Origin of the sequence: Clostridioides sp. ES-S-0048-02, assembly GCF_020658495.1 — a bacterium.
Taxonomy (GTDB): Bacteria; Bacillota; Clostridia; order Peptostreptococcales; family Peptostreptococcaceae; genus Clostridioides.
In genome coordinates, this window is the sequence record NZ_JACVWH010000004.1 from 57,672 (window position 1) to 173,014 (window position 115,343).

At 27.9% G+C, this 115,343-nt stretch carries 84 protein-coding genes, 1 tRNA gene and 1 other annotated feature (2 of these 86 cut by a window edge); of the genes, 14 read left to right on the top strand and 71 right to left on the bottom strand.

What is annotated here, in order from left to right:
* The 15 genes from IC173_RS07175 to IC173_RS07245 all read right to left on the bottom strand — a co-directional run.
* On the bottom strand, nucleotides 1–7,275 hold the 5' portion of the coding sequence (locus tag IC173_RS07175; protein ID WP_227855357.1) for a neuraminidase-like domain-containing protein. Its footprint begins 1,020 nt before the window's first position; 7,275 of the gene's 8,295 nt are visible here — the first part of the coding sequence; its start codon is at nucleotides 7,273–7,275; the stop codon falls past the left edge of the window.
* Nucleotides 7,276–7,299: 24 nt separating this feature from the next.
* Entirely contained in the window at nucleotides 7,300–14,733 is a 7,434-nt protein-coding gene (locus tag IC173_RS07180) for a SpvB/TcaC N-terminal domain-containing protein (RefSeq protein ID WP_227855358.1), read from the bottom strand.
* A 399-nt stretch (nucleotides 14,734–15,132) separates the two neighbouring features.
* Entirely contained in the window at nucleotides 15,133–16,287 is a 1,155-nt protein-coding gene (dnaJ, locus tag IC173_RS07185) for a molecular chaperone DnaJ (RefSeq protein WP_227855359.1), read from the bottom strand.
* Between the two features lie 208 nt (nucleotides 16,288–16,495).
* On the bottom strand, nucleotides 16,496–18,343 hold the full coding sequence (dnaK, locus tag IC173_RS07190; RefSeq protein ID WP_227432573.1) for a molecular chaperone DnaK: 1,848 nt from the start codon (nucleotides 18,341–18,343) through the stop codon (nucleotides 16,496–16,498).
* Between the two features lie 93 nt (nucleotides 18,344–18,436).
* Nucleotides 18,437–19,057, bottom strand: coding sequence for a nucleotide exchange factor GrpE (gene grpE / locus IC173_RS07195; protein WP_227432572.1), 621 nt, complete (start codon nucleotides 19,055–19,057; stop codon nucleotides 18,437–18,439).
* A gap of 29 nt (nucleotides 19,058–19,086) precedes the next feature.
* A complete protein-coding gene (gene hrcA, locus IC173_RS07200; protein ID WP_227432571.1) occupies nucleotides 19,087–20,106 on the bottom strand; it encodes a heat-inducible transcriptional repressor HrcA in 1,020 nt (339 codons plus the stop codon).
* A 102-nt stretch (nucleotides 20,107–20,208) separates the two neighbouring features.
* Nucleotides 20,209–21,384 (bottom strand): radical SAM family heme chaperone HemW, encoded by a 1,176-nt coding sequence (hemW, locus tag IC173_RS07205; protein ID WP_227855360.1) that lies wholly within the window; start codon nucleotides 21,382–21,384, stop codon nucleotides 20,209–20,211.
* 173 nt (nucleotides 21,385–21,557) lie between these two features.
* Nucleotides 21,558–22,871, bottom strand: coding sequence for an APC family permease (locus tag IC173_RS07210; protein ID WP_227432569.1), 1,314 nt, complete (start codon nucleotides 22,869–22,871; stop codon nucleotides 21,558–21,560).
* A 237-nt stretch (nucleotides 22,872–23,108) separates the two neighbouring features.
* Entirely contained in the window at nucleotides 23,109–24,446 is a 1,338-nt protein-coding gene (locus IC173_RS07215; RefSeq protein ID WP_227855361.1) for a CCA tRNA nucleotidyltransferase, read from the bottom strand.
* A gap of 161 nt (nucleotides 24,447–24,607) precedes the next feature.
* On the bottom strand, nucleotides 24,608–26,413 hold the full coding sequence (gene lepA, locus IC173_RS07220; protein ID WP_227482848.1) for a translation elongation factor 4: 1,806 nt from the start codon (nucleotides 26,411–26,413) through the stop codon (nucleotides 24,608–24,610).
* A gap of 282 nt (nucleotides 26,414–26,695) precedes the next feature.
* A complete protein-coding gene (locus tag IC173_RS07225; protein ID WP_227830755.1) occupies nucleotides 26,696–26,959 on the bottom strand; it encodes a hypothetical protein in 264 nt (87 codons plus the stop codon).
* 29 nt (nucleotides 26,960–26,988) lie between these two features.
* The gene (gene spoIIP, locus IC173_RS07230; protein ID WP_227432565.1) at nucleotides 26,989–27,996 is read right to left on the bottom strand and encodes a stage II sporulation protein P; all 1,008 of its coding nucleotides are present in this window, start codon (nucleotides 27,994–27,996) and stop codon (nucleotides 26,989–26,991) included.
* A 17-nt stretch (nucleotides 27,997–28,013) separates the two neighbouring features.
* Nucleotides 28,014–28,964 (bottom strand): GPR endopeptidase, encoded by a 951-nt coding sequence (gene gpr, locus IC173_RS07235; protein ID WP_227432564.1) that lies wholly within the window; start codon nucleotides 28,962–28,964, stop codon nucleotides 28,014–28,016.
* Nucleotides 28,965–29,266: 302 nt separating this feature from the next.
* Nucleotides 29,267–30,052: an alpha/beta fold hydrolase gene (locus tag IC173_RS07240; protein WP_227432563.1), complete on the bottom strand. Its 786-nt coding sequence runs from the start codon at nucleotides 30,050–30,052 to the stop codon at nucleotides 29,267–29,269.
* 33 nt (nucleotides 30,053–30,085) lie between these two features.
* Nucleotides 30,086–30,607: a helix-turn-helix domain-containing protein gene (locus IC173_RS07245; RefSeq protein WP_227855362.1), complete on the bottom strand. Its 522-nt coding sequence runs from the start codon at nucleotides 30,605–30,607 to the stop codon at nucleotides 30,086–30,088.
* A 541-nt stretch (nucleotides 30,608–31,148) separates the two neighbouring features.
* Between IC173_RS07245 and rpsT the strand changes: the two genes are divergently transcribed.
* Nucleotides 31,149–31,415: a 30S ribosomal protein S20 gene (rpsT, locus tag IC173_RS07250; RefSeq protein ID WP_227432754.1), complete on the top strand. Its 267-nt coding sequence runs from the start codon at nucleotides 31,149–31,151 to the stop codon at nucleotides 31,413–31,415.
* 189 nt (nucleotides 31,416–31,604) lie between these two features.
* Here the strand turns inward: rpsT and holA are convergent, their stop codons facing one another.
* The 4 genes from holA to IC173_RS07270 all read right to left on the bottom strand — a co-directional run bounded on the left by holA (nucleotide 31,605) and on the right by IC173_RS07270 (nucleotide 36,119).
* Complete coding sequence (holA, locus tag IC173_RS07255) at nucleotides 31,605–32,648, bottom strand: DNA polymerase III subunit delta (RefSeq protein WP_227432561.1); 1,044 nt, start codon at nucleotides 32,646–32,648, stop codon at nucleotides 31,605–31,607.
* Nucleotides 32,611–33,891: a ComEC/Rec2 family competence protein gene (locus IC173_RS07260; RefSeq protein ID WP_227432560.1), complete on the bottom strand. Its 1,281-nt coding sequence runs from the start codon at nucleotides 33,889–33,891 to the stop codon at nucleotides 32,611–32,613. Before IC173_RS07260 ends, holA begins: the two co-directional genes overlap by 38 nt.
* A 129-nt stretch (nucleotides 33,892–34,020) precedes the next feature.
* Nucleotides 34,021–35,205, bottom strand: coding sequence for an enhanced intracellular survival protein Eis (gene eis / locus IC173_RS07265; RefSeq protein WP_227482854.1), 1,185 nt, complete (start codon nucleotides 35,203–35,205; stop codon nucleotides 34,021–34,023).
* A gap of 8 nt (nucleotides 35,206–35,213) precedes the next feature.
* Nucleotides 35,214–36,119, bottom strand: a complete 906-nt coding sequence (locus IC173_RS07270; protein ID WP_227855363.1) for a phosphatidylglycerol lysyltransferase domain-containing protein — start codon at nucleotides 36,117–36,119, stop codon at nucleotides 35,214–35,216.
* A 186-nt stretch (nucleotides 36,120–36,305) separates the two neighbouring features.
* On the opposite strand from IC173_RS07270, the gene IC173_RS07275 reads away from it, so the two are divergent.
* Nucleotides 36,306–37,142, top strand: coding sequence for a ComEC/Rec2 family competence protein (locus IC173_RS07275; protein ID WP_227432557.1), 837 nt, complete (start codon nucleotides 36,306–36,308; stop codon nucleotides 37,140–37,142).
* 128 nt (nucleotides 37,143–37,270) lie between these two features.
* Here the strand turns inward: IC173_RS07275 and IC173_RS07280 are convergent, their stop codons facing one another.
* The 5 genes from IC173_RS07280 to IC173_RS07300 all read right to left on the bottom strand — a co-directional run bounded on the left by IC173_RS07280 (nucleotide 37,271) and on the right by IC173_RS07300 (nucleotide 40,653).
* On the bottom strand, nucleotides 37,271–37,975 hold the full coding sequence (locus IC173_RS07280) for a ThiF family adenylyltransferase (protein WP_227432556.1): 705 nt from the start codon (nucleotides 37,973–37,975) through the stop codon (nucleotides 37,271–37,273).
* A 156-nt stretch (nucleotides 37,976–38,131) separates the two neighbouring features.
* Nucleotides 38,132–38,228 (bottom strand) — tRNA-Sec (locus IC173_RS07285).
* Nucleotides 38,229–38,485: 257 nt separating this feature from the next.
* On the bottom strand, nucleotides 38,486–39,325 hold the full coding sequence (locus IC173_RS07290; protein WP_227432555.1) for a G5 domain-containing protein: 840 nt from the start codon (nucleotides 39,323–39,325) through the stop codon (nucleotides 38,486–38,488).
* A gap of 241 nt (nucleotides 39,326–39,566) precedes the next feature.
* Nucleotides 39,567–40,241, bottom strand: a complete 675-nt coding sequence (locus IC173_RS07295) for a uracil-DNA glycosylase (RefSeq protein ID WP_227432554.1) — start codon at nucleotides 40,239–40,241, stop codon at nucleotides 39,567–39,569.
* Nucleotides 40,242–40,281: 40 nt separating this feature from the next.
* The gene (locus tag IC173_RS07300; RefSeq protein ID WP_227432553.1) at nucleotides 40,282–40,653 is read right to left on the bottom strand and encodes a NusG domain II-containing protein; all 372 of its coding nucleotides are present in this window, start codon (nucleotides 40,651–40,653) and stop codon (nucleotides 40,282–40,284) included.
* Between the two features lie 66 nt (nucleotides 40,654–40,719).
* Between IC173_RS07300 and IC173_RS07305 the strand changes: the two genes are divergently transcribed.
* Nucleotides 40,720–41,775 (top strand): FAD:protein FMN transferase, encoded by a 1,056-nt coding sequence (locus IC173_RS07305; RefSeq protein ID WP_227432552.1) that lies wholly within the window; start codon nucleotides 40,720–40,722, stop codon nucleotides 41,773–41,775.
* Nucleotides 41,776–41,952: 177 nt separating this feature from the next.
* On the opposite strand, the gene IC173_RS07310 is transcribed toward IC173_RS07305, so the two are convergent.
* The 9 genes from IC173_RS07310 to IC173_RS07350 form a co-directional block, all read right to left on the bottom strand.
* The gene (locus IC173_RS07310) at nucleotides 41,953–42,387 is read right to left on the bottom strand and encodes a tellurium resistance protein TerC (RefSeq protein ID WP_227432551.1); all 435 of its coding nucleotides are present in this window, start codon (nucleotides 42,385–42,387) and stop codon (nucleotides 41,953–41,955) included.
* 3 nt (nucleotides 42,388–42,390) lie between these two features.
* Nucleotides 42,391–42,588, bottom strand: coding sequence for a helix-turn-helix transcriptional regulator (locus IC173_RS07315; RefSeq protein WP_227432550.1), 198 nt, complete (start codon nucleotides 42,586–42,588; stop codon nucleotides 42,391–42,393).
* Between the two features lie 249 nt (nucleotides 42,589–42,837).
* Nucleotides 42,838–44,016 (bottom strand): PatB family C-S lyase, encoded by a 1,179-nt coding sequence (locus IC173_RS07320; protein WP_227855364.1) that lies wholly within the window; start codon nucleotides 44,014–44,016, stop codon nucleotides 42,838–42,840.
* Between the two features lie 56 nt (nucleotides 44,017–44,072).
* Entirely contained in the window at nucleotides 44,073–45,137 is a 1,065-nt protein-coding gene (locus tag IC173_RS07325; RefSeq protein ID WP_227432548.1) for an aminopeptidase P family protein, read from the bottom strand.
* Between the two features lie 104 nt (nucleotides 45,138–45,241).
* Nucleotides 45,242–46,504 (bottom strand): PTS fructose transporter subunit IIC, encoded by a 1,263-nt coding sequence (locus tag IC173_RS07330; RefSeq protein WP_227482859.1) that lies wholly within the window; start codon nucleotides 46,502–46,504, stop codon nucleotides 45,242–45,244.
* A gap of 24 nt (nucleotides 46,505–46,528) precedes the next feature.
* On the bottom strand, nucleotides 46,529–46,846 hold the full coding sequence (locus IC173_RS07335) for a PTS fructose transporter subunit IIB (RefSeq protein ID WP_227432546.1): 318 nt from the start codon (nucleotides 46,844–46,846) through the stop codon (nucleotides 46,529–46,531).
* 57 nt (nucleotides 46,847–46,903) lie between these two features.
* Nucleotides 46,904–47,359, bottom strand: a complete 456-nt coding sequence (locus tag IC173_RS07340) for a PTS sugar transporter subunit IIA (protein WP_227482860.1) — start codon at nucleotides 47,357–47,359, stop codon at nucleotides 46,904–46,906.
* Between the two features lie 14 nt (nucleotides 47,360–47,373).
* Nucleotides 47,374–49,263 carry a BglG family transcription antiterminator gene (locus tag IC173_RS07345; protein WP_227432544.1) on the bottom strand — a complete coding sequence of 630 codons (1,890 nt, stop codon included), beginning with the start codon at nucleotides 49,261–49,263 and terminating at the stop codon, nucleotides 47,374–47,376.
* Between the two features lie 87 nt (nucleotides 49,264–49,350).
* Complete coding sequence (locus IC173_RS07350) at nucleotides 49,351–50,712, bottom strand: Sapep family Mn(2+)-dependent dipeptidase (protein WP_227432543.1); 1,362 nt, start codon at nucleotides 50,710–50,712, stop codon at nucleotides 49,351–49,353.
* A gap of 172 nt (nucleotides 50,713–50,884) precedes the next feature.
* On the opposite strand from IC173_RS07350, the gene manA reads away from it, so the two are divergent.
* On the top strand, nucleotides 50,885–51,829 hold the full coding sequence (manA, locus tag IC173_RS07355; protein ID WP_227482861.1) for a mannose-6-phosphate isomerase, class I: 945 nt from the start codon (nucleotides 50,885–50,887) through the stop codon (nucleotides 51,827–51,829).
* Nucleotides 51,830–51,960: 131 nt separating this feature from the next.
* Here the strand turns inward: manA and IC173_RS07360 are convergent, their stop codons facing one another.
* From IC173_RS07360 to IC173_RS07380, 5 genes are all read right to left on the bottom strand, one after another.
* The gene (locus tag IC173_RS07360) at nucleotides 51,961–54,699 is read right to left on the bottom strand and encodes a PAS domain-containing sensor histidine kinase (protein WP_227432541.1); all 2,739 of its coding nucleotides are present in this window, start codon (nucleotides 54,697–54,699) and stop codon (nucleotides 51,961–51,963) included.
* A gap of 105 nt (nucleotides 54,700–54,804) precedes the next feature.
* Nucleotides 54,805–56,688, bottom strand: coding sequence for a selenocysteine-specific translation elongation factor (gene selB / locus IC173_RS07365; protein ID WP_227432540.1), 1,884 nt, complete (start codon nucleotides 56,686–56,688; stop codon nucleotides 54,805–54,807).
* 74 nt (nucleotides 56,689–56,762) lie between these two features.
* Entirely contained in the window at nucleotides 56,763–58,142 is a 1,380-nt protein-coding gene (gene selA, locus IC173_RS07370) for an L-seryl-tRNA(Sec) selenium transferase (RefSeq protein ID WP_227482911.1), read from the bottom strand.
* A 54-nt stretch (nucleotides 58,143–58,196) separates the two neighbouring features.
* On the bottom strand, nucleotides 58,197–59,243 hold the full coding sequence (gene selD, locus IC173_RS07375; protein WP_227432539.1) for a selenide, water dikinase SelD: 1,047 nt from the start codon (nucleotides 59,241–59,243) through the stop codon (nucleotides 58,197–58,199).
* A gap of 92 nt (nucleotides 59,244–59,335) precedes the next feature.
* The gene (locus IC173_RS07380; RefSeq protein WP_227855365.1) at nucleotides 59,336–60,040 is read right to left on the bottom strand and encodes a DUF655 domain-containing protein; all 705 of its coding nucleotides are present in this window, start codon (nucleotides 60,038–60,040) and stop codon (nucleotides 59,336–59,338) included.
* A gap of 79 nt (nucleotides 60,041–60,119) precedes the next feature.
* Between IC173_RS07380 and IC173_RS07385 the strand changes: the two genes are divergently transcribed.
* A complete protein-coding gene (locus tag IC173_RS07385; RefSeq protein WP_227432537.1) occupies nucleotides 60,120–61,409 on the top strand; it encodes a D-alanyl-D-alanine carboxypeptidase family protein in 1,290 nt (429 codons plus the stop codon).
* 251 nt (nucleotides 61,410–61,660) lie between these two features.
* On the opposite strand, the gene panC is transcribed toward IC173_RS07385, so the two are convergent.
* The 6 genes from panC to IC173_RS07415 form a co-directional block, all read right to left on the bottom strand.
* A complete protein-coding gene (panC, locus tag IC173_RS07390) occupies nucleotides 61,661–62,509 on the bottom strand; it encodes a pantoate--beta-alanine ligase (RefSeq protein WP_227482862.1) in 849 nt (282 codons plus the stop codon).
* 18 nt (nucleotides 62,510–62,527) lie between these two features.
* A complete protein-coding gene (gene panB, locus IC173_RS07395) occupies nucleotides 62,528–63,355 on the bottom strand; it encodes a 3-methyl-2-oxobutanoate hydroxymethyltransferase (protein WP_227482863.1) in 828 nt (275 codons plus the stop codon).
* Nucleotides 63,330–64,268 (bottom strand): DUF2520 domain-containing protein, encoded by a 939-nt coding sequence (locus IC173_RS07400; RefSeq protein ID WP_227482912.1) that lies wholly within the window; start codon nucleotides 64,266–64,268, stop codon nucleotides 63,330–63,332. Before IC173_RS07400 ends, panB begins: the two co-directional genes overlap by 26 nt.
* A gap of 418 nt (nucleotides 64,269–64,686) precedes the next feature.
* On the bottom strand, nucleotides 64,687–65,025 hold the full coding sequence (locus tag IC173_RS07405; RefSeq protein ID WP_021385441.1) for a DUF2325 domain-containing protein: 339 nt from the start codon (nucleotides 65,023–65,025) through the stop codon (nucleotides 64,687–64,689).
* Between the two features lie 281 nt (nucleotides 65,026–65,306).
* Nucleotides 65,307–66,623 carry an argininosuccinate lyase gene (argH, locus tag IC173_RS07410; RefSeq protein ID WP_227855366.1) on the bottom strand — a complete coding sequence of 439 codons (1,317 nt, stop codon included), beginning with the start codon at nucleotides 66,621–66,623 and terminating at the stop codon, nucleotides 65,307–65,309.
* 87 nt (nucleotides 66,624–66,710) lie between these two features.
* Nucleotides 66,711–66,921: a binding site (T-box leader), on the bottom strand.
* A gap of 78 nt (nucleotides 66,922–66,999) precedes the next feature.
* Complete coding sequence (locus IC173_RS07415; protein ID WP_227432533.1) at nucleotides 67,000–67,821, bottom strand: Cof-type HAD-IIB family hydrolase; 822 nt, start codon at nucleotides 67,819–67,821, stop codon at nucleotides 67,000–67,002.
* A gap of 360 nt (nucleotides 67,822–68,181) precedes the next feature.
* On the opposite strand from IC173_RS07415, the gene IC173_RS07420 reads away from it, so the two are divergent.
* On the top strand, nucleotides 68,182–69,285 hold the full coding sequence (locus IC173_RS07420; RefSeq protein ID WP_227432532.1) for a pyridoxal phosphate-dependent aminotransferase: 1,104 nt from the start codon (nucleotides 68,182–68,184) through the stop codon (nucleotides 69,283–69,285).
* 62 nt (nucleotides 69,286–69,347) lie between these two features.
* Here IC173_RS07420 and IC173_RS07425 read toward each other — a convergent pair whose 3' ends face one another.
* Both IC173_RS07425 and IC173_RS07430 read right to left on the bottom strand, forming a co-directional pair.
* Nucleotides 69,348–71,987, bottom strand: coding sequence for a cation-translocating P-type ATPase (locus tag IC173_RS07425; RefSeq protein WP_227855367.1), 2,640 nt, complete (start codon nucleotides 71,985–71,987; stop codon nucleotides 69,348–69,350).
* A 325-nt stretch (nucleotides 71,988–72,312) separates the two neighbouring features.
* A complete protein-coding gene (locus IC173_RS07430) occupies nucleotides 72,313–72,960 on the bottom strand; it encodes a D-alanyl-D-alanine carboxypeptidase family protein (protein WP_227432530.1) in 648 nt (215 codons plus the stop codon).
* Between the two features lie 278 nt (nucleotides 72,961–73,238).
* On the opposite strand from IC173_RS07430, the gene IC173_RS07435 reads away from it, so the two are divergent.
* Both IC173_RS07435 and IC173_RS07440 read left to right on the top strand, forming a co-directional pair.
* Complete coding sequence (locus tag IC173_RS07435; RefSeq protein ID WP_227432529.1) at nucleotides 73,239–74,129, top strand: TetR/AcrR family transcriptional regulator; 891 nt, start codon at nucleotides 73,239–73,241, stop codon at nucleotides 74,127–74,129.
* 3 nt (nucleotides 74,130–74,132) lie between these two features.
* Nucleotides 74,133–75,542 (top strand): MDR family MFS transporter, encoded by a 1,410-nt coding sequence (locus IC173_RS07440; RefSeq protein ID WP_227432528.1) that lies wholly within the window; start codon nucleotides 74,133–74,135, stop codon nucleotides 75,540–75,542.
* 73 nt (nucleotides 75,543–75,615) lie between these two features.
* Here IC173_RS07440 and IC173_RS07445 read toward each other — a convergent pair whose 3' ends face one another.
* Both IC173_RS07445 and ilvA read right to left on the bottom strand, forming a co-directional pair.
* Complete coding sequence (locus IC173_RS07445; RefSeq protein ID WP_227432527.1) at nucleotides 75,616–75,996, bottom strand: RidA family protein; 381 nt, start codon at nucleotides 75,994–75,996, stop codon at nucleotides 75,616–75,618.
* A gap of 93 nt (nucleotides 75,997–76,089) precedes the next feature.
* Nucleotides 76,090–77,307 (bottom strand): threonine ammonia-lyase, encoded by a 1,218-nt coding sequence (gene ilvA, locus IC173_RS07450; RefSeq protein ID WP_227432526.1) that lies wholly within the window; start codon nucleotides 77,305–77,307, stop codon nucleotides 76,090–76,092.
* A gap of 653 nt (nucleotides 77,308–77,960) precedes the next feature.
* On the opposite strand from ilvA, the gene aspD reads away from it, so the two are divergent.
* Both aspD and IC173_RS07460 read left to right on the top strand, forming a co-directional pair.
* Complete coding sequence (gene aspD, locus IC173_RS07455; RefSeq protein WP_227432525.1) at nucleotides 77,961–79,589, top strand: aspartate 4-decarboxylase; 1,629 nt, start codon at nucleotides 77,961–77,963, stop codon at nucleotides 79,587–79,589.
* 120 nt (nucleotides 79,590–79,709) lie between these two features.
* Nucleotides 79,710–80,705 (top strand): asparaginase, encoded by a 996-nt coding sequence (locus IC173_RS07460; RefSeq protein WP_227855368.1) that lies wholly within the window; start codon nucleotides 79,710–79,712, stop codon nucleotides 80,703–80,705.
* 142 nt (nucleotides 80,706–80,847) lie between these two features.
* Here the strand turns inward: IC173_RS07460 and leuS are convergent, their stop codons facing one another.
* The 4 genes from leuS to nadD form a co-directional block, all read right to left on the bottom strand.
* On the bottom strand, nucleotides 80,848–83,268 hold the full coding sequence (gene leuS / locus IC173_RS07465; protein WP_227855369.1) for a leucine--tRNA ligase: 2,421 nt from the start codon (nucleotides 83,266–83,268) through the stop codon (nucleotides 80,848–80,850).
* Nucleotides 83,269–83,618: 350 nt separating this feature from the next.
* Nucleotides 83,619–83,969 carry a ribosome silencing factor gene (rsfS, locus tag IC173_RS07470; RefSeq protein WP_227432522.1) on the bottom strand — a complete coding sequence of 117 codons (351 nt, stop codon included), beginning with the start codon at nucleotides 83,967–83,969 and terminating at the stop codon, nucleotides 83,619–83,621.
* Between the two features lie 116 nt (nucleotides 83,970–84,085).
* A complete protein-coding gene (yqeK, locus tag IC173_RS07475; protein ID WP_227432521.1) occupies nucleotides 84,086–84,658 on the bottom strand; it encodes a bis(5'-nucleosyl)-tetraphosphatase (symmetrical) YqeK in 573 nt (190 codons plus the stop codon).
* Nucleotides 84,659–85,348: a nicotinate-nucleotide adenylyltransferase gene (nadD, locus tag IC173_RS07480; RefSeq protein ID WP_227432520.1), complete on the bottom strand. Its 690-nt coding sequence runs from the start codon at nucleotides 85,346–85,348 to the stop codon at nucleotides 84,659–84,661.
* Between the two features lie 275 nt (nucleotides 85,349–85,623).
* On the opposite strand from nadD, the gene recX reads away from it, so the two are divergent.
* Both recX and IC173_RS07490 read left to right on the top strand, forming a co-directional pair.
* On the top strand, nucleotides 85,624–86,262 hold the full coding sequence (gene recX, locus IC173_RS07485) for a recombination regulator RecX (RefSeq protein ID WP_227432519.1): 639 nt from the start codon (nucleotides 85,624–85,626) through the stop codon (nucleotides 86,260–86,262).
* Nucleotides 86,263–86,424: 162 nt separating this feature from the next.
* Nucleotides 86,425–88,428, top strand: a complete 2,004-nt coding sequence (locus IC173_RS07490) for an alpha-amylase family glycosyl hydrolase (RefSeq protein WP_227855370.1) — start codon at nucleotides 86,425–86,427, stop codon at nucleotides 88,426–88,428.
* 103 nt (nucleotides 88,429–88,531) lie between these two features.
* On the opposite strand, the gene IC173_RS07495 is transcribed toward IC173_RS07490, so the two are convergent.
* The 10 genes from IC173_RS07495 to IC173_RS07540 all read right to left on the bottom strand — a co-directional run bounded on the left by IC173_RS07495 (nucleotide 88,532) and on the right by IC173_RS07540 (nucleotide 100,379).
* Nucleotides 88,532–88,843, bottom strand: coding sequence for an antibiotic biosynthesis monooxygenase (locus tag IC173_RS07495; protein ID WP_227432517.1), 312 nt, complete (start codon nucleotides 88,841–88,843; stop codon nucleotides 88,532–88,534).
* A 78-nt stretch (nucleotides 88,844–88,921) separates the two neighbouring features.
* Nucleotides 88,922–89,740 (bottom strand): helix-turn-helix domain-containing protein, encoded by an 819-nt coding sequence (locus IC173_RS07500; RefSeq protein WP_227855371.1) that lies wholly within the window; start codon nucleotides 89,738–89,740, stop codon nucleotides 88,922–88,924.
* 99 nt (nucleotides 89,741–89,839) lie between these two features.
* Nucleotides 89,840–90,364 (bottom strand): ECF transporter S component, encoded by a 525-nt coding sequence (locus IC173_RS07505; RefSeq protein ID WP_227432515.1) that lies wholly within the window; start codon nucleotides 90,362–90,364, stop codon nucleotides 89,840–89,842.
* Between the two features lie 25 nt (nucleotides 90,365–90,389).
* Nucleotides 90,390–91,532 carry a pyridoxal-phosphate-dependent aminotransferase family protein gene (locus IC173_RS07510; protein ID WP_227845606.1) on the bottom strand — a complete coding sequence of 381 codons (1,143 nt, stop codon included), beginning with the start codon at nucleotides 91,530–91,532 and terminating at the stop codon, nucleotides 90,390–90,392.
* Between the two features lie 321 nt (nucleotides 91,533–91,853).
* Nucleotides 91,854–94,238 carry an FtsX-like permease family protein gene (locus tag IC173_RS07515; RefSeq protein ID WP_227855372.1) on the bottom strand — a complete coding sequence of 795 codons (2,385 nt, stop codon included), beginning with the start codon at nucleotides 94,236–94,238 and terminating at the stop codon, nucleotides 91,854–91,856.
* Nucleotides 94,231–94,914 carry an ABC transporter ATP-binding protein gene (locus IC173_RS07520; protein WP_227432512.1) on the bottom strand — a complete coding sequence of 228 codons (684 nt, stop codon included), beginning with the start codon at nucleotides 94,912–94,914 and terminating at the stop codon, nucleotides 94,231–94,233. Before IC173_RS07520 ends, IC173_RS07515 begins: the two co-directional genes overlap by 8 nt.
* A 115-nt stretch (nucleotides 94,915–95,029) precedes the next feature.
* On the bottom strand, nucleotides 95,030–96,340 hold the full coding sequence (locus tag IC173_RS07525; protein WP_227855373.1) for a sensor histidine kinase: 1,311 nt from the start codon (nucleotides 96,338–96,340) through the stop codon (nucleotides 95,030–95,032).
* Nucleotides 96,334–97,041 carry a response regulator transcription factor gene (locus IC173_RS07530; RefSeq protein ID WP_227432510.1) on the bottom strand — a complete coding sequence of 236 codons (708 nt, stop codon included), beginning with the start codon at nucleotides 97,039–97,041 and terminating at the stop codon, nucleotides 96,334–96,336. The genes IC173_RS07525 and IC173_RS07530 overlap by 7 nt, the downstream gene beginning before the upstream one ends.
* Nucleotides 97,042–97,379: 338 nt before the next feature.
* Entirely contained in the window at nucleotides 97,380–99,287 is a 1,908-nt protein-coding gene (locus IC173_RS07535; RefSeq protein WP_227855374.1) for a bifunctional metallophosphatase/5'-nucleotidase, read from the bottom strand.
* Between the two features lie 207 nt (nucleotides 99,288–99,494).
* A complete protein-coding gene (locus tag IC173_RS07540; protein WP_227432508.1) occupies nucleotides 99,495–100,379 on the bottom strand; it encodes a DUF4846 domain-containing protein in 885 nt (294 codons plus the stop codon).
* Nucleotides 100,380–100,585: 206 nt separating this feature from the next.
* On the opposite strand from IC173_RS07540, the gene IC173_RS07545 reads away from it, so the two are divergent.
* Nucleotides 100,586–101,503, top strand: coding sequence for a ribonuclease Z (locus tag IC173_RS07545; RefSeq protein WP_227432507.1), 918 nt, complete (start codon nucleotides 100,586–100,588; stop codon nucleotides 101,501–101,503).
* A 159-nt stretch (nucleotides 101,504–101,662) separates the two neighbouring features.
* Here IC173_RS07545 and IC173_RS07550 read toward each other — a convergent pair whose 3' ends face one another.
* Nucleotides 101,663–102,997 (bottom strand): CoA-disulfide reductase, encoded by a 1,335-nt coding sequence (locus tag IC173_RS07550; protein ID WP_227432506.1) that lies wholly within the window; start codon nucleotides 102,995–102,997, stop codon nucleotides 101,663–101,665.
* 338 nt (nucleotides 102,998–103,335) lie between these two features.
* On the opposite strand from IC173_RS07550, the gene IC173_RS07555 reads away from it, so the two are divergent.
* Nucleotides 103,336–104,724, top strand: coding sequence for a cation:dicarboxylate symporter family transporter (locus IC173_RS07555; protein WP_227432505.1), 1,389 nt, complete (start codon nucleotides 103,336–103,338; stop codon nucleotides 104,722–104,724).
* Between the two features lie 58 nt (nucleotides 104,725–104,782).
* Here IC173_RS07555 and IC173_RS07560 read toward each other — a convergent pair whose 3' ends face one another.
* From IC173_RS07560 to IC173_RS07595, 8 genes are all read right to left on the bottom strand, one after another.
* The gene (locus IC173_RS07560) at nucleotides 104,783–105,991 is read right to left on the bottom strand and encodes an alginate O-acetyltransferase AlgX-related protein (protein ID WP_227432504.1); all 1,209 of its coding nucleotides are present in this window, start codon (nucleotides 105,989–105,991) and stop codon (nucleotides 104,783–104,785) included.
* Nucleotides 105,992–106,006: 15 nt separating this feature from the next.
* Nucleotides 106,007–107,425 (bottom strand): MBOAT family O-acyltransferase, encoded by a 1,419-nt coding sequence (locus tag IC173_RS07565; RefSeq protein ID WP_227432503.1) that lies wholly within the window; start codon nucleotides 107,423–107,425, stop codon nucleotides 106,007–106,009.
* Between the two features lie 16 nt (nucleotides 107,426–107,441).
* A complete protein-coding gene (locus tag IC173_RS07570; RefSeq protein WP_227432502.1) occupies nucleotides 107,442–108,518 on the bottom strand; it encodes a hypothetical protein in 1,077 nt (358 codons plus the stop codon).
* 10 nt (nucleotides 108,519–108,528) lie between these two features.
* A complete protein-coding gene (locus IC173_RS07575) occupies nucleotides 108,529–110,832 on the bottom strand; it encodes a glycosyltransferase (protein ID WP_227432501.1) in 2,304 nt (767 codons plus the stop codon).
* A gap of 4 nt (nucleotides 110,833–110,836) precedes the next feature.
* A complete protein-coding gene (locus tag IC173_RS07580; RefSeq protein WP_227432500.1) occupies nucleotides 110,837–111,808 on the bottom strand; it encodes a glycoside hydrolase family 5 protein in 972 nt (323 codons plus the stop codon).
* 262 nt (nucleotides 111,809–112,070) lie between these two features.
* Entirely contained in the window at nucleotides 112,071–113,819 is a 1,749-nt protein-coding gene (locus IC173_RS07585; RefSeq protein WP_227855375.1) for a DUF4091 domain-containing protein, read from the bottom strand.
* Nucleotides 113,820–113,873: 54 nt separating this feature from the next.
* Nucleotides 113,874–114,683, bottom strand: a complete 810-nt coding sequence (locus IC173_RS07590; protein WP_227824200.1) for a carbohydrate ABC transporter permease — start codon at nucleotides 114,681–114,683, stop codon at nucleotides 113,874–113,876.
* 15 nt (nucleotides 114,684–114,698) lie between these two features.
* On the bottom strand, nucleotides 114,699–115,343 hold the 3' portion of the coding sequence (locus IC173_RS07595) for a carbohydrate ABC transporter permease (protein ID WP_227432497.1). The gene runs 273 nt beyond the window's last position; the window shows 645 of its 918 coding nt (coding positions 274–918); its start codon lies off the right edge, out of view; its stop codon occupies nucleotides 114,699–114,701.

Genomic DNA, 115,343 nt, shown 5'->3' on the forward strand with positions numbered 1-115,343 from the left:
ACCCCTCTTATTTTTATTATAATAGGATGCCTCCATCTGACTTAATGCTAATTGAAGTCCTTCACCTGCCAAGAGTCCCTTTCTCATACTATCCCAATTGTTAAAATTTATAAATTTATCATCGCAACCAAATTCAAGTTGATAAGCTTTCTCAGCTACATGAGCCATATTTAATCCTATTTGGTACATTTGCCAATATATTAAACTTATTCTACCTACCATCCAAGAATATAAATCTACATTATTAAATTTATTTTTTAGAATATTATAAACTTCATTACCCTGTAAAATTGTTTTCTTATGTATTTCAAGCTCTTGTTTTGCGCTCTGGACTTTTATTTTAAGAGTCTCAATCTGTTTCTTAATATTCTCAATTTCATAATTAGCTAATTCTTTGTTAAGTGTCCAATCTTCTTCTCTTCTATTATATCCAGCCATTGTTAAAGAGCGTTGTGCTTCATAATTTGAGATAGATGCCCCTATTTCTGCTGCACCTGCCATTCCTTCTAATACAGCTCCTAACTGCTGTCCTCCATACGTCATGGCAAAAGGAGAACCTACTTGTGGAACTGCATATCCAATGCTTGAAGATGTTTTAAATATATTTGCATAAACTTGGAAAAATAAGGCTACTCCCATTGCATCTAAATTTGTTTGTTCTTCTTCTGAAAGTCCATCTTTTATTGAATTCTCATAATATGTTTTCTTATGTTCTGCACTCTTAAGGGATTGATCCATTGACTTAATAGTTTCATTTAGCTCTTCTATTTGCTTCTCTTTCGTTACTGTAACCATATTTAAAATATTGTTTTCTTGTATTGAATGAAGCACTGCCATACTTTCTGCATCATTTTTTTCAATTGTATTTAATAAACTTGTTCCAAGTTGACATATATGCCCTGCAAATTCCTTTGCTTTTTCAATTAGAAATGAAAAACGATAATTAGAAAGTTCTATATCTAGTGATTCTGCTAATGAATTTACATTATTGATTGAACTTGCAACCCTAGAAAGTAATTCTGGTGAAATTGGTGGTTGATATAACTCCAATAATCTCTTTTCACCTTTAATATTCATTGAATGTCTAATCTTATTTAATCTATCATCCACTATATCCCAAAGTTTTATAAGTTCCTCATTTTCTGGTATTCCAAAATAAACATCTATATTATTAAACCCTAAATCAACTTGTATATCTGAATTTATATTAGATATATGATTTTCAAGGTCTATCAGAAATTGAGGTATACCACCTGGACAATCTTTATATTTTGTCTGTATAGACTTAAATGTTTCTACATTTTTTTTGTCATGTCTACCTAAATTAACTGGTCTTTCTCCCAATAAGCTTGATGCTAATATATAAAGCATCGTTGCAGAAGTTATAGATTCCCATGTATCTTGCATAAATTGTTTATCAGCCCACTCTATTATATTTTCTATATATTGAATCACAGTGTACTTTTCATATGCTCCCATTCTTAGTCTAGCAATAGCATGTGGGTTAAATGGGTCATTATTATAAACTTTCATTGCAGGATTACTGTCATCTAAAGTATCTATAAATTCATCTAAAACATGAGTACGAAATAGTTGGAAATTCCAATAACAACTTGATGGTGTAGCTAAAAGCTTATTCATCAATATATTTCTTACCATGATTATCATTTCATTATTTAAACTGCATTCTGTTAAAAAACTAAGTTCTGTATTTAATTTAAATTCTGGGTTTACTCTTCCATTAGCATCAATAATAGGATATGCTGGATTACCTATTTTTTTAGTATTTAAAACTGACAGTACATCTTCAGACATTTTATCAGTTATTATATGCTCAGTTTCTTTTGAAAAAGTATCTTTAACTATTTTTGTTTCTGGATTTGTTGGATTAAATACATATTGATACCATCTTTGCGCTTGAGCATAATTTTGATTATTTCTCAGATTATGAGCTAATAACATCGGTGCATGATAAAAAAGTTCCCAATAGTATTCACCATAAAGCCCATCAAAATCTACCTGTACACCATCAATTGCACTTGGATAGTTTATATAATCTTTATTTGGTTCAAATCTATCAAAAGGTAAAACAGGAACAACTGGTATATTTTGAGAATTAGTACTAAGAAGCATATCAATTCCACCTATAAATATACGTTTTTGTAATATTTTTGTTGCACCTGTTGACAGTCTAGTTATATTAAATTTATATTTAGATAGGTCTGACATATTCTTATCTTCATATAAATTTTCATATTTAAGTGTTACTGGTACAGGTGAATGAACTAGTTTTTCATAAATATCATAAATCTGATTTACCTTAATAATACCTTTCTCTATTTGATTTTTTAGAATCAACTTAACATCTGGATATGTTAAATTATTTCCATCTGCTCTACCATGTGAATCTATAATTTTATAATACTCAAAAGTATTGTAAATAGTTTCTGATACACTCTTACTAATATCCTTATTTACAAAACTATATTTATTTACTATTGGAAAATTCATCAACATCCTATAGATAGATTTTTTTGTTGTGTCATCCAACTGAGCATTACTCAATATTATTTCTATTATGTTGTAATCTATATTCGAAACTTTAACTATATTATTTTCATCCAATAACCCATAATTTTTCAAAAGTTTTATACATTTTATTGATTTATCATAGTTAAGACCAAGTGATAAAAAAGAACTTACACTTGCTGGTGGTCTTGTAATTATTAGCCCATCTGATAACATGCTAAACCTTGGAACTGAAATTTTATCCTCTGGAGAAATCATAAATGTTTCATCTACATTGTCAAATACAAAAGAACCAACTTGGTTATATATAGGCATAACAGAAATATCCTTTTGATTTATATTATTAAATATATTTAAACCACCAACATGGCTAAACAATACTTTTTGTATATCTAAAAGTTGATTAGGACTAATTTCTTTTGATACAATCCTATTTATAAGCACTATTTCCAAATCTAATGTACTGAGATTTGATTTTAATATCTTACCATTATCATCAATTATCTTACTTGTTTTTAAATCATTAAAAATCTTACTTGATAAACTAAATTCAATTGTATCTGATGTAAAAGAATCTGACTCAACAAAGCTTTCCTCTATTTGATGCGATAAGTCTTTCATATCGGATAGATAATTATCATAAATTACACTTTGAGAATAAACAATCCCAAGCTTATTATTAAATTTATCTATAATAGGTTTATAAGGTATTTGATATTTATTTTGTGAATATCTATCAACCAATAAAAATTCATTTTTTAATAATAGTGGTTCATTGTTCATATTCATATTAAATGAATATTGATGTTGAATAGGTAAGTAACCCGTATTATTTGCTAAAACCAATCTATTAAAACTTTCCCCTATTTCACTTAACTTGGATTCAAAACAATACTTATTTGTACCATCATCATTGATTTGCTTTATTTCAATTACCTTTCCAGATTGATTTGCAAATGGTCCATAAAGTATATTTATACGCTCAAAATCCTTTGATTTTTTATCAAACGCTTTAAAATTAGATGCATTAACGGAAAATGCATTTACTTTAAGCCAAGAAATACTATCCATTTCAAAAATATTTTTAAAAGGCAGTTGATTTTTTATTGAATCCTTGTCAGAGTAATCAGTATAATATACCAAATCTTCTGATAATATATTTTGAGGATTTACCCACTTCTGTTGAATATTTAAAAACGAATAGTACATATCCATTTTAAATGTTTTGCTATTATTAGATTTACTTACTGAGCCCACCACATCTATGGATGTACTTTGATTTTCTTTTAATTCCACCCAGAATATGAATAGTTTGTTAAATGCAAATACTGGAGTTATATAGTGTGAATTTATAGCTAAATCTATTTTTTTCCATTCAGTCCAAGGCATCCCCTCTTCTTGATAACAATAATAATATATATATGGTTGTTGACTTGTTCGTCCAAATAAAAATAAGGTACAAACATCTCCACGCATTGAATCTTTATATGTACAACGATATGAACTTGCTATAGTCAATTTTGATATATTTGAAAATTCTTCTATATAATCATTATAAATTGTCTCTATATATGCATCTGTTATTTCAGATTGAGATAATGCACTTTCTAACTTATTAAATATTTCTGACTTTGTATGTCTTATTGATGGTAATAAATAATTTTCTGGATACACAAAAATTTTTCTATTCGCTTCCCACATTCTATAATTCATAATCCAGGACCACCAAGATTCAGGTATATTTAGTGACTCTACTCCTTTTTCCATTTTTAATCTACATCTTTGAAGATAAAGTTGAGTAGCATTTAATGCTTCTACTATATAAGAAATCTGCGTAGAATCATCCATTTCTACATCAATTAATAAATACTTATAGACATCATTTGATGTTTTAATATCTACAAACTTTTTATTGAGAGTATACAAAGTGATACTAAGCAAAATATCTCGTTTAGAACCTTCTATAATTGCTTGTAATTTTGTATTTATCGATTTCCATTCTTCTATACTGTATGTCCCTTTTACTTTTTGTACTGCCATATTCGAAATGTCAACATATTTAGTCCAATTTTTTTCTTCATCCAAACCTGATAATGTAAGAATATTGTCTATAAATGCATTGTCAGACTTTAATTTATTAACTATGTCAAAACAGCTTTTTAGTTTTTTTATCAAAATCACTAAATTTTGTTCTTTTGAAAATTGCTTAGATATTAAATCATCTATTTGAGATTTATTCCAATTAGTTGCTATTGACAGATATTTTGTACTATTTGTTTCTTTTTTTGCACTTGATTCAATAAAATTAAGCATGTCATAATCTACATCATCAAAAGTATATAAATACTCATTAATCAAATAAAAATTCATAATATTATCTATAGAATACAACTTAAAATCATTTTGGAAACCATAATAGTTCGGATACTTAATAATACTTTCAACAAGCTTATAATCTGGTGCTATTTTAGTTACTAAGTTAATCCATCTTGAACAACATCTTAATACCTCTATAACATAAAACTTATATTTCTCAGGGTTAGAATAGTTTATAAATGCTTCTGTCCAGTATTTTATACCCTCAGGTAAAACAATTGACTTTTTAAACACAATCACTAAATATTTTAATAACTCTTTTTCTGTACCTAGATAAGCAGACATCCTTTCTATAATTTCATTTTCTATATCTAAACTTGAATCTTTTTTTATGCTCATACATAATGACTTTAACCAATTATCAATACTATCTTCTTTGAATATTTGCTTTACATACTGACTTTCTTCTCCATTTATAAAATAGTTAAAGTTGTATACGTTGATTTTAGAATTTTCTATAAAACTTACAACATTTTTAATGCAATAAATATCATCAATAGAAAAAACCTTTTTAGTATCTAAGTGGCATAGCTTAAGCAATATTATATAGGTTTCAATTTTCATTTTAAATTTTCTTGCAAGTAATGAGTGTCTATATAAAGCTGATAAATTATCTACAGTTAATTCTATATCTGCATTTAAATCTATGTTTGCATTTTCTTTAAAAATTGTGATAGCTAAAAAATTTAAATCTTCAATTGACATAATTAAGCTACTGGAAAGCCATCTTGAAATTTTAATATTATTTTCATCAATTTTAGCAGGATTCCAAAGTTTTAAATTGTCTATATATAGAGGGTTTAGTTTATTGTTTTTAGGATGATATGTAGACTCAGTTTTTTTAGTTTTACAATTATTATATATGACATCAAAAGGTACTTTTGACTTTAATAAGTCATTGCCTTCTCCATATGTTTTTATTGGAGCAATAAGTGCACATAAATCTATTACATCAAGTTCCATATCGCTCGATAATTTTAATAAACGGGATATATCTGTAATAGTTTTTTTTGATATTTCTATATTTTTATCATAATAATGAATTGAGTTTATCATCCAGTCTAAATCCATAAAATTTAAAGAAGTTACTTTACTTAGTCTTATAAATCTATTTAATCTATCAAGAACATCATTATTGATGTTTTTAATTGAATTTGATAGATTATTATTTTTATTTTCCTTATTGTCATCAATATACAAATATTTTTTGTCTAAAAGACCTTGATTTATATAAAAATTATGTGCTATATTATTATCTTTTTCGTTCTGTGAAACATTTTGCATTAGTAATTCTTCAAGTTGATTATATTTTAATTGTGTTACTTTTAGTAATGTTTGTGTATTATTTAATTCTGCTAATTTAGCTCTATCACTCATACCATAATAGTTTGCTAATTGATTATCATCTTTAAAACTCTGTGTTAAAATATTATACTGTTTTAATGAAATACCTAACCTTTCTCTCTCAACTTCGTTTTGTTCTATATCCCAAGTTTCATATATGTCACTCAAATTTAAATTTTCTTGATTTAGATATACTCTTATCTGCTCCAAGTTTAAATTAAATGGGAGATTAAATGGATACACAGTTTTTGTAGCAAGAACCTCAAATATACTTGTGTCTTTTGTATTAAATAAAGTTTTAATACAATCATACAAACGTTCATTTACTATTTTTAGATATGGAACAAGATTATTTGCATTTTCACATGTAAGAGGTATCTCTTGTAAATCAGGCCTTCTATAATTTAAACTCAGGTCTTTATCAATAGTATGCTCATTTGGTTTAGTTATATATTTATCTATTATTCTCATTAAATCTACGAAATACGCAGCAGGTCCAAATATTGATTTACAATCTTCACAATCACAAAAATCTAAATTTCCGAACATCTCTTGGTAACTAGGTAATTTTTCAAAATATCTAATTGTATCATCACCTATTGTATTTACTTTGAGATTTCTAAAATATGGAGATGCAACTGTTGTTTTTATATTTACTAAGAGATTCATTACTTTATTCTGTATTGATATTGCATTTTTATAAATTTTCCTAGCAGTTTCTTTGCTTATTTCTAGTTTAGTTGAATATGTATTAACAAAATACTCTTCTTCCATACTTGCAATTTGTTGAGCTGATATTAAATCATTTTCAATCAACTTTGAATGTATACCTTCTGACGCATGCAATTGATGTAATCTTTTTTGTATCATAAGGTTTTTTAAAACCACTTCTTTATTAACTCCATCTAAATTTAATTTATCTAAAGTTTCTTTTTTATGTAACTCAATATCCGATAATTCAAAATCTGGATTATTACCATAAAAAACATTGAGTTGCTCTTTTTGTGTCAGCTTGTCCTTATCCATAGTATTCTCCTTTCTAAATTTATATTATACACTTAAAACTTTTTTTAACTTATAACCAACCTTACTAGCAACAAAGTTAAGAAATAATGGAGCTAATATTACAGAGGCAACATATCCTACTTTTTCAAGTGTACTTAAAATCTTTCCATACCCTTTAACAGTTTTACTTTCATACCAAGTGTTCCACCACTTACTATTACTTATCCATGGAGCTTCAACTTCTCTACCTTCTTTATAAAATTTTATGTTTTGCATAAAATTTGCATCATTACGTCGTTTATATATAAATCTAAGCTCTCTTTCTGTATAGCTTCTTTTTTCATGAGTATTGTAGCATATACTTCTTATATTCAATCCATCTAACACAAACCTTATAGTTTTTCCTGATGCAACAGTAAACAACATTCCTGCTTTACACCCAGATATGATTCTTCTTTTTATTGAAGAAGGGCTACTATCTCTAGGTAATTTACTTCCTAAAAAATTATGCTCTAGAAAAGCCATAAATCTAGATACAATAGGAGTTCTTATAGTCATCCCATTAATTGCTACTTTACCTTGACCATAAGTCTCACCTCTTTGCACTCCCAAAAACAAGTTATTCATATTGTCCACTACTATGGGGCCTACACCTAAACGGCTACGTCCATTAGCTGCTCTAACTTCATTCATATAAATATCTTTAGACCTTGATTCATGCAATCCGTAAAGTAAATCATCTCTTTCAAAGGTAAAATTATCACCTATATCCATTCCAAAATCATCACTATATCTAATAGGATTATTTATAGTAAATGTGTATAAATTTAAACCATTCACTTTACCAGCAGGGTCAGCTGAAACCCATCTCCCAATATGAGACGCATAATACCTTTCCCCATAATAATATAGTCCTGTCGATAAATCTCTCTCTTTTGCTGAATACCTGTATTCCTTTAGATTAACTTCTCTATCATCTTCTCCTAAAATCAGAGCTGTTCCACCATATGGATAGTATTCCTCATAAGTTATTAGTTCTGCATTTTCATTTATCTCTACACAATATGAGCCATTACTATTATCTAACTGATATTTAAAAAAGTACTTATTAGTATTTTTAGTCTCTCGTTGTCTTTCATCAATATTCCAGAAATAGATCATTGATATACATTTCTTATCATCCATTACCTTTATAGATTTTCTACTTAAAATTATAGTTTCATTTTTATTATTTATCCTCTTTATCTTTTTAATTTCAAAATTACCAATATAAAATTTTTCTTCTATCTCAAAAATATTTGTATTTATCTTTCTTTCGCTAACTTTTCTTACACGTTGACCATTTGCATCATATATATAATAATCACTATCACATATTTCATCTTCTCTAGTTAAAGTATCTACATGAGATATATTATTTTTGTAATTCCAGCAAATTTGAGAAATAGTTTCTAAGTTTCTCATATTACCATTTTCATCAAAATTAGTTTCATAATATAATTCATCTTTATTTCCATACTTGATGCCACGAGAATGATTTGATTTTTTATCAATATCAATAGATTTAATCCATGTTAAACTATCTGATATATGCTTTATAGATACTAAATTTTCTGAATCATCATATCCGTACATCTCTCTATAATTTTCAATTTTTTCACTATCATTTATATGTAATGTTCCTAGTTTAATGTATTTTGAATTTCCAAAGCCACAACCTGATTTATCTGCAATAACACCTGAATGTTTCCTCCCAGTTGCATTAATTAATTGATACATAGCATCGTATGTGTACTCCATTACAGGACTTATTTGTTTTTTGCTTTTTAATATTGCTTCCAAAGAACTATCCATTATAGTCATAACATTTCCACATGGGTCAAATATATATTTTAACTCTTGAAATGTGCTCATCTCATTACCTTTATCTGCCTCATTTTTATTTATTGTCCTTATAGACTTAATTCCTCTCAACCTATAATCTATATCATCGTAAGTATACTGAGTAATTAAACTATTATTCATATAAATCTTAGTTCTTTGCTTATTTGCATTGTACTCTATATCTTTTATAAAATTGTATTCTTTGTTTTCTTCAGATAAAAATACATCTACACCATTTAATAGACCTAATTGATTATACTTGGCTTTATATATACTTAAATCTGGTGTAATTTCTATTTTTAATCTTTCAAGTGCATCATACTTATATTTAGTATGAAATACATCTTCTTCAAGCTGAACACTACTTATTTTATCCCAATTAATTTCATTCTTATAATCGGAAGCAAACTGTCTACTAACACTAATAGCCTTACCATTCAAATCATAAATATCTGAGATAGCTATACCTGCACTATCATAATGTTTATAAATTTTGCCTATTAGGTTCCTACTTTTCACCTTTTTAATATCTTGATTATAAAATTCTCCATAAACATACTTTTCTACAGTTTGATTTATGTTTAGACCACTTTCACATCTTCCATCAACATAAATTTCTTTAATTCTTTGTAGATTATCATAATATATTTTTTTATGAAAACCTCTTAAGTCCCATAAATGTGTAGGCTTATTATACATATTTAATAGGTTTAACTTTATACCTGCATCTGCACTTTCTACATAAATTTCATTACCTTTCATATCATAAAAATACTTAAAATTACAAAAATCTGTTTTTTCACTAATGTTTGAATAATACAATCTTGCATCTACACTACGCTTAATCTTACCAGTTACATCTATATCATTAAACGTTGTTAGACAACTCTTTTTCATAAAATCTATTAACTCATTACTGCAACTTTCATATTTCTCATCTATCTCTAATTTAAAATTACTACTATATGGTTGAAATTTTTCAGATACCCATCCACTTAAAATTTTGTTTTCTTGAATCTTGCTTGGTTTTATATATTCCTTACCCAAAAGCTCATTCCATATATCATCTACACTTATACCTCTTTTACAAGCTATCTCTTTAAATGAATCCTTATAAACTTCACCTAGGTTATCCCTTATAAATAGATATTGATTTCCCATATTATCAAACACTTTTTTTTCAGGGGTATTATAAAATTTACTAGCTTTTAAAAGTGCTTTTTTCTCATATTCTTGTTCTACAGTAGGATTTTCAGGATAATTATTTATATATTCATTGAAATAATCTGAATCTACTAATGTGTCATTTTCATCATAGTGAATTTCCTCCCATGGAGAATACTTAACTTTAGTAAATACATTCTTTACTATAGAACATTTTGATGGTATACCTTTAGCTTTTTCAATCTTCACAACCCTAAGAATTGAATCATAATAAATAACTTCTGATGCAGTTAATATATTATCTAGATATTTTTGTTGTTCATATTCAGAAGTTGATGAAAAATATGGCTTAAACTGCTTTATAGGTTTTCCCTTATTGTTGTACACTACTCTTCCGGACACTTGCCAACGTTCATCCACATACCCAGTTGATACTTCTCCTAACTTGTTATATATAAGATTTCCTTTGTTATATAAGATTGCTTTTCCTGAATCAACTTTAGTTTTTTGTTCTATATTTCTACCAAAACCATCTGAAAAACCTATATTAATTTGAACCTTATCTTCTTCCTTAGTTTGAATCTCACTTAAATAATTCTCTCTTACAAGTTGAATAAAGCAAGCTGGTTTTTTATTATCACTCCATTCCCACAAATCATAAAAGAAAAATTCAGATGCCATTTGTAAATATTTTTGATTATTTTTTATAACCTCTTTAAACGTAGCATTCTCTAAATATTTATATATATCTAAATCTCCGTTTCCCTGAAAACTTTCATCAACAATACCATAGTTAGATTTTGCAATTACCATTGCTAATGGATCAAAAATAACTTGATATATATTACCATTTATATCTTTCAATTGTTTTGGTAAAGTAGTTATATAGTCAATTATAAACTCTGATTCATTTGATATTTGCTCAGACAAATATTCTCCTATTTTAATTGGAAATAATCTATATTCATCATACTCAATATATTTTTTACAATATAATTTTGAATCTTTTTCTATAAATAAATTTTCATTTGATATAGGCATAAAAAATCCATTTTCTTCTCTAGTAAAATAACTTTGAACAAGCCCTCTATTCCACCAATAATTTTCTTTTTTGATATAACCACAATCTTGAACTAATATATTATCATTTATCCTATCCGCAAATATATCATTTACTAAAGTTTCTGGCATAACAGCAAATTCCTGATGATGAAGTAACGCTTTATCAGTTATCTTTCCTAAATCCAGTAAATTATCCTGATGCTCATTCCAAAAATATTTTCTATCACAAGAAATACATCTAGCTTGTACTTTTCCTTTTTTGAAACTTTCATTGTAATTTACTACATTACAAAAAGATTCATTTGTTATTGTTTTGATTTCATCATATGAAAAATAGATTTTTCCATTTAATGATACTTCTCCTATCTCAAATAAACTATGTTCATATGCAATTCCAATTAAATTAAAATCTTCAGTTTCATTTATAAATTTTGTACATTCTGCTGTTATATTAAGGTTGTATTGTTTACTATAAACACTATTTTGGTTTATTATTTTAAACCTTCTTGGGTAATATACTTCACAAGATTTTTCTATATTACCAAACTTATCTACATCTAATATAAATTTGTGTGCTATACGTGGGTCTTTTACTAATCTTTCATAATTGTATGTTATACACTCAGTTGGATGAGAATAAAACACACCAAAATTATTTTCTATTTTATCTTGAAGCTTTACTATCTTAAAGTTAGTTTCAGACACAGTATATGGTATATCTGAAATTTCTATATCACTATCTAATCCATAAGTTTCTTCACGCAAAATTTTTCCAGCTAAAGAGATATATGCCTCTCTCAGTTCTTCTGAATCTTTTTTGTTAATAGAACTATCTAATATAATATCTGGTAGTACATAGGCATCCAAATCTTCAGAAAAAAAGTCTTCTTCATTAAGTTTAGATATATTTTCTAATTGATCACAACACCCTGTATGATACCATTTTTTTATATAAGTAGTAGGTACTATGAGTGGATTTTCTAGACTTGAATTAATCTTTTCTGAGTTCCAATTTTCAACAAACCCAAATCCTCTAAACTTTCGTTCCACATAATCATAATAACCAGAATGATATTTGTAATATTCTGTAAATTTAGATTCTGAAATCTCATCAATAAACTCTATCTTTTCCACTACATGTAGTGGAAATGGTAACTTTGTCTGCCATTCTTTACCTAAAGCCCTATCTTCAAGATAAAACTTTACAGAACTAGAATAAGTTATATTTGTCAACATACCTAAAGAATTATCTATATTAGTTAATAAATATGGCTTTGAGTTATTTGTAAAATCATAAACATAGTGCTTTATTATTTCTCCTACCTTTGTAAATATCATACAAGAAGCTCCATTTCCATTTACATCTTCAAAGTTTATTTGGTCAAACTTTGAGTAATTCTCTGGTAATGGTATTGATATTGCATCACTAAATCTATTGCCACTTAAATTTAGATATATATCTACTCTATCTAAATATACATAACATATATCCATAGTTCCCGAACCATCAATATCTGCAAAATGAATTCTTGATATATCCAAATCTTCATCAAACTTTGGTGCATTTCTCAACAATATTTTTTCTCCAAAATTACCATGACCACAATTTGGCCAACATTCAAAACATCCATTTCGTACTCTAATTCTATGATAAAGACCGTCTCCAAGTACATTACCAAATCCAATAAATTCATTTATGTTTTCACTATTCTTATATGGAAATTCTCCTGAACTTATTCTATTTCCAAAATCAATTCTATTTGCTCTACTAAAACCACTTTTTTTAATAGATGAATACACATTTAGGTAATCATCTCCAAATATAGCAATATCTATTAGTCCTCTTCCATTTATATCAACCATTTCTTTTCTACTGCTTCTTGTAAATTCCATAGGAAAATATTCAAAATCCATATATTGTTTCCAATCTCCATTACTTTCACACTCATAAAATCCTGCTCTTTCTGTTTTTGAAACAATAAAGTTCAATTTGCCATTACCTTCAAGACTCATTAAAAAATAATTAGAGGAAGTTAAATCTTTTTCAATAGGAAACTTAATTGGTTTTTCTAAAAATCCATATTTTCCATCTCCTTCTGCTCTCCAAAAAAATGTAGACTCTTCATTGCTCATTAAAATTCCTGGTAAACCATCACCATAAATATCTATAAAATTAAACTTAGTTTTTTGTAAATATCCTTGTAAATTAGAATCATCTTTTGTTTTTAATAAATTGAATTTTTTATTATTTGGATTAAAACTAGAATATCCTAACTTTATTGGAGGCATAGATTTTAAAAAATAACTATTATCTTTATTCCTTCTGTATCCTTTCAGTTGAACTTCTGATAGCATAGACATTTGCAGTGTTTCTTCATATTTTAAGTTAGTTACATTTACAAGGCATGGTATCTCTCCAAGTTCATTTTCAAATTTATGAAACATTAATATATTTCTACAAAGCCTACAAATTCTTATTTCAAATCCACTTCTATATGACGAAAAAGAATCTTTTCTCACTTTCCACATATTTGTATATACATATGGATTCGACTGACTCGTTTTTAATAAAGTATCTTCTAATTCATATTCACCATAATCAAAGACCACTTCAAAGGCCCATTTTTCTTTTTTTTGTTTATCAAAATAGTTCCCATATCTTATTTTATGTATATATTTATATGAATCAAATCTTCTATCTACATAATTAGATTTATCTATTATATTTTCATTATTTTCTTGTTTATAAATATACTCAATTTTATTTCCTTTTGAATCAAAACTTTCTTCAATAAGCCACATAAATATTTGACTGTCATTGTTTGGATTTGCAACTTTTGAATTTAAAGACTTGCCATAGATTGATGTAATGTTATCTTTTGTAGTAATTTTCCAATAAGAACTCTCTTTACTCTTCCAATATTCTATTCTTGAAAAGTCTCCTTCTACTCTAGGTAAATATGAAGTCACTTCCCATGAGGAATTTAAGTTTTTTGATTTCTTCATTTGTTTTCTATTATCACATGTTTTTACAAGTTCTGATGAATTAGATAATATAAACTTATCCAAAATATCCTCATATGTAGGCACACCCTTCTCCGTATTTCTAGATATATAAGGCAATGAAATAGAAAATCCTAATCCAAATGGACCATTCCCAGCACCAGAGTTATAATTTAAAGAAATATCTGGTTCAAAACCTCGACCTTTTGAAGTTTTTATTGGTATAGAAAAATTTCCAACTCCTGTAAATGGATTTGAACTAAAAGTCTCACCCATACCTTTTATTGCGCCACCACCTTTAGGCATAGATACTTCACCTATAGAAATTGTTCCATTGTTAAACACACCTTTATTATTACTTTCCATATGATTAACACCGCCTATAATTTCATTAGATTTTCTTTTTATATCCTTTTTTCTAAATTTTCTGATAAATTATACTATAAAGTATATAGATATTTAAAAGAATATTCAACAATTTATGCGTAACTGGTCGTCTAAAATGTACATTTGGTCAAAACAATTATTTTATAAAAAAAAGTTATATAGTTAATACCTGCCACAAAGCTCACGTTAAAAAACATAAGTATTTTTGTCATCAACTACATTATAATGGTGAGTATTATAAAGAAATTATTTATACATATTTTACATACTCAAAATTAAAAATAGCCAATATAAAAATCATATTATATTAATTCAAAATCTTATAACTAAATAATTTAGATTCTAAAGAATATGATTACATTATATTGGCTATTTTAACTACTTTTTCTTAAACATATCTTCTATTTTCTGTCCGAATGTTTTTTTCTTTTCGTGGACGTTCGACCCGCACTCCTTCGCAAATTCTCTTAACAGATCTTTTTGCTTATCATTTAATTTTTTAGGAATCTCGACTACAACTTTGACATATTGGTCTCCTCTTGAATTACCTCTAATTCTAGGAATCCCTTTTTCTTTAAGTCTAAATACAGTTCCAGTTTGTGTTCCTTCTGGCACACTATACTTAACTTTTCCATCCAAAGTAGGTACTTCTATTTCATCACCTAAAGTTGCTTGAACAAATGTAATTGGCATCTCAAAGTAAATATCATTTCCATCTCTAGTAAACAATGGATGAGATTTTACATTAACTACAATGTATAAGTCTCCTCTTGGAGCACCTTTTTCTCCCACTTCACCTTGACCAGCAAGTTTTATCATTTGACCATCATCTATACCTGCAGGTATATCTACTTCTATAGTCTTAACTTTTCTTGTGTTTCCAGTTCCATGACATTTGCTACAAGGAGATTCAATTACTTCTCCAGTTCCATTACAAGTACTACAAGGTCTTGAGCTTGCTATATTTCCAAATGGAGTTCTTTGAACAGTTCTAACTTGGCCAGTTCCATTACAAGTTGAACAAGTTTTCTTTGATGTTCCTGGTTTTGCTCCAGTTCCATCACACTCATCACATTCTTCACTTCTATTTAGCTTTATAGACATTTTTTTACCAAATGCAGCTTCTTCAAAAGATATAGTAACATTTTGTCTTATATCTGCACCACGTTGTGGACCTCTTCTTCTTTGTCTTCCACCTCCGAAGCCCCCTCCAAACATGTCACCAAATATATCTCCAAACATATCTTCAAATCCACCAAAGCCTTGGCCATTAAATCCTCCTTGGCCTCCAAAGCCTCCTTGACCATTTAGCCCATCATGTCCAAATTTGTCATAAGTCTTTCTCTTTGTATCATCTGAAAGTACTTCATAAGCTTCATTTATTTCTTTAAACTTTTCTTCAGCCTCTTCATCACCAGGGTTTCTATCTGGATGGTACTTCATTGCTAACTTTCTGTAAGCTTTTTTTATCTCTTGAGCTTCTGCACCTTTACTGATACCTAAGACTTCATAATAATCCCTTTTTGTACTCAAAAATTGACACCACCTTCATTTTACAAAACGATAGCTTGTAGAATAATAAACTACAAGCTATCATTAATTCTTATATTCTACTTTAAGTTATATAATCTATGATATATTATATTCTTTATGATGTATATTGTCCATATATCTTTAATATCTATATGATTTTCATAAATAATCTATTCTTCAATTATCATTTGATGTTATATTATATAGCTTATTTATCTTCATCTACTTCTTTAAAGTCAGCATCTACTACATTGTCATCTTTAGGTCCATTATCTTGAGCTTGCTCTGCACCTTGTGCTGCTTGTTGTTCTTGAGCTGCCTTTTGGTACATTTCTTGAGATACTTTTTGGAACTTAGTCATTACTTCTTCTGTAGCTTTCTTAAGTTCTTCTGCTGTAGCATCTTGATTATCTTTTACAACTTTTAAGTCTGCTATTGCTTTTTCTATATCTTCTTTATCACTTGCACTTATTTTATCTCCAAGCTCATTTAAAGTTTTTTCAGTTTGATATATAGTAGATTCAGCTTGGTTAAATGCTTCTATTTTCTCTTTTTTCTGTTTGTCAGCTTCAGCATTCATCTCAGCTTCTTTTATTTTTTGTTCTATATCTGCTTCTGATAAATTAGTATTTGATGTTATAGTTATTTTTTGTTCTTTTCCTGTACCTAAATCTTTAGCTGAAACATTAACTATACCATTTGCATCTATATCAAATGTAACTTCTATTTGAGGTATTCCCCTTTGTGCTGGTGGTATATCAGTTAATTGGAATCTTCCTAAAGTTGTATTGTCATAAGCCATACTTCTTTCACCTTGAAGTACATGTATATCAACAGCTGTTTGGTTATCAGCAGCAGTTGAGAATACTTGAGATTTCTTAGTTGGTATTGTAGTGTTTCTTTCTATTATCTTAGTCATTACATTACCCATAGTTTCTATACCAAGAGATAATGGAGTAACGTCTAGTAATAATAAGTCTTTAACATCTCCTGCTAAAACTCCTGCTTGTATAGAAGCTCCTGCTGCAACACATTCATCTGGGTTTATACCTTTATGAGGATCTTTTCCTATAAATTTCTTAACAGCATCTTGAACTGCTGGTATTCTTGTAGAACCACCAACTAGTAATACATCATCTATTTCACTTGTAGAAAGTCCTGCATCTTGTAAAGCTCTCTTAGTTGGTTCCATAGTTTTTTCAACTAAACCTCTAGTTAATTCTTCAAATTTAGCTCTTGATAAATCTATATTTAAATGCTTTGGACCTTCTGCTGTAGCAGTTATGAAAGGTAAGTTTATGTTTGAATTCATTGTTGATGATAATTCTTTCTTAGCCTTTTCTGCTGCTTCTTTCAATCTTTGAAGAGCCATTTTATCATTTCTTAAATCTACACCTTCAGCTTTTTTGAATTCATCTGCTAAATAGTCTATTACTATTTGGTCGAAGTCATCTCCACCTAATCTATTGTTACCAGCTGTAGCTAAAACTTCAAAAGTACCATCACCTATTTCAAGTATAGATACGTCAAAAGTTCCTCCACCTAAGTCAAATACTAATATTTTCTTTTCTTGGTCTAATTTATCCATACCATAAGCAAGAGCTGCTGCTGTTGGCTCGTTTATTATTCTCTTAACATCTAGCCCTGCTATTCTACCAGCATCTTTAGTAGCTTGTCTTTGAGCATCTGTAAAGTACGCTGGAACTGTTATAACTGCTTCTGTTACTGTTTGTCCTAAGTAACTTTCTGCATCTGATTTTAATTTTTGTAATATTATTGCTGATATTTCTTGTGGAGTATATGATTTTCCATCTATATTCACTTTGTAATCAGTTCCCATGTGAGTTTTTATTGAAGTTATTGTTTTATCTGCATTTGTAACTGCTTGTCTTTTTGCAGGTTCTCCAACTATTCTTTCACCATCTTTTGTAAATGCCACTACTGATGGAGTAGTTCTCATACCTTCATTATTTGCTATTATTTGTGCTTCTCCACCTTCTAATACTGCAACACATGAATTTGTTGTTCCTAAATCTATTCCTATTATTTTTCCCATGACTAAAAATCCTCCTTGAGTAATTGTATAATTAAATTTTACTTATTTGTGTATTTTATATTAGGCTAAATATTTTAACCTTAATTTATATACTTAGCAAGAAACTTTAACCATTGAAGGTCTTATAACTTTAGTTCCTAGCTTATATCCTTTTTGAAGTACCATCACTATTTGATTTGCTTCTACTCCATCTACACTCTCTTGCATAACTGCTAGATGTAAGTTTGGGTCAAATTCCTTAGATTCTGCTTCTATTTCTTCTACTCCAAATTTTACTAGAGTATCTATTAATTGTTTATGTACAAGGCTTATACCCTTATACATAGTATCTTCCTTATCTTCACATGCATCTAAGGCTCTTTCCATACTATCTATAACTGGTATTAACTCAGTTATTATTTTCTCATTTGCAAACACACCAATTGTTTCTTTTTCTTGTTGAGTTCTTCTTCTATAGTTTGCATATTCGGCTTGAAGTCTTTGATATTTGTCATTTAATTCATCTACTTCATCTTTTAATTTTTTTTCTGCTAATTTAGAATTTATATCTGTTACATTTTCATCATCAGCTTTTTCTTCATCAGTTTTTTCGCTTGACTCTTCACATTCTTCATTAACAACTTCATCTTCTAACTCTACTTGAGTTTCAGATTCTTGGTTAATAGAAGTATCATTTTCTTCTTTTACTTCTTGTTGCTCATTTTTTTTATCCAAGACTTTACACCCCTCAATTTAAAATTTCTTTACTTTCTATTAATTAATAAACTCATATAATTTATTATAGAGTAAATTCTAGCGTAATCCATTCTTGTAGGTCCTATGAAGCTTATTCGCCCAACTAAGTCTCTGTCTACATTATAAGTTGCTGTAACTATACTACAATCCTGTGCCAATTTACAATCATTATCACTACCAATTATTATATTTAGATTTTCTTTTTGTATTCCCTTTGATTTAATTATGTCAGCTATTGTTTCCTTTCTTTCTAACATATTTAAAAATGACTTTGCTTTTAACACATCATTGAATTCTGGATAACTAAATATATTAGTGGCTCCATTTAATGATAGAGAGAAATCTTCTTCTTCCATATTTGAGTTTAGGGCATTTAAAAGTTCATCTATAAACCCTGAGTACTCACTTATTTCATATTTAATAAAAGCAATCAGATTATCATCTAAATCTGTTATACTTTTTCCTAAGAGCTTCTTTGTAAGATTATCAGAAATCAAATTTAACTTAGATTGATCTAAATATACATTAGTTGTAAGGTTAGCTTTTTTTAAGTCCCCTTTATCTGTTACAACTATAAGTAAAATATTATTGTCATGCATAGCAACTAACTGTATATGCTTTATGACGCTTTGATTTATTAAACTCTTAGTAACTGCTACAGTTGTGTAGTTAGTTAATTGAGATAATAGCTTAGACGTTTCATGAATTAATTCTTTTATATGATTTATGTTATGATTCATACATTGTTCAATAAGAATCTTATCATTATCATCTAATTCACTTTTACTCATAAGAGAGTTTACATATAACTTATAGCCTTTTTCAGATGGAACTCTACCCGCAGAAGTATGTGGCTGAATTAAATATCCTAATTCTTCAAGGTCAGCCATTTCATTTCTTATGGTGGCAGCACTAACACCTAAATCATGCCTTTTAGATATTGTTCTAGAACCTATAGCTTCAGCTGTTTCTATATAATCTTTAACTATAGCTTTGAGGATATTTAATTTTCTTTCATTTAATTCCATATTATTATACCTCCTAGCTGTTAGCACTCACTAAGTTCGAGTGCTAAAAAGATTATATATATTATATACCATTATAAATTTATTTTGTCAACACCCTAAAAATCATTCCATAAATTCTATAAATATACTATTAGATATTTCTCTTCCCTTTTGAGTTAATTGTATTCCCTCAAAGCTTTGGTTTATAAGGTCTCTAGCTAGTAACATTTCTATCTGCTTACTGTATTTTTTTCTAAAATCTATTCCAAAATTTTTTTCAAAATCTTTAAATTTTATTCCCTTATTCATTCTAAGGCCCATAAATATCTTTTCTTCTATCATATCTTTTATAGAAAGATTTTCACTATCTTGTATTGGCTTCTCTCCTTTAATCAGACTTAAATGATAATCCTCTAAAGATTCTAAATTATTATATCTATTATTATCAATATAACCAGAAGCTCCTGCTCCAAGACCTATATAGTGTTCACATTCCCAATATAAAATATTATGTTTACAATTATAGCCTTCTTGTGAGTAATTTGATATTTCATATTGATTGTATCCTTTTGATTTTAAATAGTTTATTGTATACTCATACATTTCTATATCTATATTTTCATCTATAAGGTCAAATTGATTATTTTCATACATATTATACAGTTCAGTACCTTCTTCTAATATAAGAGAATATGCTGATATATGTGTTGGATTTAAATCTGTAACTTTTTCAAGAGTTTCCTTCCAATCACATAGTGTTTGATTGGGAAGACTATACATTAAGTCTATGTTAATATTTTTAAATCCTACACTCAGTGCGTCCATATAGTTTTTCTCAAATTCTTTATAACTATGTATTCTTCCTATAAAGTTCAAATGCTTTTCTTGGACAGCTTGTAACCCTATGCTAAGTCTATTGATACCAACTTCTTTCATAGTTTCTAATTTTTCTAGTGTCAGTGTGCCAGGATTGCATTCTATGGTTATTTCTGCGTTTTTGTCTATATTGAATTTTTCTTTTACACTTACAAATACTTCTCTTATTTCTTCAGATGTCAAAATACTAGGTGTTCCTCCACCTATAAATATACTTGTTATTATATCGTTTTTGTCTATATTGAAATCTTCTTTATTTTTGTATTTATCATCTCTATTTAATTTATTACTGCATAACTCCATTTCTATTTTCAAATCTTCTATATATCTTTTTTTTGAATCTAGGTCCATTTTATAAGAATTAAAATCACAATACTTACATTTTTTCACACAAAATGGGATATGTATATAAAGTCCTAACATTTTATATTCCTCATTTCTTAAAATTATCTTAAAGCATCAGTTATTAAATTATAAATCAAACAAAATAACTCATCAAATAACATATAAAGCATCTTCACTATGTAATATCATAAAAAATTTGGATAAAAGTAGATTTTTACTTTTATCCAAATTTTTCAACTTAAAATAAATGACTATTTTTTCTTCATATAATAATAAACTGGTAATCCAAGTAGGGTTATAAATATACCACCTAAAGATACTGCTGTTGAAGTCAGTATTTGATTTATTATTACAAATAATCCACCTAATATAGCTATAATTGGTATTATTGGATATAAAGGAACTTTATACGGTCTGTGTAAATCTGGTTGTTCTCTTCTAAGCCTTATAACTCCAACAAAAGTCAATACGTAAAATACCCATATTGAAAATATAGTTAAATCTGTCAAAAGATTAAATTGACCAGATAAAGCATATATACATGCTAATACAGTTATGAGCAGTATTGAATTTACAGGAGACCCACCAGAATTTACTTTTAATAAAACCTTAGAAGCAGGCAAAGTTCCTTTTTCAGCTAATGTATATGGTATTCTTGACCCTGTTAATAAATATCCATTTAATGTACCAAACACTGATATTAATATACCCACAGTTATTACTTTTCCACCTAAATTTCCAAATAATTTTTTTGCAACTAATGTTGCTGGTGAAGTAACAGTTGCTAATTCACTTGCTGGCACAACCCAAAGATATGCTACATTTATTATAATATATATTGCCATAACTAATGATAGCCCACCAACTATTGCTCTTGGTAAATCTTTTTCTGGAGATTTCATCTCTCCTGAGATAGCACCGACATTTATCCATCCATCATATGCAAACAACGTTGCTATTAATACTTGTCCAAGTGCGCTTGATACACTAACTCCATCACCTACAAATGGATTTAATATCTCACTACTTTGGCCTTTAATAAATCCAAATATTATTATTAGAGCTAATGGTATCATTTTTCCAATAGTAGCTACTGTCTGAACTTTTCCTCCCAATGATGAACCTATTATATTAAGTAATGATAAAAACAGTATTACTCCAATTGCTATTGGAAGCACAACTGACATATTGTTTGGACTCATATTTAAAAGTTCAGATGCTTGTTGAGCAAATATTACCCCTAATGCTGCTGACGTACCTGGAAAAAATAATACAGTTTGCATCCATCCAGTTAAAAATCCTAATTTTTCTCCATATATTTCTTCAATATAAATCATCATACCACCAGTTTTTGGGATAGCAGCTGATATTTCTGTAGCTGTAAGTCCAGCTGTTATTGTTATAAATCCACCTAAAAGCCATGCTATAATACCTAGTCCTGGAGCTCCATTAGTTGTGGTATATATTGCCTGTGGCTTAAAAAAAACTCCTGAACCTATAACCATACCTACAACAGTAGAAAGAGCTGCTGAAAGACCAATCGTCTTTTGTAGTTGAGTACGCATGATGTCCCTCCTTACTGTTTTATAAGTGCATAAAATATTAATTTTATAAATTTATGGTTTTAGTATTCCCAAAGTTTTTTTTTATATTAACTTACTAACTTTATATTAATTTGCTATACATTTAAAATTATAGAATACCAACCTTCATAATTTCAACCTTATAAAGACTGTCTATTTTTTTAATGTAAATTATATTTACTATCTTAAATTAATTAAATTAAAGTTTAATCTTTTAACTTAAAATGTGTATATATCTAATACTTTTCCTTTTAAAATTTCTTTTTCATTTAGTTCTGGATTATTGATAACAATTTCAAGCATCTTATTTAATAGATACCCTATATCTTTACCTGGTTTAACACCTATAGACATTAAATCGTTTCCATTAATAGCTAAGTCTTTAATATGAAAGCATTCATTTTGACTTATTATATGTTTAAATTCCTTTTCACTCTCAATAAGGTTTAATATTTTCTGTTTTGCATATTTTGGGTTTTTAGCAAGTGTGTCAGCCCAATTAACCTTTATTAAATCTTCAAATAGTTCAACATCTCCAAGTTTATTTAATAACTTTTTAATAATTTTTCTTTTTGGTTCTATTCTATAATCATGATATTGTATTAATATTAAAACTTTATTAATAGTATAATTATCATACTTAAGTCTCTTCAAAATTTGCTTTGCTATTTTGACAGACTCCCTACTGTGACTATAAAAATGGTCAATTCCATTTTTATCTGTCGTTTTAGTAATTTTTTTACCCAAATCATGAAATAACATTGTAAGCTTTAGATATAATTCATCTTCAATTACTTCAGTAGCTATCAATGTATGTTTTCCAACATTATAAATATGATATGGATTATTTTGAATAACATCTTCTAAGTCACATATTTCAGGAATTATAAATTTTAATAATCCTGTTGAAATTAATAAATTTAACTTAGATGAATCAGATATTAGCATTTTATTGAATTCTACTTGAATTCTTTCCATAGACACACATTTTATTAAATCTGCGTTTCTGTAGATACTTTGTTTAGTATCTTCATCTATTTTAAAATTAAGCTGTGCAGAAAACCTAATCGCTCTAAGCATTCTAAGTGCATCTTCTTCAAATCTATCTACTGGATTTCCAACGCAACGAATACACTTATTTTGTATATCCTCACAACCATTAAATGGGTCAACTAATCCAGTCTTTGAATTGTATGCAATTGCATTAACAGTAAAATCTCTTCTTGACAAATCCTTAACTATATCATTTGTAAATTCTATTGAATCTGGATGTCTACCATCACTATAACTTCCATCTATTCTATATGTTGTCACTTCAAATGGCTCATGTTCAATCATGACTGTTACAGTACCATGTTGTATACCAGTTGGAATAGTCCTTTCAAATATCTCTACCACTTTTTCAGGTCTTGCACTAGTTGTTATATCCCAGTCATTTGGAATTTTTTCTAATAAACAATCCCTCACACATCCTCCAACTACATATGCCTCATAACCATTCTTTTCTAATTCTTTAATTATATAATCCACTTTTTTAGGAATTTCTATATTAGTCATAAATATCACCTTTTTTTATTTTTTCTTTAATATACTCTTACTTATATTCTCTATGTGTTTAATTAAAATATACCACAAAAAAACTAGATTAATTTAGAAATAATTCTAAAATCACTCTAGCTTTTAAGTATATTTATCTAAATTTATAAAAATTTAATAAATTATTCATCCAACTTAAGTACAGACATAAATGCTTTTTGAGGAACTTCAACAGAGCCAATTTGTCTCATACGCTTCTTACCTTCTTTTTGTTTTTCAAGAAGTTTCTTCTTACGAGATATATCTCCACCATAACATTTAGCAAGTACATCTTTTCTTAAAGCACTTATTGTCTCTCTTGCAATAACCTTATTACCAACAGCAGCTTGTATAGGTATAGCAAATTGATGTCTTGGAATTTCTCCTTTTAATTTCTCACACATTGCCTTTCCTCTAGGGAAAGCACGAGTTTCATGTACAATAAAACTAAGTGCATCAACTTGCTCTTTATTAATTAAAACATCAAGTTTTACAAGAGTAGATGCAACATATCCCTTAATCTCATAATCAAGAGAACCATATCCTCTAGTTCTTGATTTTAAGGCATCAAAGAAATCATAAACAACTTCATTAAGAGGAAGGTCGTAATGAAGCATTACTCTTCTCTCATCTATATATTCCATGTTTAACATATTTCCACGTCTTTCCTGGCAAAGTTCCATAACAACACCTACATAATCTTTAGGAACTATTATATCTCCTTTTACTATAGGTTCTTCTATCATTCTTATCTCAGCTACTTCTGGCAAATTTGCAGGATTTTGTATCATTACAACTTCTCCGTCAGTTTTTGTAACTCTGTATATAACAGATGGTGCTGTAGTTATTATATCAAGATTAAATTCTCTCTCAAGTCTTTCTTGCATTATTTCCATATGTAAAAGACCTAAAAATCCACATCTAAACCCAAACCCTAGTGCTGCTGAAGTTTCAGCCTCATATTCAAGGGCAGCATCATTTACTTGTAATTTTTCAAGAGCATCTCTTACATTTTCATATTTTTCACCTTCTCCTGGATATATACCACAATATACCATTGGAGTAGCTTTTTTATATCCTGGTAAAGGTTCTTCTGTAGGATTATTTGAATCTGTTATTGTATCCCCTACACGACAGCTTCTTATGTCTTTTATACTAGCAGCAATATAACCAACATCACCAGCTGATAATTCACTAAGTTCAGTTTGCCCTGGAGCCATAACACCAACTTCAGTTACTTCAAACTTTTTCTTAGTATTCATCATTTTTATTGTCATACCTTTTTTAACAGTTCCTTCAAACACTCTAACATAGGCTACAACACCTTTATAAGCATCGTAATAAGAGTCAAATATTAACGCCTTTAATGGTGCTTCATTATCTCCTTTAGGTGCAGGTACATTTTTTACAATATCTTCTAAAACATCTTCTATATTTAAACCTGTTTTAGCTGAAATAAGAGGTGCTTCACTTGCATCAAGCCCTATTATATCTTCAATTTCATGTTTTACTTCATCTGGTCTTGCACTTGGTAAATCTATTTTATTTATTATTGGTAATATTTCTAAATCTTGGTCTATTGCAAGATACACATTAGCTAAAGTCTGTGCCTCAACACCTTGTGCTGCATCGACTACCAATAATGCTCCCTCACATGCTACTAAACTTCTTGATACCTCATAATTGAAGTCTACATGTCCTGGTGTATCTATAAGATTTAAATAATATTCATTTCCATCCTTCGCCTTATACATTAATCTTATATTTTGAAGCTTTATAGTGATTCCTCTTTCTCTTTCAAGATCCATGTTATCAAGTAATTGACTCTTCATGTCTCTTTCACTGACAAGCCCCGTTTGTTGTATTAATCTATCAGCTAAGGTAGACTTTCCATGGTCTATATGTGCAATTATACTAAAATTTCTAGTTCTACTTTGTTTATTGTCCACCTTAAATTCCCTCCTCTTGATTATTCTTATAGTTATCATTTTATATTATATAAAAACTTTTTATATATCAAATTTTAAATTTTTGAATATAAACTAATTGGCATTAAACAAAATTATCCACATTATATGTGGATTATCAAGTCTAACACTAAATATTATATAATATCATAAACTTAAAGTAAATCCTATAAAATATAGTTAATGTGTTTTTATTTTATACAATTAAAGATACATAACTAAAATAAGGCTTATTTTAATCAATAAACCTTATTCACTTATTTCCTACTTATTAAATTTTTCAACGATTTTGTGTATATCAAAATCTGGTATATCAATCTTTGGTATATCAAACTTTGTAATATCAAATTTAATACTTGAGAAATAATTATGTTGCTTTATTCCCAACATACTTTTAGCATTACTATCAACTATAAACACACAAATGGATGTACCTATAATCATAATAACTAAAAATATAATTCTCATAATATACTTATATTTTCTTTGTTTACTTTTACCTTCTATATTTCTTTCTAATCGGCTCATTCAACATGCTCCTAATTACACTAAACAATCTAATTTTTTTGTTTAAAATATTCATCTAAAATTTCAGCAAGATACTTTGTAGTAGCCTTAGATTCTTCTATACTCGTTGCATTATTTCCAATTTCTATTAACATGTGATTTTTAACTGCAAATTGATTAAATCTAGCATAGTCTTTTTCTACTATTGGAGACACCAAGCCTGGATATTTCTTTTCAGCAAAAGCAGTTATATCATCTGCTAAAGCTCTAAGTTGTGCTTTATTTTCATTTTTTCCTCCTACAACAAAGAAGAATTTAGATACTCTCTCTCCATTTATCATAGTTGTATATTTCAAATGGTCTTTTTCTTTAGTGGCTGGATTAGTTAAATCCCTAGCATCCCTATGTAAATCTATTGCTATGTCCACTGTATTATATTTAGGGAGTATACTTTTTATTGTTTTTAAACTACTTGCATAAGAGTTATTATAAGATGGATAGTCATGGTATTTAGTAGTATGGACTACACCCCATCCCTTACTGTCTAAAGCACTAGTTAATGCATTTCCTACTTCCATTACTGAATTTTTCTTATCTCTTGAATGATAATTTCCATCAGGTGAGTTTGAATAAGTTTCACACCCATGAGTATGATATATCAAAATTCTTGGATTTTCTTTAGTCACTCTTAAGTCATCTTTATACTCTGCACTAGATGCAGTACTAGTTTCAGTTGTATCTGAGTTTTTTGACTCAATATCTGGAACATTTTCTTTACCAACATAAAGTTTTATATATTCTTTTTCGCTTTCTTTCTTATTGTCGGATTTACTTACATCCTCAGATTTTTTATTTTCATCTTTACTTTCTTTACTTGCTTCTTTATTTTTATCACTCTTTTTATTTTCTGTATTATTTCCTTCGACTTTAGCTTCTGGATAAGATGAATTTACTAAAAACTTTAAAAAGTCATCTTGATTTAAAGCCAATGATTTTCCTGGTAAAATGCATGCTAATATAAAAGTCAAGGTTACTACTTTAATGCATTTTTTAAACATATTTGCTCCTCCTTATTTTACAATCTACCTGGATGTAAAGACCTATTCAGACCTTCACTTATTATTATAGATAGATTTTCAATTGTATCATCTATATCTTTTGGTGTTACGATTAAGTTCTTATCATATGGATCTAACGAATCTTTTATTAGATGATATTTTTCTTCCTCTTTAAGTTTTTTCAACATATTATAAAAACTTTCTGTTTCTTCTGATTGAGATATTAAATTATCTATTGCCATATCCAAAACATCTATAGTAAGAGTTGCTGCGTCAACCACAGTTGGAACTCCTATTGCAATAACATCCACTCCTAAGGTTTCTTTAGTGAGAGATTTTCTTGTATTACCAACACCTCCACCAGGTGATATTCCTGCTGTTGATATTTGTATAGTAGAGTTTACTCTTTCCATTTTTCTTGATGCTAGTGCATCTATTGCTACTACTCTATCTGGCTTAACTTTCTCAACTAGTGACTTCACTACTTCACTAGTTTCTATCCCAGTAACACCCATAACCCCTGGACTTAGAGCTGATACCTCAGTAAAATCATCATCATAATCCTTGTTGTAATTTTTAAAGAGATGTCTAGTTACTAGTGTTTTAGATACACTTTTGGGACCCAATGCATCAGAAGTAATATTTCTATTTCCAAGACCAATTACTAGTGTCTTTTTATTTTTGTCTTGTCCAAATACATCTACTAATTCATCTTTTAGATAATTTATCATCTCTTCTCTTGACTCATCATCATCAAACTTCATAAGATTACTTTCTAGGGTTATATACTTTCCTATATCTTTGTTCATTATCTCTGAACCTTGTTCATCTATTACTTCAACTTTTGTTACAACACAATTTTCTAATTCTTTAGTTTCTATTTCCACCCCAGGAATACTACTTCCTTCTTGAGATTTTTCACACATTTCACTAGCTTCTAAAGCCAAATCTGTTCTTACATTAATCATATAAACCTCCAGTATAAATTAAATGCTAATTATAATTGTTAACAAAATTTAGTATTTTATAACAAAAAACTATAAATTTATTTAAAACAAGTAAAATTAAGGCTTTCAATGTAAGAAAATTGAGTTTGGTCAGTAAATAGTCAGTAAACTTCCTTAACTATCATCTATTTACAAATATAAAAAGGTAGCAACTATTTATATAGGCGCTACCTTTTAATCTATTTATCAATTTCATATTATCAAATTCCTGTCAAATTTTCATTCATTATACATTTCTTTTTATCAAAATAACTTTATAATTTCTATATCATTTCATTCTGTTGAAAAAATGGTTCAGTAATCTCCAACCACTCATTTGGCAAATAAATAGCTAGATAACCATGATTATATCCCTTAGCTTCATAAATTTTACAAGAAGGTACATAAGACTGAAACATCTTTGCAGAGTTTTTTACACATTTCATTTCCTTTTCACCATACCAATACATCACTTGTGCTGTAGTTTCTCTTAAACTCTCCTTAAGTGTGTACTTCATCATATAAGTACGATACATAGCATAGAGTGTTTCTTTTCTGACATGTGGCATATCTTTCATATAATAGTTCTTAATTTCATCTGGATATTGCATGTTTTTTGGAAATAATTTTGACATCATAGCAATTTGAAATCTACAAGCTTTTTCACTAAATAAAAGCCCTCTAAAAAATCGAATCGACATCATACAAGCTCGTGCCATATTGGGTCTAGGATAGCAAATACTGCCATCAATAATTGCCTTTTCAGTAATATCTGGTTTTCGAGATAAAATCTCTATAACAATCTGTCCACCAAGAGATACTCCACACAGAGAAAAAAGATGACCACCACACTCTTCATCTATATATTTCATCAATTTATCTGCTGTATCCTCTGTAGAAATATATGCAGTCTTGTATTCTTCTCCATGACCATCCAGTGTAGGAAGTATTACATGATAGTATTCAGACAATACTCGTGCTTGTCGTAAATAATTCCACCATGCATTCCCACCTCCATGAATCAGCATGATATGTGGATTGTTTTTATTCCCAAATTCATGAAAGTTCATATATAATACCTCCTTATAAAAACAAAATGTTTGTTATTTCTTCTTCTCATCATTTTTTGCAGGTGGAGAAGATATAATTGAGAGTTTTCGGAGTTTTAAATCTGATTTGGGTTCTTGGTCTATGTATGGCTTTAATAAATCAACTATACTTTGAAGAAGATTTTCATATTCTCTATCAGTTATATATAACAATGCTGAAGTGAAAAATACATTGTCTTTCTTATGGGCTTGATTTTTCAAACTAAAATACTCATTCATTTCTTGCATCAAACCCATATGAAATGCTGTAGAGAGTGAAACAGATGCATCTACTTCCATATCCAAAGCATATTCCTTTAATGAATAAATTTTTTCAATTGTACCACGTACACGATTTTCTTTAACTACTTCAATCATATTGTTATCTTCCAAAATTTTAACATGGTGGTAAACTGTTGCACGAGGAATATCACTTAGATACTTCACAATATCAGATGTACGAACACTACCATGAATTCTGATATACTGTAAAATTCGGAGTCTAGCTGGATTTAAAATTAGTTTTGTTGTATCCACTTTATCAATCCTTTCTTTAATCCATAAAATTATTATAGTCTATTTTTTTAGACTATACAAGAGTATGATATAAAACTATTAAACAGTCAACAGTAATAAAAATAGCGATAGTATAGTTCTGCTTATCTGCAACAATAAAAAAATTACCTTTAATTAATAGAAAAACTTTCATATTAACCATATAAATTCATATTTTTATAAAATTTATTACTAAGTCCATAAAAATGAGTAATTTCTTGTATTATCTTATAATTATTGGAAATACTATCAAAATGTATGTTAATAATTTGTATTATTTCAAGATATATGTTACAAAAATAAAATATTAAATTGTATCTATTAAAATATTTAAAGAACAAAATATATCAACATAAAAACAAAATATTTCAAATTATTTATACATAATTTATAGTCTAAAAAATCAAAACAAAAAACATTATTAAAATATATAAATAATAATCCTTGATTTTTAGATTTATTTCTGTTAAAATCTAATATGTTGACGATGAATATGAGAAAAAAATACAGGGAGGTGAACACGGTGGCAAATATAAAATCAGCTAAGAAAAGAATAAGTGTTATCGAAAAGAAAACTGCTTTAAATAGAGTTAGAAAATCTCAAATAAAAACTGCAATAAGAAGATTCGAAGATGCTGTTGCAGCTGGAAACAGAGAGGATGCTGTTGTTAAGTTCCAATACGCTCAAAAAAGAATATACCAAGTAGCTTCTAAAGGAACTATACATAAGAATGCTGCAGCTAGAAAAGTAGCTAAATTAGCTCAAAAGTTAAACGGTATGAACGCTTAATTACCAGTTTATATTTCTTATATATAATAACCCCTATGTAGGGGTTTTTTATTTTGGAAATTTATACAATAAAAAATAAATAGTTAGACATATTATAGTAGATTATATACTCTTAGACTCAATCTAGCCTACTTGTACTTTGAACTATAACATATCTTGCTATTTATTTTTTATTAATGTATAATTTTTTTACACTGCTTGTCTTTTACAGTATCTACTAACCAACATTTCTACTGCTAAGGTATCCCTTATAAGACCTGTTTTTATTTTATAATCACTTTCTAATATATAGTTTAAAATTTCTATGATTATATCATCAGAAAAGTTCTTAGCCTGCTTTAATGCTTTTCCTATTACAAATTGATGAATTTTTAATTTATCTGCTATAAGTTTTGCTGAGTATCCCTCTAATTGTAATTGTCTTACTTGCATAACTATTTTAAACTGTCTAGCTATCATAGAAAATATACCTAAAACAGATTCGCCCTCCTGTATCATATCATTCAATATTTTCATTGCATTAGAAGCACTTTGCTCTCCAATATAATCAATTAACTTAAATATATCATTTTCAACCTTTTTAGGAGATAATTTATCTATTATATCATTAGTTACACTATTTCCCTTTCCAACAAATGAGCTAATTTTATTTATCTCGTTTTCTAAGTCTGATAAAGTCTTTTCACTACTTTTATCTCTATATCCTTCTTGTTCAATAAAATACATTATCTGAGAGTTTTCTATTATAACTTCATTTAGAGCAAAAGATTTTTTTATCCACTTAAATAAGTCCATATCAGAAAGCTTGTCACAGTTAAAAACAATTCCATTATTACTTATCTTTTTAACTAAAGATTTTCTTTTGTCAATATCTCCGTATACAACAAAAACTATGGTAGTAGTGTCTGGAGTATTATCTAAATGCTCTATCAAGTATTTTTCGTCACTATCTGTAAAATTCTTTTTCTTTCCTTTTAGTAACTCAAAGTCTTTTACTATTACTATTTTTCTATCATCCATAAAAGGAAGTGTCTCTATAGAGCTTATAAGCTGATTTAAGACTATTTCCTTTCCATCTATTATATCTAAGTTAAAATCGAGCATTCCTTCGTTTAAATTCTCTTTAAAGACTTTTATTGCATTTTCTATTAAATAATACTCTCTGCCATAAAAAAGATACATTTTCTCAAGTTTTTTATCTTTTATATTCCTTATAATATCCTTGTAATCCATTTTCTTGCTCCTTTATCTCTTTTCCTTCTATGTAAAATATGTAAAAAAATACTCCTATGTAATAAATCACTACAATATAAAGTTTAGGGTTATCTATATCAATATATGTAAAATTTAAATTGCTGAGTTTCTCTAGTAAAAAAAATATGATTTCTATCAATGTACTGTTAAATAAAGCTATTATTTTAGCTATTACTACACTTATTTTAAATATTATTAAACTTGCAATACTCAAATACATTATTATACCTATAAATGGTACTATGATTAAATTTCCTATGATTGAAACCAATGGTATACCTTTAAATGTATAATATATTATAGGCAAGGTTAATATATTTGACGATATTGTCAATGATACCATACTTAATTTTATAATACTATTTATTTTATTGTAAAATATTAGTATAGAGAATGTAGCTAAAAAAGATAATTGAAAACTTACATTATATATAACATAGGGGTTATTTATAATTAAAACTATCCCTATTAGAGACAGTGTTGATATTCCATCCTTTTTTCTATTAATAAAGACTGATAAATAGAAAACCATAACAAATGTTATAGACCTAATTATAGATGGAGACGCACCTACCATTATACAATATAAAGATATAAAAATCGACAATATTAATAATTTATACAATTTATTTATACCTCTTAATAAAAAAGCAATTACAACACATAGTATGCCTGTATGAAGACCAGATATAGATATTACATGGCTAGTTCCTGTTCTGGTGAACATTTCTTTTTGCTCATCTGTCAGATTTTCAACTTCTGCTAACAATATAGAATTTATAAAATCCGAATTTTTCTTATATAAATATCTATACGTTTTATTTATGTAAAACTTTACTTTACCTATTAAGTCATATATTTTATTCTTACCAATAATTTTATAGCTATTTATATATATTATACCTTTATATCCAGTGCTTTTTATATACCTTCCATAATCAAAATCTTCATATTTCATTTTAGCTAAACTTTTAAATTTGCCTGTAATATTAACTTTCTGACCAATTTTCAAATTTTTAGTTCTTGTGTAATCATTTATTAAGAAAGCGCCTACTTTATACTGATTATATCTAGGCTTTTCAAGTCTTCCTTTAACTGTTCCTTGTATAGTTATTATCTTATCATTAAATTTTTCATCCTCTTTCTTCTTATTTGTGATAATAAAAGATACAGCTATCACAAATATTAATATAATTAGTAAAGGTCTTCTTATTTGAATCATAATCACTCCTCTAGAAAACATATTATTTAGATTATTTTCAAATAAATATTTTTTAAACAAAAGAAATTATTCTATAAACAAAAGAATACGTCAAAAGATTTATTAAAATCTTTTGACGTATTTTCATTTCTATATATATTCATTTATATAATTATCTTTTTTAGAAAAAATGCAATTAAGTATTTCTATTGTTTTTTTTGAAATACCCTTTATATTATTTAATAAAAGTGCTTCTTCAATGTCTATATAAGAAAATGCCAATTGTGTTAAAGCATTTATATCTAATTTAATATCAAAACACTCTTGAAGCTCATCTGTACATTCTTTATTTAATTTTTCTAACATTACTTTTTTATTTTGTATAGATATTTTGAATAGTCCATTATTCTCTTCTATATATTTATCTTCTATATATAATTTTATAGAGCCATTAATATCCTTATCAATATCTATATCTTCAATAAATTGCTTTACATTTATAACTCTTCCCATCATAAAAGGTTTTATTTTTATCTCACAGTCTTTAGGATTGTCTAATATAAACCTTATCTTATCTATCATAGGAGTAGCTATAGTAACTATCTTACATTGAGTATTGTGATTATATATAAATTTAAGCATTGATTTAAGAGCATCTATGTTTTTATAAAATAGCTCTCTGACAAACATTTTATCTCCTTGAAGAAAATAAATTACATATCCATCTTTTTCACTATCTTCATGGATATATAAATGTCCATCTTCACTTTGGATTTCTTTAAATAAGTTTTCATAATAATGTTCATCTTTTAACACATTACCATTAACCTCATTTAAAAATACTTTATCTATTTTAATTAAATCATCAATTTGTGATAAATTAGCTTTTATCATTTTTCCATTTGCCTTGAAAGTTTTTAAATCATCTGTTTTGATAGTATATTCAATTTGGTCATAACAATGCTCATATCCAAACCTTCTATAAAGTCTATAATCAATTGGCATTAATATAGATACTAGTTGTCCTTTCTTATACAACTCATTTAAAGTAAATTTAATAACTTTACTCATATAGCCAGTTCCTCTCCCCTCAGGAAGTGTGGAAACCCCTACTACATACGATGTATTGTATACCTTACTATTTAAACTTAATTTATACTGGTTTAGCTGAAGAGAGGAAACAATTTTTCCTTCATCTAAAGCTATTACAGTATTTTCATATTTATATTTATCATTAAAATAGTATTTCATAAAACTTTCACTATCATTAAAGCAATAACTCCATATTTCTTTTATACTTTCTATTTCTTCTTCTTTAGCATACCTAATCTCCATATAGTTTATTAAGCCTCCCTAACACTGTACTTTTCAACAAATCTACAAGGGTGGTAAGAAAGTTTAGCTTTTCTTAGACCTTCAATACCTAAGTCTTCTTCTCTATTTACAAACTCAACATCTTTAAATTCACTTACTAAAAATTGTTGGTTTATAAATGGATATAAACCTCTTATATCTGGATTGGCTTTTTCTATATGAATTAATGCCATGTTTTTATTTAAAAGCTCTCCGATACTAAATGCTTCTAATTTTCCATCCACATATACACCAAATACTTTTACTTTATCTTTTAAAATATCATAATTGTTAAATATCTTTTTGATACCAACTAATTCATCATCCATACTTTCATCAAATTCGTTATTTTCTTCTTTGTTACTTTCCCATTCTTTCATTAATACTAAACATTCATTGAAGTTTTCTTTCTCTAATAATCTTGCTTCATATCTACCTGCATATTCTTTTAAGAAATAATTTATATGATTTCTCTTCTTTTGATTCTTTTTACCTGCTAGCGTTCTTAAACTTTCTGCATCATAGATATAATCAAATAAATCTCTTTCTTCTATATACTCAAATCTATTTGGGTATTTTTCTTTTAAAAATTCTACCACTTCAGTAGTAATACCTCTTAAGTATATTTTTTTGTTGTTATGTGAAAAATACTCAAGTACAAAATCTACAACTTCTGGAAGTTTGTCTTTTTTAGCAAGTGGTAATATTGAGAAACTATCTCCTTCATACTCACCAACTAAAACAGCAAAATCTTCACCTATATAGTATCCTGTCTTATAAACATGTTGCCACATATATAAAGTACTAAAACAGTACTCACAAGCTTCATAATCTACTAAATCAAAATAAGGGTCTAGCTCCTTTTTTGAATTTAGTTCAATATCTTTGAAAAACATAAAATCCTCCTACCTTTTTATTGCTTAATTTTTTAAAATTTTATTTTGTATCTATAAAAACTCCAATTTAGTTATGGTATTAATTTCACTTATATTGTCTAAAATATAAAATAGGATAGTTCCCATATATCTTATATTACCCATCATAAAATTATATAAACATGTAATGACTGGAGTGATTTTTTATTGAGAAATAAAATTTTTTTATTAATACTTATTATAATATCACTTTTAAGTGCTTGTGACAAAAAATCTCTACTATCTATACATATGATAGATGTTGGACAAGGTGATAGTCTTTTAGTTCAAACACCTACAAAGAAAAATATATTAATTGATGGAGGTGATGAAGATAGTGGAAATATAGTTACTAGTTACTTGAAACAAAAAAGAATAAAAACCATTGATATAATAATAGCTACGCATCCAGATTCAGACCATATAGGAAGTCTTGATAATGTCATAAAAAAATTTAATGTAAACTCCATCTATATGCCTGAACAATCAACAGAAAGTGAAGCTTATCAAAATCTAATAAGTTCTTGTAATGATAAAAACCTATCTATACAGTATCTATACAGAGATGATGTTTTAAATATCGATAACAATATAAATATATATGTATTAAGTCCTTCATATATACAGGAAGAACCTAATTTAAACTCAATAGTTTTTAAATTAAATTTTAATGACACCTCATTTTTATTTATGGGCGATGCTGAAGAAGCAATTGAAAAAGAAATTTTACATTATTTTAAATTAGATAACATCAATTTTATAAAAATCGGTCATCATGGAAGCAATTCATCAACTACTTTAGAATTTATTGAAAAAATTCATCCAGATATAGCCGCAATATCGTGTGGATATAAAAATCAATATGGACATCCTCATAAGGAAGTTATCAATAATTTAAAACAAAACAATATATCAATTTATAGGACAGATAAAATAGGTGATATTGTTTTTTATAGTGATGGTAAAATGATATTTACAAAACACAAATATAAAATAGACACTTAACATAAGAAATAAAACTGTAACTACATAACAGAACTAGGCTAAAAGTATCAACATAAAATGGTTTTATATTGATGCTTTTAGCCTTTAAAATATGTCCATAAAATTTATAGATAAAATATTTAGCATTATTACCCTAATAATTCATTAACTATTACAGATGCAATTACTAGACCTCCAACAGATGGCACAAATGATACACTACCTGGTGTTACCTTTTTACCATTCATGACTTTCTTTTTAAGTTCTATTGGTTGTTCAGTTGAATATACCACCTTTAATTTTTTAATTCCTCTATCTCTAAGCTCTTTTCTCATGACTTTAGCTAAAGGACAAGTACTTGTTTTGTGTATATCAGTAACAACTATTTTAGTTGGGTCCAATTTATTTCCCATACCCATAGAACTTATTATTTTTAAACCTCTTTTTTCACATGTTTCAATTAAATGTATCTTCGAGCTTACCATATCTATTGCATCCACAACATAATCATATCTTTCTGTTAGTATTTCACTACTAGTATCTTTATTATAAAGATTTCTTATTTTTTTTATATTAATATTAGGATTTATATCTAAAATTCTTTCTTCCATAACATCGACTTTATATTTTCCCACAGTTGAATGTAATGCTGGTATTTGTCTATTTATATTTGTTATATCTACATCATCAAAATCAACAATAGTGAGATTACCCACTCCAGCTCTTGCTAAAGCTTCAACAGTAAAACTACCTACTCCTCCAACTCCAAATACTATTACATTTGAATTTTTAAGTTTTTCTATACCATCATCTCCAACTAGAAAACTAGTTCTCGTTGTAAAGTTATTTTCCATTTTTCCACTCTCCTAGACTTTTATATACCTAATATTAGTATTAGAAAATTCACATTATATAATACTAGATATTATATATTACTAAAACTAAATTATCTCAAAATAATTTTTAAATTTAAAAAGGTATCTTTTAATATTAAAAGATACCTTTTATACTGGCGGGAATGCGTGGGAATCGAACCCACCTAAGAGGCTCTTAACCCCTCATACTAGTTTTGAAGACTAGAGGGCACACCGGCACCCATCCACTCCCATAACGAAACGTTTCTCAACGAAATCTATAATATCATATATTTTGACTCTTTGCAACAATTTTTATAGATTAATTTGATAGCAAATCATATTTTAAATAGTTTTTATCTATAGCAATTAATATTTATATATCTTCTTATTATATTTATAACTATATTTATAAACTTAAAAACTGGAAACCATATTTTAATTATCTATAAAGAATTTTTCCTCTATTTAATCAAAATACAATTTCCAGTATAAATATAAATTATTTAATTATTTTAATATACGTATATCTATAGTTTTTCTTCCCCAGTTATAAACTGTCTTTGAATCATTCATAAATATATCAATTTTATTTCCTTTTATCGCACCACCACAGTCTTCAGCAGTAAATACCATATCAAATTGAGGTATATATACTTTCGTTCCATATGGTATAACCTTAGGGTCTACAGCTATTGTTCCCCACTTAGGCTTTGTTCCTGTTGCAGTTATACTATGACCAGAATATGCAGTTGCTACAACTCTCATACTTCTACCATTGTTACTACTGCTACTACTTGAAGAAGATGAAGCCATCCTTCTTGAACTTTCTCCCCTTGATGAAGCTACTTGCATTTCTACTTTTGTTCCTTTATTTACAACTTTATTAACTGGCTCAGATGTAACAACTTTTTTCACAAATTCCTTTTCTACTTTCTTGCCATTGTGATAAGTTTCTTTATATACTAATTCACTTTTACCAGATTTTCCTTCTTCTTTAACTTTAGAATCTCCTTTTGACAAAGAGTTATCTTCAACAACTGTAACTTCAAACGGAATGTCTTTAGTCTCTACAACTGTTTTTTCCTTAACATCAATTACTTCTATTTTATCTCCATTAGATAACTTTGAATTTACATCCAAACTAACTATATCATTTCCATCATAGCTAATGTTTTGGGCTTCCAAAAGGTCTCCTACATTAGAACTAAATGTAGATACAGTTCTTTCTTCTCCTTTTACTACTAATGTTACTTGTTTATTAAGTGCAGAGTATCCAGATAAAATTCCAACTGATAAAACAACCGCCATTGCCGAGACTTTAACATTACTCAATTTCTTTAAATTCATATAAAATTTCCTCCCTCAAATTTTTTACACTATATATTTTGCTTCGTAATCTTCTGCTTCGTAAATTTCTTTTTTGTTTTTTGTGTAACTAAATTGTAACTATTTTTTCAAGAGTTGTCAACTTGACAAAAAAATAGAAATATGCATACATAGTATTTTCAACTATTGAAGCATATTTCTATTAGTTACAACAATGTCATTGTTTATTGTTGTTTTGTTATCATTTTGTTACCTTTTATCTTTATATATTTTCTATCTGCCAATTGATAGGTTCTTTTCCTAGCTTTTCGAGAATTTCATTTATCTTAGAGAAGTGCTTACATCCAAAAAAACCTTTACTTGCTGATAATGGACTTGGATGAGGTGCTTCCAAAATATAATGCTTACTTGTATCAATCAATTCTACTTTTTTACGCGCATTACTTCCCCACAGTACAAAAATTACTGGGTCTTCACGGTCACTTAAAATAGAAATCACTCTATCTGTGAAAATTTCCCACCCTTTATTTTTATGAGAATTGGCTTCATGTGCTCTAACAGTAAGTGCTGTATTTAAAAGTAACACACCTTGGTCTGCCCAAGGCATTAAGTATCCATTATTAGGTATAAAGCATCCTAAATCTTCTTTCAACTCTTTGTACATATTTAATAGAGATGGTGGAGTTTTTACTTGTGGTTGAACTGAAAAAGCTAAACCATGAGCTTGATTATCTCCATGATAGGGGTCTTGTCCTAGTATTAAAACTTTTGTATCTTTATATGAAGTGTGTTTTAAAGCTTCATATATGTTATGCATATTAGGAAAAATTTGACGTGTCTTATATTCATCTATAAGGAATTTTCTTAAATTTAAATAATATTCTTTTTCAAATTCTTCCTTTAATAATTCATTCCAATCGTTTCCTAAATTAACCATAGTTATCACCAATTCCTTTCAGCTATTTTTATTTATTGTTTTATTTAGAAATTATGTCCTCTTGATTGTCATTCTTTTCATTAGTATTTATTTTTATGCTCACTCTGTTAGGTATACAAACTATACTTTGACTTGGTTTGTTTATAAAACCTGTATGTACACACACCTTATCAGGACATGAAGCATCTATTATCTCCACACCTTTGTCATGAATTTTAACTATATTGTACCCTCCTCTATTTTCTATTTTAAATTCTTCTTTGGCATTTATTGAAACAGTCTTATACAATTTATTATCTACATAAATTTCAATACTTCCAGCATTTTTAGAATTTATAACATTTATTATTCCATAACATGCTGTGATAACAATCAAAACACCTAAAATAAGAAGAATGTCTTTTTTCTTCATTTTTTGTCCTCCTATGAAATTATGCTATAATAAGATAATAACACAATTTCATAGGAGGAATATACCATGAATAAGAAAAAAATCACATTTATTTTTGTGATATTGATTTTAGCATTAATTTTATTTTCATTTTTTAGGAGTTCAAGTCAAAATACTAAATATAGTAAGACAAGCTATTACCTTGGTACAGTAAATGAAGTTACTATATTTAATATAAAAGAATCAAAAAGTGATAAAATTTTAAATGAATGTGATTCAATTTTAAGATATATTGATAACAAGATGAGTACCCATATACCAGGAAGCGATGTTTCTAAAATAAATGATAATGCTGGTAAAGATTTTGTCAAAGTTTCTGATGATACATTTTTTGTTGTACAAGAGGCTATAGAATACTCTAAGTTGTCAAATGGATACTTTGATATAACAGTTGGTCCACTATCCAATCTATGGGCAATTGGAACAGACAAGGCTAAAGTCCCAAATGACTCTGAGATAAACGAACTTCTGCCGCTCATTGATTACAAAAATATTATATTAGATGAAAAAAATAAATCTATAAAGTTAGCTAAAGAAGATATGAAAATTGATTTAGGGGCAATAGCTAAAGGATATGCTGCTGATAAAATCGTAGGCTATTTGAAATCAGAAGGTATAAAAAAAGCTTTAGTAAACTTGGGAGGTAATATATTTACTTTAGAAGATAGCAAAAATAACAAACCTTTTAAAATTGGTATTCAAGACCCAACTAGCAAAAATGGAGAATCTATAGGGAATATAGAAACTACAAATAAATCTGTTGTTACATCTGGAATTTATGAGAGATTTATAGAAAAAGATGGTAAAATATATCACCATATGTTAAATCCATTTACAGGATACCCTTTTGAAAACAACTTAAGCAGTGTTACAATAATCTCTGATAAATCTATTAATTGTGATGCTTTATCCACTTCTACATTTGGACTTGGACTTGAAAAAGGTATGGATTTAATTAATAGTATTGATAATGTAGATGCTATATTTATAACCAAAGATAAAAAAGTATATTTAACTAATGGCATACAAAATAATTTTAAACTTACAGACAAAGCTTTTTCTATTAAAAAGTTCAATAAATAATGAGTTTAAATAATAACTATATCTATTATGCATACAAATTTATACATACAAATTTAAATAACTCTAATATAACTAATGTAAATTTAAGTTTTATATAAAATATGGTATATACTAAGTAGTCTAAAACAAATTGTACTTATGTATATACCATATTTATAGCTTGATTTGTATAAAACACTACCCATTACGCTTTAACTTTCGATAATAAATAACTCCTACAACATATAAAACAATCCACAAAACAAATAAATATATGATTATTACCAATGAGTTGTATATATCTAATGCATTTAGTACAGAGAAAACAAAAGCAGATATAGGAATTATTATCATACATACAATGTAAGCATATCTTCCTGCTTTATCTCTATACATAACATTTCTTTCATCATGAAGATTAATGTTTTCTATTTCGAGCTTTTCTTTGTATTCTTCTTTATGCTTATTCCAGTAAAAGTAACGATAAATGGCAGAAATTCCACCAAATCCAAAGCCTCCTGCTAGTCCAGCAAACAAAGAACCTAACTTATCACCATTCATTAAACAAAGAAACAAGAAAATAACACCTAAAACTACAAATACAATTCCTATTCTTAAATTTTTCTTTTCCATGAACTATTTCTCCTTCCATAAAAATATTTCTTCAATCGACATTTCAAAAAAATCAGATATTTGAAATGCAAGTTCTAAAGATGGATTATATTTTCCATTTTCAATAGAACTAATCGTCTGCCTTGAAACCTTAAGAATTTTTGCAAAATCTTCTTGATTAAGACCTTTTTTCTTTCTTAAATCCTCTACACGATTTTTCAAAAAGATTGCCTCCTTTTTGTAAAGTTTCCTTTACATTTATAATATACCACTTGCTTTTATTTTTGTAAAGGAAACTTTACAAAATATATATAAAAATAGACATTTCATTAGAAATGCCTATCATTAAACATATTTAATTTTATAATTGAATTACATCTTGATGTCTATAAACCTTATTTTTTAATCTTTTTTAGTACATCTTTGAAACAACCTACATTTTTTATTTTTAATAATAACTCAACTAACTTTTTATAACGACTTTACAAACAAATCCATTCTATTTAATGCCTCAATTACATTTTCTTTTTGAGTTCCTAAATTTATCCTAACATACTTTTCTCCATCTTTTACAAAGTGACTTCCATCTTCTATTAGCACTCCTGTATTGACAGCTAACCTATCTGTAAATTCACTTGCACTTAGTCCTAGATTGCTTATGTCCATCCAAGCCAAATAAGACGATTCCATCTTCATTAGTTTAATCTTCTCATATTTATTTACCCAATTCTCTAAAAGTTCATAATTTGATTTTATATACTCATTTACGTTCCTTAACCACTCTCTACATTCATCATAAGCTGTTATTAATCCTATTATTCCAAATACATTTGGAGAAGTTATAGAATTTTGTTTTAGTTTCTTTCTAAAAGTATCTCTTATATCCTTATTTATAACTATTGAATAAGAGGTCTTTAATCCTCCAAGATTAAACCCTTTATTTGGTGATGTCAATAGGATAATATTTTCTAAAAGTTCTCTTTCAAGCTTAAGAATAGAATTAAATTCGCCATAATGAATATGCTCTGCATGTACTTCATCTGCAACTAAAATAACATTGTTTTCTTTACATATAGTTGCTACTTTCGTCATTTCTTCAATTGACCAAATTCTTCCTGATGGATTATGTGGTGTACAAAACATCATTAACTTAGGTTTATTTTCTTTAATTTGAGATTCTAATCTATCAAAATTTATATAATATCTATCATTTATCACATCTAATGTATTACAAACTACATTTACACCCTGCTTTTTAGCTGATGATTCAAATGGGTCATAAACTGGTGTATTTAATATTATACTATCTCCTTTTTTACAAAAAGCTTGTACTACATAGTGAAGTGTTGACACAGTTCCATAAGTCAATGTAATCCATTCTCTTTCTACATTTACTTTATGCATATCATTTTGCCACCCAATAACTGAATCATAAAATTCATCATAACAGTATGTATATCCAAATACACCTCTTTTTACAGCTTCAATAAATTTACTTTCTATTTCTGTTGGTATTTTAAAATCCATATCAGCAATCCACATTGGTACAAAATCTTCTTTAATATATCCAAATTTATCTCTTATAATATTTAAATCCCACTTTCTACACTTTTCACTTACTCTATCTGGTCTATCATCAAAATTATACATTTAAATTTACCTCGTCTTTTCTTATTATTATAAAAATACTTAGCTACAATTTATTTTTAATTTACAACTATTAAATCTTTGGTAGATATAGTCAATCTCATACACCCATCTTGAGTTATAAGTACATCATCTTCAATTCTTACTCCTCCAAGTTCTGGCACATATATACCAGGCTCTATAGTTACAACCATGCCTTCTTTTAATACTTCATTTGATTCTGAAGTTAATGCTGGATACTCATGAACCATAATACCTACACCATGACCCAGATTGTGTCCAAAATTATCACCATATCCATATGAACTAATTATATCTCTTGCAACCTTATCTATTTCACCAGCAGTCATGCCTGGCTTTAAAACCTTTATACACTCTTCATTAGCTTTCTTTACTATATTATATATTTTTTCTAGTTCTTTATTTGTAGTTCCCATACAAATAGTTCTAGTAATGTCTGAACAATAATTATTATACTTTGCTCCAAAATCGAATGTAACAAAATCTCCATATTCTATAATTTTTTCACTAGCTTTTCCATGAGGTAAGGCTCCTCTCAAACCAGATGCAACTATAGTGTCGAATGATTCTTTTTGTCCGCCTAATTCTTTTATGAATCTTACAATTTCATTTTCTACTTGTCTTTCAGTCATACCAACTTTTATAAAGTCAATTATATGATAAAACGTAGCATCTACTATTTCACAAGCTTTTTTTATATATTTTATTTCATCTTCATCTTTCTCTTTTCTTAAAGTAGATAAATCAATTGATTTTAAAGTTACATTTAATTTGTTATTCATACTTTTATATGAGTCAAAAGATACTTCACTTCCTTCAAAGCCAATTTCTTTTATATTTTGATTTCTGCAAATATCATTAATTATGTCAAAATACGTTCTATTTTTATCCATTAATATAACATCAAATAAATCTGATTTTCTTTTAACTTCTTCAAAGTATCTAAAATCTACTATTATATATTGTTTATCTTTCGTTATAAAAACATAGCCTGATGAACTAAATAGATTTCCAATATAAAACTTATTGGTAGAACTATTAATAAGAATTCCATCTACATTATACTCTTTAAGATACTTTCTTATTTTTTCTATTTTATTCATAATTTTATCTTCACCATCCTTAATTAGTCATATAGGTAAGGCTGGTAATATTGTTTCAATCAATATTACCAGCCAAGGTTATTATAGATAGTAAAATTTATAAATTAATCAATATAATCTACAACAAGTTTACCATCCTTTATTAATTTATTTCTGTAAAATACATTTCCTACAGCTATGAATATAGCACCAACTGCTATACCTATTACATATCCAAATAAGTTATCTACTAGAGGCCATGCCCATATAGCTGACTCTGGGAACCACTGAATTGCCCCTAAAACTATACCTGTAATAGCTCCTATTATACTTCCTACGATATTTAAAGGTATAACAAAACCTGGTCTCTCAAGTGCAAATGGTATTGCTCCCTCTGATATACCCATAAATGATAGGAATATAGAAGTTTTTCCTGCTTGATAGAATTGTCTATCATATACTCTTCTTCCCACTAATCTTTTATCTAATAAAGTTGTAAGTCCTAATCCAATTGGAGGAACAACTATAGCTATTGTTCTTGCTGTTATTGGTAGTACATTTTCTGTAGTCAAACCAAGTGCAACGAATCCTGCTGCTTTATTTATTGGTCCACCTAAGTCAAATGCTGTAGCTGCTGCTAAAGCTGTTGCATATACATATTCTCCCGCTGCTCCTGCTGCTGTTAAGAAGTTTTTCATACTTTCATTAATTAATCCACCAAATGGAGTTATTATAAATATCATCAATACCATACAAGTTAATGATGCTATTAGTGGTATTAAAAATGTTGTTTTAAAAGCTAACCAGTTATGAGAAACTTTTATAGATTTATTTAACCATTTTACAAAATATCCTATTATAAATGCGATTAATATTGCACCTAAGAATCCTGATGCAACTGGTACAACTTCTGTCCATTGTCCATCTATGAATTGTGGTACACCTACAGGTTTATTAGCTATATATCCACCTATAAATCCTGCGATTAGGGCTGTTTTTCCACCTATAGAATTTGCACAGAATGCTGCAAATAGTGGTATTGCAAATCCAAACAGAGTAAACCCGAAGTTTGACATTAATTGTGCCATGTTTAAAAGGCTAAGTTTAAATCCTGTAAATTCACCTGAGTTCATAGCATCAACTATACCTACAGATGGGTCAAGCCCTAATATTGCATATGGTATTAATTGAGATAAAGCTCCTATAAGTCCACCCATTACTAAGACTGGTATCATATATGATATACCTGTCATTATATGTTTACTAATTTCTTTCCATTTTCCATTTCCCTTTGATTGAGTTGGATTAGATGGAGTAGTTTTTCCTGCGTTATTGCCTCCTGTTGTAGAAGCACCTGAACTGTTTATAACTTTTTTCTTGATTGCCATTCTATTTCCTCCACAGTAAATTTATTATATTCCTAAATCCTCTTCTATTTCCTTTATAACACCTTCTGCATTCTTTATAGCCTCTTGTAATTCAACCTCATAAACTTCACAACCATCAAATCTTTCCATACCTTCTGGTGTTATTGCTACTGCATGTATTATCATAGTTGCTCCTAATATGTCTTCTCTTGTTAATTCATTTTGCACACCATCTGCACCTTGAGTTTCAACTTTTGCTTCATAACCTAATGCCTTTGCAGCTTGCTCTATTGCTTCTGCTGCCATAAAAGTGTGAGCTAGTCCCATTGGACAAGCACATAATGCTACTAATTTTTTATTCATTTTAAATTCCTCCTATTTACTTTAATTAATTATTTTTATTTTAACTTTAGTATTTATCTATAAACCTAAAGCTTCATTTATTAAATTAGCGATTTCTTCCACATTATCACTCTTTAAAAGAGAATCTTTAAAATCTTTATTTATTAATTTTCTTGAAAGAGACGATAATAATTTAAGGTGTATGTTTTCTTTACTTTTTCCTGGCATAAGCAAACTTATTGCCAATTTGACATTGTCCTCACCTTCATTCCAAACAACATTATCATTAAACTTTAGTACCACTACTGCTGGATTTTCAATTGCATCATTTTTAGTATGAGGTATTGCTATAGATTCTCCCAAATTTGTAGTAAATTGCTCTTCTCTAGCTGCTAAGCCTTCGTATACTAGATTTTCATCTTCTGTTAAATTTAATTCTTTAGCTTTCTTAGCTATAAATTTTAAAACCTCAACCTTAGACTTAGCCTCAGTATTTAAAAATACATATTCTTTGTTAAATATGTTTGTTCCCATTGTTAATTTCCTCCTTAATTACCTATCAGTGCCATTAATTTATTAAAGTCACATATTTTAATAATTCCTCTTACTCCACCTTCATCTTTTATAAAATTGTAAAGGTATTTAAATATTGAAAAATTATGTTTTTCTTTAGTATTAAAAAATACCATAAATACTAGTTGAACTTCTTGCTTATCCCAAATTATTGGATTTTCAAGTATTCCAACTCCGATTATAGATTTTTTATCTCCCTTCACTATTGTGTGAGGTATAGCTACTAGATTTCCTATTTCAGTTGATGAAATATTTTCTCTATCTATTATACTTTTTATTGAGCTTTCTTCTATAAAGTCTCTTTCTTTTAACTTGTTTGAAAGCGAAAGTATAACTTCTTCTTTTGTATTTGCTTTTATACTGAAAAAAGCTCTTTCATCAAACATATTACTTATTATTTTTCTTCTTTCTTCCTTTTCATAAAAGGCTTTGTTTACGTTTTCAATTAGGCTATCATCAAATATATTTTCTATATATAAGACTGGCTTTTCATATCCTTTTAATTCAACTGTTGATACTACCAAATCAACATCTTGACCTATTGCCATATCAAGATATCTAAATGGATAAACACCTACAACATTTAAGTCACTTATATTCTGCTTTAATTTTTCAGAAAGAAGCTGACCTGTGCCTATACCATAATGACAAACTATACAAATTTTCTTACTTGTATTTTTTTTCATTCTTTCATTTGAAGCAGCAAAGTGAATAGCTATATATCCAAGTTCATCTTCATCTAATTTTAAATTAAATTCAGTTTCTAGCTTATTTGATAAAAACACAGCTAAGTTAAAAGCTATTGGAAATTTCTCTTTTATTTGATGAAGCAGAGGATTATTAGATTTTATATTAGCTTTTGCTCTATTTAAAAACCTCTTTATATGGTCAGAAATCGCTATCATAAACTCTTCATCTTTTGTATAGTCACTTCCTGAAATAAGCAGTATATCTTGAAGAGCACTACTTATAACGCTACTTATTCTTTCTTCAATTTCACTTGCATTTTTTATTCCTTGTGCACCTCTATATGCTATTACACCAGAATAATTGGAAATATAAATTACTTCATCTTCAATAAGTTTAAATCCAACTTTATCAGATATTTCTTTCATAAGCTTTTCTATAAAACTGTAATTATGAAATCTATATCCTGTATCTATTAAATTTATATTTTTGCTATGACCTCTCTTACTTCTAAACACAGAAACTATTATTTTTGAAAGTAAAAGATTAAAGTCTTTATCTGAAATTATTGTTTCTTTTTCTCTTAAATGCTTTTCTAAAATACTTTCTATGCAATTTATATCGTTTTCACTGATATCATCCAAAAATACTTTGATTTTACTCTTCTCATCCAACTTTATTGCATAATCAGTAATCAACTGTCTTATATTAATTTCTTCACCATATATATAGCTTCCATAATAAGGTTTAGATTTTATAACTAAGTCATACTTTTCAAGTTTTCTTTTAAGCTTACTAGATAATTTATTTATGGCTGCTATACTTAGATTTAATTCTTCTGCCATTACTTCTATACTCATATAATTTCTGTTAATCAGCATACATATTATATTTGACATCCTTGCTTCTTCAGAATCATCCAAGAAACCATTTATATATTTATTTGCTTCTTTTACAGCTTTTGATATGTTGGTTTTAGAGCCACTTAGCTTATATCCTATACCTCTTGAAGAATCTATTTCTAAATCATACTTACTCAAAATACCATTTAAATCTGCTATATATCTTTTAATAGTTTTAGTAGATACATCTAATTTAATAGCTAGTTCATTTGATGTCATATATCCATCTTTATTGCTTAAACTTTTTACTATTACTGCATGTTTCTTAGTTATCATTGTATCACCTTCTCTTTGATTTCAATTATATATCAAATAAAATTTTAGTTGTATATATAATATGTCTATATAAGGGACATTTTGTATTTATATATTATTGCATAATGTAACTATTGCCTCCGCATAGATACCTATCGCAGTTATAAACCTATCTAAACTGGCAAATTCATTTGCACTATGAACATTTCCAAAACTACCATCAGGAAATTCACACCCAAATATTACTGAATTCTTCATTTCAGCTGCATAGCTTCCTGCACTGGTTACTCTAACAACACTTTTTGAGTCTCCAGAATACTTTACATATATCTCATGTAAACGTCTTACAAGTTTCGAATTCTCATCTATATAATTTGCTTGCTTTAAATTTTCCCCAATAAACTTAAATTTATTAATATTATTTATTTTTATATACAAATCAAATTTTTCTATTATTTCTTCAACTGTCAATACTTCAGGATACCTAACACTTAAAATTACTTCAAGCTTTCCTTCTTTTATATTTATTATTGTTGGAACCATTGAAAGAATTCCACATTTTCCTTCAACATTTAAGCCAAACAGTTTTCCATCTATATTATCTTTATTTATTAGCCTGTACAAATCTTTTGCCCAATCTTCATCAAGATTTTCTGCTAAAATTTTAATTGTATCTAATATGGGATTTATTGCTTTTTCAGGTTTAGATGAGTGTCCACCTTTCCCATTCACAATATACTTACCATCATTAAAACTTATTGAAACATTATTAAAATCAGAATTTATATAATCATTACTTAAATTTTCAATATTTTTGATATACACTTTGTCTGGAATTGTATTAAACTCTATTCCACCACTTATATCTAGATATTTATCATCTATATCCAGCATTAGCTTTATTATCGCTCCACCCTTTTCTCCATTTAATACAGGAAATTTAGCATCTGGAGTAAATCCATATACACCATGTGGCTCTTTGCTATAATAGTGCTTTATGCACTTAAATCCACTTTCTTCATTTCCTCCAGCAATTAATCTAACTTTTCTCTTTAAATCTATATTTAGACTTTTTATCATTTTTAATGCCAAAAAATTTGCTATCATAGGGCCCTTATTGTCGGAAACACCTCTAGCAACTAATTTGTCACCCATAATATCTAGCTTAAATGGCTCACTATCCCATCCTTCTCCTGGATTTACAACATCACAATGCCCAAATATGTCTATATAATCTTTACCATCTCCATATTCAATATAAACAGCATGATTATCTATATTTTTAACAGTAAAATTATTTTCTCTACCTAAATTTTCAAACCACTTTAATGCATCATATACACCTTTTCCAAAAGGCATATCTTTAGATACAGTATTTTTATCATAAAAGGAAGGTATACTTACCCATTCCTCCAACAATTTCAAGAATTCTTTTTTATATTTTTGATTTTCTTCTTTAAATCTCTCCATGATTATCACTCCAATTTAAACCTTTATATTATATATCATAGTTTATCTTGTTTCATAAATCCTTATACTTTATGTCATTTCAAGGGACAAAACTTTTTTGCTATTGATTTTATAATCTATTTATATATAATTATTTGTAGGATAAATTTAATATCATAGGAGGAACAAGATTATGGAACCATTATTTTTAAAGCCTATTTTTATGGATAGAATATGGGGTGGTACTGCACTTAAAGATAAATTTAACTATGAGATAAAATCACCTACAACAGGTGAATGTTGGGCTATAAGTTCTCATAAAAATGGAGATTGTCTGATAGAAAATGGAGAATATAAAAATAAAAAGCTATCTGAATTATGGGAGAAAAATAGAGAATTGTTTGGTAATACACCTGGAGATAAATTCCCTTTGCTTACAAAAATACTCGATGCCAATGACAATTTATCGGTTCAAGTTCATCCAAATGATGAATATGCTCAAAAAAACGAAAATGGAGAATTGGGTAAAACAGAATGCTGGTATGTAATAGACTGTTCTGATGATGCAGAAATTATAATAGGTCACAATGCAAAATCTCGTGAAGAATTTATAGAAATGATAAATAATAACGAATGGGACAAACTGCTTAGAAAAGTTAATATAAAAAAAGGTGACTTTTTCTATGTTCCAAGCGGAACTATACATGCTATATGTAAGGGAACATTAATTTTAGAAACTCAACAAAACTCAGATACTACTTATAGAGTTTATGATTATGATAGAACTGATAACTTAGGAAATAAACGTGAACTTCATGTTCAAAAATCAATAGAAGTTACAAATGTTCCTCATACAGATTTTGATACTGATTATAAAATTGTATCAACACCAAACTTTAAATGTACAACATTTGTATCAAATGAATTTTTTAGTGTCTATAAATTAGATATTTTTGGAAAATGTGATTTTACTCACAATACACCTTTTTCTTTGTACAGTATCCTAGATGGAGTTGGTAAATTGATACACAATTCTATAGAGTATGATTTAAAGAAAGGTATGCATTTTATATTACCAAATAACTTTGGAAGTTTTGGATTTGAAGGTAATCTAGAAATCATATGTTCTCACATATAGATACAAAATACAATTAACATCAAAAAAAGATAGACTATCATAAAAACTTATTTTTATGATAGCCTAGCTTTTTATAATGTACTCTATTAAATATAGAATATTTTATTTTACTTTTACAATTTAATAACTTTCTAATAATATATATCAGAAAATTCTATTTTTATTTTTTCTTGAAGATTGTATATTCTCTTATCTTCTGTATAATACTCATTACTAAAGCTTTTCATTGGCAGTGAGATTAAAAATTCTGTACCCTTATTAACTTCACTTATTACTTCTATATCTCCACCATGAAGACTTACTAGGTTCTTAACTATAGCAAGTCCTATTCCACTTCCTTCAGTATTTCTAGATAAAGTCTTGTCAACTTGTGAAAACTCTTCAAAAATCAACTCCAATTTATCTTGAGGTATACCAACACCAGTGTCTTTAACACTTATTATTACTTTATCAATTTTATAGTAGATGTTTACATATATCCATCCTCCATTATCAGTAAATTTAATACAGTTTGATAATAGATTTAGTATAATTCTCTCAATTTCAGCCTTGTCTACATAGACATTGATTTCTTCAAGCTCTGTATCAAATAGAATTCTTATATCTTTTCTGCTTGCATACTCTTCTATATTCATAAACAAATCTTCTATTACAGATACAATATTGTATTTTGCAAGTTTAAGTGTGTAAAATCCTGACTCCATCTTTGTCAAATCTATAATATTATTTATCAATCTTTGAAGTCTATAGGAACTTTGTCTAACTAAATCAACATGAGATTTAATATTATTATTATAGTCTTTTATTTTTTCACTTCTATAGAAAGAATCTACCAATTGATTTGAACTTGATATAACATTTAATGGTGTTTTTAACTCATGAGACATATTTGCAAAAAACTCAGTTTTTATTTTATCTGTTTTAAATCTTTCAAGTAATTCTTTTTCAGCTTGTTCAGAGTATTTTTTATGTGCTAAATCTTTTATAATAAGCATTATATATCTAGTGTTATATATCGAAAAAGGCAAGGCACTTAATTCTACTTCTACTATATCATCATAATTATTTATTAATTCATATTCTAGTAAAAGTATACTCTTATTTTCATTTAAAACTTTAGTCATATTTTCAGTAAATTTCATTTTTTCTTCAGTATTTGCATTCATTAATATCTTAATATTAGAATCTTTTACATCATCTATACTTGTAAAAGATAGCATATCCAAAAATGATTTATTTGCATAATTTACACTTAAGTCTTCTCTTAACAAGCATATACCATCAGGTAGTATATCTATAAATCTTGAATAAGAGGATTGACTTTCTTCAAGTTTTATTTGAGATATCTTTCGAGAAGTTGTATCACGTATTACAATAATAGTTTTATAAGTTCCTTCATTATTATAATGAGAAAAACTCATCTCTACATATTTTACTTCACCCTCTATTACATACCTTTTTTCTATATTTTCTTCACTTTTACATATTGAGGAAAAATCGATGTTTTCTAATGTCTCTTTAAATATTTGTCTACATGCATTATTTACATATATTTTATTACTACCTTCAAGTACTACTATACCATCTCCAACACTTTCCAAAAAGTCTTCACTTCTCTTATTTGCTTCAATAACTTTTCGTTCGTATTCCTTTTTCTTAGTTTTGTCCTTTAATACACATAAGACTCCTTCTATTTGTGTAGCTATAATTAAAGGAGCAAATATAGCTTGGTAAACCTTATTGTCACTTGTATCAATAAATTTTTCTATATTTTTTTTATTGATAAATACATAATTAATGCTTTCTATTAAATCACTAAAATTTTTAACTTTATAACTTAATTTATCTTGTTCTTTATAATCTCCAAAAATATTTCTAAAACTTTTATTTGCATATGTAATTTCTCCATCCTTACTAAACACAACTATACTATTTACAGCAACATCTAAAGTAGATTGTAGTCGTAATTCTCTTTTTATAAGTATTTCTTTAAGTTCTTCTATTTTTTCTGTTTCATATATTAATTTTTTATTTTTTTCTTTCAAACTTTCCGTTTTTATTGTTAATTCTTCATTTGTATCATGTAATTCCAATGCTGTTTTCTTAATATTCTTAGATACTATATAATTATATAAATAATATAATGCTACATTTATTGTTATTTGTGATAACATACCTTCTATATGTATATTACCAATTACTATATGTAGTAAATTTGGAGCTCTTGATAAGATTGTTATTATTATTATTCTATTAAAAAACTTTTTCTCACTATATTCCCATTTATTTGCGTTTGAACTTGAGTTTAGTTCAATTCCACTCATAATAGAGACAATTATCATAAATATAGATGTAACAACCCCTAAAGTATAGTGTAATGTCCCTCTATCTAAAGAGTTACAAATTTCAGATATTATGAATAAAGATGATATTGTTAAAACTACAGTTACTACAAATAAAATTATGCTCGAATGAATTTGTTTATTATCCTTAACAAATTTAAAACTTAAATACACACCTAATATAGGAAATAAATCTGTCATTGCTGATATTGTAATGTTAATTCCAATTACAGCTTCTGCTCTAGTACCTAAACAATTAAATAAATATATACACTCCAATACTCCAGTTGCTGCAAATACTAATCCTAAAAATGTAGAAAATGAATCTACTTTAAATTTTGTAGTATTAAATATAATCATTCCTGTAGCTATTAAGAATGTAGCATATACAGCATGCAGTAAAATTTCATATTTATTTGTATCTTTTATAATAAATAACAAAAGCACTGAGCCCATTATTATAAATAAAAGGCTCATGTCTTCTCTTTCTTTTATATCTGGTTTCACAGCAGGTATTATATTCTTCAATACTTTACACTTCCTCTTAATTAATATTTTATACTAATTAATTTATACGATACTCGACATTATAATTCCTTCTTTATACCTCAAAGCAAAAACAGACATTTTCCGCTAAAACAAAATTCTTTTGTTTTCTACTCTTTTAGTTATTTTGTTTCTATCAAAGTTTTCTAATATAATCATACAGTTTTTTCTACTAGAATCTATCAAATCTCTGTATTCTCCTAATGTTATTTCCTTATTTTCTTTTATATAATTTATTAAAGTATTCTTTGCATCTTCATAAATATCTTTATCCATTATATACAAATCATCCAATTTTTCTACCTTGTTACCTATCATTGACTCTAATACTTCAGCATAGTTATGATTTCCTTCAGAAACTTCATCTATTGTCAATATTGAAGAAACTCCACATGATTTTAGCTTTTTTTCTATTTTTTTTGCTATTTCTCTTTGTTTGTCATTTAAGATAACTTCAAAATCAAATAATGATATTATATTATTTTCTATTTTTATAATATTTTCTGTAGATAATTTTTCTAATAAGATATCCATTTCTCTAGTCTTAAAATTACTTTCTACCTTAGACCTTACTTCTTCTTTTAACATACCTTTTCTCAATCTATACTTCTTATGGTACTCACTTAAAAGATTTATTGTACTTTCCTTCAGTTTATTGTATTGATTTATATGCATGTACATGTTTCCAATAAGCAATACTTTATTTTCTGATATAAGTATCTCAATAGCTTTTTTTACATGCTCTTCATGAGCACCACTATAACTCATTATTTCTTTTAGATTTGGATAATTTTTTAGATTTCTCTTTAAGTATTCTTCTATTATATCTTTAAGTTCACCTTTTTCTTTTATTTTTAATCCCTCTATAACTTTTTCATCAAATCTCTTATGCTTTTTAGGAGATGGGTCAATTATCACACCTCCACCTATAGTTTCCATTGGAGAATAACGTCTGACAACAAAAGTATCACCCTTCTTAGATACTATACTTTCTTCAAGTCTTAATTGAACATATCCATTCTCTCCGTTTTCAATTAAATCTTTATCTAGTGGAACTGCTCTACAAAGTATTTCTCTAGTCCCATGATACAATCTCAATCTATCCCAATGCTTTATCCCTTTTTCTAGATGATTTACCAATGATAATTTCACATCTAACATCATTGATTCTTCTAATGAATTTGGAGCAGCCAAAACATCTCCTCTTTTTATATCATCTACCTTTACATTTGATATGTTGATTGCTGTTCTTTGTCCTGCATAAGCTGTATCTTTACTTTCCCCATGAACTTGTATACTTCTTATCTTTGTTTTTAATACTTGTGGATATATAACCAAGTCATCCTCTATACTTATCTTTCCTTCTATTAATGTACCTGTTATTACAGTACCAAATCCCTTTATAGAAAATACTCTATCTATATTAAGTCTTGCTGGAGAATTTTCGTTTTTATCTTCTATTGCCTCACTCATCTTATCTATTTTTTCAATAAGAGTATTTATTCCTTTTTTAGATACAGAATCAACTTCAATTATTTCTGCACTTTCAAGAAAAGTACCTTTTATTTTTTCACAAACATCCTCTTTTACTAGTTCTCTAAATTCTTCGTCTACAGTATCAGATTTAGTCAAAACTACTATTCCATTTTTTATATTTAAAAAACTTAAGATGTCTAAATGCTCAACTGTCTGTGGCATAACACCCTCATCTGCTGCTACAACAAGTAAAACTATATCAAGTCCTGATGCTCCAGCTAGCATGTTTTTTATAAATTTTTCATGTCCTGGTACATCTACGATACCAGCCCTTCTATTGTTTGGTAAATCAAAATAAGTAAACCCTAAATTTATTGATATACCTCTCTTTTTTTCTTCATCCAAGGTATCAGTTTCTCTTCCAGTCAATGCTTTTATAAGAGTTGTTTTTCCATGGTCTATATGACCTGCTGTTCCAATTACTACGTTTTTCATTTTTTGCCCCCTATCAAAGCTTCAATGCTTTTAATTTTCAATTAAAATTAATAGTATTACTATATCAAATTTAGTTAATTAAAGGCTTTTCTTAATTCCTCAACTACTACATCAAATTCATCATCAAATATAGTTCTTACATCTAAAACATATTTATTATCATATACTCTAGCTATTATATGAGCTTCACTGAGTCTTAATTTTTTTTCTAAAGATGATACATTCATATGCTCAGGAGTTATTGTTATTACCTTTGTGGCTATTGTTTCAAGAGGCATAGACCCTCCTCCTACCTGAGAGAATCCATCTTCTATGTTTATCTTAGCATTTAGATTTAAGGCAGTTATTTTTTCAAATAATTTATTTGCCTTTGCTTCTAATTCTTCAATGCTATATGTCAACATTTTTAAAGTAGGTATGTTTTCCACAGCCTTTGTTTCGTCTAGGTACATCCTTAAAGTTGCTTCAAGTGCACATATTGTAAGCTTATCGACTCTAAGAGCTCTAGTAAGTTGATTTTTCTTCATTTTTTCTATATACTCTTTTTTCCCAACTATAATACCTGCTTGTGGCCCACCAAGCATTTTATCTCCACTAAAAGTAACTACATCTGCACCTTGTCTTATAGAATCTAATACAGTTGGTTCATAAGATAATCCATATTTTGATAAATCTATAAATACTCCACTTCCTAGGTCTTCTATTACAGGTAACTTATATTTTTTACCCAAATTAACTAGTTCTTCGATAGATACACTCTCTGTAAATCCCATAATTCTATAGTTACTTGTATGAACTTTCATCAATACATTAGTTTCTTCTGTAATAGCTTCTTTATAATCTTTTAAGTGTGTCTTATTAGTTGAGCCTATTTCCACTAATTCTGCACCACTAAGAGCCATTATACTTGGAATTCGGAAAGAACCTCCTACTTCCACTAACTCTCCACGTGATACAATTGCTTCTCCTCCTTTTGCCATTGTACTAAGTACAAGAAGCACTGCTGCTGCATTATTATTTACAACTAGTACATCTTCTGCACCAGTAAGTCTTTTTATTGTATTAGTTAAATGAGAATATCTTGAGCCTCTTTCTCCATTATCCAAATCATATTCCAAGTTTGAATATCTTGAAGCAGCACACCATAATTCATCTTTTATATCTTCACTAAGTAAAGACCTCCCCAAATTTGTATGAATAACTGTACCAGTTGCATTTATAACTTTTTTTAATGATAATGAGTAATTTAATTTAACTCTCTCTATTGAAGATTCTATTATCTCATCAAATTCTATTGTTACAGAATTAGATGCATCCTCTTTTAATCTTAAAATAAATTGTCTCTTAAAATCTATCACTTCTCTTACAGATTCTAAAACTAAACTTCTAGGATATTCCTCTATTATTTCTACTATTCTATTATCACTTAATACTTCATCAACTGAAGGTAACATTGCAAATAATTCTCTTTTGCTCAAAATAATCACTCTTTCTCTACATATAATATTTTATAAAACTTTAATATATTTTTCCCCTTTTTTCACTACAGAACCTATGATTTTTGCTTCTATTGCTCCATTTAACTTCATATCTCTTACAAGTTCTTCTGCTAATTCTTCTTTTACAGAAATCAATAACCCTCCAGAAGTTTGTGGGTCATATAAAATATCTTGAACTGCAACTTCTACATCTCCTACAATTTCTACATCTTTTGATACATAATGCATGTTTTTATACATCCCAGCAGGTATGATTCCCATTTCTGCCATTTCTACAGCACCCTCGATAATTGGAACATGCTTTGAATCAATTTCAATACTCACTTCAGAAGCTTTAGCCATTTCTAAAGCATGCCCAAGTAAACCAAATCCAGTGATATCTGTAACTGAATTTACATCAATTTTATCAAAACTCATTGCTGCATATTTATTTAAATGTATCATTATTTCTACTACTTTGTCACATACATGTTGTTCTACCATACCTTCTTTCATGGCTGTATTTAATACACCCACACCAATTGGCTTTGTTATAACTAACTTGTCGCCAGGCTTTGCAGTAGCATTTGATAAAACTTTATTTGGATTTACAATTCCAGAAACTGAAAGACCATATTTAGGTTCTTGGTCATCTACAGTATGCCCTCCGACTAATAGTGCACCACTTTCTTTTACTTTATCAAATCCACCTTTTAATATTTCTGCAAGTACATCCATATCATGACATGATGGAAAACAAACAATATTCATTGCAACTAAAGGCTTTCCTCCCATAGCATATACATCTGATAGTGAATTTGATGCAGCAATTTGACCAAATACAAATGGGTCATCTACCATTGGTGTAAAGAAATCCAGTGTTTGAATAAGTGCCATATCATCATTTAACTTATACACAGCAGCATCATCTGCTGTATCTAATCCTACTAATAAATTTTCTATATTATCATTTTTAGGCAGTTGAGATAAAACTGATGCCAGAACCTCTGGCCCTATTTTAGCTGCTCATCCACCTGCTGTTGTCATCTCTGTAAGTTTTTTTTGTTCCTTCTTCATAAAAGTACCTCCTTTACTAAATTTCCGCATATACACACATATACATACATATTTATAATACCATATCTATAAGTGAGTTTTGTATTATATTTTTAGTCTATACAAATTAAATCTTTTAGATTTTCGTATTTTTTATCTCCTATCCCATTCACATTTTTTATATCTTCAATTGAATCAAATTGTCCATTTTCTTCTCTATGTTGTAAAATTTTATTAGCTGTAGCTTCTCCAACTCCAGGTAAAGCATCCAGTTCTTCTAATTTTGCTGTGTTTATATTTATTTTTGATTTATCAGATAGATTTTTATTATTTTTACTTTCAGATTCATTTTTAGGTTCATCTTCTAGACTTGGCTTATTAGAATCGCTGTTGCTTGTAACAGATATTGTTTCTCCTATTTTAGGTATTATGTAATGTTGTTCATCTTCTAACTTTAGTGATAAATTAATTCCATTTAAATCAGCTTCTTTTGTTGTTCCACCTAATAATTCTACAGCATCATAAAGTCTCTTATCTGATTCTATAGTTACAATCCCTGGTCTATTCACTGCTCCACTTATGTATATAGTTATTTTATTAATTTGAATATTTTTATCTATTTTCCCCTCATATTTATTATGCTTATTTACTTCATTTTTAACTATTTTGTCTACCTTATCTGTTTTTTTATTATGTGAATTATTTTTACTTACAACATAAATATCTTCTTTGAAGACATCTAACCGATTAATGATTATTGCTGACAATGTTAAAAAACATACCATAGAAAACAAAATAATTTTTACCTTTTTTTTCATATATTAATCACTCCTTCATTTTAATTATTGACAAAAATATGCTATACTAAAAGATGAATTTAAATTTTGGAGGCTCACAATGAAAAGAAATTTATCACTTTTATTAATCTGTTTCTTGATATTTGCTTCATTTTTAGGAAGTTCTAATATATCTTTTGCAGATGATGAACCAGCTATAGTTGCCAAACATGCCGTTTTAATGGACTATGAAACTGGAAAAATATTGTATAATAAATCTGGAGATTCTAAGCTTTATCCAGCTTCAACAACTAAGGCATGGACAGCTTGTTTAGTTCTGAAAAAGGTTAAGAATTTAAATCAAGTAATAGAAATTAAAAACCTACCTCAGATAGAGGGTTCTAGTATGTACTTGAAAGAAGGCGAAGCTTTCACTGTAAGACAATTATTAAACGCTCTTTTGATTCATTCTTCTAATGATGCTGCCTTTGTATTAGCTAGATATGTTGGTGAAGGAGATGTACAAAAATTTGTTGACCTTATGAATTCTGAGGCAAAAGATATTGGAGCTACTGGCACTCATTTTAACAATCCTCATGGATTACCAGACCCAAATCATTACACTACAGCTCATGATATGGCTCTTATGGCCAGAGAAGCTATGAATAATGATGTTTTTAGACAGATTGTAAAAACTAAGTCACTTAAGTTTGATGCTACAAAAGCATACCCTTATGAAAGATATTTTGTAAATACTAATAAATTTTTAACATCACATGATAAGATTACATATAAAGGTCAATCTATAGATATAAAATACGATATAGTTGATGGTATAAAAACAGGATATACTGATGCTGCTGGTAAATGTCTTTTATCTAGTGCAGTAAAAGATGGAAGAAGAGTCATTGCTGCTGTATTTAATTCAACTAATTACGATTTATATTTAGATTCACGCATCTTAATTGATTATGGATTTGATAACTTTAAATGCGCTACTATTGTTGATAAAGAAAAATATACTGATACTAAAAAAGTATTATTTACAAAACAACATGAATTAATTTATGAACCAAAATATAGTTATAAGATAACTTTAGGACAAAATGAATCTCAAGGTGACTACAATACTAAAACTGAACTAGATAAAATTGATTTACCTGTAAAAAAAGGTACTAAGGTTGGTACTTTAAATATATATAATAGTGGTAAGCTAGAAAAGAGTATAGATTTAGTTGCAAAAAATAACCTTGATAGTAGTCTTCCATTTATAACTGAAAATAAAACTTTGATGCTTTCTATTAAAATTATTATGGCTATTTTAGTACTTCTAGTTATATTTATAATAGCTTCAAATATTAAAAAGAATAATAAAAGAAAGTCTAGAGGAAAAAGAAATATGAGAAAATAGCAATACCACTTATTTATAACACCCTTATCTGCTATAATTATAATGTTTTTTTAAAGAACAATTATCACATAGAAAAGGAGTTCTTAGGAATCCCTTTTCTTTTTTATACAAAAAAGGAGATACCCAAATTTTTATTTTGAGACCTCCCATATAATTACAATTAATCATAATCTTAAGCAAATCTAATTTTTAAATTTTTCTTTTTATAAAATATCATTTTTTTAATTATCTATACTGTATAAAACAACAACCTATATATCAAATTGAAATGTAAAGTTATCAATTAATCTAGTTTTTCCTATGAAAACAGCACTTGCTACAAGTACAGAATTTTCTATATGTTCAACAGGTTGTAATGTCTCACTATCTACAATTTCAACATAATCTATTTTTGTTGAATCTTCAGAATTTATTTTAGATGTTATTAATTCTTTTATTTTTTTTACATCTAGATTTCCTTTTGCCAGTTCTTCTTTTGCCAAGCTTAGGCTTTCATTTAAAACTAAAGCAGTTTTTCTTTCTTCTTTTGAAAGATATGTATTTCTTGAGCTTTTTGCTAAACCATCTTTTTCACGAATTATAGGGCATCCTATTATTTTTGTGTCTATATTCAAATCTTTGACCATCCTTTTAATTACTGCTAATTGTTGAGCATCTTTCTCTCCAAAATAAGCTTTATCAGGAGTTACTATATTCAGAAGTTTTGAAACAACTAGGCATACACCACCAAAATGAACAGGTCTTTTAGAACCACAAAGAAAATCTGTAAGTCCAGACACATCTATGGTAGTACAATTGCCTTTCAAATACATTTCTTCTGATGATGGGTTAAAGACTACTGATGCACCACTATCTATACAGTATTTAAAATCTTTTTCTATATCTCTCGGATAACTGTTAAAATCTTCATTTGGTCCAAACTGAGTTGGATTTACAAATACACTTACTACTACCTTATCATTTTCTTTTACAGCTTTTTTAATAAGGCTTTGATGTCCTTCATGTAAAAATCCCATAGTAGGAACAAGTCCTATAGAATAGCCAGTTTTTTTCCAATCTTTAATTATATTTCTTAGTGATTTTATTTCTTTTACAAGCATTTTGTACCATCCTTAATCTTAGTATAATTTTTCTAATTCAGATTCATTTATTGAAAAGCTATGTTTTTCTTGTGGAAATACGCCAGTTTCAACTTCTAGTATGTAATTTTTAATTGAATCTTTCATTATATCTCCTATATTTGCGTATTGCTTTACAAATTTAGGTACAAAATCTCCAAACATCCCCAACATATCTTGATAAACTAAAATTTGACCATCACAATTAATTCCTGCTCCTATCCCTATTGTGGGAATTGAAATAGAATTAGTCACCTTCTCAGCTATTTTAGCAGGAACTCCTTCAAGGACAATAGAAAATGCTCCTGCTTTTTCTATTAATTTAGCATCTTCAATAAGTTGTTTTGCTGTTTCACTAGTATTTCCTTGAACCTTAAATCCACCAAATGAATTTACAGATTGAGGTGTTAGTCCTAAATGGCCCATTACAGGTATTTGAGCATTTACAATGTTTTTTATTTGTTCTATAACTTTTGAGCCACCTTCTAATTTTACAGCATGTGCCCCACCTTCTTTTACAAGTCTGCCAGCATTTTTAACAGCCTCTTCTGTAGAAACATGGTAAGATAGAAATGGCATATCACTTACAATTAAGGCATTTTTGGCACCATTTTTTACAGCTTTTGTATGATATATAATTTCATCTATAGTAACAGATAGAGTGTTTTCTTCACCTTTTACGACCATTCCTAATGAATCTCCTATTAAAATACCATTTATGTTACATTCATCCATTATTTTTGCTATTGAGTAATCATAAGCAGTAAGCATAGATAGCTTCCTTCCATCACTTTTAGCATTTTTAAAAGTCAGTATAGTATTTTTCATTGTTTTTTCCTCCTAAAATTTTGTAAATCTCTTTATATTTTTCAGATTTACTCATTAAATCTTCGACTGCATTTTCTATAGAAATATTTTTTGTACATTTTAATGAATCTTCATTTTCCAAGGCTATTATTTTTAGTAGATTTAAGGAGAGTATTTTGTAAATATCTTCATCTTTTTTATCTAATGCTGATAAATGTTTTTTTATTGGTGTTATATCACCACGAACAACAGGTCCAGTAAGGGATTTAGTAAATCCATTATCAAGTATATTTTCTATATTTATTTTGACCAAAGGATTTATAGCTTTTAAAGCTTCTTCTTCAGATAGACCCAATTTAATAAAGTAACTTACTCCTACATATAGTAAAGATAACACTAAATTTGAAACTAAAACATTGGCCACATGATAAGTGGATGAAGTATTTTTATCTCTTATGAAAAACCGATTTCCTAAGCTATTTATAAAATTTTGAATAAATAAATCATCTTTTTCATTATCACCTTCTATGGAAAAACAAATGTCTTTCATTTTTTTAATATCAGTATTTTTATTGGAAAATGCAAATATAGGATGGACAGAATAAATTAATGCACCTGCTTTTTTTGAACAGAACAATATACTAGATTTTAAAGAGCCACTTGTGTGGCAAATGTATTTATGTTTTAAATTAAATTTGGAAAGTTTTTTGTCTATGATTTCAATAGAATCATCTGATGTTGTAATAAATAATATATCATTTTCATAAATAATGTCTTTCAAGTTACTATAAATCTTTGTTTTTGTTAAATCTGTTGATTCTAATAAAGATAATTGATTTCTTCCATAAAAGCCCGTTACACAATAATCTTTTGACAAAAAATAATTTGCTAAAGATGTCCCAACTTTTCCAGAACCAATAAATCCTATTTTAATAGTATCACCTCCAACTTGTGATACAACATCTTAATTTCCAATCTCATTCATGAAGATATGAGTTATATAAGACAAAATAATTAAAAACATTTAAAGTATAGTTCTTATAACAAGATACCATCCATGAATATTCTACCATTTAAATAAAAAGTTGACAATTAATTCTACAAAAATTAAGTTAATATGTTTTTATTTATGTTTTCTTATTTTACTAAAAATGCACTTAACTTAAAAATAATTAAAATAATATTTTTCAATAATCTCTTTAACATTTTATTTTTGTTAAAAAATAAAAATGTGCTCCTTCCTTGTATATTGTGATATCTTTACTACCACAACTTTTTGGAAGAATGCACACTTTATTTCACACACTCAACACATATTGAATATGTATTCTCAAACTTATTAAATTATATATTTATGTATTTTTCTGTTTTTGCTTATCGTTAAGTTTACATTTTGAACAGTTTCCTAGACATTCATCAACCATATCTAGACATTCATTAAATGCTACCTTACTACTATTTTTATGTCTTACAATTAGTATATCCTGTTTTTTAGCCTGAGACTCAACTGTTCTAGACATCTTATGTGAAACTGTTGATGTAAGTATAACAACAGCATCAGGTTTTCCTATAGAGTTATTTAATTTAGATGACATAGTAGTATATACTTTTGTTTTATAACCTTTTTTCTTGGCCATAACCATATAATCTTTTTCCATTCTTTCATGGCCACCAATCACTAATAAGTTCATTAGACTGCCTCCCGCCTTATTTGATATTGATTTTCATTATTATTTATACTATATATAATAATATCTAAAAATAATTTTGTCAATACTTATTGATATTAATTATCATTTTAATAATAGAAGGTTTTATTTTTAGTAACTTTTTAGTGTTAATAAATTTAAATTTATTGGCTCTAAAAGTTATTGATATTGCATTATAAATAATGTTTTATATAATAAAAAGCTGTAAGTTTTAATGATACCACTCATTAAAATTCACAGCTTTTAAAACTTAATATCCTATATTATTTTAAATTCTTTTTTATTCCTTTGTTTAATATACTTTCATAGTTAATAAAGTCATAAATATCTTCCTTAAATTCATCTGAAAACTTATGTAATTCTTCTAGTGTCAAATCTTCTATTGCTTTTTTATTATCTTCACAATATATCACAATACTTCCAACAATTCCATGTGCATCTCTAAAGGCAACATTATTTTTAACTAGATAGTCAGCAACTTCTGTAGCATTTAAAAACCCATTTTTAACTGCTTGTTTCATTTTATCTTCATTTACCTTTAATGTAGCTATCATTCTCTCCATTATTTGTATACACATTTCAAGAGTGTGTACACTATCAAAGAAGCCTTCCTTATCTTCTTGCATATCTTTATTGTAAGCTAGTGGTATACCTTTCATCACTGTAAAAAGACCAAATAAATTTCCATATACTCTACCAGTCTTACCTCTTATAAGTTCTGCACCATCAGGATTTTTCTTTTGAGGCATTATACTACTTCCAGTAGTATATAAATCATCTATTTCAACAAACCCAAATTCTTGAGAACTCCAAAGTATCAATTCTTCACTAAGTCTACTTAAATGCATCATTATAATTGAAAAATCACTCATTAGTTCTAATAAATAGTCTCTATCACTTACACCATCCATAAAATTATCTACAACTTTTTTAAATCCTAATTGCTCACAAGTTATATTTCTATCTATATCATGTGTAGTTCCTGCCAAAGCTCCACAACCTAAAGGTGATTCATCTAATATTTCTATAGCATTTTTTATTCTTTTCTCATCTCTATCAAACATACTATAATATGCCATCAAATGATGTTTAAAAGTTACCACTTGCGCTCTTTGAAGATGAGTATATCCTGGCATCATTACTGAATTTTTATCAGCAACATCTTTTATAGTTTCTTTAAATCCAGATATTAACCCCACTAAATCACTTGCCTTTTCTTTGGCATATAATCTCATATCAACTGCAACTTGGTCATTTCTACTACGAGCTGTATGAAGTTTCTTCCCAACATCACCTATTTTTTGAATCAAGTTTATCTCAGTAAAACTATGTATATCTTCATAATCTCCATCTAATGCCAATTTTCCATTTTCAATATCTTCAAGTATTCCATTTAGACCTTCTGTTATAGCTTTTCCCTCTTCATCTGTTAAAAGCCCACATTTTACTTGCATATAGACATGTGCTATACTTCCTTCAATATCTTTTTTGTATAGTATACAGTCATACCCAAAAGATTTATTAAATTCTTCCATAAGTTGATTTTCAGCTTTTCTAAAGCGTCCACCCCATAATTTCATATTTTTCACCTCATATTTTAATTTTTTATATTTTAATTATAATATTTTTACTTTAGCTAAAAATAAAAAATCTCTTGGTCAAAAAGACCAAGAGACGAAATATTCCGTGTTACCACTCTAGTTGATAAACTATGTTTACCCACTCTATTCTCTTAAGGCGAGATTACCTATTACCATACTGAATTTCAAGTAATATTCTCCAAAGCTCTATTCAATATAAAGTATTATCATTAGGCTTACACCATCCCTAACTCGCTGAGACCTGCTTTATATCTACTCTCTTCTTCACTGAATCTAAATTTTTATATTTTACCTATTTGTATTATAATTACTATCTATAAAATAGTCAACCTATTTTTTCCTTTAAATGCCTTTTTTAAGAACTAAGTGACTCTTTTAACTCAAAAAACTTATAAATTGCTTTTGCAACTCCACTCTCTTGATTGCTATCTGTCACATAATCAGCCTCTTGTTTAATCAATTCTTCTGCATTTCCCATAGCTACACCAAGACCAGCAAATTGTATCATTTCTATATCATTGTAATTATCTCCAAATGCAATTATATCTTCTCTATCTATATTCATTTTTTCAGCTAAAATTTTAACCGCATTGCCTTTATCAACACCAGTATTCATAACTTCAATATTATTTGGCCAAGAAGAAGTTATTTTTATGCCTTGAACTTTTTTTAATTCTTTTCTTATTTCGTCTAAAATAGCTGGATTTTTTTCTTCTATTATTACAAACTTTAATATGTCATTTTTAGAAATCTCTTCTCTTAAATCATCCCTTATAATTACTTCTGTTTCAGAGCCCAAAAACACACTTATTCTATCTTCACGCCCTTCTATTTTTTTTGAAAGCATGGAATCTATACTATTACATTGATAGTAAATATTATATTTGTCTAACACATCTAAAATATCTAGACATGTTTTTGTATCAATTTTATTTGAATATATTATATTTCCATTTTGCTCCCTTATCAATGAGCCATTACAAGCTATTATTGGCATATCTTCTTTAAGAAAATCTACATTGCATTTAGCTGAATCGAAAGTTCTTCCTGTTGCTAAAGTTACATTAATACCACTTTTAATAACTTTTTGCAGTGCAATTTTATTTTCATCAGTAACTTTATGGTTATTTCCTAATAAAGTTCCATCCATATCTGTTACAATCAATTTATATCCCATCATCCAACTCCATAACATTTTATTGTATACTTATATTTCCTTAATCTAATTTAAAGAATTACCCTTATTAAATTATATCATAACTTTACACTTAAACTATTCCAATTTATAAAATTAATAACATTCCTATACTTCCATATCAAGGCAAAATAAATCGTTTCTTGTAGTATTTTTCTGAATATTTTCAATTTATAGTCTTATAATGCTAGAAATTTTACAATATATAATATATAATCATATTAAATAAAGTGAGCTATTATAATATTTATATTTGTTTTTTACTATTATGTATTTTCACAATATTTTAAATCTAGCAACTTTTTTAACATTTATTATTGACTAAATAAGGAGTGATAAGCTATGAAATTAAAAATTAACAAAGCTATTGAAATGCAGTTGAAAAAAAGTTATGCCATAGAATCTGGTCATTGCGAAGATGTATTTGAGATAGATTGTGGCGAAGGTATAAATACAGTATCTTTCTCAAATAAAGCTGTAGAAGCTTTTAATGCTTTAGAATTTGATATGATAAGAGGATACCCTCATTCAATTAGTCTAAAAAACAATATAGTTGATTATTGGAAAGACTTTACAGCACTAACTACTGATAGAATTTGTCTAGCTGATGGTTCTATACATGTTATTTATCTTTTAAATAGATTATTTATTGAAAAAGGAGATAAGGTTTTAGGATATTCACCTCAATTTTCAGAATATGAAACAGATATAAAAATGCATGGTGCTACTTATGACTATGTTCTTTTAAAGAAAGAAAATAATTTCAAGTTTAATGAAAAGGAATTTATTGAAAAAATAAATTCAGAATATAAATTAATTTACATAGATAACCCAAATAATCCTACTGGACAAATTATACCTCTATCATCAATTGAAAATATAGTAAAAGAGGCAGCAAAATATGATATAGCTGTTATGATAGATGAGGCTTATGGTGAATATATGCCAAAAGAAAATTCAGCTGTAAAACTTTTAAATGATTATGATAATGTAATTGTTCTAAAAACATTCTCAAAAGGTTTTGGTTTGGCTGGACTAAGAGCAGGCTATGCAGTCCTTCCTGAACAACTTGTTAATCCTATTAAAAAGATTTCTACTCCTTACGAAGTATCTGAAATCTCTCGTAGTATTGCAGCTAATTTATTAGATGATGTTCAATTTATAGAAGAATTAAAAGAAAAAACAAAAGCTATAAAAAATCAACTATTGATTCCATGGAAAAACCTTAACATAGCTGAGACTAGTGATACTGTATCTATAATGACAGTTGAACATAAAAATAAAGATATAAATTTACAACAAGAATTTGCAAAATTAAAAATAAGAGTTATATCTGGTAGCGATTTTACTGGACTTGATAAAAACTTTATAAGATTTAGAATGCCTGAAGAAAAAGAACTTCCTGAGGTTATAAAAGCATTCCAAATAATCGATAATCTAGAATAAATCTAACTATATAAGGGACATATTGATAAAATCAATATGTCCCTTTAGTTTAGTATTTTTAATTATTCTACAATATTTCTATTCATTAATTTATTAAGTTCCATCAATATTGATGAAAGTAATGCTAAACCTAAACAAATTCCTAATTCATATAAACCAAATACTGTTGGTATAGAGAATATCCCTCTCAAAACTGGCATTAATGTTAAAGAGTAAAGTCCAAAACATATTAAAACTGCTCCTATAACATATTTATTACTAAAAAAGCCTAGTTTTACTATTGTCTGATTATTAGAACGTGCAGGCAATGTTTGCATTATTCTCGCTAATATTAAAGTTGAAAACGCCATCGCTACACCAAGTTCTGGTGACACTTGTAATCCTATATATTGTGCAATTATTGTAACTATACCAATTATACAACCTCTTATAGCCACTGCTTTTAATGTTCCTCCTGCTAATATACTTTCATCTGGATGTCTAGGAGGTTTATTCATTATATTTTTTTCTGATTTTTCAAATCCTAATGCTATTGCTGGCAAAGAGTCGTTTACTAGGTTTATAAATAAAAGTTGTAAAGCTGTAAATGGGTTCGACCATCCTGCAAATACTGCAAACAAGATAGCCACTATAGCACCCAAGTTTCCTGCAAATAAATAAGTTATTGCTTTTATTATATTGCTATATACTGTTCTACCAACTTCAACAGCATTTACTATACTTGCAAAGTTATCATCAACTAAGACCATAGCAGAAGCATCTTTTGCTACATCAGTACCACTTCCCATACCTATACCTATATCTGCTTGTTTTAAAGCTGGTGCATCATTGACACCATCACCAGTCATAGCAGTTATGTTATTCTTATGTTGCCATGCTTTTACTATACGAATTTTGTTTTCTGGTGAAACTCTGGCATATACACTTATATCTTCTAATTTTTTATTTAATTCTTCTTCACTTAATGCATCCAACTCTTTTCCAGTAAGTGCTAAATCTCCATCTTCCATTATACCTATTTCTTTTGCAATTGCTGCTGCGGTTGTTTTGTGATCTCCAGTTATCATAACTGTTTTTATGCCAGCGCTCTTTGCTTCTTTTACTGCGTCCATTACTTCTTCTCTTGGTGGGTCTATCATTGCCATTATCCCAACCAATATCATATCATGTTCGTCATCAATTGAAGGTGTAAAACCTTCTTCTGGAACATCTTTTATTGCAAATGCTAATACTCTAAGTGCTCTATTTGAAAACTCTTCATTTTTATTCTTGTATTCTTCTATTATCTCATCTTTTATGTCTACTTTTGAGCCATTTTTTAAAGCATATTTACATCTGCTAAATACAATATCTGGAGCACCTTTTGTAAACATTATATAATCTCCATATATACTATTTACTGTAGACATAAGCTTTCTATCTGAATCAAATGGTATTTCATTTATTCTAATATATTTACTTCTTAATCTATCATAATCTAAATCATTTTTGCTTGAATAATTTATTAGTGCAACTTCTGTTGGGTCACCTACTTCTTTTCCATCACTAGTTATATGAGAATCATTACATAATGTAGAAACCATAGTCAACAATTTAGCATGATAAGAATAATTTATATTTTCTTTATTAAGCTCATCATTGTTAGTTCCATACATATAACAGTCCACAACTGTCATTTTATTTTGTGTAAGAGTACCTGTTTTATCAGTACATATGACACTTGTTGAACCTAAAGTCTCGACAGCTGGTAATTTTCTTATTATAGCTTGTTTCTTTGCCATACTGTTTGTTCCAACAGCCAGCACTATAGTAACTATTGATGATAAAGCTTCTGGTATTGCTGCTACTGCTACTGCTACAGAAAACATGAATGAATCGAGAATAATTTGTGTCATTTCTCCATTTCCAGCCATCATATAATTTCTTGCTACCTGAATTATAAATATTAAGAGTGCAAGTACTACAATACCTACACCAAGCTTTTTACTAAAAGCTTCTATTTTTTGTTGTAATGGTGTCAACTTATTTTCCGCAGTTTCTAAAAGACCAGCTATTTTACCCATTTCAGTATTCATACCTGTTCCAGTTACTACAAATGAACCTCTACCATAAACGACTACAGCACCACTAAATACCATGTTTTTTTGGTCACCTAAACTTACATCTTCGCTTATTTTTTCTGTATGTTTTAGAACTGGTTCTGATTCACCAGTTAACATCCCTTCTACAACCTTTAATGATTGTGCTTCTATAAGTCTTCCATCTGCTGGTATGTAATCACCAGCTTCTAAAAATACAATATCTCCAACTACTAAATTTTTTGCTGGAATTGTCATTTTCTTATTATCTCTTATTACCTTTGCATTTGGTGCAGATAAATTTTTCAAACTTTCTAATGAACTTTCTGCTTTTTTTGTTTGTACAACTCCTAAAACAGAGTTGATAATAATAACTGCAAAAATTATTATTGACTCTACAGTTTCACCTAAAAATATTTGTACTAAAGCAGCTATCAATAGAATTATTACCAGTGGGTCTTTAAAACTTTCTAAGAAAAGCTTATACGTAGGAACCTTATCTGCTTCCTTTAATTCATTAGTTCCATTTTTTTCTAATAGCTCTTCTGCTCTTTCCTTGCTCAAACCATTTAAGCTTGAGTCTAAATTTTTAATTATTTCTTGATAAGTACTTTTGTAAGACATTTGTTGCCCTCCTCTTTAATAAATTTATTTTATGTTTGGGGACTCTTATGTATACTTGAAATTTTAAATTTTTTAAATAAAAAATTCCTTGAATAAAAAAAGACCCCAAAACAAACATACTTAATGCTTATTTTGAAGGTCTTGCTATCAAGGAATTCCTTGTTAATTAACCGAGTATCTCTACTGTCCTGACGATTAATTACCACTTTCGTGTAAGCTACTCCCCTTCGAGTAGTTATCTTTAATTGTATTTACATTATAACACCTTACATAATTAATAGTCTAGATTATTTTTTATTTTAACCTAAATTTAACAAATTATGGCTTAATCTATATGTAAATATTCTTCTAGTGTTAGATTGTTCATTGCAAAGTTTTTACTGTGTTCAGTTCCAACATATCTATAGTGCCATGATTCATACATGTATCCTGTTATGCTTTCTTTTCCCTCTGGATATCTAAGTATAAATCCATACTTATATGCATTTTCGTACAGCCACTTAGCTTCTTTTGTATTATTAAATTTTTTATTTGCCCAACAAGATTGGTCGTCTCCTCCAATATCAAATGCAAGTCCAGTTTGATGTTCACTTTCTCCTGGCTTAGCTGAAAATCTGTTTGCTTCCTTCTCACCATGTTTCTCTGCATATGTGTTGAATAAATTTTCTTGATATTTATAACTTCTATATGTACTGAAGGCTTTTAGATTTAATCCTGCTTTTTGAGCCTCTTTATTCATTTTATAAAAAGCATCTTTTGCTTCATTACTTTCTTGTGGAGAATAGTCTTCAGGTAAGCTATACTTTTTGTTTGCTACTACAATATTATTTATTGATAAAACGTTCACACCTTTTCTATACTTACTTATTTCATATGCCATGATTTTATTTTCTCCACTAGATATATTAATAAACATTTTTGCGAAAACTAGAAAAAATGCAAAAACTATAATCAAGCCTCTTTTCTTTTTCATATACTGCACCCCCATAATTTAGATTTAATATCTAAAAAATTTAAAGACATTTTACTTCATAGTATAATCATATCATTAATTTATTGCAAATTCTTTAAACAATTCTTAAGAAACTCTTAAATTCTTCTTTATGTTACTAAAACTAACAATATTTTTTCAATTTTTTTATATCACAGGTCCAGATATTGATTTTTTTTCCAAATGATGTATAATGTATTTATGGAAACTTTAAAGTACTACTTAGTACTTATCGTTTTTACATGAAAGGAGATAGCCAATTGACTGACAAACAAAAATTTATTATAACTATTGCTCAAAGAATCTTTGACCAAAAAGGTTTTCAAAATACTTCAATACTAGATATTGTAAAAGAATGTAAAATGTCTAAAGCTACTTTTTACAAACATTTTGAAACTAAAGAAAGTTTTATCTGTGAAATAATTAATTATTATGACGAAAAATTTTTAGAAATTATACATTCTATTAATGAAAACAATGATATTCATCCATCTGAAAAATTAAAAAGAAAAATAATAGCTGTATGGGGAAATATTTTTTCTAGAACTACTATAAATACTTATGTTAGGGAAAATTTTTCTGAAGTGCAACGTAAAACGACAAGTAAGTTACAAAAAAAATCTCGAGCTAATTTATTAAATGAATATAAGCTGAGTTTATTTGATAATTATGGCGACAAAATAGAAAACATTCTATTTGATTTAGTTTTCTTACTAGATGCTCTAATTCACCAGTTTACATATATTATTCATATACAAAAAAGAGAAATAAATGTATACTTTATTGCTGAATTTACTATACAAATGCTTGATTTAGTTGTAGAAAATGCGGATAACCTAAATCCTTTAATTGAAAAATCAATGTTTTTATATGAACAAGAAGATGAAGCTTATTCTTCTCTTTATAGTAAATCATTATTTTTTAAAACAATAGAGGATATAGAAGAGCTAATCAAAACAAACACTTCTCTTGTTGAAAACCCTAAGTTACTAGAAGCATCAAAAAAATTATATGAAGAAGGAAAAAATCAACTATATGATTCTTTAATTATGGATGCAATGATTACATATCTAGAAAAAGAAGACATTTTGAGACCAAAAGTACTTTTATTGAATAGTATTAAAAATCAATTAAAAAAGGAGACGTTATAAACTATGGAAATACAAAGTAATAGCAAAAACAATAAAAAAGGAAATTTGATAATAGCAATCGTAATGACTGGTGCTTTTATAAGCTCTCTTAGTCAAACATTACTGGCAACTGCACTTCCCAATATAATGTCAGATTTTAAAATTACTGCTGATGTTGGTCAGTGGTTAACTACGATTTATCTACTTATTGCAGGTATCATTATTCCTACAACAGCTTACTTGATAAATAGATTTAGTACTCGAAAATTATTTATTACATCAATGACTATCTTTTCTTTAGGATGTGTTATTGCACTTTTCTCTCGTGATTTTTCAACTATGTTGATTGCTCGTGTGTTACAAGCAGTAGGTTCTGGCTCTTTAATGCCACTTTTACAAGTTATTATATTATATTTATGTCCTATAGAAAAACGTGGTACAGCTATGAGTCTAGTTGGTATTACAGTGGGATTTGCTCCAGCAATAGGACCAACTTTATCTGGATGGTTAGTAGATTCATTTGGTTGGCATAGTTTATTTTTGCTTCTTTCACCTATAGCTATATTAGATGTTATACTTTCATTTATATTATTAAAAAATGTTGGAGAAGCTCAGAAACTAAAACTGGATATACCTTCAATAATACTATCTTCTTTAGGTTTTGGTGGTTTATTGATTGGGTTTACTAATCAAGGTAATTATGGCTGGACTAATAGTGCAACATATCTACCAATAATATTAGGAATTGTATCATTAATTTTGTTTACATGGCGTCAATTAAAATCTAAAGAACCATTCTTAGAACTAAGAGTTTTTAAAAATAAACCATTTCTTATTTCTACATTATTAATTATGATTGTATATGCTTCAATGATGTCTGCTACATTAATGATACCTCTATATATTCAATCTGTAAGGGGATTCTCTGCACTTGCTTCAGGTTCTTTAATGATGCCTGGTGCTATACTAATGGTTGCATTAAATCCAGTTGCAGGACGTCACCTAGATAAATATGGTCCTCACGCTCTATCAATATTAGGAACTGGATGCTTATTTTTAGGAACTTTATCTTTTGCGTTTTTAGGCAAAGATACATCTTTAATTCATATATCATTAATGTATTGTATTCGTATGATTGGTATTTCAATGGTTCTAATGCCATTAACTACATGGGGAATTAAAACACTAGATAGAGAACTTATATCTCATGCTACAGCAATTAATAGTACACTTCGTCAAATATCTGGTGCTATAGGCTCTGCTGTACTTATTACTATAATGACAACTGCTACTAAAAAAGCTCACATGAGTTCAGCTATCCTGTCTAATATCCATGGAATAGATGTAGCATTTTCAATAGCAGCTACACTTGCATTTATTGGATTAATTGTATCAATATGTTTTATAAAAGAGCGACAAACTGTTAGAAGTTAAAATAAAAAAAGAGATGTTTTAAGATTAAAATCTTAAAACATCTCTTTTTTTCAGTTTGAAAAATATTGTAATCTTATAATACAGCTATTACTTCTATTTCAACTTTAACGTCTTTTGGTAATCTAGCAACTTCTACACAAGCTCTTGCTGGTTTATTTTCTCCAAAATACTCAGCATAAACTTCGTTTATAGCCCCAAATTCATTCATATCTTTTATAAATACTGTAGTTTTAACTACATTTGAAAAATCAGCTCCACTTTCAGCTAATATTGCTTTAAGATTTTTTAGAGATTGAGCAGTTTGAGCTTGTACATCTCCTTCAACTACTTCCATAGTTTCTGGCACAAGTGGAACTTGTCCAGATACAAATAATAAGTTTCCAGCTTTTATAGCTTGAGAATATGGTCCTAACGCTGCTGGTGCATCATTAGTATGTAATACTTCATGTTTCATATTAAAATCCTCCTAATTGGTTAATCTACTATACATAAAATGTATCTTCATACACTATTATACTATTTTTCTTGTATATTATATACACTTTTATTATAATTCTATAATTTTAAAACCTTTTTCTTCTATTGCGTTCTTTATTTTTGCTATATGGTCATAATCTATTGTTTCTAATATAAATTCCGCACTTTGTTTTCCTAGAGCTTCACCTGCTGATAATTTACCTTGATTAGCACTTAAAATATTTCCACCATTCTCACTTATTATTCTAGTTAATTCAGCAAAGTTTCCTGGCTTATCTTCCATAATTGTACTAAATGAATATCTTCTTCCTTCTTTAGCTAGAGCAACACCTATTATTCTATATAATGTATTTATATCTATATTACCACCAGATATTATACACACTACGTTTTCATCTTTTGCTGGTGCATATTTACCACTTAATATTGCAGCTGTACACACAGCCCCTGCACCTTCTGAAACTATCTTTTGACTTTCCATCATAAATAATATTGATTCAGCTATTTCTATTTCTTCAACTACTACTATTTCATCAACTAATTCATTTATTATTTCAAAAGTTAAGTCTCCAGGAGTTTTAACAGCTATACCATCAGCTATTGTACTATCATTAAATGCTGTTGTTACTTTTCCGTTTTTAATTGACTCTTTCATTGAAGGTATATTTGCAGTTTGAACACCAACTATTTTTACATTAGGATTTAATGCCTTTGCTGCAACAGCAACACCAGATATTATTCCTCCACCACCAACTGGGCATAGTATAGTATCAACCTTATTATTTAATTGTTCGAAAATTTCAAGAGATATAGTTCCTTGCCCTGCTATAACATATTTATCATTGAATGGATGTAAGAAAGTTGCTCCTGTTTCTTTTTGTATTTCAACAGCTTTTGCATATGCATCATCATAAACTGCACCATTTAAAACTACTTCTGCTCCATAACCTTTAGTTGCACTAACTTTTGCCAATGGTGCCGTTGCTGGCATTACTATTGTAGATTTTATACCAGTCATTTTTGCGCCTAATGCGACACCTTGTGCATGATTTCCTGCACTTGAAGCTATTACTCCACTTGCTTTTTCTTCATCGGTTAAACTTGCTATTTTATTACAAGCTCCTCTTAATTTAAAAGACCCTGTTTTTTGAAGGTTTTCACATTTATAGAAAACATTCGCTCCTGTTTTTTCGCTAAGTTTAACGCTTTCAAGTAAATCAGTTTTTTTAACTATGTCTTTAATGGTCTCTCTAGCTTCTTTCACATCTGTTAAGGTAACATTTATCATTTTATTCCACTCCCGTAAATCCAATTTTTATTTATTACTTTCTATATAATTCTATATCTTTTTTTTTTAAAAATCAACATGTAAACGATTTTTATAATTTTTTAATTAATCACAAAAAAACTAAAAATACAACAATTGAATACAATAAACATATCTATTCAATTAAGTTAGATTACGCTAAATGATAATATTAAAATAATTTTTACATTTTTATCAAAATAACAGTTTATTCTTTATTATTTTTATTAAAATTTATATTTATATTATTTTACTTAATTAAAAATTGTTTTTTTATTCTCTTTAATAACATTAATATTACCACATCTAACCTAAAATATTTTTATAAACAACATTAAATAAAAAAAGTTTTATTTTATACATTTTCATAATAATAAAACTGTACCTTTTACAACAAATATAACAAAAAAAATAAAATACAAGTTAAATTAGAGTTTTATTTTATATAGTAATCATTTTTTATTAAAAGGTATTTTATCTTTTAACATACATTTTATAAAGCTAAATAGAGTTATTATTTTAATTTTATACTTTACTTTTTCTATAAACCTATTATAATTAAAGTATAATCATTTTAGGAACTTGTTTATTTTATTATAAAAATGTGAAACTTATTACATAAGGAGGAATTAAACATGAAAAATAATACTTATAAAGAAATCAAAAACATATATGGAAAAATAAGTCCTTTTGAATTTAAGGACAAATTAATAGATATTGCGAAACATACTGCAAATGAAAATCATAGAGAACTGCTTGATGCAGGTCGTGGAAATCCAAATTGGACTTGTTCAACTGCTAGAGAAGCTTTTTTCACTTTTGGTCATTTTGCGATTACTGAAACACGTTCTAATTGGGATTTAGGACATTTAGCTGGTATGCCCCAAAAAAAGGGCATTAAGGAAAGATTCTTTAAATATATAAATGAAAATATAGATATGCCTGGAGCATACTTAGCTAGAGATATTATAAATTTTGGTATAAATGAACTTGGATTTGATGGCGATGAATTTGTTCATGAACTAGCTGATGGGATTATTGGTGATAATTATCCACTTCCAGATAGAATGTTGCCTCATATGGAAAAAATAGTGCATGATTATTTAGTTCAAGAAATGAAATATGATATATCAGGTAAATATGGTGATGTAGAAATATTCGCTGTTGAAGGTGCTACAGCTGCTATGTGTTATATATTTGATTCATTAATGGCAAATGAACTTCTAAAAAAAGGCGATACAGTAGCTTTAATGACTCCTATATTTACACCTTATCTTGAGATACCTAATCTTCCTCGCTATGATTTTAAAGTTGTAAACATAAACGCAAATGCAGTTGATGAAAAAGGTGCTCATACATGGCAGTATACTAAAAAAGAATTAGAAAAGCTTCGTGACAATTCTATTAAGGCTTTATTTGTTGTTAATCCTAACAACCCTGCATCTATAGCTATGGATGAGACATCTTGTAATAATCTAATAGATGTAATTGAAAATTATAATAAGGATTTAATGATAATATCAGATGATGTATATGGGACTTTTGTAGAAGATTTCTCATCATTAATGTCAAAACTTCCTTATAACACTGTTGGAGTTTATTCTTATTCAAAATATTTTGGAGTTACAGGATGGAGACTTGGTACATTCGCTCTTCATAAAAAGAATGTTTTTGATAAAAAAATAAATGATTTAACTGGAGAATTGAAGAAATCAGTAGATAAGCGTTACAGTGATATGAGTCTTAATCCTTCTAGTCTTTCATTTATGGAAAGAGTTGTTGCTGATAGTAGACTTGTTGCTCTTAATCATACTGCTGGTCTTTCAACTCCACAACAAGTTCAGATGTCATTTTTCTCTGCCTTTGCATTAATTGATAAAGTTGATGCTTACAAAAAACTTAATATGAGTATATGTCATAGACGTCAAAAACTATTGTTTGAAGCTTTAGAGCTTCCAGTTAATAAAAGTAAAAATAATGCTGCATATTATACTCAATTTGATATTGAAGAATGGGCTAAAATAAACTATGGAGAAGATTTATTCAAATTTATAAGTAAGAATGCCTCTCCAGTAGATATACTTTATAGATTGGCTAATGATTATTCAGTAGTCTTACTTAGTGGAAATGGATTCTATGGACCTGAATGGTCAATTAGAATATCTTTAGCAAATCTATATGATGAAGCCTACACTAAAATAGGGAAAGCAATAAGAGAAATATTGAATAGCTATATTGCTGAATGGGAAAAAACAAAAAAATAATCCTATTACACTGAAATGTCTAAATTATGTGAATAAAAGGATTTATATAGACCTAAATAATTTTTTTTGATATAATCCTATCGGAATTATAAATTTTATTTGTGAAAGGCAGAGAATATTATGAGTATTAAGAAAAAAGTTGCCATAGTCTTTACTGGTGGAACTATATCTATGACAGTAGATGATAAAGTAGGTGCTGCTATACCAACTTTATCTGGGGAACAAATATTATCTATGGTCACTAATATTGATAAAGTTGCAGATGTTGAAGTTTTTAATTTTGCTGAAATTCCAGGACCTCACATAACACCTTGTAGAATGATGGAATTAAAAAACTATGTAAATGATTTATTAGCAAGAAAAGATATCACAGGAGTTGTAATAACACATGGTACTGATAGTTTAGAAGAAACTGCTTATTTTCTAGACCTTACAATTGATAATATTAAGCCTGTAATAGTTACAGGTGCTATGAGAAGTAGCTCTGAACTTGGCTATGATGGTTCAAGCAATTTATCTGCATCAGTTTGTACTGCTGTATCTAAAGATGCTATGGGTAAAGGAGTTCTTGTAGTTTTAAACAACGAAGTGCTATTGGCTTCTGAAGCTACTAAAACAAATACACTTTCTTTAAATACATTTAAATCTTTAACTAGTGGTCCATTGGGAATAATCGACTGTAACGAACTTGTTCTTACGAGAGATATTGTAAATAGAACCATTATAGATACTGATAAAGTAGAATCTAAAGTTGCACTATTTAAAGCATATGTTGGAGAAGATGCAGATTTTATAAGATTTGCTGTTGATAGTGGATATAAAGGTATAGTTATTGAAGCTATGGGTAGAGGCAATATTCCTCCTCTAATGCTTTCTGGTGTTGAATATGCAAGGGAAAAAGGACTTCCTGTTGTTATAGTTTCTAGATGCCATTCAGGTAGAGTATTTGATAGTTATGGTTACTTTGGTTCTGGTAGAGACTTAAAAAATATAGGATGTATATTTGGTGGAGACCTTCCAGGTCAAAAAGCTAGAATAAAACTTATTTTAGCTCTTGGAAAGACTAATAATATTGATGAAATCAAAGACTTCTTTGAAAAAGGAATCTATTGTTAATTATATTATAGAGTTTAGAATTTAAAATAAATTATATCATAGAGTTTAAAATAAAACGTCCCCCTACTGCAATCTTTTACTTATATTGCAATAAGGGGATTTTATTTTATAGTTCTCTTTTTTTATTTATTCCACAACTTTTTTATTTCACAACTATATTAACTAATTTCTTAGGAACTGCAACAACTTTAACTATAGTTTTATCTTCAACTAGAGCTTTAATTTTTTCATCTTCTAAAGCCATTTTTTCCATATCTTCTTTAGATATATTTGAACTAACAGTTAACTTTCCTCTAACCTTTCCATTAACTTGTACAACAACTTCTATTTCATCTTTTACTAAAGCTTTTTCATCATATTTAGGCCAGTCTATATCAAATACACTTCCTTCTTGACCTATCATAGTCCATAATTCTTCACCTAAATGAGGTGCAAATGGTGAAATTATAGTTACGATTGTTTGTACACCTTCTTTTATAACTGCTTCATTGATATTATCTAGCTCCTTATATTTGTACATATCATTTATTAATTCCATAAGAGCTGATATAGCAGTGTTAAATCCAAATTTCTCACTTAAATCTACAGTAACTTTTTTAAGTGTAGAATGTATAGTATATCTCATATCTTTATCTTGAGAACTTAACTCGCCAAACTCAACATCTTTTTTGAAGACATCTGCTAACTCATCAACTAATCTATATACTCTATTTAAGAATCTAAAGCATCCATCAACACCTTGTTCTGACCAGTCTAAATCTCTTTCTGGTGGTGCTGCAAATAATACGAAAAGCCTTGCAGTATCTGCTCCATATTCATCAATTATATCCATAGGAGATACTGTATTTCCTTTAGACTTACTCATTTTAGAACCATCCATAAGAACCATACCTTGAGTAAGTAAGTTTTTAAATGGTTCATCAAAGTCTACCATGCCCATACTCTTAAATGCTTTTACAAACCATCTAGCATAAAGTAAATGCATTATAGCATGCTCTACTCCACCTATATATTGGTCTACTGGATGCCATCTGTTAACTAAATCTTTACTAAATGGTTCATCTTCATTTTTATTGTCTACATATCTTAAGAAATACCAAGAAGAATCAACAAATGTATCCATAGTGTCAACTTCTCTTCTCGCTGGTTTTCCACAGTGAGGACAAGTTGCTGACATAAACTGTTTTGAAGTAGTAAGTGGAGACTCACCTTTTCCAGTAAATTCAACATCTGTTGGTAAAAGAACTGGTAAATCTTCTTTCTTAACTGGAACTATTCCACACTCATCACAATAAACTACAGGTATAGGACAACCCCAATATCTTTGTCTTGAAACTAACCAGTCTCTTAATCTATAATTAATTGTTCTCTTTCCTCTACCTTCTTTTTCTAATTTATTTATTATTCCTTCAAATCCTTCTGAAGCATCTAATCCATCAAATTCTTCTGAATTTATCATTTTATTATCTTCTGTAATTACATCTATTATATCTAGATTATATTTTTCAGCAAAATCTCTGTCTCTTTCATCATGTGCAGGAACTGCCATTATAGCACCTGTTCCATATTCAACTAATACATAGTTTGCTATCCATAGAGGAACTTTTTTTCCATTTAAAGGATTTATAACATATCTACCTATAAACATACCTTCTTTTTCTACATCAGCTGCTGTTCTCTCTATTTCTGTCATAGTGTGCATTTTTTGAACAAAAGCTTCAACATCTGCTTCATACTCAGTACCAGCAACCAATTCTTTAACTAGTTCATGTTCTGGAGCAAGTACCATATAAGTAACTCCATAAGTTGTATCTGGTCTAGTTGTAAATACTGTCATAGATTTGTCAGTTCCATCTATATCAAATACTAAATCTGCTCCTGTACTTTTTCCTATCCAGTTTCTTTGCATTATTTTAACTTTTTCTGGCCATCCATCTAATGTATCTAAATCATTAAGTAATTCTTCTGCAAATTCAGTAGTTTTAAAATACCATTGTTCCAAGTCTTTCTTTAATACTGTTGATTTACATCTTTCACATGCTCCTTGAACAACTTGTTCATTTGCAAGAACAGTCTCACAAGAAGGACACCAGTTAACATAAGATTTTTTCTTATATGCAAGTCCATGTTCTAAAAATTTCAAAAATATTTCTTGAGTAAATCTATAGTATTCTGGAGTTGAAGTTGCTACTTCTTTATCCCAATCATAGCTAAGCCCTAATAAATTTAATTGTTCTTTCATTTCTTCTATATTTTCCATTGTCCATTTATGTGGATGTATTCCATGTTTTATAGCTGCATTTTCAGCTGGTAAACCAAAAGAATCCCATCCCATCGGATGAAGTACATTATAACCTTCCATTTTTTTGAATCTTGCGACAACATCGCCTATAGAATAATTTCTAACATGTCCCATGTGTATCTTTCCAGATGGATAAGGGAACATTTCTAATGTGTAATAATTAGGTTTTTCAGTTTGTGCTGTATCCATTTTGTATTGGTCATTATCTTTCCAAATTTTTTGCCATTTCGATTCTACTTGTTTAAAATTATATACGCTCATATTTTGCCTCCTGTTTTTAGTTGTGTTCAACTACTTTGTTTAATATTATTTACTTATAATTTCCAAATAATTCTTTGAAAATAAAAAATCCTCGTCACTAAACTTGCGTTTAGGGACGAGGATAAATCTTCGCGGTACCACCCTAATTAGCCTACTTTTATAGACTCTCTTAGATAGCTTTTAATCCAGCCATGGAGAATAGGTTTTAATCTAGTAAGTTCAAAGTTATATAATATTAGTTCTCACCTTCCACTAACTCTCTGAAAAAATATAATCTTTTACTGCTCTAGTCTATTCAATTCAATACAATTTTTGAAATTTTCTAACTATAATAACATATATTATCATGTTTATGCTAATGTGTCAATATCTATATAAGGTGCATCTTTCCATAATTTTTCTAAATTATAAAATCCTCGATTTTCCTCATTAAATACGTGAACCATTATATCCCCATAGTCAAGAAGTACCCAAGTTTGAGTTCCTTGTCCTTCTTTTCCTCTTGGTTCTAATCCTAGTTTTGCTAATTCATCTTCAACATTATCAGCTATAGCTTTTACTTGTCTTTGAGAAGATGCTGTAGTAATAACAAAATAATCACATAAACTAGAAACTTTTCCTATATTTATTATAACTGTATCTTGACCCAGCTTATCTTCTATGGCATCATATGCTATTTTTGTCATTTGTTCCACTGTCATATAAAATTTCCTCACTTTCCTAATTTAAATACACTTAGTTATTCTAACATATTAATACGATTTTGTAACATAGTCAACTTTAATTTTATTAATATGTTTGCCTTTATATAAGATTTTTATAATAACTTTTCTTTAATTAGGTAGTTTCTTGCCATAACAGTTCTTGGATGTATTTCTTCTTTTTTATTAATAACAAACATTAAAGTATTATTAAATGAAGTTAAAAGTGCTTCGTCAAGCTTACCTTCATAGGCTAATTCTCTCAATGTATCTACAACTGGAAATTTTCTTCCTTCTTCAATTAAATCTGCTATGTAAATTATTTTTTCTAAAAGAGACATATCTTCTCTTCCTGTTGTATGGTATTTAATTGCATTTATAATATCTTCATCTTCTATACCAAACTCATATTCACATATGTATGACCCTATCACACTATGTGATAGAGAGCGGTTTCCATCTTCTATTGGGTCTAAGTATATTTCATACTTATTAACATAATCCTCTACTTCTTTATCACTTAAGTATTTCGCACAATCATGAATCATTCCCGCTATATAGGCTTTTTCTTTGTCACATCCATAAATTTCACACAATTTTACAGCACATTCTGCAACATTTTTTGAATGGCTAAGCCTTCCTACTGGTAGCATTTGATTTAATCTCTGGTTAATATTCTCTAAGTTCATTTAATCATCTCCATATTGATATAGTTTATTTTCATACAAATAATTTTCTACATTTTCGGGTACTAAGTAACGTATAGACTTTCCTTCATTTAGCTGTTCCCTTATATATGTGGATGATATATCCAATGATGGAACGTAAACTGTTATAATGTCAGCATTATATTTTTTAGTCAGTTTCTCTATAGTTTCTTGTGACCTTAATAAGCTAATACCTGGTCTAGTTGCAGCTATAAAAGTAGCTAACTCAAAGTTTTTCTTTACATCTTTCCACTCTTCAACACTACAAATAGCATCTGCCCCTGTTATAAAGTAAATATCAGCATTTTTGTATTTTTTCTTTAAATATTTTAATGTATCGATTGTATAAGTCCTTTTATTTCTTTCGATTTCTACTTTTGAAACTAAAAAATCTTCATTGCTTTCAGTTGCTAGAAGTGTCATATTGTATCTATCATACTTATTTGTAGTGATACCTAGTTTATGTGGTGGATTTCCTGATGGTATAAAGATAATTTTGTCAATCTCATACTTATCTCTAATAAACTCTGCTGTTGCTAAATGAGCATAGTGTATAGGGTCAAAAGTACCTCCTAATATACCTATTTTGATTTTGCCTTTATGGCGATTAAATTTCTCTAGTTTTTCAGTATTTTTCAATTCTGCCTTCTGAACTAGATTTTTACTTCTCATATTTTGTCTCCTTTTAATGTTATAATACTATTGTACCATTATTTTTTATTTCTTAAAGCTTATAAATTATTTTTTTTGGTATATAATCATATTTATATGGTAAAAAACACTTTAAAAAATAATTATTTAACATAGTTTCACTTAACTTTTTAATAAAAATAACTTTTTATTATTTTGTCTTAATTTAGATTAAATATAACCTATAATTATAAGTTTTTTATTAAATTTTATTAGTTACTTTTGTTAATATAATTACATATAAAAAAGGAGCAATTATGAGTATAATTACAAAAATAGAACAACAAAAAAGAAATGATGATAGAGTAAATATTTATGTAGATGATAAATTTTTTATTGCTATATTTAAAGAACTTGTTTATACATTTAATTTAAAAAAAGGAAATGAAGTAAATGAAGAGGAATTAAAATCCATTTTAGATGATGAGATGTATATAAAAGCTAAAAATAAAGCATTAAATATTTTATCTCGTGCTGACCAGTCTGAAAAAAAAATGAAAGAAAAACTATCAGCAGATTTTGAAGAGGATACAATTGATAGAGTTATAGATTTTCTTAAAAATTATAATCTGGTAAATGACAATATATTGGCTCAGAAAATAGTTAATACCAATGTTAATTTAAACAAATGTGGTAAAAACAGAATTAAACAAAATTTATATAATAAAGGTATTGAAAGAAGTGCAATTGATGAAGCAGTATCAGAATTAGACAAAGATACTGAATTTGAAAATGCTATGTATCTAGCAAAAAAAAGATATGAAAGGGTAAAAAAAGAAGATAAAAAGAAAATATATCAAAAAATTTCTCAACATCTTTCCTATAAAGGCTTTGATTATGATATTATTAAAAGAGTTTTAAATAAACTTTTAAATTTTGATGAATCTGATATATAAGTATATTTTTAAATATACTAAGGAGGTAAATTATGAAACTAATTATTGGTGGTTTAAGCTTTTTATTAGGATTATATAATATATATCAATTATATAGAGAAGATAGTATGAGATAAGTATTATTTTATTAAAATATAATACTTATTATGGAGGGAAAATCAAATGAAAAGTCAAGAAAGATTTAAAATTTTAGACGTTGATGTTTATCTACAACCATTTGAGTCTGACATAAAAAAAAGGATGAAACACTATGAAGATGTAAAAGCAAAAATATTAACTAGCTGTGAAGATTTTAATTCTTTTGCAAATGGTCATCTTTATTATGGATTCCATCAAACAAATGATGGATGGTTTTATAGAGAGTGGGCTCCAAATGCAGATAGTTTATCATTAATTGGTGACTTTAATAATTGGAATAGAAAATCCCATCCTCTAAAAAAAATAGATTCTGGTAATTGGGAAATTTTTATACCTGATAAAAACAGCTTACCTCATAAATCTGAGGTAAAGGTACAAGTCACTACAAATGGGGAAACATTTGACCGCATACCATTATACATAAAGAGGGTAATCCAAAAGGATTCTGGTAGCTTTAATGGGCAGATATGGCAACCAAAAACTCCATTTAATTGGACTGATAATGAATTTGATTTAAAAAACATAACTTTCCCTTTAATCTACGAATGTCATATAGGTATGGCTACTGAAAAAGAATCTATTGGAACTTATAATGAATTTACTGAAAATATACTTCCTAGGATAAAGAAAGCTGGATACAATACTATTCAACTTATGGCTATCATGGAACATCCATATTATGCTTCTTTTGGATACCAAGTTTCAAACTTTTATGCAATTTCATCTAGATTTGGTACTCCTGAAGACTTAAAAAACCTTATAAATACAGCTCATTCAATGGGAATTGCTGTTTTATTAGACTTAGTTCACTCTCATGCTGTAAAAAATACTTTAGAGGGAATAAATGAATTTGATGGAAGTGAACATCAATTTTTTCATTCAGGTTCAAAAGGTAATCACCCTGCTTGGGGAACAAAACTCTTTAACTATGGTAAGCCTGAGGTAATTCATTTTTTACTTTCAAATATAAAATTTTGGCTAAATGAGTATCATTTTGATGGTTTTAGATTTGATGGCGTAACCTCAATGCTATATCATAACCACGGTCTTGGAGTTTCATTTGACAGTTATAAAAAGTATTTCAGTGCAAACACTGATATGGAAGCTATAACATATCTTCAATTTGCAAATGAATTAATAAAAGAAATCAAACCTAATTCAATAAGCATTGCAGAAGATATGAGTGGAATGCCTGGAATGTGTATACCTATAAGAGATGGTGGAATTGGCTTTGACTATAGATTAGCAATGGGAGTACCTGGTTTTTGGATAAAAACTATCTCAAAATCTTCTGATGAAAATTGGGATTTAGGCAAAATGTGGTACGAGTTTACTACTAGACGTCCTGGTGAAAAAAACATTGGATATTGTGAATCTCATGACCAAGCATTAGTTGGTGATAAGACAATTATATTTTGGTTAGCAGATAAAGAAATGTATTGGAATATGGAAATAAACTCAAATAATCATATTATTGATAGAGCCATGTCTCTAAACAAATTAATTAAATTAGCAACATTTTCTCTAGCTGGTGAAGGATACCTAAATTTTATGGGAAATGAATTTGGACACCCTGAGTGGATTGACTTTCCACGTGAAGGAAACAATTGGAGTTATAAATATGCTAGAAGACAATGGAGTCTTTCAGAAAATGATAACTTAAAATATAAACAACTATTGAACTTTGATAAATCTATGCTTGAACTTACAAAATACAGTGATATTTTTGCACAGAATAGTTATGAACTTATACATATAGATAATGATAAAAAACTTTTAGTATACAGTAAGGGTAAATATTTATTTATATTTAATTTCCATCCTAATCTGATGCAATCAGTAGACATATCAAAATTCCAAGACAAAAAATACAAGACAGTATTAAGTACTGATATGATAGAGTTTGGAGGAAAAACAAGACCAGAAAACTTAATAGACTACGATATCTATTTTACTTCTACTCCTCCATCTTCTAAAATACCTATTGCATCTCTCACAGCAATAGTATTTTTAAATAATATTATCTAGATATAAATAACTACTAAAAGCCAAATAACAATTTTGATTTTAATACAAAATGTTATTTGGCTGATTTATTTTCTTGCTAATTAATTATTTTTTATATCTGACATTATAACTTCCAACTTTTAATTTGTGGAATTATATTCATCTTAACAGTCTGTGCCTTTAGAGCATTTCTAAATTTTTCAGTAGATGTATTTTTAAACATTTTGCTAGAAGCACTTTTAAGATTTTCTATAGAATCCCAGTGTTGTATCATAATCCATTTTTGAGTTTTTTCATCATATAAAAGCTCAGTATCAATAAAGCCCGATTGAACAGAGTGAAAATTTATTTCTAAATCATTTACAATCTCTACAAATGCATCTTTTGATAAATTCTCTTCCACATTAAATTCTACTATTTCTGTAATAATTTTCATATACAAACCCTCCTATTTATCTTTCTTACATCATAACAAGAAGTAAATTAAAGGTATTGTAAAAAATCGACAATATAATTATAAATAGTTGTATGTTGTGTTTTCTTTAATAGTTTTATTCTCTTTAATAAATTTAATTGGCGATACTCCTGAAAACTGTTTAAATTCTTTAATAAAATGAGCTTGGTCATAATATTCATTTTCATAAATTAAGTCAAGAAAGTTATTATTTTTAGAGCTATAAATAAGCTGATTACTTACCATTTTAAATCTATATATTTTCCTTAGTATTTTAGGTGTATACCCAGTATATTTTAAACAAGCTCTTTCTAAAGTTTTAATATTTATGTTCATCTCATCACAAAACAATTTTATAGTGTTATATTGATTATTGTATATAAATAAATCTAGGAGATTTATCATCTTATTTATAACCAAATTTTCATCTAATATAGATACTAGTATTTTTTCTAAATGTAAAACTATATCTTCTATTGATAATATTTGATTTAATGTACTTTCCAATTTCCCAACAAAACCTTCTGATACTTGTTTTAAGTCAACAAGTTGACCCTTAAACTCTGAAATTGGTATCTTTAAAAATGGATAGAGCCCAAATGGATAAAAAGAAATACCCATCACACGTATATTTCCACGTTGAATAACAAATCCATGCTTATCTCTTATTCCATTAAAATGTATATTACTTGCATTATAATTTTGATTTTCAATCTTATATTCCATAACATCAGAAAGATTAATGATAATATCTATACTATCTGTAGGTAATAACTTATTATTTAGCAATATATTTGATTTTGTTTCAAGATACCAAATAAACTTTACCCAGGGTTTTAAACGAACATTTCTAACTGCATACCTTGTAACTGATAACATTGTAATTAACCTCTATCCTAAATTTTTTTATCATTATATACTTTATCTTTATATTATACAATATAATTTATCCTATCAAAAACTTAATCTATTCCATATCTATCTTATACATTTTTTTAATGCTTTAGAAATAGGAAGTGCTATTATAAGACCTATTAACACCTGCATTAAATTGCCTGGTATTGAAGTAAGTGGAATTATAAAATTACCATAAAGTATAACCTCTGTTACATAATATCCAAACAACATCCAAATTGATGAAACTACTACTCCTATTACATTAATCAAAAAATTTTCTCCATTCTTGCCATTTGCCCATACAATCTTTCCAAGTAAATACCCCATAATACCTCTAACTATAAATGTAAATGGAGCCCATAGAGTCCACCCAGATATCAAATCAAAAAGAGCCATCCCAATAGCACCTGATAACGCACCTTTTTTACTTCCAAATACTATTGCTGATATAAATAACATTGCTGTTCCTAAATGTACAAGACCTCCATTTATAGATATTGGCAATCTTATATTTATAAACTTGGTTGCAACAAATACTAACGCTATTAATAGTGACGTTTCTACCAAATCTTTTGTTGTAAATTTCTGTTTAGCTGTAGCTTCCATGCCACATCCTCCTTTTATATTGTGACTAAAAATAATATTTATTAAATAAATCTACTAAACTTCCATTTGTATTAAATTCTAATACTTTTAAACTTTTATCCAATACATTTAATATGTGAACTATTTTATCAAGACTAGCATTTTCCCCCATATGACCTATTCTCAAAATAGCATCCATATATTGATTTAATGATGTTGCAACAAGTGTATTGTAATTTTTAAGCATATAATCAGTAAGTTTTAATGCTCCTATACTTTCAGGTATTTTTATTGCTGTCACTGTATTAGAATATCCTTCTTCTAAAAACAATTCTAAACCATATTCTTCAACAGCTTGTCTTACACTAGAAGCTATTTTCTCATGTCTACTTAATACCTTTTCCACACCCTCTTCTAGTATATTGTCTAAGGCTCTATCAAGACCCATTATGTCACTTATTGGCATTGTATAAGGGAAATATTTTTTTTCGTAATATCCTTCCCATATACTTAAATTACAATAAAAACCTACTATGTCTGTTTTTCTATTTTTTATACAATTTTTTGCATCTTGACTTATACCGACTATAGTAAGACCCGCAGGTGCAGAAATAGCTTTTTGAGAACCGCCTAATATTACATCTATTTTAGATTCATCTACATTTAACCTTTCACCCACCATACCTGCCACAGAATCCACTACAGTTAAGATTCCATATTCCTTCAATAGCGGACATATCTCACTTACATCATTTAATACACCTGTTGGAGTATCACAATGAACCACTGTTGCATATTTAAAGTTATTATCCTTTTCTAAAAACTTTCTTAACTCATCAACATCTATACTTTTTGTATATTGACTTGAAAAAAGCACATACTCTCCACCATACATTTTTACAAAGTCTTTAAATCCTTCTCCATATATACCATTGTCAATTACAAGAACTCTATCACCCTTCTCTGTCAGTGAAGCACAAGCTGCTTCAAGTCCCAATATTCCTTCACCACTTAATATGTAAATATCATTCTTTGTACCAACTATATTTCCAAACTTTTCACATGTCTTCTTATAAAACTCAACAAAATCAACATCTATATCTGGGTTAGTTGTTTTCTCTGCTCTTATTAGCCTTACATTTTCTCTAGTTTCTGTTGGTCCTGGTGCATAATTAATTTTATTATTCATATATATCAGCTCCTTTTTATTTTCTATACGATTATTATACAAAATTTTCATTTTTCATGGTACAATTTTATATTTTTTTAGAATTGTACCAATACATTTTTTTCTGATAACAATCTTCTGAACATTAAACATACTATCACTTACAACTTAAATTGATAAGTTATATTAATAAGAATTTTATAACAGTAAAAACAACAAAATACAGGACATATGAACATTTAAGCCACTTGCCCTGTATTTGTATATTATTAACCTATTTAACTCTATTTTTATATCTTCTATAATCCTGTTTAAAAATTAAATATAGCTTTTTATATATTTTTATTCACTATATCTTACTCTATCAATAAGAGATTCTTTGTTAAAGCTTCTTCCTATTAAATAAGTTGTTATAAATTGAGCTATAAGGATAAATACAACCATAAATAAAATTGGTACTATTGGTAATGCATATGTTGCATAAGATAATCCAGTTTTTCTTAAAAATACAACTGCAATGTATCCTAATATACCTCCAAAGACAATACTGCCTATCATCATTCTAGAAGTATAATATATAGCTTCTGAATTAAGCATTTTTACTAATTGTCTATTAGTAAGTCCAATTGCTTGAAGCATACCAAGTTCTTTTTTTCTAGTAACTATACTAGTTATCATTGTATTTACAAGATTCATAAATCCAATAACACCTATTATACCAGTTAAAGTATAGCCCATTATTTTTATAAATGAAATCATCATCTTATTTGATTCTATTCTACTATCTAAAAAATCCGCTTCTAAATATCCATTAGATTTAGCAATTTTCTTTATAGCATCTTTAACTTCTTGATATTTTCCTTCTTCAGTATATATTCCAATAGTACTTGTTGTATCATATTTCAAAGCTCTATCTATAAAATCTTTTCCTATACCAAAACTTGGAGTTCCCATAGCTATTGCTTGAACTTTAAATTCTTTTTTTATCTCTTTATCTCCATCATATAGAGTTAATTTTATTTTATCTCCAGCCTTTACACCCATTTCTTTTGCTGTATCAAGGTGAGTAATGACTATTTCGTTTCCTGTTTGTAACCCTTCAAAATTTATTTTTCCATCTATTAGGTTTTTATTTAAACCCTTCACATCATTTTCATTTATGCTCTGTAAAAGGTCATGTTTAAACTCAACATTATAATCCTCCATCCCAATTTTTACAGAATTTCCTAATTCAGTTTTTTTGACTCCTTCTATACTCTTTACTTGGTTTAAAAAGTCTTTACCTAATGGATTATTCATTTGTAGAATATTCAAATTACTTTCAGGATTCTTGTCGCTATCCATTTCATATCCAGTAAATCTAACTTCTATATCATAAGGAAAATGCTCTCTAGCCATCTTCTCAGCATTAAAACTTTCTAAAGCAGTAGATACTGTTATAAATATAGTTCCACTTAACATAAGAGATATCAGTGTCATATAAGTACGCTTTTTATTTCTTTCTAAATTTGCTTTTGATAAATTCTTTAAATTTATATTTTTATGTCCTTTTCTATCATTTTTACCACTTATTTCATTTCCAGTATATCTTACTGCATCAACTATAGATACCTTTGAAGCTACTTTCATTGGTTTCAAAAGTGATAAAACAACAGATATAAAACTTATTACCACAACCAATAATAGCACTGGTAATTGTGATGATTTTACATCTACACCCATAAATGATTTTATTATAATATTTGCAAGTGCATAACCTAAAATTGTTCCTACTGGTATTGCTATTCCTGCTAATATAAAGCCTTCCTTAAACACTATTGCTTTTACTTGTTTTTTAGTTGCACCAATTGCTCTAAGTTTTCCAAATTCTTGTACTTTAGTAACTATTGAGATGTAGAATATATTGTATATTACCAATATACTAGACAATACAATTACTAAGCCTATAAGAACTCCTCCTATCATTGTTTCACTATCTGGTTTTAAAGCATTTATATAATTTTCATTTACAAGTATATTATTAGTATCTAATCCTATATCATTTGCAATCTTATTTAATTTTTCTTTTGCCTGTTCTATAGATAAATCACTCTTATCTTTTAATTTAACATATATATTGAAATCTTCTTGTGACATATCTCTAGTATTTTTCATATATGTTTCTGATATAATAGCAGAATAATTCTTTCCTGCTTCATATATTTCACTAGTTTCTAAGATTCCAGTTATTATAAATTCTTTTTCTATTCTTTTGTCGCTTTTATAATCATCATAAGGTACTTTTATTTTTTCACCTAATTTTTGACCATGACCTAATGCTTTTAAAGCTCCACTATCTAGTACTATTTCATTTTCTTTTGTTGGTAATTTTCCTTTTATAAATTCAAAATTATTTAATTTTAAACCCTCTTCATTCATATATGATAATGAAATGGTTGTATCATCTTCTAGCTTCTCAACACCCACTCCATTCATTTTTCCAGCTAGTTCAATATCTGCATGATTACTTAATATTTCAGCTTGTTTTTCATTTACATTTGCTAATACTCCTTGATAATTGCCTGAATACTTTATTGTATTTTCCTTTTGATATTCTCTTGTATCGACAATATAAATACCTATAGATGAAAGCATCAATGTTGAAAGTATTATAGTTATTATTATTAATATACTTTTTGATTTATTTTGTTTTACATTACTTTTTGCTATTTTAGTAGTATTAATCATTTTTGTCACCAACCTTTGATACCTTACCATCCTCTATAAATATAACTCTATCAGCCATTTGAGCTATACTATCATCATGAGTTATCATAACCAAAGTTTGACTATATTTTTTAGACATAGACTTTAGTATACTCATAACTTCATCTGATGTTTTGGAATCCAAGTTTCCAGTTGGCTCATCAGCAAGTATTATGGCTGGTCTTGTTGCCAAAGCTCTTGCTATTGCTACTCTTTGTTGTTGACCTCCTGATAATGTATTTGGTAAAACATCGTGTTTATTTTCAAGCCCCAAAGATTTTAAAAGGTCTTTTATAAATTGTTCATCCACAGTTCTACCATCTAGACCGATTGGTAATACTACATTTTCCCATACATTAAGAGATGGAATTAGATTGTAGCTTTGAAATATAAAGCCTATTTTTCTTCTTCTAAATACGGCAAGTTCTTCTTCTTTCAATGTAAATATGTTTTTATTATCAATGTATACCTTGCCAGATGTAGGTATATCGAGACCACCTATCATATGTAACAATGTACTTTTTCCAGAACCAGATTTACCTATTATAGCTACAAATTCACCTTCATTTATTTCTAAATTTACATCATCTAAAGCTTTTACTAAACTTTCTCCTTCTCCATAATGTTTTGATAAACTTTCAGTATATAGTATTTTCATAAAATTATCCCCTCACTCTAAGTTATGTTGCTCCTTAATCATCTACTTCTAATTTGTGGAGCTGTTTATACTTATATAATATATGTAGAGGATTACATTCTCCTTTCAGTAAACATTACATAGTTGTAAGAAACAAAGAAAACTTACTTCCTTTTCCTAGATTAGAAGATACCATGATATTACCACCTTGTTCTTCCAAAATTTTTCTACTTAAATACAATCCTACACCACTACCTTCTATAGATTCAATTTCTTCATCTGTTCCTCTATAAAAACGTTTAAATATGTTATTAAATTCATTTTTTGCAATTCCTCTACCATTATCCTCTATTATGATTTTAAAATAGTTTACAGTCTCTTCTATGGATATATTTACTTCTCCATTTCTTTCTGTATACTTAACAGCATTGTCTAATACATTAAAAATACTTTCCTCAGTCCATTTTTTATCGTGAGGTATAATTCTACTATTAAATTCATTTATTTTTAATGTTATATTTTTAATTCTCGCTTTAGGAGTTATACTTTCTATAGCATTTAAAATAGTACTTTTTATGTCATTATCTTCTTTTTTTATGCTTATCATACTAATCTCTAGTCTTGATATGTTAACTAAAGAATTTATTAAATTTTCCAATTTATTTATAGAATTTTTATTAGTTAATAAAAACTCATGTGCTTCATCTTCGTCTAAGTCTTCTTCTATAAGTAATGTATTATATAATTTTAATGATGCTAAGGGAGTTTTTAATTGATGAGAAATGTCTGTTACTAATGATTTTACACTTTCCTTTTCTTTTTCTAATTTAATAAATTTTATCTTTAAACTTCTATTTAACTCATACAGGCAATTGTTAATCTTACTAAATGTACCCTCTTTAAAATACTCATTATATTCTACCAAATAACCAGAATTATCTAACTTGCTACCTTCTTTTAAATAATTTTCTTGTGCCATTTGCTCCACTATAAAATAAATCTTGCTTAATCTTTTGTTTATGTATCTTATAAAATAATATATTATTCCTGTAATGGCTATAAACATTATTAAAAAAACAAAAATTGATTCTTTAAAAAAAGATTTTAAATATATGCCAAAGTTTTTATCATTTGACATTTTATTTTCTAGCCCATATCCAAATTTTTCAAGTGCTTTTTCTCCAACCTCTGCATTACTATAGTCAAAATTATAAATAGACTTTACTATATCTACCTCATCATCTGGATATTTTTCAATCAACATACCTGCCATACTTTGAGTATTTTTTATTTGATGTTCATATAAAACATATAGTCTATTATATTCAAAAAATATAAATGCAAGTGTTACCACAAGCATGGATAAAATAGAATATATAACAGCCTTTTTCATTATATAGTCCTCTTTAATACTAAAATTTTCTTTGGTATTTATATCTTTTAACATTTTTTTATACTCCTTTCACCCCATATATATCCAACTCCTCTTACTGTTTTTATATACTTAGGTTCAGAAGGATTCTTTTCTACTTTTTGTCTAAGTCTTCTTATATTTACTGCAACTGTATTATCATCTACAAAATTACCACTACTATCCCATAAAGATTCTAATAGTTGTTCTTTGGTCAAAGCTTGCATTGAATTTTCCATCAAATATCTTAATAGTTTAGTCTCTGTTTTACTTAAAATTATTTCTTCTTCCTTGTCATCATTTTTTATAATCAGTTTATTTTCTATATAATAAAAAAACAAATCATCACAAACCAGTAAAGTGTAATTTTTTACTGTATTTACCCTTTTCATAAATGCATTTACTTTTGAGATTAATACCATCAAACTAAATGGCTTTGTAATATAATCATCTGCACCTAAATCATAACCTGTAACAATATCCACTTCTTCATCAAGTGCTGTAAGCATTATTATATAAACATCACTTTTCTTTCTAATCTCCTCACAAAAATCAAACCCACTTCCATCTGGTAAACCTATATCAGAAATAATTAAATTTATATCCTCTTTAAAAAAAATACCTCTTGCCTCTTCTATACTAAATGTATTAAAAACATTGTATCCCTCTTTTTTTAATTTAAAGCTAATCCCTCTATTTAAAGATTTATCATCTTCTAAAAGTAATATATTATTCATGTTTTTCTCCTCCATTATTATGTATACTAGCTAAATTATATCATACTAACTAAGCCATTTTATTTGACAATTTATAAATATTTTTTAATCATCAAGAAGATTTTACACACTTAGATAATAAAATAAACATACCAATGATAAGTTAATAATATATTTGTTTTTAATCAAGGGTACAATTATTGATTCGATATTACTATACATAAATAAAAAAACAAAGGTAATCCAGTATTTAAACATCCAATTACCTTTGCTTAGGTTTGTATTTTATATAATAATCAATACCTATTTATCAATAAATAATTATTAATTCTATTTTATTATTGATTTTATTACTAATTTCATTTTACTTTTTTATTTTTTAAATTTATCTGATTATTATTTAATAAGTAAATTAAAACACTCGAAGCTACAAATATAAACATACTATCTTTGATACCTAAATCGCCTGTTTTAGGAGATTTTTCTTTAATTTCTGCTTTAGATGCTTTTATATTAGAACTTTCTCTAGCTTTCATTTTATCTAAATTTTTACGTTTATTCTCATTTGAGTTTTTAGTATCCTCATTATTTGCACTGTCTTCACTATCATTTAAATTATCTTCATCACCATTTAATACTAAGTTACTCTCATTACTTTTAATTATCAATTCTTCCTTAGTTTTAATGCTAATTCTTCCATCTACACTCTTGCAGATTTCTTTTTTATACTCTATATACTCAATTACTGCGCTTTCTAAACTTCCAAAATCTTCTAACATTGGTTCTTTTGATAAGCAAGGAAATTCATCTCCACCTAGTGCTATATAATCATTGGTTGCAACTGTATACTCTTTATTCATGTCAAGTGATTTTCCATCTTTCATAATACCAGTTATTTTTTCTCCTTCTTTCTGCTTTGGGTCAAAATAGTATGAGATTCCACCCACTTGTAAAAAGGCTGAATTTTTTTCTGGATACAGTTTTACTCCATGTTCTAAAACACTTTTAATTTGTTCTCCTGTAAGTTTTTTAGTAACTATAGTATTGCTAAAAGGGAATACATCTGCAATACTTCCTATTGTTATATCCCCTTTTTCAATTGTATCTCTTATATTCCCCCCATTAAATAGCGAAATATCTGCTTTAGTTTTATCTAATAAGATATCACCTATTAAATTTCCTAGATTCGTTTCTTTTGTCCTTACATTTTCATATGAGCCATCTAGAGTATTTTTTGTTACTCCTATCACTTTATCTAAAACTTGTTCCTGCTGTTTCTTTATTTCACCAATCTTTTCACTTATGTTAGAATCAAACTTATACTCTAATGCTTCTTCTTTTTCAATTAATCTTGCTGATTTATTTTCTATTTTTATATGTTCTGTATCATTAGTATCCAATGTTAACTTTACTTCACCAATATGTTCTAGATATTGCCCTGTGCTTACAATCAGTGTATCACCAACCTGTTTACCATTTTCAAACTTAGTGTGGCTATGACCATCAATAATTAAATCAATACCATTAACTTTATTTGCTATATCTATACTATTTGGCTTACTTAAACTATTAGTTCCAATATGTGATATTGCAACTATTACATCAGCACCTTTTCTTTTTAATTCATTTACTTGCTCTTTTGCACTTTCTATAGGATTTCTAAACTCTAATCCTTCTACATTTTTAGAGCCTGTCTTACTTTTTGTTTCTTGGGTTGTAAGCCCAAAAAATCCTATTTTTATACCATATATTTCTTTTATATCATTACTGTCAAATATGTTCTTATCATCTTCAAATATATTTGATGCTAAAAATTTTAAAGTTTTATCTCCTGAATTAGCAATTTTAGATAGCTCTAATAATCTATCCTTTCCATAATTGAAGTCATGATTTCCTGGAGTAATATAGTCATATCCAACACTTTTAATTAATTTAATTGCATCTTCACCTTTATTCATATTTACTATTGGTAACCCATGTAAGCAATCTCCTGCATCTACTAAAATTGAATTTGGAGTTTCCTTTTTTAATGTAGCTAGATTACCTATTTGTATATATTCATCACCTTCAGCATATCTTCCATGTATGTCATTAGTGTGAAAAATGGTTATTTCTTTAGATGAGTTTTCTATTTTGTGCTTAAAGTTATTTAATTGTTCTACACTTTTATAACTTTCTTCAAAACTCTCTAGTCCATAAGAAATAAAACTCTGGCCTGTTGTAATTAGAATTATAATTACTAAAATTAAATATCTTCTAATTTTCAATATAAGTTATCCTCCTAAAATTAGTTTCAGCTTTAAAATAAGACTCTTATTTTAAGATAAAGCTTTTTAGATAAATATTAGAATATATGAAGTTAATCATTTCGATTTTAATATTTATCTATCAATTTAATTTTGTCCATATCCAACAAGTTTTAATCTAGTTACATTTTTTCACACTTATATTTTCATTTATTTTATATGTATTTTTTAGAACCTTTTTAGCTGGTCTCTTTTAAAAGTCCATTGAGGAACTGTTAAATCCCCCTCAAAATTCAAGTTATACCAAGGACTTAAATTTGGTTGTTTACGATTAATAAGAAGCTGAGTTTGTTGAGCAGGCATATAACTTTGAGCTATCATAAAGACCTTTTCTCCGGTTTTTTCATTTTCTGCCATATCCATAATTATACTTGCATGTCCTGGACTGCCTCCAACTATAAAAACATCCCCTATTTTCATATCATCAAGTTGCACAGGTTTTAATTCTTTTTCAAGTGATAAAGTGCCTGAATAAGCAAATACTATATCCATAAATTTTCTAAAACTATCATATGATGTTGAATATTCACTTGCTTTATACCAACTTGAACCACTATCTTTTACTGAAATCCTATATCCTTCTGCCCATTTTGAATACTTAGCCTTAAAACCATCCACAAAGTCAAAGCTTATTTCATCATATCTCTTATTCTGATACAGGTATTCTGCTCTCATAAGCATAATTGCATCTGCACATTGATGCAAATCTCTATCACCAATATTGACATCGAATACACTATCATAGATACCTTTTGATTCCTTAGTTCTACCATCGTAATACTTAACTTTCTCACCATAATTTTTCAACTTAGTATTCCTCAAAAAACTTTCGAAGCTACCTTTTTCTACATCAACCCTTTTAAATCCTTTTGGTGGCTCATACCTATCTTTTAATATATTTTCATCTTTATGTACTACGATAGATTGCTCTTCTTTTTTAGAATTTTGAATATGGTTAGAACCTTCAACTGTTTTTTTACTTTCCCCATTACTGCATCCAACTAAAGTCAACATCATCAATGATAAAATAGTAATTTTCTTTGACAGTTTCATTAGATTTACCTCCTATAAATTTTTCAAAAATAAATGCAAAGTTACACTTATAGAGTTCTTGTATACTATTATACAAAATTTCTATTTACTAATATTTCTTGACTCAAATGCACATTTATTGTTGTATTTAATGTTAAAATAATTATAATAGGATATCATAATAAAAACAAACAACAGATTTGTGTTAATTTTAGAAAGGGGAAAAAATGATAGATTTAACTTTACTTGGATGTGGTGGAAATGTACCCATGCCACATAGATTTTTGTCTTCTGTATTCATGAATTATAAAGGCAGAAAAATACTAATTGATTGTGGTGAAGGCACTCAAGTATCTATGAAGTTGAAAAAATGTGGCTTTAAAGATATAGACTTGATTTGTATAACACATTTACATGGTGACCATATATTTGGACTTTTAGGGCTTCTATCAACGATTGGAAATAGCGGTCGTACAAGTGATTTAACTATAGTTGGTCCTATTGGAATAATTGATTGTATTCGTTCTATGAGAAATTTAGTAGAATACATACCCTATACTTTAAAAATTATAGAAAATCCTCAAGGTAGTTTTTCTTTAGATAATGAGTATTTGAAAAACATAGAGATTTCAACAATCCATTTAGAACACTCTATAGAGTGTATAGGATACAGTTTTAATTTTAAACGAAATCCTAAATTTGATATAAATAAAGCAACTCAAAATAAAGTTCCTAAAACAATATGGAAAAATCTTCAGGATGGTCAAAGTGTAGTTTTAAATTCAAAAAAATACACTCCAGACATGGTTTTAGGAGAACCAAGAAAAGGAGTTAAAGTAAGTCTTACAACAGATACAAGACCTATAGACTCAATACCTAACTTTATAAAAGATAGCGATTTATTTATATGTGAAGCTATGTATGGTGATGATTTAGATATTTCAAAAGCTGTCAAAAATAAGCATATGACTTTTAGAGAAGCTGCAAACCTTGCAAAACTAGGAAATGTTAAGCAACTTTTATTGACACACTTTAGCCCATCATTAGATATGCCTAACATGTACTTAGAAAATGCTACTAATGTTTTTGAAAATACGATTATTGGTGAAGATAGACTTAGCTTACACTTAAATTTTGATGAATAATTAATTTTACAGCTTTAGTAAAAATTATACTTAATAAAAATTTAGGAATGAACTTACCTTAGATAAAATTATTTTAGGGTAAACTCATTCCTTTAATATTTATTACTGTTATTTAATTTATTAATAGTTACTTAATTATTAATAGTTATTTAGATAAAATTATTTAGATACATTTCCAGCTACATTTAATACATCCCAGGTTCTTGCAAATGGTGGAGCATAACATAAATCTAACATCCCAAGTTGACTTGTGGTCATTTTTCCAAAGATAGCAGCTGCCAACACATTAGTTCTTTGAACAGCATCTTTAAAACCAGCTACTTGTCCACCTAAAATAACTTTTGTCTCTGCATCGTAAATAAGTTTTACATATATTTTATTTCTTCCAGGATAATAGTGAGTTTGATTATAATCAGAAATAAATTTGGATTTGAAGTTTAATCCCAAATCACTAGCTTGTTTCTCTGTAATTCCAGTTGAGGCAGCCTCCATATCCATAACCTTTATACAACTTGAGGATAGAGAACCTTGATAAGAAACTTCTTTACCTGCTAAGTTTTCTCCTACTATCCTACCTAATTTATTTGCTCCAGTTGCTAAAGGTATATATGCATTTTCATTACTCACTATATTCTTTATAGTTGCACAATCACCAGCAGAATATATATCTTCAACAGAAGTCCTGCCATATTCATCAACTACTATAGCTCCATTTTTTAATGTTTTTATATTTGTATTTTGTAAAAATTCCGTGTTAGGTTTTACACCAGTAGCAATTATCACAACATCTGTATCTATTGTGCCTTTATTTGTTATTACTTTTTCCACTTTATCTTTTCCAGACAATTCTACAACTATCTCATCCAAATGCAATTTTACATCGTGATTTCTTATTTCATCCTCTAAGACATCTGTAATTTCCTTATCAAATACTTGTGGTAATACTCTCTCTTCCAATTGAACTACATGTACATCTTTACCTAATTTTTTGCATGCTTCAACTGCTTCTAATCCTATAAATCCAGCACCTATTATTGTTACTTTTTTTATTTCTTTTCCACTTAATAATTTTTTTAGATATTCTCCATCATATAGGCTTTTTAGTGTAGAAACATTTTTTAAATCTATATTTTTTATAGGAGGCAGAATGCTTCTTGCCCCAGTTGCTATCATCAATTTATCATAGTAATCTTCGTATATCTCATCTGTTTTTACATTTTTTATTTTTATTTTCTTAGACTTAGTATCAACTGCAACAACCTCTCTAAATATATTTAAATCAATGCCCGATTCTCTAAGTTTTTCAGGTGTTCTGGCCAATAAATCATTAGCATCATCAAAAAAACCACCTACAAAATATGGCAACCCACAAGCTCCAAAAGACACTATTTCAGTTTTTTCATAAACTACAACCTCGTATTCAGGTTTAATTCTTTTTAATTTCGCTGCAGCACTCATACCAGCTGCAACACCACCAATTATTATTACTCTCATTTTATCTCTCCTTAGACGTCTAATTAATTTCTCTACTTAGTTTAAACTTTTCATTTAATATCTATTCTATGTATATATTTTCATGATAATTTTAGTTATTTTTTTAACATCTTTTTATTTGAAATCAAATTTTATAAAAGTTGTTCTTACATCCATTAATCTAATTCAAAGTCTTTAAACATATATTATACCCCCTTTTCATCTATTTAATCATATTTTGATAAATTAAATTATTTTATTCTATCTCGGTAAATTGTGATATAATATTGACATTTTTTTAATATATTGATATCATTTAAGCTTAGAAAAATTTATTTTTAGACAAAGGAGAAAAAATATTGGAAAACTCATTCTTATCACAATTTCTTATGATTACAGATTTTAAAACGATTTTTTTCATATTATTACTTATAGGTATATTTTTTATTGTTAGACAATTTGAAAAGAAAAAAATCAAATTTTCATTGAGAACAATATATGCTACAATAATTGGTCTTATATTGGGAATTATTATTCAAGCTTTTGCTGGTTTTCCTACTGATACAACTCAAATTACTTGGTTACAAGAAGTAAGCAAATGGTATAGTTTATTTGGTTCTGGATTTATGGACTTATTAAAAATGTTAGTAATACCTTTGGTTTTCTTATCAATTATAAAAGTAATTATTAACATGAAAGATAATAACCTTGGAACTTTGACATTTAAATCTTTAGGAATGCTCCTTATTACTACGGCTATAGCAGCAATTGTTGGAATTGTTGTTGCAAACACGATGAGATTAGGAGTAGGAGCTGATTTATCCAGTTTAGGTGGAAATCAAGAGCTTAAGGAAATAAACTCTCTTGTAGATACTTTAAGAGGATTATTACCATCAAATCCTGTAATGGCTATGGCAAATGGAAATATTGTAGCTACAATAATATTTGCTACATTTATAGGTACCTCAGTAAAGAGATTAAGTAAAAAACATTTTGAAACTATAAATCCATTTATAGATTTTATAGAAGCATCTTACAAGATAATTGTTAGTGTATCTATGACTGTTATCAAATTTATGCCTTATGCTGTAGTTGCACTACTTGCTAATACAATAACTTCACAAGGTATTAGTTCAATAATTTCTGTTTTATATTTTATATTAGCTCTTTATATATCAGTTGCAATATTATTTGTTATACATTTAATTTTTATAACTTTAAATGGTCTAAATCCTATTACTTATATAAAAAATTCAACTGAAGCTCTACTTCTAGCATTTACTTCACGTTCTAGTTTGGGAACATTACCTGTTACGATAGAAAGTTTAGTACAAAATCACGGAGTTGATGAGGGTGTATCAAGCTTTACAGCAAGTTTAGGTGCAAACATGGGTATGAATGGTTGTGCTGGCATATATCCTGCTTTAATGGCTGTTACTCTTGCTAATATGGCTGGAGTAAATATGGATATTAGTTTTTATGTTATGCTGTTAATTGTTATAACAATTAGTTCACTTGGAATAGCAGGTCTTCCAGGAACTGCTACAATAGCTGTTTCAGTTGTTATTTCTGGAGTAGGTCTTGGCTCTTATTTCCCACTAGTTGGTGGAATACTTGCAATAGACCCTATACTAGATATGGGACGTACAATGATAAATGTCAATGGTGCTATGGTATCTTCAATTACTGTAGGTAAGTCACTTGGAAAAGTTGATAAAGAAGTATTCAATAAGAAAAACATTTCTTAAAAAATATTATAAAAATAAATGGCTAACATAGTACAAAGTTAGCCATTTATTTTTTATTTTATTTACAAAATGGAAAAAATTCTTTTGTAAGGTTTTGAGGATATACAGATATAAAAACAAAGTCATAATCTTGAGACTTTGCATATTCTAATATATCTCCATCATAGTATCTAGGGTCTATCATATCCATAGTTGAACAAACAGAAGAAAAGAATGCTGCTGTTGGTACAATTAATGAGTCCTTAACAAATAACACTTTTAATCCTTCTGGATTTTCTATATTTTTAATTTTAACTAGTGGACGATTCCCCAATAAGTATGTAAAATATTTATCTGATTGTCCATCCATTAAATTAAGGTCAGCATTAAAAGGGTATGATAATATCAAACTCTCTTCAAACCTTCCTTTTAATTCAAATTTTTGAGATTTAGAATCTGTATAGTATGTATAATTCGTCTTAAATTTAGGATAAATTAGTGTAAAATCATCTATTCCACCATATAAAATTCCCGTCTTCCTTCCCATAGAACCAAGAAATGACCTAGGATATACAATCGAATTATAGTTTTCTTTATCTCTATAATAATAATTTTCATCTAATTTCATGTTATATTTTTTATTAAGCTGTTCAATCAATTCTCCAAATGCCCAAAAAGAAGTCTCTACTTTCCAATGGTGGTCTGTTTTAAAGAATAACTCATCTTTTGAAATACCACTTTTTAAAATATTTTTTCTAAAATCTATATAGTCAACATTATCATTTTTTAGTTCATTTAAAAAATTATCTGCTGTCTCATTACTATAGGAATAAGGTATGCCTTTAGGAAACTGTGTTACTCCTTTTATATATTTATCTGGAGTCATTAAATAAACTAATTTAGTATTTTGTTTATCCATTTCCTTAGAGAACTTACTTACTCTGTCTGACAATACATCAACTTGATTTGGAGATTTAGCAAAATATGTGTAATGCATTTTGCCAGAAGTATCTTTCACAACACTAAACTTTGAAAATTCATTTTTACCCATTAGTTTTTGCAAATATCCATAAGTTTCAATAAAAGTATTTTTATATATCACTTTGTCATTTACTGTATTATCAATAGACGATATAGTATCCTTTAAACTATTCTTATCATTAATTGATTTTTTTATTTCTTGTATCATATCTTTTCCAGAATAACAGATATTAGAGATAGAGAAGGTGAATAAAACAACTAAGAATATAATTGTAGTTATTAGCCTTACTTTAAAAAATCTATTCATACTTTTCCTCCTCAGCTAAAAATTAAAGTAAATAAATGGATTATAACTTCCAGTTACTAAATATGTCACAGAAATAAAGAACAATAAAATAGAACAAATTGGATAAAATAAATTAAATAATGTACTGTATTTAGCTTGTTCAACAACAAATTTATTAACTTTTTTTGCAATAGGTACACTAAAAATAAATGCAAATATAAAGAAAATCAAATATTCTTTCAAGAACATATATGTATAGTCACTCCACATAACTCCACTTGCACCAAACATAGCTTTAAAATAGTTATATGCTTCATTTAAATTTGGAGCTCTAAACAGTACCCATCCAAAGTTTACTACTAGTAAAGTATAAATATGTTTTATGAGATTATGATTTTCAATCTTTTCAAACATTATAAATCTCTCTATAATTAAAAAAACAAAATTCAAAATCCCCCAAATCACAAATGTCCATTCTGCACCATGCCATATTCCAGTAAATAACCATACTATAAACATATTTCTAATCATAATGTCTTTATTTAAAACTCTAGAACCACCAAGTGGAAAGTATATATAACTCTTAAACCACATTCCTAAAGAAATATGCCATCTTCTCCAAAACTCAGAAATTGATTTTGAAATATATGGGTAATTAAAGTTTTCTTCAAATTTAAAACCAAACATAAGACCTAAACCTATGGCCATATCTGAATACGCAGAAAAGTCAAAAAATATTTGTAAAGTATAAGCTATTGAACCAAGCCAAGCCAACGATGTAGCTATTGAACCTTGACTATTCATAGTGTAAATATAATCTGCTACTATTGCCATATTATTAGAAATTAATATTTTTTTACCTAAACCAGTTATAAACCTACATGTTCCAATAGAAAATTTATTCCATGTTTCTTTTCTGTTATGAATTTGTTCTGCAACACTTTCATATCTAACTATAGGCCCTGCTATTAATTGTGGGAAAAAAGCTATATATAATCCTACATAAAAAGGATTCTTTTGAACTTCTCCATGTCCACGATAAACATCTATAACATAAGACATTCCTTGAAAGGTAAAAAATGAAATACCTATAGGTAAAACAATGCTTGGAATCGCAAGTTCTGTGTTAATAAGCGAACTAATATTTCTTAGTGCAAAAGCTAGATATTTAAATATAAATAGAACACCTATATTATATATACACATCAAAATCAAAATAATCTTTACTTTTACTTTACTTTTTCTATATCTGTCTACTATCAAACCAAATATATAATTCATTATTATAGAAGCTATCATAATAACAACAAATTTCGGCTCTCCCCAGGCATAAAAAAATAAACTAACAATAAGTAATATCATATTTTGGATTGTCCGATTAAATCTAAATAAATAATATAATACCAAAGTTATTGGCAAAAAATAAAATAAAAAAATCAAACTTGAAAATAACATGCTATACCTCCTCTCTTTACTCAGTTTTTAAGTGTTTTTTCCAATATAAGTATATCCCTAAGCATATTGCTAATAAGGATATAAATAAAATGCGAATAAAATTTACACTATTATTCATAGCATTTACTGTTTTCATATTTTGTACGGTTGGTGATTGTTTAGGTGATACTAAGGTATACGGAACACCATCTTTATCTTTTTGATTAATACTCCAAGACTGAGTCAATACTATCTTCTTTCCAACTTTAAACTTGTCATCAACATTAACTTTTAAAATAATTTCTCCAGGTTGTACTTCATTATTTAATGTTAATTTACCTTCCTGAGATATATTTACATTGTTTTGTTTTTCTACAAATGAGTACTTAATTTTTGAACTCTGTTCCAGTCCTGACACTTTATATTGACTTATACTTTGACCCAATACAGGTATTTGTACTTCTTCATCACCAATTATTTTAATATTATGCAAGGATTCAAGTTGCTCCTCTAAAAGTAAAGATACTTTTCTTATATTAATAACATTATGTTCTTCACTAGATGGAATAAATGTGATTCCCCACCCGTTAATATCTGATAGAACATCTGAATCTAACATGACATTATTTTTATCATTTATAAAACTGCTAAAATTCACATAAATTTTTCCCTCAAACTCACCTGGTATATCTATGCATCCATCTTTTATTTTATCTGAATATATTATATTTTGATTTTCAATAAATATTTCGCTACCTTCTTTTAACTTAAAGTCAAGCGTATCCTTACTTTGTATGTTTAAATTAATTCGCTGAGGACTTTTATTCTTATTTTGAATCTCAATATAAAAATTATGGAATACATTCCAGTCATCTTTTATATTTTTATAAATATATAGATAACGTTCTTTATTATTTTTAGAACTATCTGTCTCTATTTTTATACTTGTATTTTCATGTATAATGTTAGCACTTAAATTACTTTCCACCTTTTTAAAAGATAAATCTAAATTTTTATTACTTATTCCTGAACTTGTAAAAGTACTGTTTATAAAAAAAATAAACACTAAAATAAAATATTTTAAATAACACAAAAACACTTTTAAAATTTTCATTTTATCTCTCCTAAATATATTTCATTGGCTCAAACTCATCTGTGCATTCGTCTTTCTTTTCATTAGGTTTTGAAATTATAATTGTTTTATGTTGTAATATCCACTCCATCATTTCCTCCCTTAAAAATAAATTTTGCATTATACTATCAATATTATTTACTTTGTATAAAACACCCCTCATATCAGCTTTACCTTCACATAAATCACACTCAAGTATAATATTTTCATTAAGTTCTATTTCTATTTTTTGAGGATAAATATCTTTATTTTCAAAACCTAGTAATACATACTGATAATTAAAATTTACCAGTTTTACCTTACCTATATTTTCTATATCACTTTGGAAATCTGTATTAATTCTTGGACTTCTTCTCGATAAAGTTTTAGATTTTTCAATACGTTTTTTTACATTAATTTGCAAGTCATCAAAAAAACCTAATTGATTAGATATTGTCATTGGCAAAGTCGGCACCCTATCATGAACAATACACATCCAATTATCAAATTGATTATCTTCAATGTGTGTAATGTAACATGCATACTTCCACTTTGAGTTTATTTCCACAACATTAACTATCTTTGCCTTCATACTGGCTATATATATTTCATTTCCTGATTTTTCTTTAAACTCTACCTCAAATTCTTCTGGAGAAATATACTCTGGATTTTCCAACAAAAACGCAAATCCATTTTCTGATATATCAATTGTTTTTGAAGAAAGAATGTACGAATTTTGCTTTAGTTTAAAATCAATTTCAGCAACATAACGCTCAGATTTTCTTAATTGTTGTCTTCCTGATATAAACAGCATGGCCATAACAAGATTAAAAAGATTTCCAATTAACCAAAACAGTACGACTGAGTATGTCATTGAATTCATTTTAAATATTGATATAAACATCTTTAAGATTCCTATTATAGATAGCACTATGTATATAAAATATGGTGCTCCTTGCAAAACCTTATATATTCTTTTTTCTTCTGCTTTACTCTTATTGGTCACTGAAAATTTATTCTTAGATATTGCAAATGTTTCAAGTATTACTGCTGGCATTAAAGACTGAAACATTATAGTTTCATATATATTAGTCCATCTTGTGTTTCTTATATTTTGAGAAAATATTTTAAGGGATAAACTACTTAAAATATACATAGGTAACCAAAATATCAATACTTGAAGTAATGTGCATTTTACAACAATTACATTAAAGACTGAAAATAAAATGGGAGCCATTATATAAGTAAAGCGTTTTATACTTGCATACCAATAAGTAATTGAAGAAATATAACTTATTTTCTGCCAAAATCCTAAACCTTTTCTAAACAAAATATTCAATCGTCTACCTGTCTGTATGCATCCACGTGCCCATCTTTCACGTTGTTTAATAAGGCTTTTTAAATCTATTGGAGATAATCCTGATGCATGTACTTCTGGAATAGCATAGCATCTATATCCTTTACTTTGAATTAAAATCCCTGTTGCAAAATCTTCTGTGATAGAAAAAGTATAAAATCCTCCAACTTCATCTAAAGCTTCTCTTGAAATAACTGTATTACTACCACCATAAATTACAGAATTGGTTTTATTTCTAGCTAATTGAATATCTCTATAAAAATAATCTTGTTCATTTGGAATTCTACCTTCAGAGTGTAAATTAAATTGGAATAAATCTGGATTATAGAAACTTTGTGGTGTTTGCACAAAACCAATCTTTTCGTATTGTTCTTTTTCTCCATCTTTTTTAGCCTGTTCATTTTTTAAAAAGTATGGTACTGTATCAATTAAAAAATCATGCATTGGTATCATATCTGCATCAAATGTAGCAATCAAAGGAGAGTTTGTATGCTGCATTGCATTATTTAGGTTTCCAGCTTTGGCTCCTTCTCTTTCTGTTCGAGTTATATAATTGACACCCATTTTTTCTGACAGAAGACGCATTTCTTCACGATTACCATCATCACATATATATATATGTACCTTTTTCTTATCAGGATATTGCATATGAAGACATCCATTTATTGTTTTTCTTACCAAGTCAACAGACTCATTATATGTTGCAATAAATACATCCACAGGTGGATAAAGTTCTTCACTTATAATTGGCTTTTCAGGATACTCAATATTAGACATTCCATAATAATGTACAAACATTTCCATCATCCCTATTAACTCCACTGAAAGTAGTATTATCGCACAAATTAATGCAAACATCCCTTCTTCTTTAGGTATTGTATAAAAAATTCTCCACAATATATATATAATATTAGTAATAATAGTTAAGGTTATAAGTACCTTTTTTGAATTTTTCTTCATCAAATCACCTCTTTCCTACTAGTGCATTCAATATCTCTTCATCCCAAGTACCTTCAACTTGATTATATATTCCAAATCCAGAGGCAAGTTCCCAGTAAGCCCATGAAAAATTTCGTTTTTCAGCCTCTTCTCTTACTGCTTTTATCCAAGCTACTCTTGAAGCTTCTGGTGCCTCTTTTGTTATTCCAAACTCTCCCAATAAAACTTTTACATTATTTTTATTAGCCCATTTCTCTACTGTATCAAATCTTTTCTTTAGATACTCAAGTTGTTCATTTGTTCCTTCCCAAGTAATATTGCTTAAGTTCTCAAACCCTTTATGATAGATATTTCCTTGGAATGCAAAATCATTTGGTTCATAATAGTGAAATGAAACTACTATATTAGAGTTTTTAGGAATATTTAAACCCTTTAAATAATCAATTTGGTAGTAATTGTATGGACCCACTATAATTGTCCTTTTAGGATTAGTTTTTCTAATTATATTTATAGCTTCTTTAAAGTATTCATTTAGTAACTGTGGAGATAGGCTTTCTTTAGGCTCATTTAATAATTCAAAAACCAATTTTTTATCATATTTTTGATATCTATTAGCTATTTGTTGCCATATTTTTAAAAACTTCTCTTTATTAATTTGTGGTTCTTTCATAATGTCTTCAAAGTGATGTAAATCTAACACAACTACTAACTCTTTATCCAAAGCATACTTTATATGCCCATCAATCTTTTTGAAGAATTCTTCATCAATTTTATAATCATTAGAATCTGAGGTGTAATCAGAAAATCTTACTGGTATACGGACTGTATCAAAACCTGCCATTTTTATATCATCAAAATACTTATCTGACATTTTAACATCCCAAGGAAAATTTTTTGGTGATTCTAACGCATTACCTATGTTTATTCCTCGTTGCATTGTAACTTTATCACTATCTCCTCTTATTATAAAATAAAATCCAATAAAAGCTATACTCAAAAAGGCTGCTATACTAATACCTATTCTTTTTATGTTCCTCTCCCCCTAACTTATTTTTTGTATAATATTACTTTACTAGTTTTAGTCTATCTTATAGAAGCTTTAATATCATTAGTACCCTATTATAACAAATTAAATTATATCATGTTATCTCTAATTATGCTTCTTTATAAATTTTATTCTAAATATACTTTTAAAAAAATATAAGGCAGTATATCTTAAAATAACTTTGATTATTTCTCGATATAATGCCTTATATTTTTTATAACTTATCTAACAAATCTAAAACTTGTTTTTTGACCTTATCATATCCAAAATTATCTAGTGAATATCCAAGCTCTATATTTCCGAAACCTTTAATTTCAGCATTTTCTTTTTTATTTAATAGAGTTTGCATAAGCTCAACTTCTATATATTCTCTTCCCTTTTCTTTTTCTAACATAGTAAATAACTCAAAATCTTGTATGCCAAATCTTAAGTTTTCCATTCTAACACTTCTAACAGGCTTTAAATCTTTTCCAGGATAAACAAAGAACATATCTCCAGCTTTCCAAATAGGGAATTTGTAACTTGCGTCTTTCCAAGGGTCTTCTGTCCATAAATTATAATCCCATCTTAAAAATCCATCAAGACCAAAATAATAAGTGTACCACCCTATTATTCTATTTTCTACAAAAGGAGAACTTATAAAACTATTTGGTTTTTCTGGGAAACAGCAAACAAACCAAGTCAATATTCCACCTTTATCATGCATTTTTTTCTTTAGATTTTCTATATCTTTATAATTTTGAATAGTAAGTTTTAAATTTATTGACATGTCATCAACTTCATCTTTAGCTCTATCTAAAAAGTTTTGGTCATGAGTTGCTGATTTATATTTAACTTGATGAGTACTTACAGTAGAGTTTATAAATTTGATACACTCTTTTACAACCTCTGGATTATTTGGTTCATCGGCTATAATTCTGATGCTATCCCATAGACCACATTCTATTAAATGATTTAATACTAATCCTATATACTCTTTTAAATCATCTGTATTATTTATGAATTTAAACACTTTGTCTTTTTCATCAAAGTATCTTACTCTTATAGGGTCTTTATAGCCCTCTATAGGGTTTCCAAACTCTCCAGCACACCAATTACCTAACAGACCAAATAAATCTATCTCCTGAGCCATTTTGTACTTACTAGCTATACTTATATACTTGTCCATGCTTTCAAAATTACACTTGATATTTCCATCTAAATCTTTTGAGACACCTACCATGTTGTATTCATATAAGTTTGATGGATTTTTATAGACTTTATAACAACTTTGACCTGCCCATGGATAATCTGAAACTATAACTGTTGCAACTTTTTCTCCTAAAGATGCTAGTTCTTTGAGATAATTATCTATTATCTCAAAATGTATATCAGACCACAATTCAACTTTATACATTCTAGCTAGACAACTTGGATGTTGCCATAAATCTAAAAAGAATTTACTTTCGTCCAAAGGCTTTAACACAACATTTTTTACTTCTATAGGCACATCAACTGTAAAAACTTTTTCTTCATCTTCATAACCAAAACTTTTGAATATATCAATACTTATATTAAACTTATTTCCTAAAAAATCCTCAGGTACTTGCCCTTCAATCCAAAACGTTTGAGGCAAATATTGTTCCACTAGTACATCTTTATCTCTCAAAATAGCATCATTTACAAATGCTTTTGTATCATCTTGAACGTACCCTAATATATTTATACTAAAATTATTTTCTAATCCAGCAGGCACATTTAGACCTAATCTTACTCTATTTCCCAAGCCTTTCCATGATATAGCACTACTACCATCAATTGTGCAATTAAATTCTTCTGTAGCTTTCAGCATAATTTGAAATGCAAATTTTTCACCTTTAGCTACTACAATATTTAAATCCTTATGTTCCCAAGTTTCAGCTTCTATAACTGAGTATTTATTGTGTTTAAATGTGCAATCTTTCAATATATATGAAATTTCCATGTTTTGATTTCCTCCGCATCTATAGTTTTATTTTGTATTTTTAAATTAGACTATTTAACCTTTTATACCAGATAAAGATACACCCTCAACAAATTTACTTTGTAAAATTAAATAGAAAATAAATGGAGGTAAAAATGTTATTGTTGCTCCTGCCATCATTTGTCCATAATTTGTTATCTGGAATGTCTTAAGAGTGGATAACCCTACTGTTAATGTCCTCATTGCATCTTTAGTTGTTGCTATAAGAGGCCACATAAACTCATTCCATGCTCCCATGAAAGTAAATATAGCTAGTGTAATTAATGCTGGTTTGATTAGAGGTAACACTATTTGTACTAAAATTCTAAGGTCTGAACAACCATCTATTTTTGCTGATTCTAAGAGTTCTTTTGGTACTCCTAAAATAGCTTGTCTCATTATAAATACACCAAATGCAGTTGGTATTGGCATAATAAGAGCCAAATAACTATTTATCCATCCTAAGTGTTTCATTATTATATAAAGTGGTATCATTGTAACTTGAGATGGTATAATTAAAGTCATTATCATAAATAAAAATAACTTATCACTACCTTTAAAATCCATCTTCGCAAAAGAATACCCTGCTAATGTACTAAATACTAAGTTTAACAGTACTCCTGAAAAAGATACTATGGCTGTGTTTAAAAAATATTGCGTAAATCCTTTTTTAGTAAATATATCTATATAGTTTTGAAGTGTTACTGTTGAAAAAGATATATCCAAATTGTATGAATTATATGTTACCTTTAATGATATTATCAACATGTATATAAATGGTACTAAGCTTGTACATGCTATAAATAATAGCAACCCATCACTCAATAATCTCTTTGTTGTTTTCATATTATACCTACCTTTCTAAAAATCTGAACTGTCTCGTTTTACAAGTTTATTTTGTAAAATTGAAACTACTGCTATCAACAAAAATAATACATTTGCTACAGTCATTGCATATCCAGAATTGAAGTTTTTAAAGTTTAAGTTAAATGCATGCATAACTATACTCATAGTAGATATCCCTGGACCTCCACCTGTCACAGTATAAACCAAGTCAAATACTTGTAACGACCATATTGTTCCTAAAAACACAACCATTATTGTAGTTGGCTTTAGTAGTGGAACTGTTATTTTCATAAATTCTTGAAGTTTTGTAGCTCCATCAACCTTTGCTACCTCATAACAATGTTTTGGTAAATTCATTATAGCTGAAATATAAATTACCATAAAATATCCTATATTTTTCCACATAGATATAAACATAAGCGTAGGAAGTGCTGTTTTACTATCTCCCAAAAGTTTAGATGATTCTATTCCAAAAGCACCTAACAATTGATATATAATTGAACCTTCTCCATTTAATAAAGCTCTCCATACCATACCAATCAAAACCATAGACGACAATACAGGTATAAATATAGCGCCTTTAGCAAATGAAGCTATTTTACTATTTCCTTTTCCTGTAATCCAAACTGCCAAAATCAACGATAAAATAGTCTGGCAAGG

Coding starts and splice junctions, on each gene's coding strand:
- IC173_RS07550 (WP_227432506.1), bottom strand. CDS start 102,997: ATGAGAGTAATAATAATTGGTGGTGTTGCAGCTGGTATGAGTGCTGCA.
- eis (WP_227482854.1), bottom strand. CDS start 35,205: ATGGAGATTAGGTATGCTAAAGAAGAAGAAATAGAAAGTATAAAAGAA.
- nadD (WP_227432520.1), bottom strand. CDS start 85,348: ATGAGAAGTAAAAATCTAGTTCAGAAGGCAGAATTGAAAAATACTGAA.
- IC173_RS07305 (WP_227432552.1), top strand. CDS start 40,720: ATGAATAAGAAAAAAATCACATTTATTTTTGTGATATTGATTTTAGCA.
- aspD (WP_227432525.1), top strand. CDS start 77,961: ATGAAAAATAATACTTATAAAGAAATCAAAAACATATATGGAAAAATA.
- IC173_RS07540 (WP_227432508.1), bottom strand. CDS start 100,379: ATGAAACTGTCAAAGAAAATTACTATTTTATCATTGATGATGTTGACT.
- IC173_RS07225 (WP_227830755.1), bottom strand. CDS start 26,959: ATGAGCCGATTAGAAAGAAATATAGAAGGTAAAAGTAAACAAAGAAAA.
- IC173_RS07345 (WP_227432544.1), bottom strand. CDS start 49,263: ATGATAACTAAGAAACATGCAGTAATAGTAAAAAGTTTAAGCAATAAA.
- leuS (WP_227855369.1), bottom strand. CDS start 83,268: ATGAGCGTATATAATTTTAAACAAGTAGAATCGAAATGGCAAAAAATT.
- holA (WP_227432561.1), bottom strand. CDS start 32,648: ATGGATTACAAGGATATTATAAGGAATATAAAAGATAAAAAACTTGAG.
- argH (WP_227855366.1), bottom strand. CDS start 66,623: ATGAAATTATGGGGTGGACGCTTTAGAAAAGCTGAAAATCAACTTATG.
- IC173_RS07295 (WP_227432554.1), bottom strand. CDS start 40,241: ATGGTTAATTTAGGAAACGATTGGAATGAATTATTAAAGGAAGAATTT.
- IC173_RS07525 (WP_227855373.1), bottom strand. CDS start 96,340: ATGTTAAAAGATATAAATACCAAAGAAAATTTTAGTATTAAAGAGGAC.
- IC173_RS07325 (WP_227432548.1), bottom strand. CDS start 45,137: ATGAATAAAATAGAAAAAATAAGAAAGTATCTTAAAGAGTATAATGTA.
- IC173_RS07310 (WP_227432551.1), bottom strand. CDS start 42,387: ATGGAAAAGAAAAATTTAAGAATAGGAATTGTATTTGTAGTTTTAGGT.
- panC (WP_227482862.1), bottom strand. CDS start 62,509: ATGCTTGTAAAAGAAATAAAATCACTAAGAAATATAATTAAAGATTGG.
- IC173_RS07445 (WP_227432527.1), bottom strand. CDS start 75,996: ATGAAACATGAAGTATTACATACTAATGATGCACCAGCAGCGTTAGGA.
- rsfS (WP_227432522.1), bottom strand. CDS start 83,969: ATGACAGTGGAACAAATGACAAAAATAGCATATGATGCCATAGAAGAT.
- IC173_RS07530 (WP_227432510.1), bottom strand. CDS start 97,041: ATGAATAATATATTACTTTTAGAAGATGATAAATCTTTAAATAGAGGG.
- selB (WP_227432540.1), bottom strand. CDS start 56,688: ATGAAAAACGTAGTAATTGGAACAGCAGGTCATATAGACCATGGAAAA.
- IC173_RS07505 (WP_227432515.1), bottom strand. CDS start 90,364: ATGGAAGCTACAGCTAAACAGAAATTTACAACAAAAGATTTGGTAGAA.
- IC173_RS07340 (WP_227482860.1), bottom strand. CDS start 47,359: ATGGGAACAAACATATTTAACAAAGAATATGTATTTTTAAATACTGAG.
- IC173_RS07460 (WP_227855368.1), top strand. CDS start 79,710: ATGAGTATTAAGAAAAAAGTTGCCATAGTCTTTACTGGTGGAACTATA.
- IC173_RS07350 (WP_227432543.1), bottom strand. CDS start 50,712: ATGGAGAGATTTAAAGAAGAAAATCAAAAATATAAAAAAGAATTCTTG.
- IC173_RS07565 (WP_227432503.1), bottom strand. CDS start 107,425: ATGTTATTTTCAAGTTTGATTTTTTTATTTTATTTTTTGCCAATAACT.
- IC173_RS07420 (WP_227432532.1), top strand. CDS start 68,182: ATGAAATTAAAAATTAACAAAGCTATTGAAATGCAGTTGAAAAAAAGT.
- IC173_RS07210 (WP_227432569.1), bottom strand. CDS start 22,871: ATGCGTACTCAACTACAAAAGACGATTGGTCTTTCAGCAGCTCTTTCT.
- IC173_RS07280 (WP_227432556.1), bottom strand. CDS start 37,975: ATGGAAAATAACTTTACAACGAGAACTAGTTTTCTAGTTGGAGATGAT.
- hrcA (WP_227432571.1), bottom strand. CDS start 20,106: ATGGAATTAAATGAAAGAAAATTAAATATCCTCAAAGCTATAGTTAAA.
- panB (WP_227482863.1), bottom strand. CDS start 63,355: ATGAAAAATACTATACTGACTTTTAAAAATGCTAAAAGTGATGGAAGG.
- selA (WP_227482911.1), bottom strand. CDS start 58,142: ATGTTACCTTCAGTTGATGAAGTATTAAGTGATAATAGAATAGTAGAA.
- IC173_RS07380 (WP_227855365.1), bottom strand. CDS start 60,040: ATGAAAAAAAAGGTAAAAATTATTTTGTTTTCTATGGTATGTTTTTTA.
- IC173_RS07260 (WP_227432560.1), bottom strand. CDS start 33,891: ATGATTCAAATAAGAAGACCTTTACTAATTATATTAATATTTGTGATA.
- hemW (WP_227855360.1), bottom strand. CDS start 21,384: ATGTTAGGACTTTATATACATATCCCATTTTGTGTGAAAAAATGTAAG.
- gpr (WP_227432564.1), bottom strand. CDS start 28,964: ATGATTAATGTAAGAACAGATTTGGCTTTAGAAGCTAGTGAAATGTGT.
- IC173_RS07215 (WP_227855361.1), bottom strand. CDS start 24,446: ATGACTAATATAGAAATTCCTAAAAAAGTGGATTATATAATTAAAGAA.
- IC173_RS07335 (WP_227432546.1), bottom strand. CDS start 46,846: ATGAATAAAAAATTAGTAGCATTATGTGCTTGTCCAATGGGACTAGCT.
- IC173_RS07180 (WP_227855358.1), bottom strand. CDS start 14,733: ATGGAAAGTAATAATAAAGGTGTGTTTAACAATGGAACAATTTCTATA.
- IC173_RS07510 (WP_227845606.1), bottom strand. CDS start 91,532: ATGAATAATAAAATTAATTATGCACCAGGACCAACAGAAACTAGAGAA.
- IC173_RS07545 (WP_227432507.1), top strand. CDS start 100,586: ATGATAGATTTAACTTTACTTGGATGTGGTGGAAATGTACCCATGCCA.
- ilvA (WP_227432526.1), bottom strand. CDS start 77,307: ATGATAAATGTTACCTTAACAGATGTGAAAGAAGCTAGAGAGACCATT.
- IC173_RS07585 (WP_227855375.1), bottom strand. CDS start 113,819: ATGGAAATTTCATATATATTGAAAGATTGCACATTTAAACACAATAAA.
- IC173_RS07300 (WP_227432553.1), bottom strand. CDS start 40,653: ATGAAGAAAAAAGACATTCTTCTTATTTTAGGTGTTTTGATTGTTATC.
- IC173_RS07240 (WP_227432563.1), bottom strand. CDS start 30,052: ATGAACTTTCATGAATTTGGGAATAAAAACAATCCACATATCATGCTG.
- IC173_RS07330 (WP_227482859.1), bottom strand. CDS start 46,504: ATGGCAATCAAGAAAAAAGTTATAAACAGTTCAGGTGCTTCTACAACA.
- IC173_RS07495 (WP_227432517.1), bottom strand. CDS start 88,843: ATGAAAATTATTACAGAAATAGTAGAATTTAATGTGGAAGAGAATTTA.
- IC173_RS07590 (WP_227824200.1), bottom strand. CDS start 114,683: ATGAAAACAACAAAGAGATTATTGAGTGATGGGTTGCTATTATTTATA.
- IC173_RS07520 (WP_227432512.1), bottom strand. CDS start 94,914: ATGAAAATACTATATACTGAAAGTTTATCAAAACATTATGGAGAAGGA.
- IC173_RS07430 (WP_227432530.1), bottom strand. CDS start 72,960: ATGAAAAAGAAAAGAGGCTTGATTATAGTTTTTGCATTTTTTCTAGTT.
- IC173_RS07575 (WP_227432501.1), bottom strand. CDS start 110,832: ATGAAGAAAAATTCAAAAAAGGTACTTATAACCTTAACTATTATTACT.
- IC173_RS07515 (WP_227855372.1), bottom strand. CDS start 94,238: ATGATTAATACTACTAAAATAGCAAAAAGTAATGTAAAACAAAATAAA.
- IC173_RS07440 (WP_227432528.1), top strand. CDS start 74,133: ATGGAAATACAAAGTAATAGCAAAAACAATAAAAAAGGAAATTTGATA.
- recX (WP_227432519.1), top strand. CDS start 85,624: ATGAGTATAATTACAAAAATAGAACAACAAAAAAGAAATGATGATAGA.
- IC173_RS07500 (WP_227855371.1), bottom strand. CDS start 89,740: ATGTTATCAGTTACAAGGTATGCAGTTAGAAATGTTCGTTTAAAACCC.
- IC173_RS07405 (WP_021385441.1), bottom strand. CDS start 65,025: ATGAACTTATTAGTGATTGGTGGCCATGAAAGAATGGAAAAAGATTAT.
- manA (WP_227482861.1), top strand. CDS start 50,885: ATGGAACCATTATTTTTAAAGCCTATTTTTATGGATAGAATATGGGGT.
- IC173_RS07560 (WP_227432504.1), bottom strand. CDS start 105,991: ATGAATAGATTTTTTAAAGTAAGGCTAATAACTACAATTATATTCTTA.
- IC173_RS07415 (WP_227432533.1), bottom strand. CDS start 67,821: ATGGGATATAAATTGATTGTAACAGATATGGATGGAACTTTATTAGGA.
- IC173_RS07320 (WP_227855364.1), bottom strand. CDS start 44,016: ATGTATAATTTTGATGATAGACCAGATAGAGTAAGTGAAAAGTGTAGA.
- IC173_RS07290 (WP_227432555.1), bottom strand. CDS start 39,325: ATGAATTTAAAGAAATTGAGTAATGTTAAAGTCTCGGCAATGGCGGTT.
- IC173_RS07385 (WP_227432537.1), top strand. CDS start 60,120: ATGAAAAGAAATTTATCACTTTTATTAATCTGTTTCTTGATATTTGCT.
- yqeK (WP_227432521.1), bottom strand. CDS start 84,658: ATGAACTTAGAGAATATTAACCAGAGATTAAATCAAATGCTACCAGTA.
- IC173_RS07270 (WP_227855363.1), bottom strand. CDS start 36,119: ATGTTTTTCAAAGATATTGAACTAAATTCAAAAAAGGAGCTAGACCCT.
- IC173_RS07425 (WP_227855367.1), bottom strand. CDS start 71,987: ATGTCTTACAAAAGTACTTATCAAGAAATAATTAAAAATTTAGACTCA.
- IC173_RS07490 (WP_227855370.1), top strand. CDS start 86,425: ATGAAAAGTCAAGAAAGATTTAAAATTTTAGACGTTGATGTTTATCTA.
- IC173_RS07570 (WP_227432502.1), bottom strand. CDS start 108,518: ATGAAAATTTTAAAAGTGTTTTTGTGTTATTTAAAATATTTTATTTTA.
- spoIIP (WP_227432565.1), bottom strand. CDS start 27,996: ATGTTTAAAAAATGCATTAAAGTAGTAACCTTGACTTTTATATTAGCA.
- dnaK (WP_227432573.1), bottom strand. CDS start 18,343: ATGGGAAAAATAATAGGAATAGATTTAGGAACAACAAATTCATGTGTT.